The organism is Pannonibacter sp. I15F10I1, assembly GCF_900185665.1.
Classification (GTDB): Bacteria; Pseudomonadota; Alphaproteobacteria; order Rhizobiales; family Stappiaceae; genus Pannonibacter; species Pannonibacter indicus.
On sequence record NZ_FYAN01000026.1, the window covers coordinates 855,574 to 966,931 of the forward strand.

Below are 111,358 nucleotides of genomic sequence, written 5' to 3' on the forward strand. Positions count from 1 at the left end.
CACCGACTTGCGTGCTTCACGCACCGTCGGCGTCGTGAAGAAGCGCATGAGGATGTGCGGCAGAGAGGCCGTGCCGACCATCAGACAGAAGATCAGGCTGAAGTAGTCGAGCGGCGTCAGGTTGACGAAGGGTGCCACGTGCGCCTTGGCAACGCCAAGGATCGCCTCGTACTCGGCAATCTGGGTCAGGGCACCGCCATAGGTGAGCTGCGGCAGCGGAATGCCGAACTGCACCGTCGACATCCACACGGCCGGAAGCAGATAGGCCACGATCAGCACGATGTACTGGGCCACCTGCGTCCAGGTCACAGCCTTCATGCCGCCCAGCATGGAGCAGACGAGAATGCCGGCAAGGCCTGCAAACACCGCGTACTGGAAGTCGATGCCCAGGAACTGCGAGGCGATGATGCCGGAGGCATAGACCTGTGCGGTGATGTAGGTGAAGGAGCAGGCGAACAGCACGACGATGCCGACGAGGCGTGCCGCGTTGCCGCCGTAGCGGGTGCCGAGGAAGTCCGGAACCGTGTAGGCGCCGAACTTGCGCAGGTAGGGTGCCAGAAGCACGGCCACCAGCACGTAGCCGCCGGTCCAGCCCAGAACATAGGCAAGACCGTCATAGCCCAGCACGAAGAGCGTGCCGGCCATGCCGACGAAGCTGGCGCCGGACATCCAGTCGGCGCCGGTCGCCATGCCGTTGTAGATGGCCGGAACGGAGCGCCCCGCGACGTAATATTCCGAGACCTGCGCCGTTCGCGACATGATGCCGATGAAGGCATAGATGCCGATGGTCGCCGCCATGTAGCTCCACATGATGAAGCGGTCGGGAACACCCAGCGCCTCGAAAATGGCCATCAGGACGACGAAGAACGCAAAGCCGCCGACATAGACCGAATAGATCTTGCCGAGGTTGTCGGTGAAGTCACCTTTCATGCTCAATGCCATGGTGCAGCCCCCCTCAGTCTTCGGCGACGCCGAATTCCTCGTCGATGGCGTTCTGGCGGCTTGAGAACCAGAAAATCAGCACGACGAAGATGATGAGCGAGCCCTGCGCAGCCATGTAGAAGCCGAGCGGGAACCCAAGGATCACGACGCTGTTCAGCGACGTTACGAAGATGTGGATCAGGAAGCTGAAGACAGCCCAGATCGCAAGCGTGGTCCACATGAGACCGCGTGTCTTGCTCCAGTGGGCTGCTGCAACTTCCGGCGGCAGCTTGTCGGTCAAGGTCATTCCTCCCGTAAACGCATCAGGGGCCGCAACAGCCAGCATGCCGGCACGGCCCGTACCCCCCCACGCAATATTCCCCTAGACTAAAGTCTAATACTTCAAGCTTTTCGCAAGAGCAGCAATTTTCTATATTGCAGTGCGGAGATACTTGCACCTTGAGACTATTCCCTTCACACTCATCATGTGAAGTTATCCTAAAGACTAATTCAGCAGGTAAACAATAGCTGAAACACGGGAGGATCGCATTCAAGTGCTTGATTTCATTGGATCCATCCTGCCGAAACGGCAGCGTTCAGACTGGGCTTCCGCAGTGGAAGCCATCCGGGCAGGCGCCGCCTTCCTGGCGCAAGGTGCCAGCTACTCCTACTTGCGAGCCCGTTCGCTGCTGGCAGGGCCGAAACTTTTCCAGGATGCGGATTTCGGATTCGCGCTGCAGATCTGCAAATGGGAAGGCTTTGCCGTTGCAGCGCAGGATATCATCCTGATCATCGAGGCGGAGGTGCGCCCCCTGCTGCCGGCGCCGCCGCAGGAGCGGGCCGCCATCCTGTCCCGCCTCTACCGCGAGGTGCTGGCCAGCGAAGACCTGCCGGAGCACCGCAAGGACCGGGGCTGGGGAGATGTGGAAGCAGAGTTTGACGCCCGGCTTGCCCACCTGATGGACAAGACGCCGCTTTCGCCCGACGCCATCACCACGGCGACGGCGCTGCGGCTGCTGCAGCATGCCCCCATCACCGATGATGTGCGCGCAGCGGACAAGATGATGGTGGTCAACAACGTGGCCTTCCGTTTCATCGATTATCAGGCCACCTTGCGCAAACGGATCGACCTTCCCGCCTTTGCCCGCCAGCTCTGCGCCCTCACCGGGGAGAAGGCCGCTTGAAGCAGCCCGTCAGCCCGGTCACGCCGCTCATCGCACTCAACACCGTGGTCCTCGACACCGAGACCACGGGGCTGGACGTGCGCTCCGACCGGGTGGTGCAGATCGGGGCCGTCCGGCTCTACGGCCAGGAGATCCAGGACGAGGCGGTCTTCAACGTCATCGTTGACCCGCATATGCCGATCCCGGAGGTCGCCCGGCGCATCCATGGCCTGTCTGATGCGGATGTGTCCGGAAAGCCGGGCATTGCCGAGGTTCTGCCGCAACTGGCCGCCTTCATCGGCGATGCGGTGGTGGTGGGTCATTCCATCCATTTCGACCTTGCCATTCTGCGTCACGAGGCGGAACGGCACGGGGTAAAATGGACAGAGCCCAAGGCGCTCGATGTGGCGCTGATCGTCGCCGGCCTCGACCGCGCCCTGATCGACACCTCGCTGGACAGCCTTGCCCTCAGTCTCGGCATTGCCATTGAGGGCCGCCACACGGCGCTGGGCGATGCGATGGCGACAGCCCGCGTCTATGCGGGCCTGCAGAACCGGCTGCTGGCCAGCGGCATCCGCACGCTGGCGGAGGCCGAAAACCTCTGCCGCAAGCCGCAAAGCCTGATTGCCCGCCAGGAGGAAGCCGGCTGGTTCGACCGGCCGCGCGAACAGCACGACTTCTCCCGCCTCGCCCTGAAGCAGGGCACCCAGCGGGCCATCGACAGCTATCTTTACCGCAACCGGCTGGGCGACGTGATGAGCAGCCCGCCGATTTCGATCAGCGAGACCGCCGATCTGCACAGTGCCGCCCAGCTGATGGCGGCCTGCCACATTGGCTGCCTGATCGTGACGCGGGAGGGCGGAGAGCCGGGCATCCTGAGCGAACGCGACGTGCTGCATGCGCTGGCGGCGCGCGGTGCGGAGGCGGGCAAGCTGAAGGTTGGCGCCCTGATGAGCTTTCCGGTGATCAGCGCCCCGGCCGACACCTTCCTTTACCGCGCCCTCGGGCTGATGGCCCGCAAGAACCTGCGCTATCTCGGGGTGAGCGATGACGGCGGACGTCTGGCCGGCATTTTCACCCTGCGCACGCTCCTGCGCGAGCGGGCGCTGGCGACACTCACGGTGGGCGACGAGATCGCCATGGCCGGGCGCCCGCGCGATCTTGCCAAGGTGCAATCCGCCCTGCCCACTCTGGCAACCGGGCTTCTCGCCGACGGGCAGGATGCGCGGCAGGTCTGCGCCATCATCTCGGCCGAGAACAAGGCCATGACCGCCCGCGCCGCCGAAATAGCCGAGGCCGAGCTGGAGGCCGCCGGGGCGGGCCCTGCCCCCGCCGCCTATGCAGTGCTGATGCTGGGCTCCGGCGGGCGCGGGGAAAGCATGCTGGCCCCCGATCAGGACAATGCCCTGCTGATTGCCGATGACTACACCGGCGACCTGACCTCGCCCGATGACTGGTTCTTCCGCTTTGCCACACGGCTGAACGAGATCCTTGACCGGGCGGGCATTCCCTACTGCAAGGGCGGCGTGATGGCGCGCAACATCCAGTGGCGCCGGCGCCTGGGAGAATGGCAGCACCAGGTGGAGGAATGGGCCCATCACCCTTCTCCGCAGGCGCTGCTCAATGTGGATATTTTCTACGACTTCACCCCCGCCCATGTGTCCGGCAGCACCGGCGCGCGGCTGGCGGAGACCCTGCGCCACTTTGCGGCGGATACCGCGCGCGGCTCGCTTGCGCTGGTCAGGGCGCTGGGCGAAACCGCCGCCTCGCATGCCCCGCCGCTGGGCCTCTTCGGGCGCATCCGCAAGGATGATCAAGGGCGGGTCGATCTCAAGTCCGGCGGGCTTCTGCCCATCGTCGCCGGGGCCCGGGCGATTGCGCTGCGCCACGGGGTGACGGCCCTTTCCACGCCCGAGCGTATCCTGCAGGCCGCACATCACGCCGGACGCTCGCAGGCGGACGCGGAAATCCTCGCCAACATCCACGGCTTCCTCATCCGCCTGATCCTCACCCAGCAGATCAACGATCTGGAAGCGGGCATTGCGCCGTGCAACCGGGTGGAAGTTGCACGGCTGAACCACCGGGATCAGGACGAGCTGCGCGAAGCCCTCGGCCGCATCGACCTCATCACCCACATGCTGCGGGACCTGCTGCAGGGGATCTGAGTTTGACAGCCGCTCAGGGCTCTGAAGAGAGGTGACGCCGGCATGGACCGCTGTCATGCTGGCGAAACAGGACTCGGCTATTCGCGGCTCTCATGAAAATATCTCCCTCGACCCTTGGTCTGGGTGTTTCCATGACCATCGGTTACGGAACGCTCTATTACTCCTTCTCCGTTCTGGCGCCCGAGATCGCCCGCGCGTTCCGCTGGACGGAGAGTTTCGTCTTTGCGATCTTCTCGGCCGGGCTGCTGGCCGGGGCCGTGTCTGCCCCGGTCATCGGCCGGATGATCGACAGATATGGCGCCCGGCCGGTGATGAGCCTCGGGTCGGTCTTTGCGGCACTGACCCTCGCCCTGATTTCCGTGATGGAAAACTCCTGGCAGTTCATCGTCATCGCGCTGCTCGCCGAGTTCGTCGCCATTGCCGTGCAATATGATGCAGGCTTTGCCGCTCTTGCACAGCGTTATGGCCGCGATGCCCGTGCCGAAATCACTCTTGTCACCCTGATCGCGGGCTTTGCCTCCACCCTGTTCTGGCCGCTGCTGCACTGGCTGCTGACGCTGATGAGCTGGCGGGAAGTCTATCTGGTGCTGGCCGCGATGAACCTCGTCATCGCGCTGCCGATTCACCTGACCATGCCGAAGGGAAGACAGGGGCCGAAAGGAAGGCAGGGCCTGCCGGACCGGCCGGAGCCCCTGGCCTCCTCTGCCTCTCCCCAGGCTTCTCAGGTCTTGCAGGCGCGCCCTCCACGGCCGGACGCCCGCCCGATGGTGCTTCTGGCCATCAGCTTTGCCAGCGGCGGCTTCGTCATGTCCGCCGTCGGAGCTGCCCTGCTGGTGCTGCTGGGGGACCTCGGCTTTGCAACGGCGACGGCCATCGCGGCGGCCAGTTGCATCGGCCCCTCGCAGGTCGCCGCCCGTTTGATTGAATATCTCCGGCGCAACCTGTTTTCACCGCCAGCGACCGCCATCATCGCCGCCCTCGCCCTGATGCTGGGGCTTGTGCTTCTGGCCGGAACCGTGTTCGCGCCGGCGCCAGTCCTGCTCTTTGCCTTTGCCATCACCTATGGAGCCGGCCAGGGCCTCACATCCATCGTCCGGGGCATGCTGCCGCTGCATTATTTCGGGCCGGAAGGCTATGGCCGGCGCACCGGCACGCTCTCGGGCATCCGCATGGTTCTGTCCGCGGCCGCGCCCTTTACCGTGATCTTTCTGAAGGAGCAGCTTGGCACCTCCGCCGCCCTTGCCGCCCTCGTGCTGGCAGCGCTCATTTCCACGGTATCGGTGCTGGCGCTGGTCCGCCTCATGGCGAAAGAAGAGCCAATCTGAGCTGCAGTACAGAGCCCGTCAGCCGGCGATCATCCGTTTCGCCTCGTCATATTCGCGGATCAGCCGCGCCACGAGGTCCCCGGCGGGCAGAATGTCGTGGATGCCGCCCGCGCCCTGCCCGGCGGACCAGACGGTCTTCCAGGCCTTGGCCTCATGCTCGAGGTTCATCTTGCCAGCCTGCGGCAGGTTGTCGGGATCGAGCCCGGCGCGGATGATGCTGGGCTTGAGGAAGTTGGCGTTCACGCCGCTGATGGCGGGCGTATAGAGAATGTCGCTGGCATCGCTTTCAACGATCATGTTCTTGAAGTCCGGCTCGATCGTCGCCTCCTGCGTTGCCAGAAAGCGGGTGCCGAGATAGGCCATGTCGGCGCCCATGGCACGGGCCGCGAGCACCTGCGCGCCGGTGTTGATGGCACCGGCCAGCACCAGCGTGCCGGACCAGACCGAGCGGATTTCGGAAATCAGTGCAAAGGGGTTGAGCGTGCCTGCATGGCCGCCCGCGCCGCAGGCGACCGCGATGATGCCATCCACCCCGGCAGCCGCCGCCTTCTCGGCGTGGCGGGCGTTGATCACGTCATGGAAGACGAGCCCGCCGTAGGAATGCACCGCATCCACCACGTCCTTCACCGCCCCCAGCGAGGTGATGACCAGCGGCACCTTGTGCTCCACCGTCTTCGCCAGATCCGCTTCGACGCGGGAGTTGGACCGGTGGACGATGAGGTTGATGCCGAAGGGCGCAGCGCCTTCCACGCCATCGAGCCGCGAGGCGATTTCCTCCAGCCAGGCGGCATAGCCTTCCGTTGTGCGCTGGTTCAGCGCCGGAAACGTGCCGATCATGCCGCCCTTGCAGGTTTCCACCACCAGATCGGGGCCGGACGCCAGAAACATGGGCGAGGCAATCGCCGGGATCTTGAGACGGCCCTGGAGACTTGCGGGCAACGGCATGGCAGCACCTTTCGCATCGGATGGGAGAGCGAGAGTGCTGCGGATTTCCGTTTACGTCAAGGGAATGACGGCGCCTTACCCTACTCCCTTTGGAGGAGAGCGCCGCCATGCCAGACGGTGGCAAGGCTGAGATCATCCGTCAGATGCAGCACATCGGCGCGGCGTCCCGCTGCCAGCGCACCGTGGCTGGCGCCAAGCCCCGCCACCTTTGCAGGGCGGCTCGTGACCATGGCGAGCAGCGCCTCCGGCGGCACGTCCGTATGTGCCTTCAGATAGCGCAGCGCCTGCGGCAGGCTGACATCAGCCCCCGCCAGCGTGCCGTCCTCCAGCGTCAGCCGACCTTCACGGCGCAGGATCTTCCGCCCGCCAAGGGTGAAGCTGTCAAGCTCTGTCCCGGCCACGGCCATGGCGTCGGTCACAAGAAACAGCCCCTCGTCCTGTTTCGCCGCAAGGGCGATGCGCAGGGCTGGCGCGCTGACGTGGATGCCATCGGCAATGATCCCCGCCGCCACTGGCCGGTCCAGCACGGCCCCCACCAGCCCCGGCGCGCGGTTGCCGAGCTGGCTCATGGCATTGAAGAGATGCGTGGCGCAGGTGACGCCATGGTCGAAGGCCGAGAGCGCTGTTTCATAAGAACAATCGCTGTGGCCGATGCTGACGATCACACCGGCTTCCTTCAACCGCACGATCTGGTCCATACGCACGGCCTCCGGCGCAATGGTGATCTTCAATACCGGCAGATGACGGGCGGCATAGCAAAGGTGCTCAAGATCTGCCTCCTCCATCGGGCGGATCAGCGCAGCGTCATGAGCGCCCTTGCGCCGCACATCAAGATGCGGCCCTTCCAGATGCAAGCCAAGAAAGCCGGGGAGCTGTTTCTGCGCCGCACGAATGCCGGTTTCGATCGCCGCCCGTGTGGATTCCCGCGTGTCCGTGATCAGTGTCGGCAGAAGACCCGCAGTGCCCAGATGGCGGTGGGCATCGAGAATGCGGGTCAGCTTGCCCTCATCCACAGAGCCGTCCAGCATCAGCCCGCCGCCGCCATTGACCTGCAGGTCGAGGAAGCCTGGGGACAGGATGCCGCCGGAGAGCTCCACATGGGAGCCATCCAGCGCCCGCGCCTCCGCCTCCGGCGCCATCGCCTCGATTGTTTCACCGGAAAGGACAAGGCTCATCCCCTCCCGCAGGCGGGTGCCGTCAAAAATCCGGGCGCCGTGAAGAACTGTCCGCATCAGTGCGTTTCCGTGACCTTGTTGAGATGGGGCGGCACATCCGGATTGAAGCCGCGCCGGAGGGCAAAGCCTTCCACAAAGCGGTAGAAGGCAGCGATCTGCAGCAGCGGCGCCGTCAGGGGATGCACGCCGTCCAGAACCGGCAGGCGGTTGCAGCCGGGCGCATCAAAGCCGGTTGCGAACACATCCGCCCCCTGCCCCGCCAGCCGCTCCGCCGTTGCCCGCGCGTGGGGCAGCGCCGCATCATCCACACCAAGCGCCAGCACCGGGAAGCGGCCGCTGGCAATCGCCGCCGGGCCGTGCAGCACTTCGGCCGAGCTGTAGGCTTCGGCGTGAAGGCCAGAGGTTTCCTTGAACTTGAGCGCCATTTCATTGGCAATGGCCAGGAGAGGCCCGCGGCCCAGCACATAGAGCGACTGCGCCCGCACCAGACGGTCAGACAGGGACGTCCAGTCCAGCTGCAGCGCGGCGGCAAGCTGCTCCGGCAGGCGGGCGACTGCCTCGCGCAGCGCGGCGTCTTCCTGCCATTCGGCGAGCAGCGTGAGACCGGCCAGAACGGAAGTGACATAGGTCTTGGTGGCAGCGACGCTCTTCTCCGGCCCGGCGCAGATCGCAAGGGAATGATCCACCGTCTCCGCCATGGGCGAGGCGGCATCGTTGGTGATGGCGATGGTCAGCGCCCCGCCCTCGCCCGCCCGGCGCAGCATCTCGACGATATCCGGGCTGCGGCCAGACTGGGAAATGCCGATGGCAGCCGCGCCCTTCAGACGCAAGATGCGGCCATAGATGGACGCGATGGATGGCCCGACCGAGGCCACCGCCAGCCCGGCCTGCAGTTCCACCGCATATTTCAGGTAGGAAGCGGCGTGATCGGACGAGCCGCGCGCCACGGTGACAAGAAAAGCCGGATCCCGCTCCCGCAGCGCCGCCGCAGCCGCTGCAATGCTGTCACGGGCTTCACGCAGGAAACGCTCGGCGGCTACGGGAATTTCGGCGACCTCGCGGGCCATGTGGGTCATGCTGGTTATCATGCGTCTCCCGCCTTCAGTTCAACGGCAAAATCATAGGAATCGCCCCGGAACAGGGAGCGGGTGAATTCCACCGCCTTGCCGCCGGGCAAATAAGCCACGCGCTCGATCTTCAGTCCTGCCGCGCCGGGCGCCATCTGCAACAGGTCAGCCTCCGCCGCCGTCAGGTTCACCGCCGACATGCGCTGCACGGCACGGACGGGCAGAAGATCGCGGGCGCGCAAGTAAGCATAGAGCGAGCCGCCCATGGCTGACGGGTCTGGCAGAACTTCGGCAGACAGAACCGATCGCTCCAGCGCCATCGGCATGCCGCCGGACCAGCGCACGCGCTCGATCCGCGCCACCTGTTCCGCCGCGCCCAGCCCCAGCGCCATCATCTCTTCGGGCGCTGCCGGGCCGGTTGCGGCGGAGAGGATCTGCGAGCTGGAATCGCGCCCGCGCCGGGCCATGTCGGCGGAAAAGGAGGTGAGCTGCGACAGGCCCAGCTCGAACCGCTCCACCGGACGGGCCACATAGGTGCCCGAACCGCGCCGCTGCACCAGGAGCCCCTGACGCACCAGATCGGCAATGGCGCGGCGCACGGTCACGCGGCTGAGGCCGGTGCGCGCGGCAATTTCCCGCTCCGCCGGCAGGCTGTCACCGGGCTTCAGCCTGCCCTCGCGGATTGCCGCCTCGATCCGCCCCTGCAGCACGGCATAAAGCGGTCCGGCTCCGGCAACGGCTGAGAAGACGTCATCCATGCGCTGCCAGATCCTCCGACGCCATCCACATGGCCCCGTCGAGTGCCGAGCCCAGAGGTTCGGCCTGCGGCCATTCACCGGCCAGGGCCGTTGCATAGGTGGGCCCCAGTCCACCAAGGAACACCACAGGCACCTCGCCGCCCTGCTGCAACAGGGCAATCGCGGCGCGAACCTCCGCCACACCGGCCGCCAGCACTGCCTCAGCCGCCGGGTCCCCCGCCCGCGCTGCCGCCAGAATGAGCGGCACCAGCGCCGCAAATTCGTCCGGGCGCGTTGAGGGCGCGTTGCGGACAATCGCCTGCGCCCCGCCGCCATGTTCCAGAATGTCCCGCAGGAACGGCGTGATGAGATGAAAACCATCGATGGCTTTCAGCGCCCGCAGCACCGCATGGCGGCCGAGCCAGGAGCCGCCGCCCTCGTCACCCATCACGTAAAAGCCCCAGCCGCCCACCTGCCGGATGACGCCCTGCCGCTGCACGGCGAAGATGGAGCCGGTGCCGATGGCCGCCAGAATGCCGTCGCCGCCCCTGAGCGCGCCCCTTATCGCGGCAATGCCATCATTGACGACGCGGACGGTGGTGAAGGGCAACCGCTCCCGCAGGGCATCCGCCGCCGCAGGCACCCCGCCCCCGGCAACACCCAGCACGGCACAGACCGGCAGCGGCGCCTCTGCATCCATCACGCTCCGGCCCAGCACAGGCGCCAGCAGCGCATCAGCAGCCGCCAGAATGTTGGCGCGGGCCTGTTCCGGATTGCTGACGATATTCGCCGGCCCGCCGGAGGCTTCCCCCAGCACCGTGCCATCCGCCGCCGCCAGCCGCACCCGGCACCCGGTTCCGCCCCCATCCACGCCCAGAAGATACATGCTGCCGTCTCCAGATTTGAAGTGGTTGAGATAATACCAAAATAAGACCAAAAGCAAGGTAGGGAGGTGTTTTCCGATAATCGGCGAACCCGGCAGTCGATGGACCATCAGTGCCAGCCGGAGAGCAGCCAGAGACCTCTCCATCCGGTATTCCCTTTCCATCGTCATCCCGGCCAAGCGTAGCGCGAGCCGGGACCGGTGAGCCAAAGCGTAATTTTTCAAAGGATTAAAGCAGGCGAGAGGCCTTGGCCCTCCGGTCCCGGATCTCCGCTTCGCTCCGTCCGGGATGACGATGGAGAGGAAACAGGGCAGATGAAATGCCGCAAAGCAGAGCTCCAAACACCCAGGCGATCCGCGTAGTTTCTCACATCCCGCTCAACCCGGTCCCTACCAATTCAATCAATCACCAGAATCTCCGGATCATCCACATAGACCTCGTCCGGCCCGTCGCGGCTGTCGAGGCGGTAGCAGGAGGGGCTGGCGCCGAGGTGCTTCTTGAACAGACGGGAGAAGTAGTAGGGATCGGCGATGCCGACCATGGCGGCCACTTCCTTCACCTTGCGGCCCGAAGACAAAAGGTTCATGGCCATTTCCATGCGTTTGCGCTCCTGGAATTTCTGCGGTGTCAGGCCGATGCGGGCGCGGAAGGCGCGGCGGAAATAATCGCCGTTGAAGGGCACGGAGCCGAGCGCCTTTTCGAGCGCTGCCGCGCTCAAGGGATCGGCGGCGATGCGGGCCGCCACCAGCATGATCTGCACCGAAAGCTGATCGGGACTGTCCAGCGCCCCGCCCGCCCCTTCCTTCCAGCCGAGAAACGCGCTCTCGATATAGGCGAGCAGGATCACCATGAAGAGGTGATGCTGCGCCAGAGTCGTCATCGAAAGCGGCGCCATGTCGCGGTAATGCGCCACCATGGCGCTGATCACCTCCCACTGGCGGAAGGCGGCAACGGGCCGGAGATTCATCTGGCCGATAAGATCCACCGAGCCGAACAGCGTCAGCGTGAAATGCTGGGCAACACCGGTGTAAAGCTCGTCCGAAAGGGATTCACCTACAAAGCGGCTGCCGGCCGGGATCAGCATGGCCATGCCCGGAGCCAGCGACTGTTCCACCCCGTCAAGCTCGTAGCGCGCAGACCCGGTCAGGCAGATCACCAGATCATGCACCGCGTTGGACTTGTCGACGCGCCAGGCGCGCGAATGCTGCATCTTGATGGCCGAACGGGCCAGAGCCAGCGTCAGCGCGGCGGGCGACAGACCGGCGAGTACATCACCTACGCTTTTGTCCATCTTTTTATTTCAGTCCGTCAATTTCGGCCAGCTTGCCGGTTAGAATATCGTCTCTGTCACAAAATGACTATCGCAACCCTTGCGAGACGCACCATGGGAGGAGGCGGCTTTGCGGGCGGGAGCTCTGCGCCCTTGCGCAGCCTTGCCCCTTCGCCGGATCGGCATTTGAAAACATCAGAAAACCCTATCAGAACGGCCTGTTCCGGCGTGAATCTGACCGCTCTTGCGGCAGCAGATGCAGCGTCAGGTCTTGCAATCCGGGCCACAACCAGAGCGGAGGCCATCTGACATGGGTGGAGAAAACCGCTTCCTCGGCCTGGCCTATGTCACGCCCTATGTCTTCGGCCTGCTGCTGTTCACGGTCGTGCCCTTCGGCGCGTCGCTCTATCTCGCTTTCACGGATTACAATCTCGTCAGCAGCCCCAACTGGGTCGGGATGGACAATTTCGAAAAGCTGTTCACCCGTGACCGTACCTTCACCCGCTCGCTGAATGTCACCCTGCTCTACGTGGGGCTGACGGTGCCGCTGAAGCTGGCCTTTGCGCTCTTCATCGCGGTCATCCTCAATTACAAGCTGAAAGCCATCAACCTGTTCCGCACGGCTTACTATGTGCCGTCGATCCTGGGTGGTTCCATCGCCATCGCGGTGCTGTGGCGCTACCTCTTCTCCACCGAAGGCCTCGTCAACATGGCGCTGGCCGTCGTGGGGCTTGGTCCGGTCAACTGGTTCGGCGACCCGACGAATGCGCTCTTCACCATCACGCTCTTGCGCATGTGGCAGTTCGGCTCGGCCATGGTGATCTTCCTCGCAGCGCTCCAGTCCATCGACAAGTCGCTCTATGAGGCAGCTTCCATCGACGGCTCGGGCCCCTGGTCCACCTTCCGGCACATCACCCTGCCGCTCATCACGCCGGTGATCTTCTTCAATCTGGTCATGCAGATGGTCCAGGCCTTTCAGGAGTTCAACGGCCCTTACATCATCACCCAGGGCGGCCCCCTCAAGGCCACCTACTTCCTGCCGCTCTACATCTACGAGCTGGCCTTCAAGAAGTTCGACATGGGCTATGCCTCCGCTGTCGCCTGGGTCCTGTTCATCATCATCATGGCGCTGACCCTCGTGGCCTTCTGGTCCTCGAAGAAGTGGGTCTATTACGCCGGCGACAAGAGGAGCTGAGATGTCCCCGTCCTTCGTCGCCCCCGATGCAGGCGCGGCCGCCTTTGCCGCCCGCCAGCAACGCCGCCAGCGGGTCTCTGCGATCATCCGCTACACACTGCTGACGCTGGTCGGCGTGCTGATGCTTTACCCGCTGATCTGGCTCATCGGGGCCTCGTTCAAGCCGAATTCCGAGATTTTCTCCAGCGCCGGTTTCTGGCCGCAGAACCCGACCCTTGATGGCTACATCAAGGGCTGGCAGACCTCGACGCCCTACACCTTCGGCCATTTCCTCCTGAACACGGCCTGGATCATCATCCCGAAGGTCATCGCCACGGCGGTGTCCTGCACGGCAGTGGCCTACGGCTTTGCCCGTTTCGACTTTCCGGGCAAGAAGATCCTGTTCGTCACGCTGATCGCCACGCTGCTGCTGCCGAATGTGGTAACCCGCATCCCGCAGTACCTGCTGTTCCGCGATTTCGGCTGGCTCGACAGCTATCTGCCGCTGTGGGTGCCCTCGGCCTTTGCAGGAGACGCCTTCTTCGTCTTCATGCTGATCCAGTTCCTGCGGGCCATCCCGCGCGACATGGAAGAGGCGGCCCGCGTCGATGGCGCCAACTCCCTGCAGGTGCTCGTCTATATCGTCGTGCCCATGCTGGCCCCGGCGCTCATCTCGGTCTGCCTGTTCCAGTTCATGTGGACGATGAACGACTTCCTCGGACCGCTGATCTACCTGTCCTCCATCGACAAGTACCCGATCAGCCTGGCGCTGAAACTGTCCATCGACACCTCGGAAGCATTCGACTGGAACCGCATTCTGGCCATGTCGGTCCTGGCGATCACGCCCGCGCTCGTCGTGTTCTTCCTCGCACAGAAACATTTCATTGAAGGCATCTCCAGCGGTGGGGTGAAAGGCTAATGGCACGTTTGCAGATCCAGAACCTGGAAAAGGTCTATGGCAGCGGCTTCAAGGCGGTCCATGGCATCAACCTGGACGTGGAGGACGGCGAGTTCATGGTGCTGGTCGGCCCGTCGGGCTGTGCCAAGTCCACCACCCTGCGCATGATCGCAGGCCTTGAGACGGTGACGGGCGGCGCCATTCGCATCGGCGGCCAGACCGTCAACGACCTGCCACCCGGCAAGCGCGGCATCGCCATGGTGTTCCAGAACTACGCGCTCTACCCGCATATGAAGGTGAAGAAGAACCTCTCCTTCGGCCTGCGCCTGCAGAAGAAGAAGACGGCGGAAATCGATGCGGCCACGGACGAGGTGTCCGGCATTCTGGAAATCGGCCAGCTGCTCGACCGGCTGCCCAAGCAGCTGTCCGGTGGTCAGGCCCAGCGTGTGGCCGTGGGCCGGGCGCTGATCAAGAAGCCGGAAGTCTTCCTGTTTGACGAGCCGCTGTCGAACCTTGACGCGAAACTTCGCGCTTCCATGCGGGTGCGCATCACCGACCTGCACAAGCAACTGAAGGCAAACGGCCTGTCCTCGACGGTGGTCTATGTCACCCACGACCAGACCGAAGCCATGACCATGGGCGACCGGATCTGCGTGATGAAGGACGGCCACATCATGCAGGTGGCCGATCCGCACACGCTCTACAACCGGCCCGCCAATGCCTTCGTCGCCGGTTTCATCGGCATGCCGGAAATGAACCTCGTGCCCGCCACGCTGGACGGCAGCGGCGACGGGGTGACGCTGACGCTGGCTGGCCAGACGCTCGGTTTCGGGCCGGAGCTTGCCCGCCGCCTGACGGCCAAGGCCGGGTCCGTCACCCTCGGCATGCGCCCGCAGCATCTCGGCCTGCTGCCCGCCGGAACGGAGAATGCCGTAACGGGCACAGTGCAGACCATCGAGTTCCTTGGCCATGAAATGAACCTGCATGTGGACCTTGGCGGCACCACGCTGGTGGCCGTGCTTCCTGCGGCGGAGGTACCGCAGAGCCTGAAGCGCGGCGATGCGGTGGCGGTGCGGCCCATCGAGAGCAACCTGCATATTTTCGATGCGCAAAGCGGCGAGAACATCTCGCTGGCCCCGCTCGGCTGAGGCCGCAGCAAGTGATCAAGCCTTTCCGGAGCGGGGTTCAGACGCCCTGCTCCGGCGGAAAACGGGAGGAGAAAACCATGAGAAAGACAGCAACTGCCCTTGTGAGCCTTGCGCTCGCCTCGACCTTTGCAACGCCCCTGCTGGCGGCGGACCTGCGCATGTCCTGGTGGGGTGGCGACAGCCGCCACAAGGCAACGCAGGAAGCGCTGAAAGTCTGCGGCGAAAAGCACGGCCACACCATCGCGCCGGAGTTTACCGGCTTTGACGGGCACCTCGAGAAGCTGATGACGCAGATCGCCGGCCGCACGGAAGCCGACATCATGCAGGTGAACTGGCCCTGGCTGCCGCTGTTCTCGATCAAGGGCGACGGTTTTGCCGACCTGAACGACTTCAGCGAATATATCGACCTCAGCAACTGGACGGAGGACCAGCTGGCGTCGGGCAGCATGAACGGCAAGCTGAATGGTCTGCCCGTTTCCACCACGGGCCGCGTGTTCTTCTTCAACACCACCTCGTTTCAGAAGGCCGGGCTGCCCCTGCCCGCCACCTGGGATGATCTTTTCGCCGCCGCCAAGGTGCTGAAGGAGAAGATCGGCCCGGACGCCTATCCGATGAACGCCATCAAGGAGACCGCCGTTCTGCTCGTCTCGCTGCGTGCCACTCAGGCGACCGGCAAGGACCTGATCGACCCGGAGACAACGACCGTCGCCTGGACGCCGGAAGAGCTGGCCGCAGCCATCGATTTCTACGGCAAGATGGTCGAAGGCGGCGTGGTGATGTCGCAGAAGGATGCGGCGGCGGAAGGCAACATCAATCTGTTTGAAAGCCCGAAGTGGGCCGACGGCCGGATCGCAGGCTCCTATGAATGGGATTCCACCTATTCCAAATTTGCCGATCCGCTGCAGGAGGGCCAGAAGCTGGAGGCCGTCAAGCTGCTGGCCAGCCCGGATGCCAGGACCGAAGGCGTCTACCGCAAACCCTCCATGGTGTTCTCGATCTCGAAGAACTCGAAGAACCCGCAGGCTGCGGCCCAGATCGTCAACTGCCTGCTGAACGAGCCGGAAGGTATCAAGGCCCTTGGCAGCTCGCGCGGCCTGCCCGCCAGCAAGACGGCGGCCAAGGCTCTGGCTGATGCCGGTTCGACCGAGATGGAACTGATCGTCGCCAACGCAATCGTCACCGCAGGCGCCGGTCCGACGGTCTCCCCCTTCAACGAGCACCCGGAAGTCCGCAGCATCTTCATCGACGCCCTGGAAGAATTCGCCTACGGCCAGATCGATGCACAGACCGCTGCCGAAGAGATCATCGACGGCATCAACGGAGCCTTGAAGAAGTTCCGGTCCTGAGGGGGATCGCGACTGCGGAACAGCAGCGTGAAGGCTGTTTGCAGCAAGGCCTCACCGCCCCCCTCCCCCTCGTGGGGAGGGGAGCGGAGAGGTCTGCATCAGAACCCGGCCGCCGGTAAAGCCGCGCTCCATCACAAAAACTGCCGGGAGGCATCAGGTCTCCCGGCCGCCACAACGCAGGAATACGCCCGCCATGTCCACCGAACCCGCAACCGGCTCCCTCTGCCTCAGCGCGATTTCCCCGCGGCACATCACGCTGCGCTATCACGTGCCGGGGGCGCGCTATCACCTGCCGGAGCCTGCTGCCTGGGTTCTGACGGACCAGGGCAGCGGCGAAACACGGCAAGGGGTTACCGGCCGGGCGGTGTTTTCGATTTTCGGCCTTACACCCGGCGCAGACTATGTTCTTGCCATTGAAGGCGTAGAGCCTCTGGCCATCCCCATGCCGAAGTGCTTCGGTCTGGTTGACGCCCGCGACCATGGCGCCGACCCGGCCCTTACGGACAACGGCGCTGCCCTTGCCCGGGCGATTGCAGCAACGCCCTCCGGCGGCACGCTGCGCATTTCCGGCGGCACCTACCGCACCTCGCCGCTCATGCTGAAGTCCGGCATGACCCTTGAGATCGATGCAGATGCAGGCCTTGCCGCGATCCATGACCGCAGCCACTGGCCTATTCTGCCTGCCCGCGATGAAGACGGCCTGCCCCTGTCCAGCTGGGAGGGCGTGCCGGAAGCGGCCTATGCCAGCCTTATTACAGCAACCTCCTGCACATGGCTGACCATCTGCGGCGAAGGCTTTCTTGATGGCGGCGGTGCGGAAGGCGACTGGTGGAGCTGGCCGAAGGAAACCCGCAACGGCGCGCGGCGCCCGCGCACGCTTTTCCTCAGCCGCTGCACCCATGTGACGCTGGCAGGAATCACGGTGCGCAACTCCCCCTCCTGGACCGTGCACCCGCTGTTCTGCAATGGCGTGACCGCGTCAGACCTCAGGATCTGGAACCCGTCCGACTCCCCCAACACAGATGGTCTCAACCCGGAAAGCTGTGAGGACGTGCGGATTGAGGGCGTGCACTTTTCGGTCGGCGACGACTGCATCGCCATCAAGGCCGGCAAGCCGGTGCCAGAGACAGGCGCCAGAGATCATCTGGCCCCGACCCGTAGAGTTTCCGTCCGCAACTGCCTGATGGAACGAGGCCACGGCGGTCTTGTCATTGGCTCTGAAATGGGGGGCGGCGTGCTTGATGTGACCGTGGAGCATTGCAGCTTCCGCCAGACGGACAGGGGCCTCAGAATCAAGACCCGGCGCGGGCGCGGCGGGGCGGTCGGCAATGTCCGCTTCTCCGATTGCGACATGGACGGCGTGGACACAGCTTTCGCCGCCAATGCCTTCTATTTCTGCGATGCGGACGGGCATTCGGACTTCGTGCAGTCCCGCGCGCCTTACCCCGTCACCGGCGAAACGCCGTCCATTGGCGCGATCACCATCGAGAACATCAAGGTCACGAACCTGCGTCTGGCGCTTGGCGTCTTCCTCGGCCTTCCGGAAGCGCCGATGGGGCCGATCCGGATCTCCGGCGTCGAGGCCTCCTATGATCCTTCGGCGAAAGCGGACGTGCCGGTGATGGCCGATCACGTGTCCCCCATGCGCCATGAGGATCTGGTGTTTGAAGGCGCGCATGTTGAGGACCTGCGCCAGCGCCCTGCCCGCGCCAGCCCGGCGGCCTAGCTGCCCCTTCCCGCCAGCCCCGCGAAGGCTGGCCACAGATTTCGCAGCGCCGGATGGCCTGCATGACACTTCCAACCGGAAAGACGGGCACGGATGCTGTGCCCGGATGCTTTCCCTCGCAGTCAGGACGGCCCGATGACCCCGCGCTATTTCAAGGAATATCTCGCCCGCTACACCTACGCCAAGGACGGCAGCTGGTGCTACGAGGACGGCTGTGTCTACCGCGGGCTGGCGCTGCTGCATGACCAGCAGCCGCAGGAGATCTGGCGGGATGAGCTGCTGCGGCTGATCGGACCGCAGGTCGGCGAGGATGGCGCGCTGGCAGGCTACACGCAGGATGAGTTCAACATCGACCACATTCTGGCCGGGCGGGTGCTGTTCTTCCTCGAAAAGGCAGCCCCCGACCCGCGATGGGGCATGGCCATCGAGCATCTGGCCGGGCAGTTGACCCGTCACCCGCGCACGGACGGCGGCAATTATTGGCACAAGAAGCGCTATCCGCAGCAGGTCTGGCTCGACGGCCTCTACATGGGTCTGCCGTTCCAGATCGAATACGGCCTCTCCCGCAACAGGCCGGACCTGGTGGAGGACGCCCTCGCCCAGCTGAACCGTGCGCTGGACCTGACCCATGTGGCAGCAACGGGCCTCTACGCCCATGCCATCGATGAAGCACGGGCGCAGGACTGGGCCGATCCGGCAACCGGCCTCTCCCGCGCCCACTGGGCCCGCGCCCTTGGCTGGCTGACGATGGCCCTGGTGGATGTGACCGGCCTCATCGGGCCGGAAAAAGCCGCCTCATCCGGGCTTCCAGAGCAGGCGTCCGCCCTGCTCACCCGCATCGCCGCCCTTGCCCGGCCGCAAAGCGGGCTGTGGCTGCAGGTGATCGACCAGCCGGAGCTTTCCGGAAACTACGAAGAATCCTCGGCCAGCGCCATGTTCGCCTATGCGCTGATGAAGGCCGCAAGGCTGGGGCTGGGAGACCATCTGGCCGCCCCCGGCCTCAAGGCACTCGCCAGCCTCGAAACCACCCAGCTTTATGCGGGCGAGGACGGCATCATCCGTCTGCAGAATGTCTGCGAGATGGCCGGTCTCGGCGGTTTCGGCGGCCGCCTGCGCGACGGCTCCCCCGCCTATTACCTCAGCGAGCCCCTGCGCCCCGACGACCACAAGGGCACCGGCGCGCTGATGATGGCCTATGCCGAACGGCTGGCCTCAGCCAGCGCCGAAGCCCGGCGGGCCGCGAGCTGACAGAAAGAATCACAAAAGGGCCGCAAGCGATTGCGGCCCTTGTTTTTGGGAGAGGCGGCATTGGTCTTGCCGGCTTCCCGGAAGGACATCCACTCACAAGCTTATAATGTTTCGTCATGCCATGACTTGATCATGGCATCCACTCCCTGACCTATCCATAAAGACGGTCTCTGAATAAGCACTCCCAGGACCCACCCTCAATCTCCAGCATGTGAAAAGCGAGAGGTAACGGCATGGATGCCATGATCAAGTCATGGCATGACGGAGCGGGATGGGTCGAGATCTTGTAAAAAACAGGACTTGCTGCCCCGAGGTTGATGACAAAGCAGGAACTCTTCTCTTTCGTCATGACCGGGCTTGTCCCGGCCATCTGCAAGCCACTCATTTGTACAGATCCTCGGCACAAGGCCGAGGATGACGAAGGAGAGGCGGCATTGGTCTTGCCGCCTCTTCAGAAGAATATCCACTCACAAGCTTATAATGTTTCGTCATGCCATGACTTGATCATGGCATCCATTCCCTGATCTATCCATAAAGACGGTCTCTGAATACTCACTCCAAGGACCCGACTTCAATCTCCAGCAGGTGAAAATCGAGAGGTAACGGCATGGATGCCATGATCAAGTCATGGCATGACGTAGCGGGATGGGTCGAGATCTTGTAAAAAACAGGACTTGCTGCTCCGAGGTTGATGACAAAGCAGGAACTCTTCTCTTTCGTCATGACCGGGCTTGTCCCGGCCATCTGCAAGCCACTCATTTGTACAGATCCTCGGCACAAGGCCGAGGATGACGAAGGAGAGGTGGCATTGGTCTTGCCGCCTCTTCAGAAGAATATCCACTCACAAGCTTATAATTTTTCGTCATGCCATGACTTGATCATGGCATCCATTCCCTGATCTATCCATAAAGACGGTCTCTGAATACTCACTCCAAGGACCCGCCTTCAATCTCCAGCAGGTGAAAAGCGAGAGGTAACGGCATGGATGCCATGATCAAGTCATGGCATGACGGAGCTGAGAGGAAGGAGGTCTTTCATGAAAAACATTCTCTTCCCCTCACCTGATCCGTCTGCCCGACTCATCTGCCGTGAAATACATCGCCTGCGCCGGATCGAAGCTGATACCGGCCTGATCGCCTGCACGAAGGCCCATGTCCTCGCGCTGCTCGACAATCAGCTTGCTGCCGTTGGCGGCCATCAGATGCACGTAGGAAACGCCGCCCAGCGCCTCGACCATGTCCACCTTGTGCGTGGAGCCGGAGCGCTCGATGCGCAGATGCTGCGGGCGCAGGCCGAAAGTGACCGGGCCATCGGCAACCGCCACCGCCGGACGGGCAAAGATGGCATCGCCAAGCCCCGGAACCTTGAGCCCCTCGCCGCTGACGCTGGCGTCGAGGAAATTCATGGCCGGTGAACCGATGAAGCCCGCGACGAAGCGATTGTCCGGATCGTTGTAGAGATCAAGCGGCTTGCCAACCTGTTCGATCTTCCCGGCGCGCAGCACCACGATCTTGTCGGCCAGCGTCATCGCCTCGACCTGATCATGGGTGACGTAGATCATCGTCGCGCCGATTTCCCGGTGGAGGCGGGCGATTTCGACGCGCATCTCGACGCGCAGCTCGGCATCAAGGTTCGACAACGGCTCATCGAAGAGGAAGACTTCCGGCCCGCGCACGATGGCGCGGCCGATGGCGACGCGCTGGCGCTGGCCGCCGGAGAGTGCCTTGGGCTTGCGCGCCAGCAGCGGCTCCAGCTTCAGGATCTTCGCGGCCGCCGCCACCTTGGATTCGATTTCCGCCTTGGGATGGCCGGTCATCTTCAGGCCGAAGCCCATGTTTTCCGCCACCGTCATGTGCGGATAGAGCGCATAGGTCTGGAACACCATCGCCACACCGCGTTCGGCCGGGTCAAGGGCGGTCACGTCACGCGAACCGATCCGGATTGCACCGGAACTGGTGCTTTCCAGCCCCGCCACCATGCGCAGCAGCGTGGACTTGCCGCAGCCCGAGGGGCCGACGAAAACACAGAATTCGCCATGCTCGATGGTCAGGTCCACCCCGTGGATGACCCCGACTTCGCCGAATTTCTTGACCACGTTCTCGAACGAGACGCCAGACATGGATTTCCTCCCTCAGATCTGCTTGCGTTCCGGAAACCGCCAGGCCTCCACGTCCGCGGCAATGGCGTGTGCGCAGGCCTTGAGCTGGGGAGCCAGTTGCTCCAGCCCGTCGAGGCTGTTCCGGGTTGTTGTGGATGTGACCGAAAGCGCACCCAGCACGCTGCCACCCGACGACAGAACCGGCACGGCGAGGCAGATGATGCCCGGCTCGTGCTCCTCCCGGTCGAAGGCGTGGCCGCTCTTGCGGATTTCCTCAAGCTCGGCGAGAAGCTCCTCGCGCGAGCCGAGCGTCTTCGGCGTGAAACGGTAGAAGGACTGGCGCGCAACGGCCTGCTGCTTTGCCGCCTCCGGCAGGAAGGCAAGCATGGCCTTGCCGACACCGGTGCAATAGGCAGGCCCGACCTTGCCGGCCTGGCTGAACATTTCCACTGGCCGGGCGGCGTTGCGCTTGTCCACATAAAGCACCTGCCCCTGATCCAGTTGCGCCAGATGCAGGGTTTCGCCCAGCTCTGCCGACAGCCTGTCAAGCCAGGGGCGTGCCAGAGGCGCCAGAGAACTCTGCGACCAGGCCGCATGGGCAAGGCGCACCAGCCGGACGCCGAGGGCATAGTTCTGGCTGTCCGCATCATAGGCGAGCATGCCCTGATGGGTCAGGGTCTGCAGCAGGCGGTAAAGCGTGGCCTTCGGATAGGGGCTGATGGCCAGAATGTCCGTGAAGCGTACCGGGCGGCCCGCCTGCGCCACAAGATCCAGCACGGCCAGCGCCTTGCCGACGGTGCCGTCACCGCCCTGCTCCGCCTCCGCCCCGCTGATGCCGGGCCCATCCGCCTTTGCCTGTTTCGCGCTCATCGTCTTGCAAACCCTCGCCCGGCACACCGGGGTGCGCCTGCTGCTTGACAGTCCTAAAGCTTCGCATCATAGTTTTCAATATGCAAGACTTGGTTTCATTATTTGGAACCTCCTTGCCAAAGAACGCAGTCCGGGAGGAGACAAGATGACTGTTACACCGCTCAAGCTGGCGGCCTTTGCCGCTGCGCTGATGATGTCCGGTTCGGCGCTGGCCGCACAGAGGACCCTCGTTTTCAACACCGACATGTCGGACCCGGCACCGAAGGCTGCGCTGGAAGAACTGGTCACCATGTTCGAGGCGGAAAACCCGGACGTGAAGGTGAAGGTCAACATCTTCGACCATGAGGGCTACAAGACAGCCATCCGCAATTTCATGACTGCAGATGCGCCGGATCTGGCCAGCTGGTACGCCGGCAACCGCATGGCGCCCTTCGTCAAGGCCGGGCAGTTCATGGATGTCAGCGATGTCTGGGAAGAGAACGGCCTCGGCCAGAAGCTCTCGGCGTCCAAGGCTTCGATGACCATCGACGGAAAGCAGTGGGGCGTGCCCTATACCTATTATCAGTGGGGCATCTACTACAACAAGGATGTCTACAAGCAGGCGGGCGTTTCCGAGCCGAAGACCTGGGACGAGTTCATCGCCAACTGCGCCAAGTTCAAGGCGGCAGGCATCGACTGCGTCACCACCGGTTCCAAGGCCCTGTGGCCGGTTGCAGGCATCTTCGACTATCTGAGCCTGCGCACCAACGGCTATGAATTCCACATGGACCTGACCTCCGGCAAGATTGCCTGGACGGATGACCGGGTGAAGGCCGTCTTTGCCGAATGGGCGAAGCTGGTGGAACCGGGCTATGTCACCGCCAATCACACGGCCATCGACTGGCAGGATGCCGTTTCCCTTCTGGTTCAGGGCAAGGCCGCCAACTATGTCATGGGCAACTTTGCCGTCGCCGCCTTCAAGGATGGCGGCATGACCAATGACAATCTCGGCTTCATGGTCTTCCCCGAAATCACCCCGGGCCTGCCGCGCGCTGAAGAAGCCCCGACGGACACGATCCACATTCCGGCAGGCGCCAAGAATGCGGAGGACGCCAAGACGTTCCTCGCCTTCGTCACCCGTGCCGACGTGCAGACCGCCCTCAACAAGCGCCTCGGCCAGCTGCCGGTCAACAACGAGGCCACGGTGGATGCGGCAGATCCGTTCCTGAGCCAGGGCTTTGAAACGGTGTCGACCGCTTCGGCCGTTGCCCAGTTCTTCGACCGGGACGCCCCGGCCGAGATGGCCAAGGCTGCCATGGAAGGCTTCCAGGAATACATGGTCAAGCCCGACCGGCTGGAGCGGATCCTCGACCGCCTCGAGAAGGTGCGCCAGCGCGTCTACTGAGCCCTGCACCGCCGCCCCTTGCTGGCGGCCCTCCCAGAAACGTCCTCCGGAGCTGATCCGGAGGACATGTTCCCGAAAGATCCGAGGCCGAGATGACCGCCTTCTGGAAAGCGCGCCAGCGCATGCTTGCCCCGTGGCTTTTCCTTGCGCCCGGCGCCCTGATGTTCGTTTTCTACGTGATTGCGCCGGTCTTCCAGTCGGTCAGCATTTCCTTCTATGACTGGGACGGCATCGGCACGGCCCGGTGGATTGGCGCCGGCAACTACGCCGAGCTGCTGGATGATGAGGCCTTCTATGTCTCTCTGAAGAACAACGTCATCTGGCTTGCGCTCTACATGCTGGCCATTCCGGCAGGCCTGATGATCGCGATTTTCCTGAACCAGACGGTCTGGGGCATCCGGGTCTACAAGTCCCTGTTCTTCTTTCCCTTCGTCATCAGCCAGGTGGTTGTCGGCCTGATGTTCTCCTGGTTCTATGCCCCCAATTTCGGCCTGTTCTACAAGCTGATCGAGGCGGTGACCGGTCAGGGCGTTGCCATTCTGGCGGAAGAGAACCTCGTCACCTATGGCATCATCGCTGCGGGCCTGTGGCCGCAGATCGCCTATGTGATGATCCTCTATCTCACCGGCCTCAACAACGTGGCGCCCGACCAGATCGAAGCGGCGCGGCTGGACGGGGCCAAGGGCTGGAAGATGCTCTGGTACGTCATCCTGCCGCAGTTGCGCCCGGCCACCTTCATCGCCGTCATCGTCACCGTCATCGGCGCGCTGCGCTCCTTCGACCTTGTGTCGATCATGACATCCGGCGGCCCCTTCGGCTCCTCGCGGGTGCTCTCCTTCTACATGTATGAGCAGGCCCTGTCCGAATACGGCTTCCGCATGGGCTATGGCGCGGCCATTGCCGTTGTCCTCTTCGCCATCATGATGATCTTCATTTCCGGCTTCATCTGGAAGATGTGGCGCGACGAGAAGGAACACTGAGCATGTTTCCCCGTCCCATCCAGCAACTCCCGGCCCCGGCCCGGGCGCTTTACAAGGCGGCCTTGCCTGTGGCGCTCGTCCTGTGGCTGCTGCCGCTTCTGGGCGTGGCGCTCACCTCGCTGCGCCCCTCTTCCGATCTGGCGTCCGGCAACTATTTCGGCATGCCCTCGGCCATCGCTTTCGACAACTATGTCACCATCTTCCAGAACTCGCCCATCGCCGCCTACATCCTCAACAGCTTCAAGGTGACGATCCCGACCGTCATCGGCGCTGTGGCGCTGTCCTGCATGACGGGCTTTGCGCTCGCCATCTACAAGTTCCGCTCCAACCTGCTGGTCTTCTTTCTGTTCGTGGCGGGCAACTTCGTCCCCTTCCAGATCCTCATGGTGCCGGTGCGCGACCTGACGCTGCAGATGGGGCTTTACGACACGATCACCGGCCTTGCCCTGTTCCACATCGCCTTCCAGACCGGCTTCTGCACCCTGTTCATGCGCAACTTCATCAAGGCCCTGCCCTATGAGCTGATCGAGGCGGCGCGGGTGGAGGGCGTGAGCGAAGTGAAAATCTTCTGGTACGTGGTCATGCCCCTGATGCGCCCGGCCATTGCCGCCCTGTCGGTGCTGATCTTCACCTTCATCTGGAACGACTATTTCTGGGCCATGGTGCTGACCACCGGCGCCGACACCCAGCCGGTCACCGCCGGGCTCAACTCGCTCAACGGCCAGTGGATCGCCGCCTGGCACCTCGTTTCCGCCGGGTCGATCATCGCCGCCCTGCCGCCTGTGCTCACGTTCTTCCTCATGCAGAAGCACTTCATCGCCGGCCTGACGCTGGGAGCCGTGAAATGACCGGGAACACCGCACAGCACTGGCGCCTTGATTGCGCAGGGCAAAGCCTTGTCCTCACCTCCTCCGGCGGTGTGCCGGAGGCCATCTACTGGGGCCCGGCTCTGCCGCAGGATGAAGACCTTGAAGCTCTTGTAACCGCCAGCCGGTCAGACCTCACCGGCGGCATGCTGGATGCCCTGCCCCCGCTCAGCCTCTGTCCGGTGCAGGGCAATGACTGGCAGGGCCAGCCGGGCCTCGTGCTGCGCTCTGCCGATGGTGAGCTGCTGCATCCCCGCTTTGCCTTCCGTGAGGCCCGCCAGAGCGCCGGACGGCTGGAACTGATCTCCACTGCAACAGGCCTCACCCTCACCCATGTGATCGAGGCGGCAGAGACCGGCGTTTTCGTGCTGCGCACCCGGCTGGAGTCCCTTGCGCCCGTGCGCATCGACTGGCTCGCCGCGCCCGTGCTGCCGGTGCCGCAGAGTGCAGACCAGATCCTTGATCCGGCCGGCAAGTGGATCGGCGAATTCCGCCTGCAGTCCACACCCTGGACCACAGGCATCCGCCAGCGCGAAGCCCGCACCGGCCGTTCGGGTCAAGAACACCCGCCCTATGCGCTGTTCACGGAACCGGGCTGCCGCAACACCTCAGGCGAAGTCCGCGCCCTGCATTACGCCTGGCCCGGCGGGCACCGGTTTGTGGCCGAAGAGCTTTACGACGGGCGCAGGCAAGTGCAGTTCGGCCATGCCAGCGGCAGCGAGCGCGAGGCTGGAACCTGCTTTGAAACGGCGGACCTGATCGCTGCCGTTTCCACGTCCGGCCTCAACGGCATTGCCACGGCCTTCCAGCGCGACATCCACGGCCGGGTGGTGACATGGCCCGATCCGGCCCGCCCCCGGCCCGTGCATTACAACTGCTGGGAAGCCATCTACTTTGACCACGAACTTTCCGCGCTCACCGACATCGCCGCCAAGGCCGCCGCAATCGGGGCGGAGCGTTTCGTGCTGGATGACGGCTGGTTCGGCCGGCGGGATGATGACACCACGAGCCTTGGCGACTGGGTCGTCGACAGGCGCAAATGGCCAGACGGTCTGACGCCGCTGATCGAGGCCGTTCACAAGCTGGGAATGCGTTTCGGCCTGTGGTTCGAGCCGGAGATGGTGAGCGAGGACAGCGACCTTTACCGCGCCCATCCGGACTGGATCCTTGGCCCCGCAAACCAGACCCGCGGACGCAACCAGCTGGTGCTGAACATGGCGCTGGAGCCGGTGCGTGATCATCTGTTCGGGGCGATCTCTGCACTGCTCTCCACCTACGCCATCGACTACATCAAGTGGGATCACAACCGCCTGCTTCCCGTGGTGGACGCGGCGCAGGCGCGCGGCACGCTGGCGCTGCTGGCACGGCTGCGCGCGGCTCATCCGGCGGTCGAGATCGAAAGCTGCGCCTCCGGCGGCGGGCGGATTGATGCCGGCATCCTCACCCACACCCAGCGGGTCTGGCTTTCGGACAGCAACGACGCACTTGAGCGCCTGCGCATCCAGCATGATGCGGCGCTGTTCCTGCCAGCCTCAGTCACCGGCAGTCATGTGGGCCCGCGCCACTGCCACACCTCGGGCCGGGTTCTGTCCATGAGCCTGCGCGCCCGCGTGGCCGCCCAGCGGCACATGGGCTTCGAGATGGACCTGCGCGAACTCGATCCGGAAGAGACGGCCGTTCTGACAACTGTTACCGGCTGGTGGAAGGCCAACCGGGACTGGCTGATGCGCGCGGACATCCTGCGCCTTGATGCGGCGGAACCGTCCGTCACCGCCGAACTGCAGCTGGCGCGGGACGGCAGCCGCTTCGTGCTGTCCTCCGGTCAGGCGGCAGCGCCCGCACAGGCCCTGCCCCGCCCGCTGAAACTGTCCGGGCTGGATCCGGCGGCGCGTTACCGGCTGGTGCTGCTCAACCCGGAAGATGTGCCGCCCCAGTCGCGCGGGGCCTGCGCCCTGAAGAGCGGGCCGGTGACGCTGTCCGGCGCGGCGCTGATGCAGCAGGGCATCATGCTGCCCGTTGCCTGGCCGGGCACGCTTTTCACGGTGGAAGGAACACGTCTGTGAGGCTGGACAGCTTGTCCGGCCGGTCTTTCCTTTCGCATAAAGGCATGGACTGAAATATCAGAGGCGGTAAACGCAGCAGCGAAGTCCGCCCGCAGAAACCTGAAGGGGCTACATCATGAACGCACAGCCGGTCTTTCCCGATCTCAAGGGCGCATCCGTCTTCATCACCGGCGGCGGCTCCGGCATTGGCGCCAGCCTGACGGAAGCCTTCCTGCGGCAGGGCTGCAAGGTGGCCTTCGTGCAGCGCTCCGATGCCTCGGTTTTTTGCGATGAGATGGAAACGAAGACAGGCAGCCGCCCGCTGTTCCTGCCCTGTGACATTACCGATATCGGCGCCCTGAAGGGCGCGATTGCCAAGGCAGCGGAAGCCCATGGCACGATCACGGTTCTCGTCAACAACGCCGCCAACGACCAGCGCCACAACACGCTGGACGTGACGCCGGAGTACTGGGACTGGGCCATGGCCATCAACCTGAAGGCCTATTTCTTTGCAGCTCAAGCGATCATCCCAGGCATGCAGAAGGCGGGCGGCGGTTCGATCATCAACTTCAGCTCCATCAGCTACATGATGGGCAACGGTGGCTTCCCGGCCTACACCTCCGCAAACTCCGCCATCAACGGCCTGACCCGCAGCCTAGCCCGCGACTTCGGCCCCGACCGCATCCGCGTCAATGCGCTGGCTCCCGGCTGGGTGCTGACGCAGAAGCAGAAGGACCTCTGGGTGACGCCGGAAGGCCTTGCCGCCCATGTGGAGCGCCAGTGCCTGAAGGACACGCTGGCGCCGGAAGACATCACCGGCGGCTGCCTGTTCCTGGCCTCCTCCGCCTCGAAGATGATGACCGGACAAGCGCTTGTGATTGACGGCGGCGTGGTGGTGACGGGATGAGCGAAGAGGTTTCCCCCGAGTGGATCGCCGCTGACTGGGGCACAACGCATCTGCGCGTCTTCGCCATGGAGGGAGCCCGCGTTCTGGCGCAGGCCTCCTCGCCCAAGGGCATGGCAAGCCTTGCAAGAGACGAGTTCGAGGGGGCGCTGCTGGAACTGATCGCCGATTGGCTGCCAGTGGGGCGCAAGACGCTGGTCATTGCCTGCGGCATGGTGGGCAGCCGTCAGGGCTGGGTGGAAGCGCCCTATGCAACGGTCCCCTGCCCGCCGCTGCAGGCCAGCGCCATGGTCGAGGCCCCCGTTGCTGACCCGCGCCTGTCGGTCTGGATCATTCCAGGCCTCAGCCAGACCATGCCTGCCGATGTGATGCGCGGCGAGGAAACCCAGATCGCTGGTTTCCTCGCGGACAACCCCGGTTTCTCCGGGACACTCTGCCTGCCCGGCACCCACAGCAAATGGGTGCGGATCGAGCGCGGCACGGTCACGTCCTTCAGCACCTTCATGACGGGCGAACTCTTCGCGCTCCTGTCCAAATCCTCCGTTCTGCGCCATGGCATGGCGGATGATGGCTGGGATGCGGAGGCCTTTGCAGGTGGTGTGACAGCCAGCCTTGCCCGGCCGGACATGCTGGCAGCCGCCCTCTTCCCGCTGCGGGCAGAGGGACTGCTGCATGGCCTTGGCGCAGCTTCGGCCCGCTCGCGTCTGTCCGGCCTCATCATCGGTGCGGAGATCGCGGCAGTGCGGCAGGACGTCTCAGGAGACGTCACGCTGATCGGCGCCCCGGCGCTTTCGGCGCACTATCTGGCGGCGCTGAAACTGGCGGGCCTTGACGCGCGCGCAACGGCGGGCGAAAGCCTGACACTGGCTGGACTTGGGCTTGCGCGCCGGGTCCTTACGGAAAACCAGAAAGGCTGACTGATGCGTCCCTTGATTGCCATTCTGCGCGGCATCACCCCTGCCGAAGCCCTGCCGGTGTGCGAGCGCCTGATCGCCGCCGGTTTCACCCGCATCGAGGTGCCGCTCAACTCGCCCGATCCCTTCACCAGCATCGCCGCCATGGTGCGCGAGTTCGGCGACAGCGCCATCATCGGCGCAGGCACCGTGCTGACGGTGGAGGACGTGATGAAGCTCTCCGACACCGGCGCCCGCATGGCCGTGTCGCCGAACTGCGATCCGTCCGTCATCCGCGCCACCAAGATTGCCCGTATGCAATCCTTCCCCGGCGTGATGACCCCGACCGAGTGTTTCGCCGCCCTGCAGGCGGGCGCCGACGGGCTGAAGCTCTTCCCGGCCGGTCTGCTGGGCTCTGAGGGCGTCAAGGCCATTCGCGCCGTGCTGCCCAAGGAAACCCGGCTCTATGCCGTGGGCGGCGCCGGACCGGACAATTTCGCCGATTGGCTGAAGGTGGGCGTTGATGGTTTCGGCATCGGCACCGCACTCTATGTGCCGGGGCTAACGGTCGGAGACGTTGAAACCCGCGCCCGCGCCATGGTGCAGGCCTTCGACATTGCCAAGGGAGGCGCAAGATGAGCGCTGCGGCTTCCTCTGTCTTTGATGCCACCGTCTTTGATGCCACTGTCTGCGAGCTGGGCGAAGGCCCGCTGTGGCATCCGCTGCGCCGCCAGCTCTTCTGGTTCGACATCCTGAACAAGAGCCTGCTGACCCAGGAAAACGATCACACCCGCATCTACCGCTTCGAGACGCTGGTTTCGGCGGCCGGATGGGTGGACGAGCGCAAGCTGCTGATCGCCAGCGACCGGGAGCTGTTCTCCTTCGACGTGGAAACGGGCGCGGCCCGCACGGTCTGCGCGCTGGAAGCAGACAATCCGGCCACCCGCTCCAACGATGGCCGCGCTGACCCCTATGGCGGCTTCTGGATCGGCACCATGGGCAAGAACGCCGAAAAGGATGCCGGTGCCATCTACCGCTGGTACCGGGGCGCACTGCGCAAGCTGTTTGCGCCCATCACCATTTCCAATTCCATCGCTTTTGCCCCCGATGGCGAGACGGCCTTCTTCTCCGACACGGTCACTGGCCGCGTCATGCGCGTGGCGCTGGATGAGGCCGGCTGGCCGAAGGGCGAGCCGGAGGTCTTCCTCGACCTGACCTCCGAAGGCCGCAATCCCGACGGGGCCGTGGTGGATGAAAGCGGTCTTCTGTGGCTGGCGGAGTGGGGCTCCTCCCGCGTTGCCGCCTATGCGCCGGACGGCAGCTTCGTGCGTGCCATCACGTTTGATGCGCCCCATACCAGCTGCCCGGCCTTTGGCGGGGATGACCTTGGCACCCTGTTCTGCACCAGCGCCCGTCAGGGCCTCGGCGCCAGTGCAAGGGCTGCAAAGCCGCTTTCCGGCATGACCTTTGCCGCCGCCAGCGGGGCGCGCGGCCAGAAAGAGCATCGAGTGAACCTGTGACCGACCGTACCCGCGCCCTTGGCGTCTGCTACTACCCCGAACACTGGCCCGCTGCCCAGTGGGCAGAAGATGCGGCCCGCATGAAGGAGATCGGCCTCACCTATGTGCGCATCGGCGAATTCGCCTGGGCGCGCATCGAGGCCGAGCCCGGCGCGCTCGACTGGAGCTGGCTGGACGAAGCCATCGGGGTTCTGGGCAAGGCAGGCCTCAAGGTGGTGCTGGGTACGCCGACCGCAACGCCGCCGCGCTGGGTGCTGAACCGCCATCCGGACATGATCGCGCTGGACGCGCAAGGCCGCCCGCGCGGCTTCGGCTCGCGCCGCCATTACTGCTTCTCCCATGAGGGCTACCGGCAGGAATGCGCCCGCATCGTCGCGCTGATGGCCGAACGCTATGGCCGCAATCCGCATGTGGCCGCCTGGCAGACCGACAATGAATACGGCTGCCACGACACCATCCTCAGCTATTCCACCGCTGCCCGCGATGCCTTCCGCAACTGGCTGGCGCGCAAGTATCAGTCGCCGCAGGCGCTGAACCGGGCCTGGGGCAATGTGTTCTGGTCGATGGACTATGCCGGTTTCGAGGAAATAGACCTGCCGAACCTGACCGTGACCGAGCCGAACCCGGCCCATGTCATGGACTTCCGCCGCTTTTCCTCCGATCAGGTGGTCAGCTTCAACCGGCTGCAGACGGACATCATCCGCCGCCATTCCGATGCGCCCATTGCCCACAACTACATGGGCCGCATCGTTGACTTCGATCATTTCGCAGTCGGCGCCGATCTCGACATCGCCAGCTGGGATGCCTATCCGATCGGCTTCCTCTCCGACCGGCTGGAGGCAAGCCCCGAGCACAAGCGCCGCTATCTGCGCCAGGGAGACCCGGACTTTCAGGCCTTTCATCACGATCTCTACCGCGCCGTCGGCAAGGGCCGCTGGTGGATCATGGAGCAGCAGCCCGGCCCGGTGAACTGGGCGCCCTACAACCCCGACCCGCTGCCGGGCATGGCACGGCTCTGGGCCTGGGAAGCCTTCGCCCATGGGGCGGAAGCGGTGTGTTATTTCCGCTGGCGGCAGGCACCTTTCGCGCAGGAGCAGATGCATGCCGGCCTGCTGCGCCCCGACAGCGCCGCCGCCCCCGCCTATCATGAGGCAGCACAAGTCGCCGAAGAGCTGAAGGCCCTGCCCGTCACCGCCGTGGCAAAGGCGAAGGTGGCTCTCGTCTTCGACTATGAGAGCGCCTGGGCCTGGACCATCCAGCCGCAGGGCAAGGATTTCGATTATTTCGCCCTGCTGTTCCATATCTACAAGGGCCTGCGCTGCCTTGGCCTTTCCGTCGATATCCTGCCGCCCACGGCGCAGGATTTCAGCAGCTACAGCCTTGTGCTGGTGCCGGGGCTTTTCACCCTGACGGAAGCGCTGAAGACCGCACTCACCGCTTCAGGTGCTGCCGTGATCGCCGGGCCGCGCTTCAATTCCAAGACGCCGGACTTCACCATACCCGTGCCGCTGCCGCCCGCCCTGCCGGGGCTGGACTGCCTTGTGGCGCGCGTCGAAAGCCTGCCACCCACGGCGCCGGTTCCGCTTGTGTCGGGCGGTGCCTTCACCGGCTGGCGCGAGGTGCTGGAAGGCAGTGCCGAAGTGGTGGAAGAGGCCGTGGACGGCACGCCTGCCGCCATGCGCGCGGGCAACATGACCTATCTCGGCGGCTGGCCGGACGAGGAAGCCCTCGACCGCATCCTGCGCAGCGCTGTCATCGATGCCGGGCTGGAATTCACGGACATGCCGGAAGGCATCCGCCAGCGCGACACGGCCACGCACCGCTTCCTCTTCAACTACGGCCCGGAACCGGTCCACTTCGCCGGGCATCATATTCCGGCAGCCGGTGCCGTCTGGATGCCGCTCGGCTAAACAGCACGGGACATGACAGGAAGTCCCCCGCACACAAGAAATGTGATGGGGGACTTTCTGATGGCCAGCGCCTTTTCAGACATGCAATCGCGGATCAAGCGCGAAGCGCTCCTGCTGCACGTCCTCGAAATGGCCGGCCGCATGCACAGCGTCAAAAATCAGGTTCCAGCTATGGCGGGACACAGCGGAGGGCACCAGCAAGAACAGATGCTCACGCAGCAGCTTGTCACCGAAGGCCTGCTGCCCCGGCCCGTGGCTTCCTGGCACGAGCCAGTTGGGATTGGGGACATCATCCGGCTGGACAACATGGACGCTGGAGAGGTCAGTTACCCGTGCTGAGGTCAGGACATGCGGCACGGTATCCAGCGCCTTGAAACCCTTGTGAACCGCGACTTCAAGAATGGCGGTCGAGGGATCAACCGAGGTGTAGACCGCCCGAACGCCCCTTGAATTCCAGCGCCCACCGGCCAGAAAAGCCCCCTCGCCCGAGCTCCAGCTGCCGGCATGCCGCTCATGGTCCAGCCGCCAGAAACGCAGCTCACCCGGCCCCAAGGGAGCGGGCAAGCGCATCAGGTATAGACCCCGTATTCCAGCCGCGTCAGATAGGTGCCGACAGCCTCCGCCCCTGCTGCCGAGGCCAGCAGATCCACCGGCCTGCGGCTGTTGAGCCCGATCGCTGGTTCGACAAGCCACGTTTCTGCCGCGTCCTGACTGCCCAGAATGTCCGTAGCCTGCGCCAGGATCTCGGCAAACCGCCACGCGCGGCTGCTCTGTTCCGGTGACAGCAGCGTATCCTGCGCATCCGCTTTCCGGCGCTGCAGGGTGCGGATGCTGATGCCGATGGCCTTGTTGAGCACGTCCCCGGTCGACAGCACGCGCACGCCATCGACGAGATGAAGCAGCGACCTTGCCGGAATCCCCTCCACGATCATGTCATGGGCATCAAGCTGGTCATGGACTGCGCGCTTCATGATCCTGCGGCCGCCCAGCAGGTGGAAGGCGCGGACCGTTCCGCTCCCGGACTTGGGGGCGCGGCCTCTTGGGGATGGTGTGTCTTGCAGGACTGTGGCCGTCATCAGGATCTCCCGTCGCCATGTGTCACTAACAAGGTGACACTTGTCGCAGGCCGTTTCAAGGCAATCCTGCGGGCGGAGAGACACAGCCCGCTCAGGAGACCTTGATCAAAGGAGACTTGCAGAAGGTAAGGTGTGGCGGCCGGCGCGGGACTGCCAATCCGAGGAGGCCACTCATCGGGCAGACACCGCGCCGGCCTTGCCCCACGGACCCAGGAGATGCGGCGGACCCAGGCGCTCCGTAGGGTATTCAGTTCAATCAGCTGAAATAAATGCCCTGCTTTCCCGCAGGTGCCCTTTAAATACAGGAATTACAGTAGCGAATCGGCATGGGAAATCAATCAGCGCAGCTGCCACATCAGTCAAATCGTAAAAAGTTAGTAAACTTGTAACCTTAATTCACGCACCAGCCCTTGCGGAAACCCGTGAGGCTCCGCAGAAGGTGCAGAAAGGCGTGAGGATCACGCCTCTCCGAGATAGGAGCGCACCGTCTCCAGGAACTTGGTCACGGAGATCGGCTTGGAGATATAGGCCTCGCAGCCCCCCTGCCGGATGCGCTCTTCATCGCCTTTCATGGCGAAGGCGGTAACGGCGATGACCGGGATGGTGCACAGGTCGTCGTCTTCCTTGATCCACTTGGTCACTTCGAGCCCCGACACTTCGGGCAGCTGGATATCCATAAGGATCAGGTCCGGCCGGTACTTGCGGGCCAGCTCCAGCGCTTCAATGCCGGTGCGGGTCTGCAGCGTGCCATAGCCATGTGCTTCCAGAAGGTCGTGAAACAGCTTCATGTTGAGTTCATTGTCTTCAACGATCAGCACGGTCTTGGACATGCAAAACAGCCTTCGCCGGTCACGGCACGGAGGGAAACGGCAACAGGAGAGATGACGGCGCAGCACCGATTGGCTGGCGTCTCTCCCCTGCCCGCATTACTTAAGAACAAATGGTAGCGCGGATTCGTTTCGGAAAGGCAAAAATGCAATGGCAATTCCTGAGTCTCGGAGCATGAGCTTTGAAAAAGCAGAAGAAATGGCCTTGGACGCGCTTTTGCACCTGACGCGCGACCCGGAATTGACGGGCCGGTTCCTTGCCCTCTCCGGTATCGGGCCGGAATCGATTCGCTCTGCGGCTGCGGAGCCTGGATTTCTGGCAGGTGTTCTTGAGTTTTTCATGACGGATGAGCCGCTGCTTCTCACCTATTGCGAGAATTCCGGCGTCCGCCCCACCTTGATTGCCGCCGCGCGCTATGTGCTGGCCGGCGACCCGGACGCCTGAGCGCCCCATGTCCACATTAACCGCCCCCGGCCGGGGTGTCCTCGACCAGATCGCCCTGCTGCCCCGCTCTCCCCGTCCGCTGATCATCTGCGACGTGGACGAGGTGGTGCTGCACATGATCCTGCATCTGGAGGAATTCCTTGCCGCGCGGGGGCTCGTGTTCCTCGCCTATAGCTACAGGCTGACCGGCAACATTGCCGAAGAGGCCTCCGGCCGGCTGCTGGGCGCGGACGAAGTGCACCATCTGGTACAGGGATTTTTCGAGGATATCTCGGACCGGCAGACCATCGTCGATGGTGCAGCCCCGGCCCTCACCCGCCTGTCGGAAGCCTTCGAGATCGTCTTTCTCACCAATCTGCCGGGCGTTGCCAACAAACCCTTGCGCGAAAAGCTGCTGGTCGCGCATGGGCTGACCTTTCCGGTCGTCACCAATTCCGGCCCCAAGGGCGGAGCTGTCGCGGCGCTCTCTGCCGGGCGCGGCCAGCCGGTCGTCTTCATCGATGACAGCCCGCAGAATCTGCAATCGGTGGCGCAGGCGCTGCCCTCGGCGCGGCTGATCCAGTTCGTGGCCGATGCCCGTTTCCGCCAAGCGCTCGATCCCCTGCCCGGCCTTGATCTTGTCTCCGGCGACTGGCTTGAGACAGAAGCCCATATCAGGACTATGATCGCCTCCCGGTAGGATCAGGGCCAAAGGCATGGGTGAAGCGGGCAGCACAGACGCAACAGCGGCGGGGCAGCGCCCCCGGCCGCTTTGCCGTGACTGCGGCGCAAGGCCGGAGCCCGGACGCCAGCGCTGCAAGGCCTGCGGCAGCCCGCGCCTTGTCAGCCATCCGGAGCTGGACCAGCTCGCAATCGCCCATATCGACTGCGACGCCTTCTATGCCTCCATCGAAAAGCGCGACAATCCGGAGCTGCGCGACCTGCCCGTCATCGTCGGCGGCGGCCAGCGCGGCGTTGTCTCCACCTGCTGCTACATCGCCCGCATCCACGGGGTGCGCTCGGCCATGCCCATGTACAAGGCGCTGGAAGCCTGCCCGGATGCGGTGGTGATCAAACCCAACATGGCCAAATACGCCGAAACCGGCCGGCTGGTGCGCGAGCGGATGCTGGCGCTGACGCCGCTGGTGGAGCCGCTGTCCATCGACGAGGCGTTTCTCGATCTCACCGGCACCGAGCGGCTGCACCACGCCACGCCTGCCGAAGTGCTGGCACGCTTCATCCGCGAACTGGAGAGCGAGGTGGGCATCACCGCCTCCGTTGGCCTTGCCCCCAACAAGTTCCTCGCCAAGATCGCCTCGGACCTCGACAAGCCGCGCGGCTTTTCGGTGATCGGCTCGGCGGAGGCCAAGAGCTTTCTGGCGGAACGGCCCGTCGGCCTCATCTGGGGCGTCGGCAAGGTGTTTCAGGGCAAGCTCGCCAGCGACGGCATCACCACCATCGGCCAGTTGCAGGGAATGGACCCGTCGGACCTCATCCGCCGCTATGGCACCATGGGCCTGCGGCTCGCCAAGCTGTGCCAGGGCGAGGATGACCGCAGCGTCTCGCCGGAGCGGGAGACCAAGAGCATCAGCGCCGAAACCACATTCGACAAGGATATCGCCCAGGTGCCGGTGCTGCGGCCCATCCTGCGGGATCTTTCGGAAAAAGTGTCGCGGCGCATGAAGAAGGCGGGCTTTGCCGGACGCACCGTGACGCTGAAACTGAAGACCGCAGACTTCCGCTCCATTACCCGCTCACGCCAGCTGTCCAGCCCGACGCAGCTGGCCGGACGCATCTTCGCGCTGGGGGACGAGCTTCTGGCGGATGCAGCCAAGGGCCAGCACTTCCGCCTCATCGGCATCGGCCTGTCGGATCTGTGCGATGCAGACCTTGCCGATCCGGCTGATCTTGTCGATCAGGAAGCCGGCCGTCAGGCAAAGGCCGAGCGGGCCATCGACGCCTTGCGCGAGAAATTCGGCCTCACTGCCGTCGAGACGGGCCTGACCCATGCAGCCAAGCTGAAACGGCGGCCGGAGGTGGAGTAAACCCGCCCTTTCCTCCTGCCTGAACAAAGCACCCAGCCCCTCTCCATCGTCTTCCCGGACGCGCTTGCGCGATCCGGGAGCGGTGAGCCGGGGTGTTGGTTGGATTTCGACGGACCAGAGCCGAAAGGCCTTGGCTCACCGGTACCGGATCTTCGCTTCGCTTTCGTCCGGTATGACGAAGGAGAGGTTGTACCTGCCTCGCAGACGGCTCTCCCCCGCGCTCACTTCTTGCAGGGAGCGGCCGCCGGGAGGGCCTCGAAATTGGTCAGCTTGCCTTCCAGCTTGAAGTCGCCGTAGTCGAGCTTCAGCTTGCGGCTGACGCCGTTTTCATAGAGCAGGAAACTGATCTGGTAGACGGGCGTTGCCTCGCCGCCATGGTCGAGTTCCGGATCGAAATAGGCAATGGTCACCGGCCAGCGCTGGCCCGCGCCGATGCCGGACACGGCCTTGGCCTCTTCCTCGCCCGGCGCATCCTCACCTGATTGCGGCGCGCCGATGACGGCCGCGGTACCATAGACCTTTTCACCCGTCTCCGCCCCGTCGAACACATCCGCCTCGAAGAAGGAGCCGCCCTCTCTGGCCGCGTTGATCAGCGCCTGAATGTGGGAGATCGGGTAATAGACATCCTTGCCCGTCTCGACCTTCTTCTCCTCAGGCTCGGTGAGGCTGATGGTCAGGCGGTTGTCCTTTTCCTCGGCCGTGCCACGGGTTTCCATGGTCAGTGTCTGGCCGGAATAGGTCTGGCTGAGGAACTCCAGCGTGTTGGCGTCCGGTTCCTCGAAGGTGGAATTGCGCAGATCGGTGATGCTGGAGGTGCCGCTGTCATCCACAAAGCGGGTGACGATGCGCAGATTGACCGAATAGCCCTCGCAGGCCGAGCCCGTCATTTCATAGACCATGCGCCCGGTGATGTCGGAAATGCTGACACCATCGCCCGCATCCGACAGCTTCATGTCATAGACGGCGCGGTGCGGCATCAGCGGCAGTGCTCCGGACTGGGCGGAAGCTGCGGCACTGCCCGCCCCCGCAAGCCCGATCATGCCGGACAGAAAGATTGGCCAGGCGCGCCAGGATCCCTTGAAGATAGGAACGGCAGCTCGTTTTCCCGACATCAATCACTCCTCATCGAACCCATGAACTGTCAGCCAACAGCCCTTTCCCTAGCACACTCGCTGGCAATTCGGGCAAGTTTGAAGCAGCGCGGAACAAGTTTGCCCCCAAAGATGCTGCAAGTCAGCTTCCCGCCCTCAGTTTCGGACGGCTGAAAGCCCGGAAGCCCTTGCCGGGCGTGTAAATTTGCGCAATCACTGGCGCCGGTTCCCGCCCCTTTTCAGAGGAAGATTCCATGTCTGGTACCATCGAAGCCCGCCTTGCCGAACTCGGCGTCACCCTGCCGGTTCCCGTCGCGCCGCAGGCCAATTATGTTCCGGTGGTGCGCACCGGCAACCTGCTGTTCATCGCCGGCCAGATTCCGATCGGCCCGAACGGCATCGAATATGTCGGCAAGGTCGGCGCGGAATTCAGCGTTGAGGAAGGTGCCGCCTGCGCCCGCCTGTGCGCGATCAACATCCTCGCCCAGACCAAGTCCGCCATCGGTGACCTCGACAAGGTCGTGCGTGTCGTCAAGCTGACCGGCATGATCAACTCCACGCCGGAGTTCATCCAGCAGTCGCAGGTCGTCAACGGCTGCTCCGACTTTATCGTCGACGTGTTCGGTGACAAGGGCCGCCATGCCCGCACCTCCGTCTCCGTCGCCTCCCTGCCCTTCGGCGTTGCCGTCGAGGTCGAGGCTGTCATCGAAGTCGAATAATCTTCGGCTAAAGCTCCGGGCGGGCAGCCCGCCCGGACCTGTTTCCCCCTTGCTGCGGCCATTGCCGCCATTCCGGATCATTCCCCATGACCGATCATTCCTGGATCGTCTCCCGCCCGATTGCCCACCGCGGCTTCCATACGGCTTCCGCCGGCATCATGGAAAACAGCCCCACCGCCATTGCCGAGGCGATGACGCGCAACTACGCCATCGAGGTGGACGTGCAGGAAACCGCCGACGGCCGGGCACTGGTGTTCCATGATGATGATCTGGACCGGCTGGCGGAAGGCACGGGGCCTGTGCTCGCCCGCACCGCTGCCGAGCTGACCGCCATCCGCATGCAGAAGGGCACGGACCGGCTGTGGCTGCTGGAAGAGCTGCTGGAACAGGTGAACGGCAAGGTGACACTGGTCGTCGAGATCAAGTCCTTGATGAAACCGGATGCCCAGGCGGATTTCGTGCGTAGTGTCGCCGATACGGTGCGCGGCTACAAAGGCCCGCTGGTGCTGAAGTCCTTCGATCCGGACATGCTTTCGGTGCTGCGTGAGCACGCCCCGGAAATCCCGCGCGGCATCGTTGCCGACAGCACCCCCAACAAGGGCGAATACCGCCAGCTGACGCGGATGCAGCGCTTCATCCACCGCCACCTGCTGCACGCCCCGCGCACCCGGCCGCATTTCATCTCCTATCATTACAAGGACTTGCCGATGATGGGGCCGAGCATCCTGCGCAAGTTCTTTGGCCTGCCGATCATGACCTGGACCGTGCGTGACCCGGCCGACCGCCAGCGCGCCCTCGCCTTTGCCGACCAGATCATTTTCGAGGGCTTTGACACCGACAAGGTGTGACCCTCTCCCGGCCGGACCCGGACACCCGCAAAATCTGCGCCCTCCCCCTTGCGCCGCGCTCTACAGGCTCTACCCTTTGAGCGAGGCGCAAACCTCCCGCGCCAGTCAGCCTTGAGGATAGCGGTCGCATGAGCGGCAACACACCGGCAGATCAGGACGGCGGCCTTGCGGTGACGCTGCGCATTGCCAATGGCCTTGGCGGCGTTGCGGCAGAGGACTGGGACAGGCTCGCCAATCCCGGCTGGGTCATGGGTCCGGGCGGCCACCTCAAGCCTTCAGAAACTGAGTCCGGCGCGGACTTCAACCCCTTCATCTGCCACGCCTTTTTGCAGGCGCTGGAGGAATCTGGCTGCGCTTCGGCCCGCACCGGCTGGGCGCCGCGCCATCTGCTGCTGGAAGCGGCAGACGGCACGCTGCTGGGTGCGGTTCCGGCCTGGCTGAAAAGCCATTCGCAGGGTGAATATGTGTTCGACCACGGCTGGGCCGAGGCCTTTCACCGGGCGGGCGGCGAGTACTATCCCAAGCTTCAGGTCAGCGTGCCCTTCACGCCTGCGACAGGCCGCCGCTTCCTCACCCATCCGGATCTTGACCGGGAGACCGGCATCGCTGCCCTGTCGCAGGGGCTGGTGGAGGTCTGCCGCCAGTCGGGCGCGTCCTCCGTCCACGCCACATTCCTGACGGAACCGGAATGGAACCAGCTGGGCGATGCCGGTTATCTGCTTCGCACCGACCAGCAGTTCCACTGGGAGAACCGTGGCTACGCGAGTTTTGACGGCTTTCTGGAAGAGCTTGCCTCGCGCAAGCGCAAGGCCATCCGCAAGGAGCGCAAGGAAGCCCTGTCTGCCGGCATCGAGGTGGAATGGGTGACGGGCCGCGGTCTGACCGAGGCCCATTGGGATGCCTTCTTCGCCTTCTACATGGACACGGGCGCGCGCAAATGGGGCCGTCCCTATCTCAACCGGCGCTTCTTCTCGCTGGTGGGCGAGCGCATGGCGGAGCGTATCCTGCTGGTCATGGCCAAACGCGAGGGGCGCTACATCGCCGGGGCGCTGAATTTCATCGGCTCGGACACGCTGTTTGGCCGCAACTGGGGCTGCACGGAACATCACCCCTTCCTGCATTTCGAGCTTTGCTACTATCAGGCCATCGACTTTGCCATCGCCCACGGGCTGAAGGTGGTGGAAGCAGGCGCGCAAGGCGAACACAAGCTGGCGCGCGGCTACCTGCCCCGCCTCACCCGCTCCGCCCACTGGATCGCCCATCCGGGCCTTCGGGCCGCCGTTGCCGATTATCTGGAGCGGGAACGGCGGGCGGTGGAGATGGATGCCGCCATCCTCAGCGAACACGCCCCCTTCCGGAAGGGCGGTCAGGATCAGGCGCCGGAGGCCGCATATGACGCAGAGTCCTCAGAGAGTTGAGAACCGCGTTTCACACACTGAGTCAGCGGCTTCACAAACAGAGTCAATGCCCCGCAAATGCCCGTTGCCCGGCTGCAAGGGTGCCGTTAGGGTGCCCGCAAACACCCTTGAACGGAGAGACTGATGACCAGCCCTGCCTATGACGACAGCAACGTCTTTGCCAAGATCCTGCGCGGCGAACTGCCCAGCCACAAGCTCTATGAAGACGGCAAGACGCTGGTGATCATGGACATCATGCCCCGTGGCGACGGCCATGTGCTGGTGATCCCCAAAGCGCCTTCCCGCAACATTCTGGATATCGCCGAGGACGACCTCTTCGCCGTCATGGCCACCGTGAAGAAGATGGCACAGGCCGTGATGAAGGCCTTCAGCGCCGATGGCGCGACCATCCAGCAGTTTTCCGAAAGCGCCGGCGGCCAGGTGGTGTTCCACACCCACTTCCACGTCATCCCGCGCTTTGAAGGGGTCGCCCTTCGCCCCCACACCAGCGCCATGGCCGATCAGGCCGTGCTGGCCGAACAGGCAGACAAGATCCGCGCTGCGCTGGCCTAAGGCACGGACGGCTGATCTGGACGACAAAGGCCGGAGGCGAAGACCTCACCTCCGGCCCTAAGCGGGATCTCAGCGGTCCGCCGGATCAGCCTGCGCGCGCCGCGGCAAGGGCCGCAGCAGCTGCCTCATGCTCGGCGTCCAGCCGGACCTCATCGGCCAAAACGGCCTGGAAGCTCGGACGGCTGGTGATCCTGGCGGCATATTCCGTGAAGACCGGCAGCTCCGGCACCAGCTTGAACATCAGAAGCCAGCGGAATGCTGCGCCCCAGATGATATCAGCCACCGAGATCCGGTCCCCCAGCATGTAGGGAGCCCCCTCCAGATGCGCCGCAAGGATCTCCATCACCTTGTCATATGAGCCGTAAGGCGCCGTTTCCGGCGGGATCACATTGCCCACAGCCCTGTCGACGACAGCCGGCTCGAAGGAAGCGGCATAGAAGACCATCCAGCGCATGTATTCGCCGCGGCGCGGATCGGTGAGCGCCGGCGTCAGTCCGGCCTGCGGATAGAGATCAGCCAGATAGAGCGCGATGGCAATGGATTCGGTGACGAGCGTATCGCCATGCTGCAGCGCCGGAACCTTGCCCAGCGGATTGATCGCCAGATAGGCTGGAGACTTCAGCTCGCCTGCCCGCATATTGAGGACATGGAGGTCATAGGGCATGCCGAGCTCATCCATCAGCACGCGGATGGTGCTGGAGCGGCTGCGGGGGGCATAATGAAGGATCAGCTTGCTGTCGGACATGTCGTGCTCCTGTTGTCTTGCCAGGCTGCGGATTGCCTCTTGTAGCTGCTCCCTCCTGACAGTTTCTGTCAGGAGCCTGTTAGAAACCAGCCGCCGATGAGAACCGCTTCGGCGGCAAGCACGCCCGCGAACACTGTCTGCCGGGCGGCATGGAAGGCGGCAAAGCCGCATACTGCGGCGGCCACACGCAGCCAGGCGGAGGTCTCGGCCAGTGCTCCGCTCGGGAAAAGGATCAGCTTCGAGATCACACCCGCCACCAGAGCCGTGGCGATGGAGCGCACGAAGATCAGGATTTCGCTGTCCTCGCGCAGGTTTCCCGCCGCCAGAACGCCGAGCCAGCGCCAGATATCCGTTGCCAGCCATCCGGCGAAGATGATCATCACATAGGGCCACCACGCTGTCACGCCCTGCATGAAGGCTGTGTCTGCGGCCATCATCCGGCCCCCCACCCTGCCCGGCGGGCAATCCGCACGGCAAGATAGGCCGTGGTACCGCCGGCCGCGCCGGTGATCAGCAGATCCGGCCCCGGCACAAGCCAATAGACCAGCGGCCCCAGCACGAGGCCAAGGATCATCGCCAGCTTGTCGGTGGGCAGGCGCCCTGCCGTCCACAGCGAGCAGAGAAAATAGACCGGTGTCAGCAGGAACAGCGCTCCGGCCACCATCGGCGGCATGGCGTCGATCAGCACATAGGAAACACCGGTAACCACCGTCACCGTGCCGGTGAGGAAACAGGCAAAGCCGAGGAAGAACGGCAAGCGCCCGGATCTTGGCAGATCCGGCAGGTTGCGCATGGCGAAGACCCAGGCGGTGATGGCGACGAAATGCGAGGCAAAGAGCAGCAGCCAGGTTGGCGCTTTCTTTTCCGCCCGCAACACCGGCATCAGCGCGACGGTCATGGGCATCAGGCGCACGGAGGCCAGCGCCACGGCAATGGCCGCCGGAATGAGCCCGGCACCGGAGGCAATCGCCCCGGTCAGCACCACGATGCTGGGAAGCGCCCAGACGAGGCCGGCCATCATCAGGGTCTGCGGCAGCGTCAGCCCGCTTTCCCGCGCCAGCCCCGCATAGCCGACGAAGGCCGCAGCGAGAATGAAGCCCGGAATGGAAATGGCGGCCCGGGCGCCCCTGAAAGCCCAGACCCGCGCCGGAAGAACCGCCTCAGTCTCCGGTGCAGGGGCTGCCCCTGTTCCCGTTCCGGGAGGCGGCATGTCTGATTGCGTCATGATCCGTGATCCGTCCGGATGGACCACGGCCGGAGCCAAGCACCCCAGACCACGGCAGCCCACCCGCTTGCAGAACATTGGCACACACGGAAGCAGTGTGCGGCAGGAGGCCTATTGGTAACACCGCCAAGCTGCATGAGCCAAGGCCGGGAGGGCGAAAAAGGGTTCGGTGTAGAGAAGGCGCGAGTGTTCTTAGAAAACGCCAGAATGTGCAGAAATGGTATTCACCTGACAATACCGCGTTTTGAAGCGGGTTCAGGCGGCCCGGGCTTTTGGTGTCCAGACAAGCCTAGCTGCCATGGCGCTTGCTCAGAGCCACTTCCTCGCGGGCCTCGGTAAGCATGCCGTCGAAGTCCATGTCAGAGGCGCTGCCGCTGACCTTGCCCTCCTGCCAAAGGCTTTTCAGGTGCTCGATATCACCGCGCCGCTGTGCCCATTTGGCGGACCAGTCGCGCAGGGCCTCCCGGATGACCTCACTGCCGCTGGCATAGGCGCCGCTGGCAACGGCCTCGCGCAGCAGGTCGGCCTGCTGCGGCGTCATGGAAACGCTGATTTTTTCGACATTGGCCATGAAGCATCTCGCCGTTGGATTGGTGGTAAAGATTACTACCGCACACGGCAGGCTTCAAGTTTCCACACATGAGGGATGGCAAGGCTCCCGGCCTTGAAGGATAGCGCCTCGCAAAGGCTCACAGCCGCAAGAAGATGCCGGTTCCCGGGGAGCTGGCCCGTCCGGGAACCGGAAGACTGCAAGCCATCAGCCGGTCAGCATTCCGGCAAGTTGACGGCGATGCCGCCCTGGGATGTTTCCTTGTACCTGTCGTTCATGTCCCTGCCGGTATCACGCATCACCCGGATGCAATTGTCCAGCGGCAGGAAATGCGTGCCGTCGCCGCGCAAGGCAAGGCTTGCGGCTGAGACGGCCTTGATCGCGCCGAGGGCATTGCGCTCGATGCAGGGAACCTGGACGAGGCCTGCGGCAGGATCGCAGGTCATGCCGAGGTGATGCTCCAGCGCGATCTCGGCCGCGTTCTCGATCTGCGCATTTGTGCCGCCCAGAACCGCGCAGAGCCCCGCCGCCGCCATGGCCGAAGCCGATCCGACTTCTCCCTGGCAGCCGACCTCGGCGCCCGAGATCGAGGCATTGTGCTTGATCAGGCCGCCGATCGCTGCCGCCACCAGCAGATAATCCCTGATCTTCTCCTGATCGGCCCCGACGCAGTGGTCGATATAGTAGCGCCCCACCGCAGGCACGACACCGGCTGCACCATTCGTGGGCGAGGTCACAACCCGGCCACCGGCCGCATTCTCCTCGTTGACGGCCATGGCATAGACGCTGAGCCAGTCATTTGCCTGATGGGGCTGGCTGAGGTTCTGCCCGCGCTCCCCTTCCAGCTGCCGGTGGATCGAACGGGCTCTGCGGCGCACCTTGAGGCCGCCCGGAAGGATGCCCTCCTGCGTCAGCCCGCGGGTGATGCAGCCGTTCATGGCGGCCCAGATCACGTCGAGCTTCTCGTCCAGCTGCGCGCCCAGCTGCGCCTCCTCGTTGGCGCGCTTCATCTGGGCGATCGTCCGGCCGGAAGCGGCGCCCATCTCCAGCATCTGTGCCGCCGTCTCGAACGGGAATGGCACGGCAGCACCGTCCTGGACGGGCGCTTGCCCCGCCTGGGCCGCCTCCAGCTCGGCGCTGGTGACGACGAAGCCGCCGCCAATCGAGTAATAGGTCTGCTCGTGGCAAACCTCCCCCTCGGCATCAAAGGCCTTCAGGATCATGCCGTTCGGATGGCCCGGCAGTGCCGGGCCATAGTCGAAGACGAGATCGCGGTCCGGCTCGAAGACCAGGCTGCCAAGCCCCTCGGGGCTGACACGGCCGGTGCTGCGCACCCCGGCCTCAATCCCGTCGGCGCTGTTGGGGTCCATCGTGTCCGGACGCAGTCCGCACAGGCCCAGAATCACCGCCCGGTCCGTCGCATGCCCCTTGCCGGTGAAGGCCAGGCTGCCGTGCAGGCTTGCATAAAGCCGGTGCGGACGGGCCATGCCAGTGTCCCGGCTGCTCCCGCCACGCAGGTCGTCGAGAAAACGCGCAGCCGCGACCATCGGGCCCATCGTATGCGAGGACGACGGGCCGATGCCGATCTTGAAAATGTCAAAGACCGAGAGGAACATTCATGCCCCGTAGATTGGAAAGCGGCTGCACATTGCCTTGACTTCGGCGCGGATGGAAGCTTCCAGAGCCGCGTCCCCCTCCGGGTTTGCCCCCAGAGCGCGCAGGACACGCAGGATCATCTGCCCGATCTGCCGGAACTCGGCCTCGCCAAAGCCGCGCGTGGTGCCGGCCGAGCTGCCAAGACGGATGCCCGAGGTCACGAAAGGCTTTTCCGGATCAAACGGAATGGCGTTCTTGTTGCAGGTCAGGCCCGCCCGCTCCAGAGCGATTTCCGCCGCCTTGCCGGTGACGCCCAGCGGGCGCAGATCGCACAGGACCATGTGGCAGTCCGTTCCACCCGAGACGATGCCGACGCCACCCTCAATGAGCGTATCAGAAAGCGCACGGGCGTTGGCGATGACCGCTTTCGCATAGTCCTTGAACGAGGGCTGCAGCGCCTCGCCGAAGGCAACGGCCTTGGCCGCGATCACATGCATCAGCGGGCCGCCCTGATTGCCGGGGAATACGGCGGAGTTGAACTTCTTCGCCAGATCGTCGTCATTGGTCAGAATGACGCCGCCGCGCGGGCCGCGCAGGGTCTTGTGCGTGGTCGACGTGGTCACATGCGCATGCGGCACCGGGTTCGGGTACTCGCCCGCAGCAATCAGACCTGCGTAATGGGCCATGTCCACCATCAGATAGGCGCCAATCTCATCCGCAATGGCGCGGAAGGCGGCGAAATCCATGTGGCGCGGATAGGCAGAAGCACCCGCCACGATCAGCTTCGGCCGCTCGGCCAGCGCCTTATCACGGACCTTGGCCATGTCGATGAGATGCGTGTCTTCCTCAACCTCGTACGACACGACATTGAACCACTTGCCCGACATGGTGACGGGCGAACCGTGGGTCAGATGCCCGCCGTGGGCCAGCGACAGGCCCATGATCTTGTCCCCCGGCTGCAGCAGCGCAAGGAAGACGGCCTGGTTGGCCTGAGCGCCGGAATGCGGCTGCACGTTGACATGCGCGGCCCCGAACAGCTGCTTCAGGCGGTCGCGGGCGATATCCTCCACCTCGTCCACGAATTCGCAGCCGCCGTAGTAGCGCTTGCCGGGATACCCTTCGGCGTATTTGTTCGTCAGAACAGATCCCTGAGCCACCAGAACGTCAGGTGAAACAATGTTCTCCGAGGCGATCAGCTCGATCTGATCCTGCTGGCGCACCAGCTCGCGGGAAATGGCACCGGCGATGGCCTTGTCCGAAATCGCCTGGATATTGGTGTCGAACATGCGAAATCCTTTCTAGAGAGCGTGATGGCCCGCGGCCGGCAGGCCGCAGAAGCACATGTCAATGTGGTACGGCTCAGAGCCCGGCCTTGAGCTCGGCCGAGACCTTCGCCAGGATCGCCCGGACATGGGGCAGGAAACTGCGCCACACGTCCATGCGGAAACTGTCCGGCCCGTCGCGCCACAGGATCACGGTCGCGCTGTCGAACAGCGTGCGCACAGCGCTGCCGGCCGGCAGCGCGTCCACGTCACGCGGACAGGCCGCCGTCAGCGCGGTCAGCGCCTGTGGCCCGGACAGGCGCAGCGTGATCTCGCGGTCGCTGATCTCGACGAGGCTGTGCGGGATCCGGGCATAGGCCTCAGCTCCTGCGGCAATCAAGGCCTGGCGCCCGGCTTCGGGCACAAGGATCACCCATTCGTCAGGGCCGGTGCACAGAACCTCGGTTCCCCCTGCAACGGACTTGTGGCTGACACGGTCCGGCAGCTCCAGCCCGAGGGCCTCAGCCAGCGCGGCGCGGTTCTCCTGCTTGACCCGCAGGGAGAACCGGGGAGACGAGCCCAGCTCTTCCAGCAGGAAAGGCCCGTTGGTGAAGTCATGGCGTTGTATGGTCATGTCGCGCTCCTCAGGCCTTCAGCCGTTCGCCTTCAGGGTCGTAGAAGTCCGTCGAAGTGATCGTAGCGCGCACCGTGCCATGCGGCATCGGAATATGCACCGTCTCACCCATACGGCCATGCCCGCCCGCAATCAGTGCCATTGCAATGGGCCGCCCGAGCGCAACCGAGTCGTAGGATGAGGTGACGTGCCCCACCATCGTCATCGGCAGCTTCTGGTTCGGATCCAGCACGATCTGGGCGCCCTCTTCCAGTCTGGAGCGGTCCTCGGTCAGAAGACCAACCAGCTGCTTGCGGTTCGGCGCGACGATGTCGGGACGGGCGAGCGAGCGTTTGCCGACAAAGTCCTTCTTGGCCTTGCCAACGGCCCAGTCGAGGCCCGCATCCTGCGGCGTGACCGTTCCATCCGTGTCCTGCCCCACGATGATGTAGCCCTTCTCGGCGCGCAGGACGTGCATCGTCTCCGTGCCGTAGGGGCAAATGCCGTAAGGCTTCCCGGCCTCGAAGATCGCCTTCCAGAGCGCCAGCCCGTGGCGGGCGGGAACGTTGACTTCAAACCCAAGTTCACCGGTGAAGCTGACGCGGAAAAGACGCGCCGGGAAGCCTGCGACGGTGCATTCGGCCACCGACATATGCGGGAAAGCCGCTTCGGACATGTCCAGTCCCTTGACCAGCGGCTCAAGCACCTTGCGGGCATTCGGGCCGTTGACCGCAACGGTTGCCCATTGCTCGGTCGTGGAGGTCAGCCAGACGTTCAGGTCCGGCCACTCGGTCTGAAGGTAGTCCTCCATCATGTTCAGCACACGGGCAGCACCGCCCGTGGTGGTGGTGACGTGGAACAGATCGTTTGAAAGCCGCCCGATCACGCCGTCGTCCCGGATGAAGCCATCCTCGCCCAGCAGCAGGCCATAGCGGCAGCGGCCCGGCTGCAGCTTGGTCCAGGGGTTGGTGTACATGCGGTTCATGAACTCCACCGCATCGGGGCCCGCGACCTCGATCTTGCCGAGGGTCGAGGCATCGAACATGCCGGCGGAGGTCCGTGTCTCACGGCATTCGCGTGCGACGGCGGCGTGCATGTCTTCGCCCGCTTTCGGGAAGTACCAGGCCCTGCGCCACAGCGAGACCGGTTCGAACACCGCGCCTTTAGCCTCGGCCCAAGGATCGATGGGCGTCTTGCGGGTCAGCTCGAAGGTGTCCCCCTTGTGATAGCCCGCGAAGGCACCGAAGCTGGTCGGCGTATAGGGCGGACGGAAGGTGGTCAGCCCCACCTCGGGCGGCGCCTTGCCCAGCGCATCGGCGGCAATCATCAGGCCGTTGATGTTCGACATCTTGCCCTGATCGGTCGCCATGCCGTTCGTGGTGTAACGCTTCACATGCTCGATCGAGCGCATGCCCTCCCGGACGGCCAGACGGATGTCCTTGGCCGTCACGTCGTTCTGGTAGTCCACGAAAGCCTTGGCCTTGCCCGCACTGCGGTCGGTCGGAAGCTCGGTCTGGCTGGAACCTGTTCCAGGGCGGTCGCCCTCGACCCTTGCGGCCAGCGGCTGGCCGGTCCGGCCCAGCGCCTCTGCCACGGCAAGCCCGGCGCGCACGCCGTCTTCCAGCACCGGGCCGTAGCCCCAGAGCCCGCGTCCTGCACCCGCAATCTGGCAGGCCTCGGTCTTGTGGCCCGGCAGGAAGGTGCGGCTCTCCTTGTCCCAGCTCAGCGAGCCTTTGGTGTGGGAGAAGAGATGCAGCGAAGGCGTCCAGCCGCCTGAAATCAGCAGGGCGTCACAGGCAATCTTGCGGCCGGCTCCCGCCTTGCCATTGTGGACCGGGTTCACGCGCACGCCGCTGACACGCAGGCGGCCATAGGTGGCGGAGGCGGTGTGACCGGTCAGCACCTCAATGCCACGGCGGCGGGCCGCCTCAACCAGATCCGGGCGGACCTGATCCCGCGTGTCGGCAATGGCGGCAATCCGGCAGCCAGCGTCCGCCAGATCGAAGGCGGCATACCAGGCACTGTCGTGGCTGGTCACCACGGCGGCGCAATCGCCCACCTTCACGCCATAACGGTTCAGGTAGGTCTGTGCAGCGCCTGCCAGCATGACGCCCGGGCGGTCGTTTCCGTCAAAGACCAGCGGCTTTTCCAGCGCGCCCTGCGCCAGCACGACCTGACGGGCGCGAACCCGCCACATCCGCTCGCGCGGGGCATCCTTGGGGGGCTGGTCCAGATGGTCGGTCAGCCGTTCGGCCAGACCAACCATGTTCTGATGATAGTAGCCGATGGCCGTCGTCCGCGTCATCAGCGTGACACCCGCCGCACGCAGCTGCGAAAGCTGCCCGGAGAGCCAGGACCAGGCGCTCAGACCCTCGATCTGCACGGCAGGATCCGACAGCAGAGAGCCGCCCATTTCGGGGTTCTCGTCCACCAGCACGACCTTGGCGCCGGACTTCGCGGCGGTCAGCGCTGCCGCGATACCGGCCGCACCGCCGCCGACGACAAGCACATCCGTGTGCAGATAGCGCGAGGCATAATTGTCCGGATCCGGCTCGGACGGCGATTTGCCGAGGCCGGCGGCCGCGCGGATGAAGGGCTCGTAGACCTTGTCCCAGAAGCTGCGCGGCCACATGAAGGTCTTGTAGTAGAAGCCCGCGGAAAAGAGCATGTAGGCGCGGTCGTTCACCGCCCCGATGTCGAACTTCAGCGACGGCCACTTGTTCTGGCTTTCCGCCACCAGCCCTTGGCGCAGCTCCTGCACGGTGGCGCGGGTGTTCGGCTCGAACCGGCCAGGACCGCGCGAGGTGCCGATCAGGGCGTTCGGCTCTTCGGAACCGGCGCTCACCGGTCCGCGAGGACGGTGATACTTGAAAGAACGGCCCATCAGATGCACGCCATTGGCCAGCAGCGCCGACGCAACCGTATCACCGCGAAGACCTTCATAACGGCGGCCGTCAAACGTGAAGCTGACAGGCTCGGCAGGATCTGTCCGGCCCAGGCCGGGGACGCGATAGCGGCTCATTCCACGCCCTCCAGTTCGGTCTCTGCCGGACGCTCTTCGCCGGCCTTGTAGGTCTTCAGGAACCTGTCGCTGACCGTGTCGCGGCAGGCGTTGAAAAAGCGGCCGCAGCCATGGACATGGCGCCAGCGTTCAAAGTGCTTGCCGCGCGCATTTGTGCGGATGAAGAGGAAATCACGCCATTCCTCGTCCGAGAGGGCCGAGGGGTCTGCCGGGCGCGCGATATGGGCCTCGCCCGCATAGGCAAACTCGAGCTCGGGCAGGGTTTCGTCGCAGTAGGGACAATGGATCAGGAGCATCGGAAACCTCTCAGTGCGCGACGGCGGCGGCAGCGGCCTCGTCGATCAGACGGCCGGTGGTGAAGCGTTCCAGGGTGAAGGGTGCATTGACCGGATGCGGCTCATCCTTGGCCACGGTCCAGGCCAGCGTGTGGGCAGCGCCCGGCGTCGCCTTGAAGCCACCGGTGCCCCATCCGCAGTTCACATAGAGCCCCTTGACCGGCGTCTTGCCGAGGATGGCGCTGCGGTCGGGCGTGACGTCCACGATGCCGCCCCACTTGCGCAGCATCCGCATCCGGTTGAAGATCGGGAAGACCTCGCAGATCGCTGCCACCGTGTGCTCGATCAGCGGCAGGCCGCCGCGCTGGCTGTAGCTGGTGTACTGGTCGGTGCCGGAGCCGATCACCAGCTCGCCCTTGTCGGACTGGCTGATATAGGCGTGGACCGTGTTCGACATGACAACGCACGGGAAAATGGGCTTGACCGGTTCGCTGACCAGAGCCTGCAGCGGGTAGCTTTCCAGCGGCATCCGCACACCGGCGCTGTCCATGACGACACTGGTGTGACCGGCGGCCGAAACGGCGACCTTTTTCGCCTTGATGAAACCCTTAGCGGTTTCCACCCCGATGACGCTGCCATCCGGCCCGCGGCGGATTGCGGTCACCGGGCAGTTCTGGATGATGTCCACCCCGCGCGCTGCCGCCGCCCGCGCATAGCCCCATGCCACCGCATCGTGCCGCGCCGTGCCCGCCCGCATCTGCAGCGCTGCACCCATGACCGGATAGCGTGCGTCCGGGCTGATGTTCAGCGGCGGACAGAAGGCCTTGGCTTCGGCCGCCGTCAGCCAGCGGTTGTCCACCCCGTTGAGCCGGTTGGCGTGAATGTGGCGCTGGAAGGACTGCACGTCATGAACGTTATGCGCCAGCATCATCACGCCGCGCTTGGAATACATGACGTTGTAATTGAGTTCCTGGCTGAGGTTCTCCCACAGGTCCAGGGCATGATCGTAAAGCCGGGCGCTTTCGTCATAGAGATAGTTGGAACGGATGATGGTCGTGTTGCGTCCGGTGTTGCCGCCGCCCAGCCAGCCCTTGTCGATCACCGCGACATTGGTGATGCCGTGTTCCTTGGCAAGGTAATAGGCCGCACCCAGACCATGCCCGCCTGCCCCGACGATGATGACGTCATACTCGGCCTTGGGCTGGCTGTCCGGCCATTGTTCGCGCCAGTTCTTGTGGCCTGTCAAAGCGTTTTTGAGCAGGGACAAGGCAGAGAAACGTTGCATGGCGGGATCCTCTCAATCGCAGCTGAGTGTCACATTATGGTCTTGGATCGCACCTTGAATGTAGATTTGCGCCAGGTGTCATGTAGGATCGCGTCATGACACCTGCCCGCGCCATCCCCCCTGCCCGCCTGCGTGTTGCCTTCCTGCTGGCCGACCAGTTCACCCTGTCGGCCTTTGCCAATTTCGTGGATGTCCTGCGGCTGGCGGCGGATGATGCGGACAAGTCACGGCCGATCTTGTGCGACTGGACCGTGCTGGCCGACCGGATGGATCCGATCCGATCCAGCTGCGGTGTCCGGGTGCAGCCGGACACGCCGCTGCGCCGGGCGGCGGCCTTCGATTACCTGGTGGTGGTCGGAGGGCTGATCAGCGACCGGGCAGCCTTTGGCCCGCAGGCGCTCGCCTTCATCGCAGAGACGGCGGCACAGGGTGTGCCGCTGGTCGGGCTTTGCACCGGCGTGTTCACGCTGCAGGCTGCGGGTCTGCTGCAGGGCTACCGGTGCTGCGTCAGCTGGTTCCACCATCAGGACTTCATCGACCGTTTCGACAATGAAACACCGATTTCGGATCAGATCTTCGTAGTGGACCGGGACCGGCTGACCTGCTCGGGCGGGCACGGCGCGGCGCATCTGGCGGCGTTTCTGGTCCAGCGCCACGTCGGGCAGTCTGCCGCCACGAAAAGCCTCAACATCATGATGATCGAGGATGCGCTCAGCGGCCAGCGCGCCCAGCCCGGCCAGATGCTGGCAAGGCAGGCAAGGGACGAACTGGTCAAGCGTGCCGTCTTGAAGATGCAGCAGAATATCGAGCAGACGCTGAGCATCGACCAGATCGCATCGGCGCTCGGGACGGCCCGCCGCACACTGGAGCGCCGGTTTCAGGCCGATCTGGGTCAGTCGCCCCGGCGTATCTATCTGGAAATCCGGCTGGACCGCGCCTCGGCCCGGCTGCGCCGGACCGAACAGTCAGTGACGGAAATTGCGCTCGCCTGCGGCTTCTGCGACGCGCCGCATCTGGCGCGTGCGCTGAAGACGGAGCGGGGGCTCACACCCGGTGAGATCCGCAGCGGCAGGCTGGCAGATGCCGGGCCTACGCCTCAAGAGTGACGGTGCCACGCGGGTTCGAGCAGCAGGCAAGGATGTAGCCTTCCTCGATCTCGTCGTCGCTGATCCCGCCATTGTGGACCATGTGCACCTCGCCCGACAGCTTGCGGATGCGGCAGCTGCCGCACACGCCCATGCTGCAGCCAAAAGGAATGGCCACACCGGCTGCGCGGGCCGCAAGCAGCACGGTGTCCATGGTGCTGCAGTCATGGGTGACACCGGACTCCTCGAAGACAAGCTTCGCCGTCTCTGCCTGAGCGTCGGAGCTTGTGCCCGTCTCGACTGCGGGAAGCTCACCAGCCTCAGGGGCGCCAAAGCTCTCCTGATGATAATGGCTCATGTCGAAGCCAAGGCCGGCCAGCGCTTCGCTGACCGACTGCATGAAGCCTTCCGGCCCGCAGCAGAACACCTCGCGTTCAAGATAATCAGGTGCCATCAACCCCAGCATCAGCTGGTTGAAGCGCCCCATGTACCCTGTCCAGGGCTGATAGATATCACTTTCCTGCACCACCCATTTCAGGTCGAGACCTTCAATCCGGGAGGCCATATGCTCAAGCCTGCGCTTGAAAATGATCTCGGACGGGCGCTTTGCGCAGTTGACGAAGACGATGTCACAGCTCCGGCCAAGATCGTAGATCTCGGTGGTCATCGACATCATCGGCGTGATGCCCGACCCGGCCGAGATGAAGAGGTACTTTTTCGCGGGGAAATGGGTGGACGTGAAACGCCCGCCCGGCCCCTTGACCTTCAGCCTTGTTCCGGGCCGCACGTTGTTCATGATCCAGCGCGTGCCGATACTGTCCGGCTGCGCCTTGATCGTAATCGTCAGCGACTTCGGCCGCGTCGGCGAGGAAGAGATCGTATATGTCCGGTAGATCGTGCCGCCGGGAACCGGCAGTTCCAGCGTGAGGAACTGACCGGCCAGAAAGACAAACGGGCGGCCCGACGGTGCCTGAAAGCAGACCGTCACGACATCAGGGGCTTCCGGCAGGATCGAGACGCACTCCAGAGGTTCGTCATCGGTCCATTTTGCCGTCACGGTCTGCTGGGCATCAATCATGTCAATCTCACTCCGCCGCGACTGCAAGGCCCGGCTGACGGGCCTTGAGGCGGTCCAGGTACCAGTTCACGAACTGGATAACACCGTCCTCGTGCAGGGTCGAATAGGGACCCGGTTCGTAAGCGGGCGAGCAAATGCCCTGCTGATTATGCTCGACGACGCGGCGGTCCTCGTCGTTCGTGTGCTCCCAGACCGTGGTCAGGTTCTTCAGGTCGTAATCGACGCCTTCAACCGCATCCTTGTTGACCAGCCAGGTCGTCTGGACCTCGGTTTCCATCGGGCTGATCGGGGTCACGCGGAAGGTGATCGAGTGATCGGTCAGGAAGTGGTTCCAGGTCGTCGGATAGTGGAACAGCAGCAGCGTGCCGGCATCCAGGAACGGAACCCGGCCAAGCCGCTTCTGAACCGCGATCTTGCCGTTGATCGTGTAGCTTTCCGCCCCATCCAGCAGCGGCATCCGGGCGATGCGGAACTGGCCGTCCGGCGCAATCTGGAAGCGCGAAGGGGCACCGGCGCCTTCGAGGCGGTTGAAGTGGTTCTCAACCTTTTCGGGGAAGGTGCCATCCGGGCTCACGCCGGTGATCGAGGGGTCTTCCGGGTAGGTCCGGCAAAGGTCGGGGTGGTTGCCCGCGCAGTGATAGCACTCGCGGTTGTTCTCCCAGACCAGTTTCCAGTTGCCGTTCTCGATGATCGTGGACTGGAACGCGACCTTGGCATCGCTCAGATCGTGAACGCCAAGATAAGGCGTCACGGTGCTGGCAAATTCATCGAAATCGGGCGCATTGGCCGCAAGGCAGATATAGACCAGCCCCGACACGACGCGGCAATGAACAGGCTTCAGGCTGTGCTGGGAGGGGTCGAACTCCTCGCCCATGTCACGCGCCCAGACCAGCTTTCCATCGAGGCCATAGGTCCACTGATGATAGGGACAGGTCAGCTTCGCCAAACGTCCCTTCGACGACGTGCAGATGACCGAACCACGGTGCCGGCAGGAATTGTGGAATGCCCTGATCTCCCCCTGGTTGTCGCGCAGCACGACAACATCATAGGCGCCGATCCGCAGCCGCTGGAAGCTGCCTGCCCTGTCCAGCAAGCAGGCCGGAAAGGCAAAGAGCCAATCGCGGTAGAAAATCGTCTCCATGTCCTCGGCAAACACCTCGGCCGAAGTGTAGAAGGCCTGCGGCAGGCCATAGCCGGGCTTGTGCTGGGCGATCAGATCGGAAAGGGGCTGGGAATGTCCTGGCATGATGGCATCCTGAAAAGCCGGCAGGTTGATCATTTGCGGCGAAGCCAGTCCGGCGGCTTCTTAGCAAGAGGATTAAATCTCAACTGGAGTTAGCCCTGTTAAGGGCTTTCCGCATCGTCACAACAGCGACCGTTCCTGTGCCGGATGCGACATCATTCCCAGGCCCTGCAACCTTCCCCGATCCGGCGGTCCTGCCTGCCCTGAGGCTGCGGCCCGGCACCTGCATTTCAAGCACGCCCCGTCCGGAGCACACGCGTCTCAAACCAGAGACCAGTCACCGCATCAGGGCACTGGAGAAGGACGCGAATCCCCCGCATTTCCTCAGTTTCCGGCAGGGTCCGCCGCAGCAGACCCTGAACAGCGCAAGCCCTGATCAAGCCGCTTTCAGGGGGGCAAGAGCAGCATCATTGACCTTGCGCCCGCAGGCGTAAGGTCAATGACTTTTGCACAGCGCCCCTCCGCTCAGCTTCTGGGCTTGAGGTTCTCCGGGTCATAGAGGGGCGCGTAGCCGATGCCGGCGACTTCGACGGGGTAGAGCTCGTCGAAATAGCTAACCTGCAGCTTGCGGCCCAGCTGGCAGTAGTCCCAGGGCAGATAGGCCAGCGCGATGTTCTTGCCGACGGTCGGGCCATAGGCAATCGAGGTCGTGTAGGAGCGGCGGCCGAGCGCATCGACCAGCACCTTGCCCGTGTCCGGATCCATCACCGGCAGGGTGCCGACGGGATAGCGGGCGGTGCCCGTGCTGTCGGTGTTTTCGGTCATCACCAGCGTGCAGAGCATCGCCGGCTGATGCTCGCGGGCACGGTATTCAACATGCTTTGCCTTGCCGACAAAATCCGGCTCCTTGACCTTCGGGCGGGCAAGGTCAGCCTCGAAGAGGTTGTATTGCGTCAGCAGGTCGGCGTTCTGCAGGCGCAGCGACTTTTCCAGCCGGCGCGAGTTGGCATAGGTTTCGACGCCGACGGCCATCACCCCTGCCCCGCGCAGCGCGTCCCAGACGGCCAGACCGTCGGAATAGCGCATGTGCAGTTCCCAGCCCTGCTCGCCCACGTAGGAGATGCGGAAAGCCATGACCTTGCAGCCCGCGATCTCGATCTGCCGGATGGCCGCGAAGGGGAAGTTCGCCACGTCCAGCGCATCAGGATCGGCGACGACCTTCTTGAGGTTCTCGCGTGCGTTGGGGCCCCAGATGCCGATGGTGGTATAATCTTCGGTCACATCCGTGATGGTGACGTCGAAGCCCTTGTCCTGCGCCACGCGGCGCATGTACATCTGATCGCGCGGCCCTGCATCGGCGCCGTTCACCAGACGGCAGCGGTCCTCCATGCGGAAGACGGTGAAGTCGGCGCGGACCATGCCTTCCTCGTCCAGCATGTGGGTGTAGATGCCCTTGCCGATATTGGCGTCGCCGCCGATCCTGGCCGCGCAGAGCCATTCCATCAGCGCCACATGGTCCGGGCCCGAGATGTCGGTCATGTGGAAATGCGAGAGGTTGATGATGCCGCAATCGGCGCTCATCTCCAGCTGCTCGGCGTTGGACACGCGCCAGAAATGGCGGCTGTCCCATTCGTTCTCGCGCAGCGGAACCTGATCTGCATATTTCTCGAGAAGATGCTCGTTGGCCGCGTAGCCATGAGCACGTTCCCAGCCGCCCAGCTCCATGAAATAGCCGCCCAGCTCCTTCTCACGCTCGTGGAACGGCGAGCGGCGGATGCCGCGGCCATTGGCGAAGGGCTCACGCGGATGAACCGGCGGGTTGTAGATCTTGGCCGCGGTTTCCTCGCAGCGGCCCCAGATGAAGTCCTCGGTCAGCTGGAAATCGCTGAACCGCGCATAATCGATGCGGTTGTGGTCGATATCCGTGCGGCCCTTGGTCATCCAGTCCGCGATCAGCTTGCCCATGCCCGGGCCATCCTTGACCCAGATCGCGACGGCATACCACAGGCCCCGCAGCTTGCGGCTTTCGCCCATCGAGGGCCCGCCATCGGTGGTCGTCTGAAGAAGACCGTTGAAGGAATGGCTTTCGTTGAAGCCCAGCTCGGCCAGGATCGGTGTCAGTTCCATCGCCCGCTCGAGCGGCTCGATCACATCTTCCAGCACCAGATCGCGCTGCGAGGGCGACAGGCGGGCCTCGTGCTTTTCAAGGAGATCGCGCGGATGAACCATCCGCACGTCCTTTTCATAATAGTAGCCCCACTCGATCTGGCCGCCTTCGGTGGTGTTGGGATCACCGGTGTCGCGCAGATAGGCCGAATTGCCCTGATCGCGCAGCAGCGGACGGCCGATCTCAAGACCGGTGCCGGCAAATTCATTATAAGGACCGAAGAAGGTCAGCGGATGATCGACCGGCATCACCGGCAGATCCTCGCCTGCCAATCCGGCAATGAGGCGGCCCCAGAGACCGGCACAGACCACGACATAGTCGGCCATGATCGTGCCGCGTGACGTGCGCACGCCGGTGACGCGGCCGTTCTCGTGCAGAAGCTCCAGTGCCGGGGTGTTGGCGAAGATCTTCAGCTTGCCCGCCGCCTCGGCCATGTCCACGAGCTTTGCAGCAACCGTCTGCGAACGCGGCACGACAAGACCGGCATCGGGGTCCCACAGCGCGCCCTGAATCTGGTCTTCTTCCAGAAGCGGGAACTTCTCCTTGGCTTCCGCCGCCGAAATCATGGTCACGTTGGTCCCGAAGGCGCGGCCGGAGTCCACCTTGCGCTTCAGTTCGGCCATGCGGGCGTCATCGCCCACGCGCGCGACTTCAAGTCCGCCGATGCGCTGGTAGTTGCCGAGCTTCTCGTAGAAGTCCATGGAATACATGGTGGTCCAGCAGGACAGGAAGTCATGGCTGGTCGCATAGCAGAAGTCGGAGGCATGGGCGGTCGAACCGATGTCCGTCGGGATGCCCGACTTGTCGATCCCCACGATGTCATCCCACCCGTTTTCGATCAGGTGATGGGCGACAGAGGCACCGACAATGCCCCCAAGACCGACAATGACAACGCGGGCACGGGACGGAAACGTGGACATGTTCTTTTATCCTCAAAGGCTGCGGCCATACGGCGGGGCCGCGGGTCATGGGTCTAGGTCATGGTCCCGCCGCCCAAGGCGGCAGGAAAGCGTCGTGTCAGTTGAACGCAGGAAGGCCTGCGCGGCGGCAGGCGGCAATCAGCGTGTTGTGCATCAGTGTCATGATGGTCATCGGCCCGACCCCGCCCGGTACAGGCGTGATCGCCCGTGCGCGGAGGCTGGCGCCAGCGAAATCGACGTCGCCAACCAGATGGTTCTTGCCGTTCAGGGGCACGCGGCTGGTGCCGACATCGATCACCGTTGCGCCCGGTTTGATCCATTCTCCGCGGATCATCCCGGCTGAACCGACGGCGGCCACAACGATATCTGCCCGGCCAACCTTGCCGGCCAGGTCAATGGTCCGGGAATGCGCCAGCGTGACGGTGCAGTTTGCAGCCAGCAGCAGCTGCGCCATCGGCTTGCCGACGAGGATCGAACGGCCGACAACGATCGCGTCCAGCCCGGCGAGATCCCCGAGGCTGTCCTTCAGCAGCATCAGGCAGCCGAGCGGCGTGCAGGACACCAGCCCCGGCAGGCCCGAGGCAAGATAGCCGGCGTTTACGGGGTGCAGACCGTCCACGTCCTTGGCCGGATCAATCGCCTCAATCACGGCGAGGCTATCAAGGCCCTGCGGCAGGGGCAGCTGCACGAGAATGCCATCGACAGTATCGTCACCGTTCAGTTGTTCCACGAGCGCAAGAAGACCAGCCTGCGACACCGTTTCAGGCAGCACATGCTCGAAGCTCTCCATCCCCAGCTTGCGGGCCATGCGCCCCTTGCTGCGGACATAGACCTCGCTGGCGGGATCCGTGCCGACGAGCACCACGGCAAGGCCGGGCCTGCGGCCGGTATGCCGGGCGAAGTCTTGCACCTGCTGCGCGATGCGCGCACCAAGCGCATCGGCATGAGCCCGGCCGTCGATGATCGCAGCCCTCGCAGGCTGGTGTTCGGCAGCAGTCATGGTGCTCACAGGGCGCGCTCCAGCTCGGGCAGGACGTCGAAAATGTCACCGACAATGCCGTAATCGGCAACCTGGAAGATCGGCGCCTCGGCATCGGTGTTGATGGCGACGATGATACGGCTGTCCTTCATGCCCGCAAGATGCTGGATAGCACCGGAAATGCCGCAGGCAATGTAGAGATCCGGCGCGACGACCTTGCCGGTCTGACCGACCTGGAAGTCGTTCGCAGCGTAACCTGCATCCACCGCAGCGCGGCTAGCTCCCACAGCGGCGCCCAGCTTGTCGGCCAGCGGATTGATGACCTGCTCGAACCGCTCTTTGGAGCCAAGCGCACGGCCGCCCGACACAACAATCCTGGCCGAGGAGAGATCGGGACGGTCGCTGACCGACAGAAGATTCTCGCGGAAGACGGACAGGTCCGGTGCGGCAGGAGCCTCAACGGTGACGACGTCAACGGGCGTGCTGCCAGTGGCCGCCGGTGCGAAGCTGGCTGTGCGGATGGTCAGCACGCGGACCGGTCCCGGCGCCTGTACGACCTCGATGGCATTGCCGGCATAGACCGGGCGCTTGAAGGTGTCAGGCGCAAGGATGGCGGTCACGTCGGAGACCTGCATCACATCGAGAAGCGCGGCGGCACGGGGCAGCACGTTCTTGCCGCTGCTGGTCGCGGGGGCAAGGATGGTGTCATAGCCGCCGGCGAGCGAAACGAGGAGCGCGGCAGCCGGTTCAGCCAGCCGCTCGGCGAGCGCGCCGCTTTCCGCCAGAAGGACGCGGCGGACGCCTGCAAGGGCTGCAGCAGCCTGTGCTGCGGGCCCGGCGTTCTGGCCCGCGATCAGAATATCCACCTCGCCGCCGATCTGCAGCGCGGCGCTCAGGGCACGGGCGCTGTGTTCGGACAAGGAGGCATTGTCGTGGTCGGCAAAGAGAAGAATGGCCATGTCGTTGTCTCCCGGGTTCAGATGACGGCGGCTTCGGTTTTCAGCTTGTCGAGAAGCTCGGCGACGGTGGCGACCTTGATGCCGGTGGCGCGAGTGCCCGGCTCTTCGACGCGCAGGACACGAAGACGCGGGGCAATGTCCACGCCCAGTTCCTCGGGCGTCTGCTGCACCAGCGGCTTCTTCTTGGCCTTCATGATGTTGGGAAGGCTGGCATAGCGCGGCTCGTTGAGACGCAGGTCCGCAGTCACGACCGCGGGCAGCGTCACTTCGATCTGCTGAAGGCCGCTGTCGATCTCACGCGTGACGAGCGCCTTGTCCTGCGAAAGCTCGACCTTCGAGGCGAAGGTTGCCTGGCTCCAGCCCAGCAGCGCCGACAGCATCTGGCCGGTCTGGTTGCAGTCGTCATCGATGGCCTGCTTGCCCAGAATCACGAGCCCCGCCGCCTCAGCCTGCGCCACCTTCTGCAAGATCTTTGCGACAGCCAGAGGCTCGACGCGGCCCTCGGCAAGGATCAGGATTGCCCGGTCGGCGCCCATGGCAAGGGCGGTGCGCAGCACCTCCTGTGCCTGCGCCGGGCCGACCGATACGGCGACAATCTCCGATGCCTGCCCGGCTTCCTTCATGCGGATGGCCTGCTCGACCGCAATCTCGTCGAAGGGGTTCATCGACATCTTCACATTGGCCAGATCCACGCCAGTACCGTCGGGTTTGACGCGGATCTTGACGTTGTGATCAACCACCCGCTTCACCGGGACAAGGATCTTCATGGCGCTTCCCTTCTGTCAGCCACCTAAAGGAGTGGCATGTCCGATTGCGGCCCCTGCCGCCGCTCCGCCCGCCCGGTTGTGACAGGGGCAAGAGATGGCAGCAGGCGCTTCTGCTTATGCCCGACTTTGCCGGATGGATGCTCTGCGCAACAGGACATTTGCGTCATCAAAGGATTAGAGCTACGACATGAGTGCGACACTTTGAACCACAGGCCCCATCATGAGCCTTGCCCCCACCCAGCCGAGCCCCCCGCCGCCACGGCCCGCCCCGCATCCGGTGCGCCGCCAGCAGGGCAACACGCGCCTGTCCGTCGGTTTCATCCTTGCCCGGCGTTTCACGCTCTGCGCCTTTGCCAATTTCGTTGACGTCCTGCGCCTTGCCGCGGACGAAGGCGACCGCAGCCGGCCGATCCTGTGCAACTGGACAGTGCTGTCGGACACGATGGAGCCGGTTACCTCAAGCTGCGGAATCAGTGTCCAGCCCAAGGAGCGTCTGGGTGACCCGGCCCGCTTCGATTACATCGTCGTCATTGGCGGACTGATGGAGGATGAAGCGGTGCTGCCGCCGGGCTATCACCGCTTCCTGCACGAGGCGGCTGCGGCGGGCGTGCCACTGGCCGGCGTCTGCACCGGGGCCTTCCTCCTGCACCAGGCAGGACTGTTGAATGGCTACCGCTGCTGCGTCAGCTGGTTTCACCATGCCGACTTCCTCGAGCAGTTCGAAGGGCTTAACCCCGTCACGGACCAGATCTTCGTGGTCGACCGCGACCGGCTGACCTGCTCAGGCGGGGTCAGTTCCGCCCATCTGGCGGCCTATCTGGTCGACAAGCACGTCGGCCGCGCCCAGGCCAGCAAGAGCCTGCACATCATGATCATCGACGAGGCGCTTCAGGCGGACAAACCGCAGCCCGGGATCACGATGGACTTCAAGACCCGCGATCCGATGGTGCTGCGCGCCCTTTTGATGATGCAGCAGAACATCGAGCAGCCCTTCACCGTGGCCGAGATCGCCAGCCGGATCGGTCATAGCAAGCGCCAGCTTGAACGGCACTTTCAGGCTGCGCTCGGCACGTCGCCGCAGTCAGCCTTTCTGGACATGCGCCTGTCACTCGCCCATCACCTGATCGTCACCGGCGAACGGCCAATCTCCCAGATCGCGCTGGAATGCGGGTTCTGCGACAGTTCGCATCTGAGCCGGATGTTCCGCCGCCGCTACGGGCAGACCCCGCAGGGCTTGCGGCAGGCACGGAGCTGACAAAAAAGCGCCCGCAACATGTGCGGGCGCCTTCTCTTGCGATCCAGAAGTTCAGCGCGGTTCGCTGGCCAGGCCCTTCCAGATTGCGACGCACATCAGCAGCAGCAGCACCGTGAAGGGCAAGCCGGTCGAGATGACCATCGACTGCAGAGAAGACAGGCCTCCCGCAGACATCAGGAGCACGATCGCGACGATCCCCTCGAACACGCACCAGAACACGCGCTGCGGGACCGGGGCATCCACCTTGCCGCCTGCGGCGATGGTATCGATCACCAGCGAGCCCGAGTCCGATGACGTCACGAAGAAGACGATCACCAGCACGATCCCGATGAATGAGGTGATCTGGGCCAGCGGCAGTCCGTCCAGCATCGTGAACAGCTGCAGCGGCAGAGCAGAGTCGCGAACGGCGCCATAGCCGTCACGGACCAGCTGGCTGATCGCCGTGCCGCCAAAGATCGACATCCAGATCACGCAAACGAGTGACGGGATCAACAGGACACTGATCAGGAACTCACGCACGGTGCGGCCGCGCGAGACACGGGCAATGAACATGCCGACAAAGGGTGACCAACTGATCCACCAGGCCCAGTAGAACGAGGTCCAGCCCTGCATGAAGTTCACATCGTCGCGCCCAACCGGGTTCGACAAGGCAGGCAGATACTGAAGATAGGCCAGAAGAAAATCGCCCATATCCGTCATCAGCAGAAGCGTCGGCCCGGCGAACAGAACGAACATCAAAAGCCCGAAGGCCAGAACCATGTTCAATTCGGACAGGCGCTTCACCCCGGCTTCGAGCCCCCGGATCACCGAATAGAGCGCGATTGCCGTGATCCCGATGATCAGAATGACCTGAGATGTCTCATTGACCGGCATCCCGAACAGCTTGTTGAAGCCGGCGTTGGCTTGCACAGCTCCCAGGCCGAGCGAGGTCGCCAGCCCGAACAAGGTCGCAAAGACTGCAAGGATATCGATGACGTGCCCGGGCCAGCCCCAGACACGCTCGCCGAAGATCGGATAAAAGGCAGAGCGGATCGTCAGCGGCAGACCCTTGTTGTAGCTGAAAAGCGCCAGGCTGAGCCCCACCACCGCATAGATCGCCCAGGGGTGCAGCGCCCAGTGGAAGATTGTGGCAGCCATGCCCAGCCGGATCGCCTCCTGCTCGCTCGCCGCAGCGCCAAGGGGGGACCAGTCCGTGCGGACCCCGTCAGCGCCCGCCTGTATGCCGCCCGCCGCCGAACCGAAGTGACTGAGCGGTTCGCTGACGCCATAGAACATCAGACCGATGCCCATGCCAGCGGCAAAAAGCATCGAGAACCAGCTCAGATAGCCAAAATCAGGCACTGCGGCCGCCCCGCCAAGCCGGATCTTCCCAAAAGGGCTGACCACCAGCACGAGGCAAAGGATGACGAAAACATCCGCCGCCCCGATGAAGAACCAGTCGAAGCCCTTCGTCACACTGGAGAAAACAGCCGAGAAAACATCCCCTGCAAGCGACGGCAGCGCCAGAGTGAAAACGACGAAGGCTATGACGCAAAGGGCGGAGATCAGAAAGACGGGATTGTGAACACTGTAGCCCAACGGCCCCAGCCGCCCGTCTATATTGTCCTGACCGACCTCGTAGCCGGTCTGTATTGCACTTTCGGGCGGATGATTTCTAATCCGCTCTCCGGCGTGTTCGCCGTTCTTTGTCACATTGGTCAAGCTTCCATCCTCCTGAAGTTGGCACAGTGCCTGCCTGAAGGGGAGTCTCGCCGACGAACGCCGTCTTGATTTTTGGCATGAAACAAAGCATCCCCTGCGGCCGGAGCGCAAAGCACCGCCCGTTCAGGAAGGAGGAAAACCCTCCGGCGTTTTTTTCATGCGATTTGCGGCTGGCTCGAACGAGAGACGAGACAAGCAACTGGTACCCGTACGGTTATGGGTCGAAGTGACGCAGTTCCGCAGAACGGGAACGACATTCCACCAGTAGTATTGCGTCCTGCGGACAATACACCGAAAGGCGTTCCGCCTTGTGAGCTTGCCGAGACTTGCAGGCCATGGCGGCCTGACGCAAAGCTGCTGGTCCTGCGTCGCAAATCTTCACGCCCGGACCTGCCGCAACGGCTACGGCTAACAAACAGGCCGGAGCCCTCTTCGCAACTTCCCCGGCCCCCGTCCCCTGTTCAGCGGCCGCGAAAAGGAAATTGCCGATGTCCCAGCTTATCCTGACATTATCCTGCCCCGTACGGATCGGGGTTGTCGCGACGATCTCGTCCTTCCTGGCGAATGCGGGCTGCAATATCCATGACAGTTCGCAGTTCACCGACGTGCAGAACAACCGCTTCTTCATGCGGCTCAGCTTCGTTTCCGAACAGGGCCGCACGCGCGAAGAGCTGGACGAGGCGTTCCGTGCAGAGATAGCAGGCTCGGACATTGTCCATTCCTTCCATGATCTCAGCGAGAAGATGAAGGTCGTCATCATGGTCAGCCGTTTCGGGCACTGCCTGAACGACCTGCTCTACCGCTGGCGGATCGGGGCCCTGCCCATCGACATCGCGGCCGTCATCTCGAACCATATGGATTATCAGAAGGTGGTGGTGAACCACGATATTCCGTTCCACTGCATCAAGGTGACCAAGGAGAACAAGGCACAGGCCGAAGCCGAGCAGATGAAGATCGTCCGCGATACGGGCGCCGAGCTGGTGGTTCTCGCCCGTTACATGCAGGTGCTGTCGGACGAGATGTGCACCAAGATGTCCGGCCGGATCATCAACATCCATCACAGCTTCCTGCCCAGCTTCAAGGGTGCCAACCCCTACAAGCAGGCCTTTGACCGCGGCGTGAAACTGATCGGCGCAACCAGCCACTATGTGACGGCCGATCTGGACGAAGGCCCGATCATCGAGCAGGACACGGTGCGCGTGACCCATGCCCAGAGCGCCAACGACTATGTGAGCCTCGGACGTGACGTCGAAAGTCAGGTTCTCGCCCGGGCAATCCACGCGCATATCCACCGCCGCGTCTTCATCAGCGGCGATAAGACCGTGGTGTTCCCGGCAAGCCCGAACGAATATGTATCCGAGCGCATGGGCTGATCATCCAGCCATACATCTTGCCACTGCCAAAATGAAAAACGCCCTGCAGCTCCTTATCCGGGAACTGCAGGGCGCATTGTTTTAAAGGGCCGGTCAGTCGGCCAGCGGCACCTTGGGAACGCTGGACTTCTTCGGGCCGGCCTTGGGTGCAGGCTTTGCCGCAGGCTCGGCGGCCTTGGCGGCGGGAGCCTTGCGCTTCTTCTTGGCCGGCAGCGTCTCGGGTTCCGGCGCGGGGGCTGCCTTGCGCTTTTCCTCGACGGTTTCGAGCAGCAGCCCTGCCCCGTCCTCGCTGACGGTGACCTTGACCGTGCCGCCCTTCTGCAGCTTGCCGAACAGCACCTCGTCGGCCAGCGGCCGCTTGATGTGCTCCTGGATGACGCGGCCCAGCGGGCGGGCGCCCATCTGGCTGTCGTAGCCCTTGTCCGCCAGCCATGCCACGGCTTCCGGCGTCAGTTCGAAGGTTACGCCGCGGTCGGCGAGCTGCGCCTCCAGCTGCATGACGAACTTCTCAACCACCTGATGGATCACCTGAACCGGCAGATTGCCGAAGGGGATGACCGCATCGAGACGGTTGCGGAATTCCGGCGTGAACAGCTTGTTGATCGCCTCCTGATCATCCCCTTCCCGCTTCAGCTTGTTGAAGCCGATGGGGGCTCTGGCCATGTCGGAAGCACCGGCATTGGTGGTCATGATCAGGATGACATTGCGGAAATCGACCTGCTTGCCGTTGTGGTCGGTCAGCTTGCCGTGGTCCATCACCTGCAGCAGGATGTTGAAGAGGTCCGGGTGGGCCTTCTCGATTTCATCCAGCAGCAGCACGCAATGGGGATGCTGGTCGATGCCGTCGGTCAGCAGGCCGCCCTGATCGAAGCCGACATAGCCCGGAGGCGCGCCGATGAGGCGGCTGACCGTGTGGCGCTCCATATATTCGGACATGTCGAAGCGCAGCAGCTCAACGCCAAGCGAAGCTGCAAGCTGGCGGGCGACTTCCGTCTTGCCGACGCCGGTGGGGCCGGAGAACAGGTAGCTGCCGATCGGCTTGTTCGGCTCGCGCAGGCCCGCACGGGCGAGCTTGATGGCGCTGGAGAGCGTTTCGATGGCCTTGTCCTGGCCATAGACCACACGCTTCAGGTCTTCCGTCAGGCTCGACAGCACGGCTGCATCGCTCTTCGACACCGACTTGGGCGGGATGCGGGCCATGGTGGCAATCGTCGTCTCGATTTCCTTGACGCCGATGGTCTTGCGGCGGCGGCTTTCCGGCAGCAGCATCTGCGAGGCGCCGGTTTCATCCAGCACGTCGATGGCCTTGTCCGGCAGCTTGCGGTCATTGATGTATTTGGCCGACAGTTCCACCGCCGTCTTGATGGCCTCGTTGGTGTATTTGACCTTGTGGAAGTCCTCGAAATAAGGCTTCAGGCCCTTGAGGATCTCAATGGCATCCGGCACCGAGGGCTCGTTCACGTCGATCTTCTGGAAACGGCGCACGAGGGCCCGGTCCTTCTCGAAGAACTGGCGGTATTCCTTGTAGGTGGTCGAGCCCATGCAGCGGATCGCGCCCGAGGCCAGCGCCGGCTTCAGCAGGTTGGAGGCATCCATCGCCCCGCCTGAAGTGGCGCCCGCACCGATCACCGTGTGGATTTCGTCGATGAAGAGCACCGCGCCCGGATACTCCTCGATCTCCTTCACCACCTGCTTCAGGCGCTCCTCGAAGTCGCCGCGATAGCGGGTACCGGCCAGCAGCGCGCCCATGTCGAGCGAGAAGATGGTGGCATCCTGCAGCACTTCGGGCACGTCCTTGTTGACGATGCGCCGCGCCAGGCCCTCGGCAATCGCGGTCTTGCCCACGCCCGGGTCACCGACGAAGAGCGGATTGTTCTTCGAGCGGCGGCACAGGATCTGGATCGTGCGCGTCACTTCGGCGTTGCGGCCGATCAGCGGATCGACCTTCCCGGCCTTGGATTTCTCGTTGAGATTGACGCAATAGGCCTCGAGCGCGTCATTCTTCTTCTTCGGCTTGGATTCAGCTTCTTCCGGCATGGCAGCTTCATCCTCCACGCCCTGGACCGGGCGCGGCTCAGACAGCCCCGGCCGCTTGGCAATTCCGTGAGAGATGTAATTGACGGCATCATAGCGCGTCATGTCCTGCTCCTGCAGGAAATAGGCGGCATGGCTCTCGCGCTCGGCGAAAATCGCGACAAGCACGTTGGCTCCCGTCACCTCTTCCCGTCCCGAGGACTGGACATGGATGACGGCACGCTGGATGACCCGCTGGAAGCCGGCCGTCGGCTTGGCATCCTCCTCGCCGCCCGTGACGAGGTTTTCCAGCTCGGTCTCGATATAGTCGACAAGATTGCGGCGCAGGAGATCGAGGTCAACGCTGCAGGCGCGCATCACGGCTGCCGCGTCCTGATCATCAACCAGCGCCAGCAGCAGGTGCTCAAGCGTCGCATATTCCTGCTGCCGCTCGTTGGCGAAGGCCAGAGCCTGATGCAGGGCTTTTTCGAGGCTTCGGGAGAATGACGGCACGTGTCTGGTTCCCTTACTTTTTCTCCATCACGCATTGCAGCGGATGTTGATGCTTGCGGGCGAAGTCCATGACCTGGGTCACCTTCGTCTCGGCCACCTCATAGGTGTATATTCCGCACTCCCCGACACCATGGTGGTGCACGTGGAGCATGATCCGTGTCGCTTCCTCCCGGTTCTTCTGGAAGAAGCGCTCGACCACATGAATGACGAACTCCATCGGGGTGTAGTCGTCATTCAACAACAGCACCCTGTACAGATTGGGCCGTTTTGTGACCGTCTTCGTCTTTGTGACGACGACCGTCCCGGCATCTCCATCCTCATTCCGGCGCGATCCGCTTGCCATTCCCGTGCCCATCTTGTCTTTTCTGCCGCTCAACTCCCTGCGGAGGAGCGGGCTGCCCCGCAGGCCGGTTCACGGCATTGTGAGCAGCTGTCATTCAATCACAATGCAGCTCTCTGCAAACCCTGTACCAAGGCCTGCCGGACCATGATGTCCATCAGCCTACACCGCCGTATGTTACCACAGTCTCACCGCCACACCGGGCAGGAGGCCATGTGCCCCATACTATAATGACTCATGCCAGAGCCCCATAACAGATCCTGATCCTGACGCCGTTACGGCGCCCGTGCAATGGCCTGTTTTGCAGATGGCGCCAAGTCCGGTCCTGTCAAGCCCTGCAGCGGCCTCCGGTCTTCTACCAAGGCTCTGAGATGCTGACGCATCACGCCTTGAAAATGCTCAAGCGCCGCACGGGCTACCGGCGCTCGAAGAGTCAAGCTCATCGAGCGCCGGTATTAACCAATGTAGGGATGGCATCGCATTATGGAAGAGGCTGCCTGCGCCAGGCTGGAGCGCGGCCCGTGCGGAAACCATCGCACATGCGGCGATGTTCCTGGGCGGCCTCCGTGGCACCTGCGCAAAGAACAGGCAAAAAGGCAGCGGCGGCCGCCTCGGGACCCCTGGTATTTTTTGCAATGCAAAAAAGGCCTGACTGCCGGGCAGCCAGGCCTTTTCATATTTCACAGGCGCGGCGCTTCAAAGCGCCGGAAAGCTCACTTGCCGAGCTTGGAGAACATGCCTTCGTAAGGCTTGTACAGATCCTTGGCCATGTCGGTGTACATTTCACCGATCTTGGTCATCTCGCTGACAACGCCTTCGTAGCTGGTCTTGAAGAACTCGCTCTGAGCTTCAAAAGCCTTGTCGAGGGACTTGGCGGACACGATCTTTTCCATGGCGGCAGAGCTTTCCTCGAAGGACTTCTTCTGGAAGTCTGCAATCTCGGCAGCAATCGCCTGCAGGGACTTGCTCATGTTGCCAGCAGCCTGCATGGCCTGGTCCATGTTTTCCTTGCCCAGCTTCTGGATGTCGTCAAAATTGTTCATCATGTCCTGCCCTCGCTCGTGAACCCGCTATGGGAAATCTTGCTCGGCGCGTTTCGCGTCGGGTTGCCTAATAATGACGCAATGCACAAGAATGTCAACGTTCTTTTTTGCACCGCAATATAACGGAGACTACGTAGACGCGCTGTTAGGGTTCACGAGCGATTAAAATTGACCCTGCTTTACTGATTTGTAACCGCGTTCCGGGCAAGGTGGCTTCACGGGGAGCGTTGGGACGATTGCTCGCGTCATGCGCAGAGATGCTGCGTGACGGGGACCGATCCCTTCCGGCTTGGTTAAACCCAGAACGGGAAGTTGAGAGTTCGGTTAGTATGCCTGATTTGCACGCAGCATCCTCTTTCATGAGATTTGCAAGACGAGCCCTTGGTGCAGTTGCCATTGCACTGAGCCTTTCGGTCACTCCGGCCTCAGCCCAGCAGAATCCGAGATATGCCGGGATTGTGGTCGACGCCAAAACGGGAAAGACGCTCTACTCCGCCTCGGCGGACGAGTTGCGCTTCCCTGCGTCGCTGACCAAGGTCATGACGCTTTATATCGTGTTCGAGGAACTTGAGGCCGGGCGCCTGCGCATGGACACGCCCCTCAAGGTCTCGGCCTATGCGGCGGCCCGCCCGCCCTCAAAGCTTGGCCTGCGGCCGGGCTCCACGATTCAGGTCCGGGATGCGATCCTGGCGCTGGTGACGAAGTCTGCCAATGACGTGGCGGCCGTTGTCGCGGAGAATATCGGCGGCTCCGAAGCGCGCTTTGCCGACCGCATGACCCGCACGGCCCGCCAGATCGGCATGAGCAAGACCACCTTCAAGAACCCGCATGGCCTGCCGAATGCCGGTCAGCGCACCACCGCGCGCGACATGGCAACCCTCGGCCGCGCCATCCAGGACCGTTTCCCGAAGCATTTCGAGCTGTTCAAGACCCGTTCCTTCACCTACCAGGGCCGCACCCACGGCAACCACAACCGCCTGCTGGGCGCGGTTCCGGGTGTGAGCGGCATCAAGACCGGCTACATCAACGCCTCCGGCTTCAATCTGGTCACCTCGGTTGAGCGTGACGGCCGTCAGATCGTTGCCGTTGTCATGGGCGGCAACACGGGCCGCTCGCGCGATGCGCAGATGGTGAAGCTGATCAACGAATATATGCCCAAGGCGAGCCGCGGCCCGCGGACGGCACCGCTCCTGGTGCACAACACCTCCTCGGCCATCGTGGCCGACGCCAAGCCGACGGCTCCGATCCGCGTCAACGCACCGCTGCGCGCACCTGTGCCCAACAGCAAGCCTGACTCCGAGCCGGCCGTCCTGCCCTTTGCCGTGGCCTCTGCCGCGGATGCTCCGGCGCCAGTTCCGGCACCTGCGCCGCAGGCACCGGTTCAGGCCGCTGCTGCAGCTCCGGCCCCTGCCCCTGTTCCGGTTCCCGCCCCGGCTCCGGCTGTCGCCGCAGCCCGCACGGTTGTGCAGCCGCAGCAGGAGATCCAGATCGCATCGGCCGATGGCAATGTCGCCCTGCCCTCACCGGCCCCTGCGATTGTCGTCGAAACCTCGACCATCACGCCGGGCATCAGCCCCAAGCCGTCTCCGCGCGTGGCCGCTGCCTTTGCCGTGATCGAGGCAGCTCCGGTGGAAACCGTGCCGGCGCCTGAAACGGTTGCCCACACTCCGGCGCGCGCCACTGCCGCGGAAAAGACGACCGTGACCGTGGCCACCAACAACACCGCTGATGCCGCTCCCGGCTGGCAGGTTCAGATCGGTGCAGCCGTGTCGGAAACGGCGGCCATCGGCCTGCTGAAGAAGGCACAGGCGGCGACGGGCTCTGCCCTGCGCAACCGGGATCCTTACACCGAGGAAGTGACCGCGAAAGGCCAGACCATGTACCGTGCACGTTTTGTCGGCTTCCAGGACAAGAACCAGGCACAAGCCGCCTGCCAGTCGCTCAAGCGTGCGAAATTCAATTGCTACACCATCTATCAGTAACTGCGTGGGGTGGGATCAATGTCCTCTGAGAAGCTTGTCTTTAGCCTCGTTGAGTTTCGCAGCCAGGAAGCTCGTCCCGCCGTGGTCGGGATGGAGCCGCTTCATAAGCCGGCGGTGCGCAGCTCGGATTTCCGCTTCGCCGGCGCCGGGCGCAAGCCCCAGGATCTGGTAGGCCTCCTCATCTGTCATGGCGCCCGGGCGCGCCGTGCCGCGATGCCGGTTTGCGGCATCCGCCTCGAAGTGTACACGCCAGCCGGGCAGCCGGCCGTCGAGGTAAGCTTCAAATAATCTGCGGCTGGCGGGATCTGCCGCCAGCTCTGCCCACAAGTCCCTGAGCTCGCCGGACTGAAGCGAGTTCAGGGCGCGTCCGGCGAACCGCCCGGCCTTTACCGCCCCCCGCACCTCCCCGCTCTGCCCATCCCGCTCCATGACGAGCCAGGGCGTTTCCTGCCGTCCGATGCGCAGGCCGCCCCTCTGCCAGGGCAAGGCCCAGCCGAGCAACGGGGCGCCCAGACTGGCCGCAACAGCCGCCAGCCCGATCCGCCCGGTGAGCGCCAGGATAACGGCAATGGCAAGCAAGGTGATGCCGCCCACAGCGCGGGTTCTGCGCGCCAGAAGCTTCGGCGAGGCCGAGGTGAAGGATTTTCCGGCGAGCAGGAAAACAGCGAGCAGCAGAAGGCCAAGCAGCAGATACGGCATAAAGGGATCCCGGGTGCGTCACTGCCGGACTATCCGGCCCTGCCCCATCCTGCAAGACCCTCTGCCGCCTGCGCAAGCCCGGAGCCCGCAAGCCCAGCTGCCGCGATGACCTAGAGGAGCCCGAGTTCGGCCAGTTCCCGGCGCATTTCCTCGGGCATGTCGCCGCCCGTGCGGGTGCCCTTGATGTCGGCGGGGGCTTCGTTGTCCTTGAGATAGCGCCAGCCCTGGAACGGGCGGCGGGGCTGCATCTGGGTCAGAATCAGCCTTGGCTCCAGCACCAGATCGCAGCGGTTGACACCTGCCTCGTCCGTGAAGGGGCGGATATCCGTCAGAATCTGCCGCACCTGAACGAAGCCCTTGATCACCCAGTAAAGCGAGCCGCCATCCAGCAGCTCTTCCTTCCGGGTCGGGATCATCCGCGTCGTATGGGTCTGCTCGGCCGGCAGCCCGGCTGCGCGCAGCTGATCCATGCGGAAATCGATCCACGCCTGAAGGTCTTCGACGCTGTCGGCGCCGACACAGAGCTTTACCAGATGAAGTGCCATGCCCCGTGCCTAGCAGAGCCTCCCGCCCCCGGTAAAGAGGCAAAAAACCACCGCCGGGGAGCATGGCCGGAAGAGGCTGCCAAAGAGGGGCTTTTGCACAGGCAGGATGAACAGGCTTGCCATCCCCCGGCGAAGCAGCTTCACTGGTTCACATGGATGTGTTCCTTACCGGTGCGACCGGCCTCATCGGCAGCGCGATCCTGCGGCGTCTCCGCCAGGACGGGAGACGTGTTGCGGCACTTGCGCGTTCCAGCGCCAGCGCGGAAGAAATCGACAGCCTCGGCGCCATTCCCGTGCCGGGTGATCTTGAAGAACCGGAAACGTGGATCCACAGCGCCTTGTCCTGCAAGGGAATCATTCACGCGGCTGGCGGTCCTGCGGCTGCGGAGCGGCACTTTGCTGCCGTCATGCGGCAGGCCTGCCTGCAGGCCGCAGCACCGCCGCGGCTGGTCTACACGGGCGGAATCTGGCTTTTTCCGCCCTCCGGTGAAGCGGTGCTGAGCGAAAGCACCGCCTTTGAACCGCTGCCCGCCTTCGGTCATTCGGCCGAGATCATCCGGTCCCTGCAGAACGTGCAGCGCATGGGTGTCGCCGTCATTCATCCCGCTCTCGTCTGCGGCCCGGACGCCGGGCCCCTGGCGGAGATGGCTGCGGCGGCCTGCAGCTCAGAACCCTTCCGCACGAAAGCAACGGAAGACACGCTCTGGCCGCTTGTGGATGCGGATGATCTGGCGGAGCTCTACCTGCTGGCACTCGATTCAACCCAGTTCCGCCTCAGCCTGTTCGGTGCTGGCATCGGTTCGGCCCGGGTTGGCGAGATTGCCGGACTGGTGGGCGAAGCCTGCGGAGCACCGGTCACGCTTGAGGCGCTGAGCGGGACCCCGGAGGACCCGCGGCTCGACTGGCAGGCAGGCTATGGCCGCTCGCAGACCGTCTCCCCCGCAAGAGCCATCAAGATGCTGGGCTGGGCGCCGAAACGCACCAGCCTTGAAAGCCTCGTCGGCATTGCGGCAGGTCCCCTGCCCTCCCCGCTGCCAAGGCGGGAGACGCCCGGGCCGGCCACCGGCTGAATGCAAGGCACATGGAGTGCTCATGAAAGAGTACCCATGAAAAAAGGCGCGGTGTTGAGCCGCGCCTTCTTCCTGGACATCTGGGGCTGTTATCCCGCGATTGCGACCGCCGTCTTGGCAGTTTCTGCATCAGCGAACAGCATGACCAAAGCCAGCATGCCCCCGAGAACGATCACCGTCCACGCGGTGACGCCCCAGCAGGACTTCTGTACGTTTTCGTCCATGAAAACCCTTGTCTGTGGGAACGCCATAAGGCACTTGCCTCAAATATGGCGTCTTTGCGGCATGATATTTAATGAAGGGCTAACGCCTTCGCAAGCGCAAAATCGCCATAGCTGCTGTGCCGGCTATGCATTCCTGGGAATTTCCGTGATGGGCCATGGACTTGCACCGCCCGCTCATGCATCTGATAGTTCTGGATAATCCGGACCGCTGTCTGATTCCGGTAAGGTTTTGGCAAGGTTCCGGAAACTTTTAGGAAAATTTCATGGCAGCGCTGTCCACAATGGATCTCATCGCCCTTGGCATTTTTCTGGCCACCTGGCTCAGCTTCAACATCCTTGTGGAACTGTCCCCCTTGCGGGAACGCACCTTGTCCAAAATGATGGAGGAGTACCGCTTCGCCTGGATGCGGACCATGGCACTGCGGCAGGTGCGGATCATGGACACGGCGATCCTGACCGGGCTGCAGCAGGGTACCAGCTTCTTTGCCTCCACCGCCCTTCTGGCGATCGGCGGCTCCTTCACTCTGCTGAATGGCACGGAGCGTATCCTGCAGGTCGCAGGCGATCTCTCGGTGCCGATCGAATACAATCGCACCGTCTGGGAAATCAAGGTGATCGGCCTGATGCTGATCTTCGCCTATGCCTTCTTCAAGTTCGGCTGGGCCTACAGGCTTTTCAACTACTCCAGCATCGTCATGGGGTCGGTGCCGGACGCGGTCACGGGCGACAAGGACGTGATCCTGAACACCTCCTACAAGGCCGCCCGGTTGAATGCGCTGGCAGGACGACATTTCAACCGGGGTCAGAGGGCCCTGTTTTTCTCCATCGGCTTTCTCGGCTGGCTGGCAGGCCCGTGGGGCCTGATCATCACCACTGTCTCCGTTGTCGCCGTGCTGCTGCGCCGTCAGTTCGCGTCGAATGCCCGCACGGCCGTCATGGCATCGCTGCAAGGGCTGGCACAGGGCGAACCGCCCAACGGCGGAGAAAAGACCGAAACCGGCTCGTCGAATCCCTTCACGTAATAGGTGCCGACCTTTCCGCTCTGGCACCCCAGCATTCCGGCAACCGCCTCCGAGGCGAGGATTTCCCGGTCGAGAGCCTTGGCAAGGCCGGCAATGCGCGAGGCGAGATTGACGGCCGGGCCGACGACAGTGAAATCCAGCCGCGTTTCGCTGCCCACATTGCCGAAGAACACATCACCGGCATGCAGTGCGATGCCCACCTTGATTTCCGGATTTTCCGCGCAGCAGTTGTGGTTCACTTCGGCAATGCGCATCACGGCTTCCTGTGCCGCAAAGACAGCACGCCGCGAGGCCTCCTGCGCCTCATCCGCGGACTCATAGGGGAAGATCGCCATCACCTCGTCACCGATGAACTTCAGCACTTCACCCCCTTGCGCCTCGACGGCAGATGCCATCGCGCCAAAATAGGTGTTGAGCAGTTCGATCAGCTTTTCACCCGGCAGCCGGTTGGAAAGGGTCGTGAAGCCGCGCAGATCGGCGAAGCTGATCACGGCGGAGATCAGTTCGCCGCCGCCGCGCTTGATACTGCCCTGCAGCACCCGGGATCCGGCGCGCGGCCCGACATAGGTGTCGAGCAGCGTTGACGCCGTGCGGCGCAGGGTGTTGAGCTCGCAGATCAGCCCCAGCGGCCGGGCGATGGACTCAAACACGGCAAGATGGGCGGGCGTAAACCCGGCTTCAGAACGCGTTGCCAGCGTAAGGGCTTTGTTGGTACCGTCCGAGAAGGGCAGCGGCATGGCGATGTAGTCCTTGAAACCCCCGTCCCGCAGCTCGGGAAGAATGCCGTATTCGCCCTCTTCCGGCTCCGGCGTGACCCGGATACGGACGGAACGGCCTTCCACATAGACAACCTTCAGCGGGCTGCGGTCATAGGATGCCTGCAGATCCGGCGCTTCCATGTAGCGGCGCAGCTCCGTTTGGCCGTCACTGGTCCACAGGGCGCTCTCCGCCCGCACATTGGGATGCAGCAATGCAATGCCGGTGCTGATCCTGTCGACCGGAATGCGCGCTTCCCGCAGGCGCTGGCCCAGATGGCGGACCAGCTCCTGGCTGTCCTGCACCTCGACCGCTTCGCCATAAAGCCACTGAATGATGTCAGCCGCAGCAAGCGGCGCCTCGAAAGACATCGGAGTCTCCGTATCCGGCTATCAAGTCTTGAAGATAGGAGCCCGGGGCCGCGTTGGGAAGATGGCTTGTGCTTTACCAGTGCGTTCACACCGGCTTTACTGATCCTCAGGCGAGGGGAACAGGGACGAACTGCGCCCGCTCATCCAGTAGACGGCGAGGCCAACCCATTCCTTGACGGCGATATCCACCCGCAGGAACCCCTCGGACGAGGACCCGAACGGGCGCCAGATATCCTGTGGGCCACGGGTGCGCCAGTCGACCGGATAGGCGATGACACCTTCCCAGCCCGCCTGCCGGAACACGCCCATGGCGCGCGGCATGTGATAGGCTGACGTCACCAGCAGGAATTTTTCGCCCGGCTGCGGCGACAGCAGAGCGCGCGTTTCCACCGCGTTCTGCCAGGTGTTGCGCGAGCGGTCTTCCATCACGATCCGTTCCGGATCGATGCCGAAGCCTTCAAACACACGCTCCGCCGCAACGGCCTCGGTGGTGGCACTGGCAAAGAGCAGGCCCTCCCCGCCCGAATGGACGACCTTCGCCTGCGGATAGCGCCGCGCCAGTTCCGGCACCACGGTGAGCCGTTCCGCCGCCATGGTGATGCCCGGATAAGGCCGGGAGCTGGAAACCGTCGTGTCGAGGGCACCGCCCAGAACGATGATGGCGCTCACCTCGTCCGGCAGCGTTTCAGGTGCGGGAAATCTGTCCTCCAGCGGAACGGTGATCATGTTGCCGAAGGGCGAAAGGCCAACCAGAACATAGAGGAGGATGCCAGTCCCGCTGAGAAAAATCCCGAACTTGCGCAGGCGGGAGACGAGCAGGCAGAGAAAACCGGCGCCGAAAACGAGCAGGATGAAATTCGACGGACGCATGAAGAAGAAGGCAATCTTGGAAAGATAGAAAAATACGTTCTCAGCCAGTTCCATGTCCGCGTCCGCCTCGCTCCTGTTGACCGCCCCGCGCCGCTTGTAGCGCATCACACCGGCCGCTGCATGGCAAAAACCTCAAGACGAGGGGTGATCCCCGGCCCCGGCGCGTCTCAGCCTGTCATTTCTTACAATTTCGATGGATTGCTGCAAGCCGTGACCCAGATCACAGGCCCGTGAAGCCACCTGACGCACTCTGACACCCGGCTGGAGACAGGGCATTTCAGCAAGGGGCAGAGACATGACACTTTATATCGAACTGGGCGGACGTTCCGTCATCGAGCGCGCGGTGCGGCAGGTCGTGAACGCACGCAGCGGGAGCCAGTCAGGCATCAGCGGCATGTTCACGCCACAGCAGACTGCGCAGGCCAGCGAAGATCTGACCGAGTTCCTGACCTTTCTCTTCGGCGGCTCGCCATTCTATGAAGGTCCGGCCATTCATCTGTCCTTTTCCTGCCTCTGCACGTCCCATGCGGCCTTCGATGAGGTAAGGGACCTGTTCACGCGGGAGCTGACGCTGCGCCCGCAAACGGCCGGATTGCGGCCGCAGGTGCATGCCGCGCTGGAACAGATCCGCCATCATGCCGTGCGCCAGCCGCATCCAGCGCGTGCGCAGGAGAGGCCGCAGTTTCAGGCGCGATCCTTCTGACCTTTTGTCCGCAATGCAAAAAGCCGCCGGCAGAACCGGCGGCTTTCGCATGTCAGGGGCATAAGCCAGATTACTTCACTTCATCAGCGCTGCTGACGACCTTGCCGACGAGGCCATAGGCGATGCCCTCTTCCGGGCTCATCCAGTAGTCGCGGTCGGTGTCCTTTTCGATGCGCTCGATCGGCTGGCCGGTGGCATCGGCAAAGATCTGGTTCAGGCGGTCGCGCATCTTGATGATTTCACGGGCCTGGATCTCGATGTCGGTCGCCATGCCGCCGGCACCGCCGGACGGCTGATGCAGCAGGAAACGGGTGTTCTTGGTGCAGTAGCGGCGCTCTTTCGGAACCGACACGTAGATCAGCGCCCCAGCGCTTGCCACCCAGCCCATGCCGAGGATACGCACCTGCGGACGGATGAAGCGGATGGTGTCGTGGATCATGTCGCCGGATTCGACGTGGCCGCCGGGCGAAGAGACGATCACCGTGATCGGGTCGCCGGAAACCTGAGCCAGAGCCAGCAGGCGTGCGCAGACGTCACGGGCCAGTTCCTGGGTGATCGGCCCGGTGATGAGGACGGTGCGCGCATCGAACAGATGCTTGTCGACCTGAACCGACTGCGGCGTCTTGGTCTTCTCGTCCTCGTCGTCATCGAGGCGGGCCGGCACCGGATTCATATAATTGCTCATGCGCAGGAAAGCTCCATTGTCACGGTGCGCCGGCAAGGCCGGCACGGGTTCTCATAGGCCCATACTTAAGCGAAGCGCTGCCGCCCCGCAATGAAGACACGCATTTAGACACACAAGGGTTATCAACTGGGCAACAACAGCAGCCGTCTTCAGGATTGCGCGCCTGGCGCATAGTCACCGGCACCGGCCGCTGCGATGGCTGGGGACGGCGCGGCGCCCTTGCCGCCTGCAGCATCTTTGCCGTGCAGGCCCTCCACCTCGACACAATCGCGCCCCTTGCGTTTTGCGGCATAAAGCGCCCAGTCCGCGCGCTGCAGCAGCCCATCCACATCGGCGGCGGTCACCGGCATGATGCCTATTCCGGCGGAGACGGTGATCCTGAAATCGGGGTTGCCGCCAAGCATGGACAGAACGCGCGTATGCACGCGAAGCCCTTCGGCCAAGCCATATGCTGCAAGTGCGGCATCCCCCGTCAGCAGGCAGGCAAATTCCTCGCCGCCGATCCGGCCGGTCAGCCCGTGCGGCCCCAGACGGTCCCGCATCAGCTGGCTGAAGGCCTGCAACACCGAATCTCCGCCCGCATGGCCGAAACGGTCGTTGACGGCCTTGAAGTGATCAAGGTCGCACAGGATCATGCAGACAGGTGTGCCATCCCGGCGGGCCGTCTCAAGGGCAACCGCGGCAGCACTGCGGAATGCCCCCCGGTTCAACAGGCCGGTGAGAACGTCCTCCTCCGCCTCACGCCGCAAATTCTGCAATTGCCCGTCGCGGAAGAGCATTGCGCTGGCCAGAATGGCAGCGGAGGACAGGAGGATCGCCACCAGAAACTGCAGGACACTGCCCTTTGCGCCAAGGCTGGAGAAATACTCCGTGGTCTCCGGCGCGCTGATCAGGAGCACCATGCGGGAGGCATGCATCAGCGAGGCACCAGCGAAAAGAATCGCGAAGACCAGCCGCACCGGCTTTGACAGAAGCAGTGCGCGCTGGAACTCGAAGGCCGTGACGGCGGACACGAACATGAGAATGAAAGACAGGGACGTCAGGCGCAGCGTGGTGTTTTCGAGGAAACCCGGGACGATGCAGAGCCCGTTCCACAGGATGATCGGGGTGAGCATGGCCAGCAGCGAAGTGTGGCGGCCCGAAAAATGGCGGGTCGCAGCGTAACCAAGACCTGCCCCCAGACAGAGAAGGGAATGGCCCAGATGCAGCACCCAGAGCCCCGTGAGGCTTTCACGCGAGGCCAGCAAGACAAAGCCGGGCACCCGCACAAGCAGGCTGACGGACCAGAGCAGAATGCCGGCGTGCTCTCGCTCAAGCCGCCATTGGCGGAAGAGCTGAAGCCCGCCGGCTAAAAAAAGGCAGGCGAACACAGCCAGCATTGATGGAGTATCAATGGTCAAACCAATCCCCTGCACCTTCCCCGAAGCCACGTTAGGCTGACAGGATTTAGCGGGAAGTTAAATCAGTTCAGTCGCTTGAGGTTTTTTCATCACACGGTGTTTCAAGACCGGGCGCCCGCTTTCTGAATATTCTCAAAAGCGGGCGTCCCAGTCTCAACCGCTCAGGCGGTCTTGTTGAAGATCTCGCGGCCGATCAGCATGCGGCGGATTTCGCTGGTGCCTGCCCCAATCTCGTAGAGCTTGGCGTCGCGCAGCAACCGGCCTGTCGGATAGTCGTTGATATAGCCGTTGCCGCCCAGAAGCTGGATCGCATCCAGCGCCACCTTCGTCGCGTTTTCGGCGGCATAGAGGATGGCGCCGGCAGCGTCTTCCCGCGTGGTCTCGCCCCGGTCGCAGGCCTGCGCCACCGCATAGACATAGGCCTTGGTGGCGTTCATGGTCACATACATGTCCGCCACCTTGCCCTGCACCAGCTGGAAGGTGCCGATGGGCGCGCCAAACTGCTGGCGCTCGTGAACGTAAGGAATGACCACATCCATCGCCGCCTGCATCAGGCCGATGCAGCCTGCCGCCAGCACGGCACGCTCGTAATCCAGGCCGGACATGAGCACGTTGACGCCCTTGCCCACCTCGGCCAGCACGTTTTCTTCCGGCACTTCGCAGTCCTCGAAGACGAGTTCACCGGTCTCCGAGCCGCGCATGCCCAGCTTGTCCAGCTTCTGCGCCACAGAAAATCCCTTGAAGCCCTTTTCGATCAGGAAAGCGGTGATGCCGCGTGACCCTGCTGCCGGATCGGTCTTGGCATAGACGATCAGCGTGTCGGCGCAGGGGCCGTTGGTGATCCACATCTTGGTGCCGTTCAGCACATAGCGGTCACCCTTCTTGTCGGCCCTGAGCTTCATCGACACTACATCCGAACCGGCACCCGGCTCGGACATCGCCAGCGCGCCCACATGCTCGCCGCTGATCAGCTTGCCGAGATAGCGCTTCTTCTGATCCTCATTGCCCCAGCGGCGCAGCTGGTTGACGCAGAGGTTGGAATGGGCGCCGTAGGAAAGGCCAATCGAGCCGGAGGCCCGGCTCACCTCTTCCATGGCGATGCAGTGCTCCAGATAGCCAAGCCCTGCCCCGCCCCAGTCCTCTTCCACCGTGATGCCGTGCAGGCCGAGTTCTCCCATCTCGGGCCACAGTTCACGCGGGAACCAGTCGTCCCGGTCAATGCGGGCCGCCAGCGGCGCGATGCGGTCCTGCGAATAGGAGCGCACGCTGTCGCGCAGCATGTCTGCCGTTTCGCCGAGGTTGAAGTTGAATGACGGAAAGTCATTGCGGATCATGGGCTTTTCCTCCAGTCGCCCGGCCCTCCCGGCCGTTCAGCGGGTGTATTTGATGAAAGGGGTAACCTTGCCGACACGGTCGTAGAGCTGGCGCGCCGTGGCGTTGAATTCCTGTGTCAGCCAGTAGACGTAAGGCGCACCTTTTGCATCGGCAGCGGCATAGACCGCCTCGATCAGCGCCCGGCCCACGCCGCGCCCGCGCACGGACGGGTCGGCATAAAGATCCTGCAGGTAGCAGTAAGGGCCTTCGGTCCAGCAGGAGCGGTGAAAGATGTAGTGGACGATGCCGACCAGCCGGCCGGTCTCATCGACTGCGCAGAGCCCATGCGGATCTTCATCCGGGGTCATCAGCCGCGACCAGTTGAGATCATATTGCGACTGGGGCTTTTCGGTTTCGTAGAAGACGAGATAGGCCTTCCACAGCGCTGCCCATTCGGCATGGTCCTGCGGCTGAAGCGGGCGGATGGTGATGGCTGCTTGCGTCATGGGTCCTCACTTGCCTTGCAGATCCTCAGTCCTCGACGCCCTCAAGGCAGATCATCGAGAACAGGCCGGTGGCCACGTGGATTTCCCTGTCCCCGGTCACGCCATAGACATCCGAGCGGCAGATGGTCAACGTGCGGCCCGGCTTGATGACACGGCCGCGCGCCACCAGCTTCTCGCCCTTGCCGGGATTGAGCAGGTTGATCTTGAATTCTGTGCTGAGCACGCCGGTGCCGGCCGGATAGAGCGACAGGGCGGCATAGCCGGCAGCGCTGTCGGCAATCGACGTGGTGGAGCCGGCGTGGAAGAAGCCGTGCTGCTGGGTCAGTTCGGCCCGGTGCGGCATCTCGATGTCCACCTCGCCGGGGGCCAGATGACTGAGGCTTGCCCCCAGATGGCCCATGAAGGGCTGGCGGGCGAAGCTTCTGCGGACCCTCTCCTCCCAGTGCGGATCACGCGGCTCGAATGCTGTCATGGTTCACTCCTCCCCGGTGCAGCGCCTCAGCCGTTTTCCCGCGGCACACCCAGTTCATCCAGCCGCGCCAGACAGCCGCGCTCGACTTCGGTCAGTTCGGCCAGCGTCAGCTCGATGTCATTGCGCTTTTCTTCGAGTTCGGCGCGCCGTCCGGCGATCTTGCGCATGAGCAGCTGCAGCTGCCCCGCCTCCCCCGGCGCCTTGCCATACATGCCGATGATCTCGCTGATCTCGGTCAGCGAGAAGCCGAGGCGCTTGCCGCGCAGGATCAGCTTCAGCCGCGTCCGGTCCGCAGGCTTGTAGAGCCGCTGGCGGCCGCGCCGCTGCGGCGTGATCAGCCCCTGCGCCTCATAAAAGCGCAAGGTCCTGGTGGTGATCCCGAATTCCTGCGTCAGCTGGGTGATCGTATAGAGCCGCGGTTCCATGAAGCCTCCATCCTGCGGCCAGCTTCATAGACTTTTACGTTAAAGTCAATCCGATGATTTATATCTATATTTTTCAGATAGTTAAAATAAATCAAAGTGGCAGACGGAACCAGAGCGCGGCAATGCCGAGGAAGGCGAAGAAGCCAATCACATCCGTCACCATCGTGACGAACACGCTGGAGGCGATGGCCGGATCTGCCTTCAGCTTGTCGAGCGTGACCGGGATCAGCAGACCGCCCAGCCCGGCGCAGACCAGATTGACCATGATGGCGGCCGCGATGACGACGCCAAGGCCGGGCATGTCGAACCAGATGGCTGCGGTGGCTCCCATCAGGGCCGCCAGCGCCATGCCATTGAGGACGCTCACCATCACCTCACGGCGCAACACGCGCCAGATGTTGCGCGTGTCCAATTCCTGCGTCGCCAGCGCGCGCACGGCAACCGTCATGGTCTGCGTCCCGGCATTGCCTCCCATGGAGGCAACGATGGGCATGAGCACCGCCAGCGCCACCATGGCCTCGATGGTATCTTCAAACAGGGAGATCACGCTGGCCGCCAGAAGCGCCGTGCCCAGATTGACGATCAGCCAGACAATGCGCGAGCGGGCGATGGTGATCACCGTATCCGAAATCTCTTCATCACCCACACCGCCAAGGGCGCGCATGTCCTCTTCGGCTTCTTCCTGGATGACGTCCACGATGTCATCGACCGTCAGCACGCCGACCAGCCGGCCGCTTTCGTCCACGACGGCAGCGGAGACCAGGTTGTAACGCTCGAAGAGGCGGGCCACCTCTTCCTGATCATCCGTGGCGCGCACGCGCTTGAGATCTTCCTCGAAAATGTCGGAAATCTTTGCAGCGCGCTGTGTGCGCAGGATCCTGTCCAGCGACACGGCACCAGCCAGCCGGAAGCCGGGATCGACCACATAGATTTCGTAGAACGTGTCCGGGAGATCCTTGTCCTCGCGCAGATAGTCGATGGTCTGCCCCACCGTCCAGAACGGCGGCACGGCAATGAAATCGGACTGCATGCGCCGGCCGGCGCTGTCTTCCGGGTAATCAAGGGCGCGTTCCAGCTGGACACGTTCGGACAGCGGCAGCTCATCAAGGATCGCCGCCTGATCTTCCGCATCAAGATCTTCCAGAATGTAGACCGCGTCGTCCGAATCAAGCTCGCCAAGACCTTCGGCGATGTCGGCAGCAGGCAGTTCTTCCAGCAGGCGGACGCGCACCGCCTCGTCCATTTCCGTCAGGGCGGCATAGTCGAAGAGATCGCCCATGAGGCGGACGAAGACAGGGCGCTCGGCCTCGGGCAGAGCATCGATGAGTTCGCCCACGTCTGCTTCGTGCAGATCCCCGGCAAGCGTTCGCACCGCATCCTCATCCTGCGCCGCAACAGCTTCGGCAACAGCCCGGATGAAGGCCTCGTTCAGCCAGCCATCTTCACCATGAATGGGGATTCCGGCTTCCGCCGGCTGAGGTGTTTCCGGTCCCTCGCCCGGCGTCATCGGGTGCGGGGCAACAGGGGCAAGGTCAGGTCCTGCGTCGTTTTTGCCGGCGTCAGTCATGGCTCCCTCCTGTCATGCGCACCCAGTGGGCCGGAGGCAGCGGCCCGCGCCTCACACCTAGCTGTCTTATGCTGCTTTGGCTATTGAAAACCGGACGCTTCCGGCCTCCCGGCACGAGTTTTCACATGCCGGTTGCGGCACCGCACCATCACGGCTTCGCAGGCGGCAGACTCAGCCCGGCTGACAGCCCTTCAGGGCTTCCACCTGACGGACCGCGGCCAGATAATCGCGCACCTGAGAGGGCAGAATCCCCTCATCCGGCGACAGACATCTCCTGTTGCGGAAAAAGGCGCGCTGCTCGCGCTCGCCGCGCGGACAGATGCCGCCATCGGCCCGGATCTTCTCGCGCAGATACCAGAGCTGATCGCAGGCAAGGCGTTCCAGCTCCTCGGGGGACTTCTGCATGTTGCGCCGCTGCTCGGCCGAAACAAATCCGGCCAGCATGCCGCCAAGCGCCACGATCAGGATGGCAAAGCCTATGCGCCGCATGGAGAACCTCCCCTGTTGCCCGGTTACCCGTCCAGACACACGGGTTTTGTGGCAAGGGTGCGGCGGCAGCCAAAGACAAGGAGGGACCGTTGCACCAGCCGGAAAAGCATAAAGCCGCCGAGGTTTCCCACCGGCGGCTGTCAGCCTTTTGTTGAAGAGCGGCAAATGCTTGCAGCGTCTTCTTGAAGAAATGGTGCGGTCGAGAAGACTCGAACTTCCACGGGTTGCCCCACAGCGACCTCAACGCTGCGCGTCTACCAATTCCGCCACGACCGCGATTTCTTCATTTCCCCGGCGCAATCAGCGTCGAGGCGCCCCATGTAGCAAATCGGATTCTGGGGCGCAAGGGGCTTCTCCGCTTTATTTTGAAACTCCCTGAAATTGCCGGGAGCCTGTGGGTAACTTTTTACCCAAGCCCCGGAAACTCAAGGGATTTCGGGCGTTTCAGATCGAGCTGGCAAAGGTCTCCAGTCCGGCTGCCGTTTCGATCAGCCCCTGACGCCTCAGAACAGCCAGATATTCATCAGGATCCAGCGGCGGCGTCTTCAGGCGTGACCGCACTTTTTTCACTGCAGCGCAGAACAGTCCCGGCACACGAGAAAGGTGCGCGAGCAGGAACTCGTCCGGGTTTTGCGCTTCAATGCCATGAGGAGCCAGCGCCTCTGGCGGAAAATCCCTGGTGTTATGTGTCAGGATAACGCCACAGCGCCCGGCAATCGCCGCCGCAAGCACATGGCGGTCATCCGGGTCAGGCAAGACAAGCGAGGGGATAATTTTCTCGTATCCATGAATGAAGCAGTCGCTTATTGCCTCATTCATAAGGTCCCTCGTCCGCTCAAGCGCCCGGCGCTCGCGCCACGGCTGCCTGCGCAACAGCGCCTCAATCCACTCGCAGTGTATGCGTTCGGTCCATGCCGCAATAATAACGTCCGAAACGGCAAGCTGGAGCAACAGATCCCGCAGTGGGGCCGGGTAAAGAACATTTGCGTCGAGCAGAACCCGAGCCTGACTCACCTTGCGCCGTATCCCATGCCCTGTTCCTGCGCTTCGGCAACCAGTTGGTCGAGGATTTCCTCCCGCCTGCGATCCATGATGCGCTTGTAAGCAATCACGTCCTGCATGAGCGCCCGCCGGTGCTTCCCGACCTTGCGATGGGGAATTTTACCTTCCTCTAGGAGCTTGATCAGGAAGGGCCGGGACACATTCAGAAGCTCTGCAGCCTGTACCGTGGTCAACTCGGCATCATCGGGAACAACCGTCACCCCCTGCCCCGCCGCCATGGCCTTGAGAATTTCCATCAGCAGAGTAACTGCGCCTGCCGGCAGTTCCACCACCTCTGTCTCTTCGTGCCCCGTTACGCGCAATTTCAGCGGCGCTCCGTCACGCGCGTGGCAGGCAAGGGCCTGCTCGGAAACGCGTGCAACCTCTACCTCCTGCCGGGTGGGCCTGCGCTGACTGTATACCGGGAATGTCATGGCATCATCCTTTTCTTTCTCAAGCAATTCCAGCAGAAACGGGAACCGTTTTGCAGCCGGATTGCGTGAAAACAAAGAGGCAGAACACTCCCTGCAGCTCCATTTTCAACGGAAGTGCTCTGACTTCAGGATAACGCTCAAGTGCAATAAATGCAACGAACGAAATATTCGCAAGGGATCTCACGGACAGATCCAAAGACCCGGCAAACAGAAACGGCCCCGGTGACGGGTCCGCCTCACAAGGGCGCTTTACAAGTGCCAATCTTAGTGGGGCCGATCTTACAGGGGCCAGTCTTATAGAGGCCCGTCGGTGCGCATGGGCCGGGCTTCGGGCGGACGCATCAGGACCTCTGTGATGGAAATGCCGATCCGCTCCCCAAGAAGCACCACCTGCCCCTTGGCCACCAGCGTGTTATTGGCATAGATGCTGACGTCATCCTCTTCGGCGACATCCAGATCGATCACCGCGCCGCGCCCCATGCGCAGCAGCTGGTGCACCGGCATCTGCGTTGTGCCCAGCACCACGGAAATGTCGACGGTAATGTCATCAAATGTGGCCATTTTGCTTTTCCGTCCGGCCTTCCGCCTGTACAAGTCTGCAATCCTGACGCCGTGGACCTGTTCAGGCTCCTCCGGCATCTTGCCTTTCCCTCAGTTTAGCCTGACCACAGGGCGCAAAGCCACCGCCAATGCAGCCTGACCCCATGCAGATCACCGGCCGTTCCGAACTCGTCCCCGATTTTCATCCCCTGCCCGGCAGCCCGGCGGTGGAGTGGCGGATCTCTGACGAGCCCGTCCCCTATGAAGAGGCCATGGCCTTCATGGAGAAGCGCGTCGAGGCGATTGCGGCGGGCGAGGCGGATGAATGCGTCTGGCTGCTGGAGCACCCTCCCCTTTATACGGCCGGCACCAGCGCAAGACGCGAGGACCTGCTGATGCCGGACCGGTTCCCCGTCTATGACGCCGGGCGCGGCGGGCAATATACCTACCACGGGCCGGGCCAGCGCATCGCCTATGTGATGCTGGATCTGAAGCGCCGACGGCAGGACATCCGCGCCTTCGTGGCGGCGCTGGAAGCCTGGGTCATCGGTTCGCTCTGGCAACATCATGTGCGCGGCGAGCGGCGGGAAGACCGGGTCGGCGTGTGGGTGCGCCGCCCGGACAAGGGGCCTGAGGTGGAGGACAAGATCGCGGCCATTGGCATCCGCGTGCGCAAGTGGGTCACCTTCCACGGCATCAGCCTGAACGTCGACCCGGATCTGGAGCATTTTTCCGGAATCGTGCCCTGCGGCGTGGCACAGCATGGGGTGACCAGCCTTGTCGATCTGGGCCTGCCGGTGACGCTTCCCGAGGTCGACATTGTCCTGCGGCAGGAATTCGAAAAGCTGTTTGGCGCTTCAGCCAGCGCACCCGGCGAGTCGAAAGCCGTCTAACCAAATAAATCCACCGGAGGGATGCGGCATTTATTTAATTAGAAAAATATATTAGCAACCCAGAACTTCGATAAACCTGTCACATTAAGTTCAATCATAGATCATAGCTCTTCGCGGCCCGCTATTTCGCGAGTACTACCCAGGAGAGTAGATCTCATGTCTACGACTGAACAAAACATGAGCCGCCGTGACTTCCTCAAGTCGACAACGGCCGCGGCAGGCCTTGCCGCACTGTCCACGATGATCGTCTTCCGCGCCAATGCCGCTGCGGGTCCCGGCGAACTGCTGATGAGCCCGGCGACTCCGAACCCTCAGGGCGCATTCGAGCGCCTGTTCCTGCTCAAGGGCGATCCCTTGGCCGGTCCTGTCCGCGCCATCGTCACGGAAGCCGGCAATCCGGTGCCTGCCCCATCGCTCGCTCCGGGCGAACGCCGTGTGCTGCGCCTGATGCATTTCAACGACATGCACAACCACCTGACCGACCAGCACAGCAAGAAGGGCGACACCCACCGCCTGTCCCAGATGGTCAAGATGGTTCGCGAGACCCGCGCCGCAGCCGGCGACTCGGAAGCTGTGTTCTTCGTATCCGTTGGCGATGATCACACCGGCTCGGTGTTTGATGAACTTGTCGGCTGGTCCCCGGAAGACTTCGTCACCGATCCGGCATACCGCGCCTATTCCGCCGCCGGCCTCGACATCGCCGTTCTTGGCAACCACGAGTTTGACCGTGGCGCGGAGCTGCTGCGCATGGGGCTGAAGCGCGATGCCACCTTCCCGGTGCTCTCGGCCAATGTGCATGGCTCGGCCTTCCTCGCCCGCGATGAGGACTATGTCTGCGCCGCCATTGCCGAGGCCAAGGGCCTGCGCGTCGGCTTCATCGGCCTGACCACCGCCGTGGACACCCGCGTTGGCCAGCCCTCCGACCCCAGCCTTGCCGTCGCAAGCCCGGTGGAGGCCATCCGCAACGTGCTGCCTGCTGTCGCCGAAGTCTGTGACGTCGTGGTGATCCTGTCTCACTGCGGCTTTGGCTCAGGCTCGCACCGGTCGGGCAAGGCCGGTGCGGCACGCATGATCGGCGAAGGCGACCTGGACATTGCGGCTGCGGCCGGTCCTCTGACCAGCAAGCCGATTGTACTGCTGGGCGGCCACTCGCACACAATGCTCAACAGCGGCGGCATCGACACGGACAATGTTGTCGAGGGCGTTCTCATTGCGCAGGCCGAAGCCAACGGCAAGTTCCTGGGCGACATCAGCATGTCCATCGCGGCCGAGAACGGCCGCAAGGCCTGGTTCTCATCCGTCAGCCTGCATCCGGTCAAGAACCGCGACGACCGGGTCAAGGCGGATGAGCCGTCCTATGCCGCTCTGGAGCATGAGGGGGACTATGACGCAGCCTTTGAGGCAGAAACCATTGCACCGCTGCTGAAGGCCCTCGATTCCAAACTGGCCGAGGAGATCGGTCAGGTTGCCAGCGATGAACTCGTCTCGACCGAGCGCACCCTCGCAGACCGCTATATTCGTGAAGTGGCCATCGCCAATTTCATGAATGACGCTCTGGTCCAGCGCTCCTCGACGTTCCCGGGAGGCCAGATCGACATTGCTCTCTTCAATGCCACCGGCCTGCAGACCGGCATCAGCCAGGGTCCGCTGACGTTCAAGGCCTGGTATGATGTCATGCCCTATGCCGACAATGTGCATGTGGCCACCATGACGGGTGCGCAGATCCTCGAGATGCTGGACAACAATGCCAAGCGCTTCGTCCGGCCAGAGGAACTGGCGGCAGGCACGCTGGACCTCACCCAGTTCGTGTCCCGCGGTCTTCTGCATTTCTCCAGTGCCCTGCGCTACCGGGTTGACCTTGGGGCCTCGGCCGCGCAGGCCAAGGCCGTGGATGTCACGATCGCCGGCACACCCATCGAGGAGGTGCTCGACAAGACATACAAGGTGGCATTCAACACCTATGTCTCGCTCGGAGCCTTTGGGGAAGCCTGGAATGGCAAGCCGGTCTCCGGCGGCGTACCCGGCGACATTCCCAGCATGGATCTGCGCAAGCTCGATTACGACCATACGGGCCTCGTCTACCGCAACGAGATCATTGCCCATATCCGTGATCTGAAGGTCATTTCAGCGGAAACCGGCGCCCGCCTTGACGGGCGGCTTGCCATCGGCTGACGCAGCTCAAGCCCTTGCGGCGCAAGACCCGCATTCCAACAAGCTGTCCGGGAGCTCCCCGGACAGCACATGCGGCGCCTCATCGCTCTCAGGGCATCATGCCCTCGCGCCAGGCCCTTTGGGCCTGCACCGGACAAAGCATGCCCTTGTGCAAAACACCGGAAATCCGGGCTGCGGCGCAAGCCTGCCGCAAGGTTCATCAGCATATATAGCAAGGGTCTGCTGAATCTTGTTCCGGACCTTTGGGGGCGGGCACAAATTTACGCTGCCTGCGACCTCTTTACGGAGATCTTTGCCGCTCATGGACCTGGTGTCACCAAGCCCCACGCGTACCGAATACATCCATGATGACCGGACCCAGACGCGCGTCGCCATGGTTATCATCGGGTTCGGAGCGGCTGCCTGTGTGGTGGGAAGCCTGATGGCCAACAGCATCTGGCCGGCGGCTCTCGCCAGTCTGATTTCCGGCTCCATCATTCTGCGGCTGCACCTCCAGACAGCCCGCACCCGGGTGATCTTCGATACCCATGGCAACAAGCTGCTGCTGGAACACCGCACTCCCTCGGGCCGGCTGCTGGGCAGTGGCCGGTACGAGCTGTCCAGCCTGGAAAATGTCGTGGCCGAGAAGGCCGGTCCCTTGCACAACTTCATGTCCCGCAAGGTCTGGCAGCGCCCGGTCATGATCATTGCGGGCCAGCGCGTCCCCCTCACCTACCGCAGCTTCGAAACCGGCAGCGGCACAGCAGAAATCGTCACGCAGCTGCGTGACCGCTTTGGCCTACCCCGCTCCGCCCGTTCCATGGCGGAACAGGAGGACAACGGCTTCATCGAGGTGAGGCAGCCCCGTGCCAGCCGTGCGGCCAAAGGCGACGAGGACGAAGACAACCTCACCGCCATCGCCAAAAAAGCCCGCGCAATCCGCGAACAGAGCGTCGGAGACGCGTAAGGTCCAGCGTTACGCTGCACCTTCGAGAGACAATGCCCACCTGACCGGCAGGGGTACCTGCGGGCTGGCCTGCGTTTGCATTCACTGACACAGCTCAGCACAAGCTACAGCGGCCGCCGCCACGAGCAGCGCGCCGCTTATCCTGTTTGCTGCCGTCTCCTTGTCTCCGGAGCACCACCTCTTGATGCCATCAGCATATGCCAGCGCATCGACAAACTTAGCCAGATCAGGAAAAGTCCGGATTCCGCTGAGTTCGTCACCCACTCCTGCCAAGTTCGTCAGATTAATACGACTATTCAACTCTCAATCGCATCGAAGTGACAGATAAAAGACACAACCGTTTAGTCAGTTTTAAGCATCATCAGTCAAATAGTGCCGATGAGGAAAGTACCGGAATCACCGAGACCACCAGCCAGAAAGAAACTTCGACGATGACGCAGACCGCCCGCTCAGGCCGCCGCCGCAGTCTCATGACCAGGATCCTTGCGGCAACGGCCGCCTCGATCCTTGGGATTTTCGCCATCTTCGCCCTCTACAACGACGTCGTCATGCGCGAGCAGACGGAAGAGCGCGTGAACAGCAACCTGTCGATGGTTGGCAGTTCCGTTGCGAAAAGCGTGTCGAACTGGCTGACGGGCCGGACGATGCTGACCGAATTCGCCATGCAGTCGCTGGGGGCAAAGCCGGCTTCCGAAATGGCACCCGAGCAGTTCAACATCCCGCTGCTGACCTCCACCTTCCTGATGACCTATTACGGCAACACGGAAGGTGAGTTTTTCCAGTGGCCGCCGTCCACGCTTCCCGAAGGTTATGACCCGCGCAAGCGCCCCTGGTACAAGGCCGCTGCTGATCTTGGAAAGCTGACGCTGACTGAGCCCTATATCGCGGCTTCCTCGAACGAGTTGAACATCACCGCAGCCGCCCCGCGCTACATGAACGGCCAGCTGGTGGGCGTTGTCGGTTCCGATTTCTCCATCCAGATGCTTGATCAGATGCTGAAGGACGCCAATCTGGGCGACCTTGGCTACCTGTTCATCACCGACCGCTCCGGCAAGGTGCTGATCCACGCCAGTCAGGACCTGATCGGCAAGACCCTGGCCGATATTTATCCCGGCGCGCAGGTTTCCACCGGTGTCATGCAGGACGTGGACAGCGCCGAGGGCGCGCGCCTGCTTGGTTTCCAGCCGATTGCCGGCCTGCCGGGCGTGGACTGGTATGTTGCCATGTCCATCGACAAGGGCGTTGCCTTTGCCGAGCTGTCCGACTTCCGCCGGTCGACGCTGATTGCGACCCTCGCCGCCGTGCTCATCATGCTGGCGCTCATCGGTACCCTGTTCCGCAACTGGCTGGCCCGTCCGCTGTCGAGCATCACCGGCGCCATGAGCCAGATTGCCGACGGTGATCTGAGCGTCGCCATTCCCGGCCTTGGCCGCAATGACGAGATCGGCGCCATCGCCGGTGCCGTCCACGTCTTCAAGGAGCATTCCCTGGAACGCGAGCGTCTGGAAGCAGCCCAGAGCGCCGAGCAGGAAGCCAAGCAGCGCCGCGCCGAGGCCGTCGACCGGATGATCAACGCCTTTGCCTCTGAAGTGGGCTCGGCCCTGCAGACGGTCAGTTCCGCCACGCAGAATGTGGTTTCAACCGCACGCCAGCTGACCCAGACGTCCGAGTCCAGTTCGGAAGGAGCAAATCTCGCCGCTGCCGCATCGGAAGAAGCTGCCGCGAACGTCCGCTCGGTGGCAGCCGCTTCCGAAGAGCTGAATTCCTCGATTGCCGAGATCGCCCGCCGGGTGGAGCACTCCAACGAGATTGCCAACCGCGCCTCGGATGCCGCCAGCGAGACCAACCAGACGGTTCAGAGCCTGGTACAGACGACGGAAAAGATCAGCCAGATCGTCAAGCTCATCAATGACATTGCCGCCCAGACCAACCTTTTGGCGCTCAATGCCACCATCGAGGCAGCGCGTGCCGGTGATGCAGGCAAGGGCTTTGCGGTCGTTGCCACGGAGGTGAAGTCGCTGGCCAACCAGACCGCTTCGGCCACGGAAGAGATCGCCACGCAGATCCAGGCAATGCAGGCCGTCTCCAATCAGGCCGCCATGGCCATCGGCAGCATCGCAGATGTCATCGGCCAGATGAGCCACATCTCAACCGACATCTCCGCTGCCGTGACCCAGCAGAGCGGCGCAACCACCGAGATTTCGCGCTCGGTGCATGAAGTGGCAACCGGCACGCAGAATGTCTCGGAAACCCTGAGCCATGTGTCGCGCGGTGCCAGCGAAACCGGCGAGAGCGCGCAGGTGCTGCTTGATGTCGCCACCCAGCTGACCCAGCAGACCGGCAACCTGCGCCAGCGCATCGACGCCTTCTTCGCCGAGATCCGAGCCGCCTGAGACAGGCACAGGCAAGACATGAAAAGGGCGGCCTCACCGGGCCGCCCTTTTTTGATTCAGACCACCGCCAGATCGCGGCTGAGGCCGGAGAGGATCTCGCAGCCGGTTGCCGTCACCACCGCCACTTCCTCCAGCCGGATGCCAAAGCGCCCGGGCAGATAGATGCCGGGCTCGATGGTGAAGACCATCCCCTCCTCCAGCATCAGATTGCTGGTGCTGGTGATATAGGGCTGCTCATGCACCTCGGTGCCAAGGCCGTGGCCGGTGCGGTGGGTGAAAAACTCCCCGTAGCCGGCATCCATGATCACCTGACGCGCCGCCAGATCAACGCTGCGGGCGGGCACGCCCGGACGGGCCGAGGCGATGGCCGCCTGAACGGCGGCATCGACCACCTCATGCACCTCCCGGTATCCGGCCGGCGGCTCGCCGAGGCTTGCCATACGGGTGATATCGGAATTGTAGCCGTCCTTGAGGCCGCCAATGTCCACCAGCACCACATCGCCGCGCTTCAGCCGTGCCTCGCCGGAGTGATGGTGCGGATAGGCACTGTTCGGGCCGATGGCGAGGATGGCAAAGGTGGGCTGCGCACCGTTGGCGGCAAAGGCAGCCTGCACGGCCTTGGCCAGTTCGCTCTCGCTCACGCCTTCGGCCAAGGCCGCACGGGCAGCGGCCTGGGCAAAGTCGGCAATCTTGGCGTTTTCCTTCAAGAGCGCAATTTCTTCGGCGCTCTTGACCATGCGCAGTGCGCCAACGGTGGCGGAGGCAAAGCTACGGGTGGCGCGCGGCAGCGCATCCACCAGCATCAGCGCGTGGTCGGCACGCATGGTCTCATCCAGCGCAAAACTGCCGGCTTTAGGCGCGGCAAAAGCCAGAGCTTCGGCCAGGGCCTTGTCCGGGCCGGTGTCGTCCTTCCACTCGAAGAAGGGCAGATCCGTGTGCTGGCGGCTGTCTTCGGCATTCAGGGCCGGCATCAGGAAGCAGGCCTGCTTCTGGCCGATGAGGCACAGCGAGGCGCGCTCGTCCGCTGCCGGGACAAAGCCCAGCAGCCAGCGCAGATGCGCGCCGGGCGCCAGCGCCACCAGATCGGTGCCTGTATCTGCCATCTTGCGGCGCAGGCGCGCCAGACGCTCTGCGGCCTGCGGCTTTGCGGATCCTTGCGTCATTCACGCCTCCATCGGCACGCGGGCCATGGCGTCCAGCAGAGCAGCGCGGTGCTCTTCCACCAGCGCCTCCAGCTTCGCCACCCGCTCGGGCGTGAAATGCCCTTCAGCGTCCAGAATATTGACCGTGCCCACGACCATTCCGCCGTCCGGCACGGGAATGTTCATGGCTGAATGGCAGCCGAGCTGGTTGATGAGGGCATGATCGGAAAAGTACACCGCAAATTCCGGCGTGGTGTTGGCGATAAAGCTCTTCTGTTCGCCCAGCACGAGATCGGTCCAGCCATCCGAACGCATCGGCTTGGTGCCGGACGCCGGGTATTCGGCCGGATGCGAGGTATAGGCGCGGCGGCTGAGGCCTGCCTTGCGGTCGAGAACCGTCACCGTGAACAGGCGTGCACCCACGGCGGTGCGGGCAGCCTCATGCAGGGCGGCAAAGACGGTATCGGGGGATGAGGTCATGATGGACTTCCGGGGCGTTGGGATGAGAGAGGATTGAGGAGCGGTGGTGGTGTGGCTGGTGAAATCCTCCCGCCCCTCCATCGTCATCCCAGACGCGCCTGCGCGATCCGGGACCGGTGAGCCGGGGTGGAAGTTGTTGCAAGGAGATACAGCCGGCAGGCCTTGACTCACCGGTCCCGGATCTCCGCTTCGCTCTCGTCCGGGATGACGATGGAAAGGCTTTTCCGGTGCCAGGAGGGCAGTCATGCCGCCCTCCGGAATATCTTTCAGGCAGGCTGCCTCAGTTCTTGGTCACGAGACGGTAGTAGACGAAATCGGACGTTGCACCGTTGACGTAGCCCTGCACCTTGCCGTTCATGGCCACCTGCTTGACGGCCTGGAACATGATCACGTAGGGCGATTCCGCCTGCATGGCCTGCTGCAGTTCGCCATACATTTCGAGGCGCTTTTCCGGCGACTTTTCGGTCAGCGCGGCCATGGTCTTCTCGTTGATCTCCTGCGGCGGCATCCAGGCATTGCGCCAGGTGGTCGTCGAAGCATACTTGTCGTCCGAATTGTCCGCGTTATAGGCGAAGGCCTTGGCGTTGGAATGCGGGTCCATGAAGTCCGGGCCCCAGTAGAGCAGCATGCCCTGATGGGTGCGGGCGCGGTACTTGGTGATCACCTGCGCGCCGGTGCCGGGGATGATCTCGAAGTTGATGCCCGCCGGAGCGAAGGACGACTGCAGCGCCTGCGCCATGTCGGTGAAGGGGCTGGAGTTGATCACATCAAGCTGGATCGTCAGCGGCAGCGTGACACCGCCATCGGCGAGGATCTGCTTCGCCTTTTCCAGATCATACTTGAACGGCGTGTCATTGACCGCACCCGGGAAGCCTTCCGGCCAGAAGGCCTGATGCACCATCATCTGGCCCTTCAGGAAGGTGCTGGCCATGCCGTCATAATCGACGAGATAGCGGGCAGCCTCCCACAGCGCCTTGTTGGTCAGGGCCTCGGTCTTCTGGTTGAAGGAAATCCAGTGAACGGCGGCCTGCGGATAGGTCTCGACCTTGATGTCGGACTTGCCTTCGAGACCCGACACCTGATCCGGCGTCAGGTTCTTGGCCATGTCCACATCGCCGGATTCCAGCAGCAGGCGCTGGGTGGCGGCTTCCGCCACATGGCGGATGACCACCTGCTTCATGGCCGGTGCGCCGCCCCAGTAATCCGGATTGGCCTCCAGCGACAGCATTTCGGAAGGCCGGTAGGCGCGCAGCTTGAACGGGCCGGTGCCGGCGGAGTTCTTGTTCAGCCAGGCATTGCCCAGATCGTCATTTTCCTGATGGGACATGACCGTTTCCATGTCGACCACGGAGGCAACACGGGCGGCCAGAACGTTGAGCACGAAAAGCGGCGAGAAGTCACCGGCATAGCGGACGGTGATCTTGCTGCCGTCCACGGTCACCATCTCTTCGATGTTTTCCGGGGTCCAGCCGAGATTGGCGAGAATGAAGGCGGGCGCCTTGTTGAGCACCAGCACGCGCTTCCACGAGCCCAGCACATCCTCGCCACGCAGCGGATTGCCGGAGTGGAACTTCACGCCATCCCGCAGCGTGAAGACGATGGTCTTGTTATCCGCGTCGATGGCCCATTCGCTGGCAAGGCCCGGCGCCAGCGCCGTGGTGTCCGTTGCGTCGTAATGGACGAGCTGGTTGTAGACGTTGACGACATATTCGCCGGAGGAAAACTCATAGGCGGTCGCCGGATCGATGGTGACGATGTCATCGATGTTCTGCGCGACGACGAGGGCCGTGCCCGGTGTTGCGGACTGGGCCGGCATCGCGGTCAGCGTGGTCAGGGCCGTCAGCGACAACAGACCGGCGGCAAACGCGGTTCTGAAAAGCTTCATTGTCTTCTCCTGAAGGAAGGCAGGTTTGTCTTGGCCGCAGGCATGCCCCCCTACGGCTGTTCGGGGGTTCGGCCAATGAGCCGGGGCGTGTTACCGGTCCACAAGATGCGGACGGGCCGGTCTCCGGCATTGGCGAAGGAATGGGGCGTGTCGCCCATGAAATGCAGGCTGTCTCCGGCGTTGAGCGTGAAGACCGCTTCGCCCAGCGTCTGGCGTAGCGTGCCTTCCAGCACGACGATCAGTTCCTCGCCCGTATGAGATGTCTGTTCCGAGGCATAGCCAACCGGGATGTGGACGATGACCGAGGAGAGCCCTCCGCCCGGCAGCACCGTGTTGAGCCGCTCGTAGGACAAGGCCCCCTCGCCCAGCGAAAACAGTTCGCGCTCGCCCGAGCGGGTGATGCTGTTTGCGGGCTTTGGCGTTGCAACGAACCAGTCGATCTCGACGCCCAGCGCATCGGCAATGGCAGCCAGCGTGCCCAGCGAGGGCGTCGCCTTGCCGCGCTCCACCTGCGACAGGAAACCGACGGAGATGCCTGCCTGATCGGCCAGCTGCTGCAGGGTCAGATCCCCCTTGCGCCGCAGCTCGCGGATGCGGCCGCCAAAATGCGGCGTCGGCGCAACGGTTGCGCTGGCCTGCATCTCCCCGGCGTCATTGAGGGCGTTGCTCATCACGGCTCTCCAAAATTTCTTTGACGCTAGTAAAAAAATTTTGCTACGTCAAAAGAAGTTTAACTGGCAAGGAAAACGCCGTGAGCAACGCCACCCTGACCGGCCGCCGGGGCGCCCTTCCTGCCCGGCTCGCTTCCCTGCTGTGGTTTGCCGTCACGATTGCGCTGACCTTCCTCGGCCTGCTCGCCATCACCTTTGTCATCGGCCGCGTCGTGCCGATTGACCCGGTGCTGGCTGTCGTGGGCGACCGGGCACCGAAGGAAGTCTATGACGCGGTGCGCCTGCAGATGGGCATCGATGATCCGCTGCCCGTCCAGTTCGTCCGCTATGTGGGCGACGTGCTGCAGGGCGATCTCGGCCGGGCGGTGACGACCTCCAATCCGGTGATCGAGGATCTGGCCCGGGTGTTTCCCGCCACCTTCGAGATGGCGACGCTCGGCATCATCATCGGCGTTGCCGTTGGCGTGCCGCTGGGTGTGTGGGCCGCCGCGCGACAGGGCAGCGTCATCGACCAGATCATCCGCGTCATCGGCCTTGCCGGCTATGCGGTCCCTGCCTTCTGGCTCGGGCTTGTCGGCCTCGTTCTGTTTTACGCCAAGCTCAAGTGGGTTGGCGGGCCGGGGCGGATCGACATCTTCCTTGATGGCATGGTGACGCCGCGCACCGGGCTGCTGCTGGTGGACAGTCTGATCGACCGCGACATGGACAGCTTCAAGAGCGCCTTCGCCCACATCATCCTTCCGTCAACGATCCTCGGCTTCTTCGCCCTCGCCTATATCGCCCGCATGACGCGCTCCTTCATGCTGGAGCAGCTGGGGCAGGAGTTCATCACCACCGCCCGCGTCAAGGGCGCGCCAGAGCGGGTGGTGATCTGGCGCCACGCCTTCCGCCCGATCCGCGTGCAACTGATCACCGTCATCGGCCTGTCCTATGCCGGGCTGCTGGAGGGCTCGGTGATGATCGAAACCGTGTTCTCCTGGCCGGGCATCGGCAACTACCTCACCAACGCCCTGCTCAATGCCGACATGAACGCGGTGCTGGGCGCAACGCTGGTGATCGGCGCCGTCTTCATCTGCATCAACAAGCTGTCTGATGCGCTTTATCTCCTTCTCGACCCGAGGGCCCGCGCATGAGCTCGACCCGCGACTGGCTGCTGGACGAAACGCCCGCCACCCGCCTGCAGGCCCAGCTGGGCCAGGCCTACCGCACCTTGCGCGCGCTCTTGCGCAATCCGCTGACGGTGGTGGGGCTGGTGATCATCCTCACCCTGCTGCTGACGGCCGCCTTCGCGCCATGGATCGCACCCTACAGCCCGATTGAAGGCCAACTGACCGACCGCCTGCTGCCCCCCTCCGCCGCGCACTGGATGGGCACGGACGAGTTGGGCCGCGACATCTTCAGCCGCGTTGTCCATGGCGCCCGCATCACGCTGTTCATCGTGCTGCTGGTGGCGATCATTTCCGCGCCGCTCGGCCTCATCATCGGCGCCATATCGGGCTATTTCGGCGGCGTGGCGGACCGCATCATCATGGGGCTCACGGATATTTTCCTCTCCATGCCCCGGCTGATCCTCGCCCTTGCCTTTGTCGCCGCCCTCGGGCCCGGCATCGAGAATGCGGTGATCGCCATCGCCATCACCGCCTGGCCGGTCTATGCCCGCCTTGCCCGCGCTGAAACGCTGACCATCCGCAAGGCGGAGTTCATCGCCGCCGTACGGATGCAGGGGGCGAGCCATGGCCGCATCATCCTGCGTCACATCCTGCCGCTGTGCATGTCCTCCACCATTGTCCGCGTCACGCTGGATATGGCGGGCATCATCCTGACGGCCGCAGGCCTCGGCTTCCTCGGCCTTGGGGCGCAGCCGCCGCTGCCCGAATGGGGGGCGATGATCTCCCGCGGGCGGGCTTTCATTCTGGATCAGTGGTGGGTGGCCACCATGCCCGGCTTTGCCATCGTCATCGTCAGCCTCGGCTTCTGCCTCTTCGGCGACGGTCTGCGCGACGTGCTTGATCCGCGCCAGCGCACGAAATGAGGGACCGGTCATGAGCACGCTTCTCGACGTTCAGAACCTCAAGGTCCGTTTCCCCACCGAGCGCGGCGAGGTGGAGGTGGTCAAGGGCATCAGCTTCTCGCTGGGCCGCGAGCGGCTTGGCATCGTGGGCGAATCCGGCTCCGGCAAGTCCATGACCGGCCGGTCCATCATGGGCCTGATCGGTCATCCGGGCCGCGTCACCGCAGACCGGATGATGTTTGACGGCATTGACCTCACGAAAACCGGTGAGGCCGGATACCGGCGCCTGCGCGGGGCGCGCATGTCCATGGTGATGCAGGACCCAAAGTTCTCCTTGAACCCGGTCATGCGCATCGGCGAGCAGATCGGCGAAGCCCTCGCCTTCCATGCGCGGATGAGCGCAAAGGCGCGCAAGGCCAAGGTTCTGGAAGCGCTGGAAGCGGTGCGGATCAACGATCCGGAGCGGGTCTATGGGCTCTATCCGCATGAAGTTTCGGGCGGCATGGGCCAGCGGGTGATGATCGCCATGATGGTGATCCTGGAGCCGGACCTGATGATTGCCGACGAGCCGACCTCGGCGCTGGATGTCTCCGTCCGGGCGCAGGTGCTGGAAATCATGGACGATCTCGTCCGCCGCCGGGGCATGGGGCTGATGCTGATCAGTCACGACCTCAACATGGTCTCGCACTGGTGCGACCGCATCCTTGTCATGTTCAACGGCGAAATCGTCGAGGAATGCGCCGCTGGCAAGCTGCATGAGGCGAAGCACCCCTACACGCAGGGGCTCATCGCCTCCCTGCCCCGCCTCAACGAGACCCGCGAGCGCCTGCCCGTGCTCGACCGCGCCGCACTGGAGAAACTCAAATGATCGGCGTTGAAGGCCTCACGGTTGTCTATGGCGCCACGGCGGTGGTGCGGGATGTCAGCTTTTCCGTCGCCACGGGCGAGAGTTTCGCGCTCGTAGGGGAATCGGGCTCCGGCAAGTCCACCATTCTGAAGGCGCTGGCCGGACAGGTGGACAGCTGGTCCGGCGCGCTGACGCTCAGCGGCCTGCCGCTCGGCCACAAGCGCACCAAGGCGATGATGCGCCATGTGCAGATGGTGTTTCAGGACCCCTACGGCTCGCTGCATCCGCGCAAGACGGTGGATGACACCTTGAGCGAACCGCTGGCAATCCATGGGTTTGGCGGCCGGGACCAGCGGGTGCTATCCATGCTGGATGCGGTCGGCCTTGCCCGCAAGTTCCGCTTCCGCCTGCCGCATCAGCTCTCCGGCGGTCAGCGCCAGCGTGTGGCCATCGCCCGCGCCCTGATGCTGGAGCCGGAGCTGCTGCTGCTGGATGAGCCGACCTCGGCGCTCGATGTGTCGGTGCAGGCGGAAATCCTCAACCTGCTGAAGTCCCTGCGCGAGGAGCGCGGCCTCACCTATCTGCTCGTCACCCACGATCTGCCGGTGGTTTCCTTCCTCTGCGACCGGCTGGGCGTGCTGCGCCATGGCCAGCTGGAGGAAATCGCCCCTGTATCCGCCCTGAAGGCAGGCGCCCTGACCAGCGCCTATGGCCGCGAACTGGTGGAGCGCAGCGAGGCGTTCTGAGAAACTTCCTCTGACGCTGGACTAATGGAGCCCTGAAACTCCGCCCGGTAGCGGGATGGCGGGACGGTCATGATCCGGCGGAAATGCAGGCGGAGGGTTTCCGGCGCGCCGAAGCCGCAGCGCGCGGCGATGGCGTCGATGCTTTCGCTGCTTGCCTCCAGCAGATGGCAGGCATGGCGGATGCGGGCGCGGATCAGCCAGTCGAGCGGTGCCAGACCCGTGGCATCGCGGAAGCGGCGGCTGAGGGTGCGCAGGCTGCAGCAGGCGGCATCCGCCATACGCTGTAAGTCCCATTCCTGATCCAGTTCCCGCTCGATCCGCTCAAGCAGGGGCGCCAGCGAGCCTTGAGGAAAACGGGCAACGGGCCGTGGCACAAACTGCGCCTGCCCGCCCTCCCGCTGCGCCGGAACCACAAGGCTGCGGGCCAGCGCATTGGCCGCCTGCCAGCCGAAATCCCGGCGGACCAGCGACAGGGACAGATCGATGCCGGCCGCAGACCCCGCCGCCGTCAGCACGGTGCCATCTTCCACGAACAGCACGTCCTCGACGATGTCAGAGGCAGGCGCCACCCGGCGCAGGTCCGGAATGTAGCGCCAGTGCGTCGTCGCCCTGCGGCCGTCCAGCAATCCCGCCGCCGCCAGCAGAAAGGCACCGCTGCAGAAGGTGACCAGCCGCGCACCGCGTGCATGCGCTTTCTGAAGCCTGTCCTTGAGGCCGGGCGGCAGCCGGTGGTCCCGCTCCGGCCAGCCGGGCACGAGGATGATATCCGCCTCATCAATGAGACTCACCGGTTCGTCCGCCCGCACCGAAACGCCGCCGCTGGCCGAGACAGTCTCCATCTCCACCGCGACTGCGGCAAAACGGTACCACGGCCCCTCAACCTCGGGCTTTTTCGAGGCAAAGACCTCCGTGCAGATGGAGAATTCAAAAAGGCTCAGCCCCTCATAGACCAGCGCCACCGCCAGCGGCGCCTGCTGTGCTGCCTTGCGGCTGATGGCCTGCGCCTGAACACCCATAATGCCCATGATGCCCTCTTTGATCACATGGCATGATCCTACCGGACAATGGCATTCAGGCCAATGGTGACGAAACGGATTTCCGGCGATCTTCAGCCCATCCCAGCCCGGCCCTGCCGCAGTCAGACGCGCCGGAGAAACACGAGGATGAGACGATGCCCAGTTCCGTGACCCAGTTTCCCGCCGCCCCTTCCGCCGAGGCTCTGGCCCATTTCGAGGCACGGCTTGGCTTTGAGACCGATTGCTGGGACGTGCATCACGCCCTTGCCACGGGACAGCAGGACTTCGTGCTGCTGGATGTGCGCAGCCCCGCGCTGTACGAAAGCGGCCATCTGCCGGGCGCGCTCAACCTGCCCCATGGCAAGATGACGGAGCGGCGGATGGCGGAGTTTCCGGAAGGCTCGCTCTTCGTCGTCTATTGCGCCGGGCCGCATTGCAACGGCGCCAACAAGGCCGCCGTCCGCCTCGCCCGGCTCGGCCTGCCCGTCAAGGAACTCATCGGCGGCGTCACCGGCTGGCTGGACGAGGGCTTTGCGCTTGCCAAGGGCATGGAACCGGGCAGCGTTGCGGAGTTGGAGGGGGCGGAGGTTTGAGGCCTGCAGGCTCTCACGCCGCCTGTGCGGTCAGGCGGCCTGAGCGTTTTTCGTCGGCCAGAACGAGGAAGGAACCGGCAAGGATCAGGGCCGCACCGGGCCAGAGGTAGCCTTCCGGTGCGAAGCCGAAGGCGAGCCAGCCGGCGAGGATGTTCAGCGGCAGTTTCAGGTGATCGAAGGGCTGCACGAAGGCCGCGTCGGCGCGGGCATAGGCCAGCGTCAGCAGATAGTTGGCGCTGACGGTGAAGAGCCCGGCGCCCAGCGCCAGACCAATGCCCCAGCCCTGCGGCAGCACCGTGCCACCATCGGTCAGTGCCATCAGCGCGTTGGCGGGCGTCAGCAGCATCAGGAGGAAGAGGGTCACGGTTTCCGGCTCTTCCTCACCGGTCAGGCGCTTGGTGACAAGCGAGGCCCCACCCCACAGGGCGGCCGCCAGAACCGGCAGAAGGCTGGCCAGCACGAAGTCATCCGACCAGGGCGCCAGCAGGATCATGCCGCCGGCAAAGCCGGTGAGCGTTGCCAGCCAGCGCAGCGGGCTGACGGCTTCGCCCAGAAACAGCCGCGCTCCGGCAATGACGAAGAACGGCGAGGTCATCACCAGCGCAATCGCCTGCCAGATCGGCACATGGGCCAGACCGAAGGCCCAGGCCTGCACGCCGCCAACGGCCAGCATAACCCGCAGGGCATGCAATCCGGGACGGCGCATGGTGAAGCGCCTCAGCCCGCCGCGCAGCACCAGCGGCAGAGCGAAGAGGAAGGCGACGAAGTATTGCCAGAATGCCGCACTCGAGGCGGGCAGCCCGTGCAGCATCGTCGCGCCTTGCAGGCACAGATTGACGATGGCAAAGGACGCCCCTGCCCCCACCATGCAGGCAGCGGCCGCAAGCGGCTGGCGGGAAAAGCTATTTGCGGACATGCACGGCGCTCCAACGCTGTCGTCATGTCCCCGGGGACAATCATGCGCATGGCAAGCCGCACCCGTTGCGGCGGGCGGGCCAGCTGGCGCACAAGCTCTCTTTCATCCGGACTATACCGTCGGCTCCGGCATCGCACCGGATCTGCTGACCCTCTCCGGCAAGCCGGAGAGGCGCTCGCGGGCTCCGGGCAGGAACGATCCTGCCTGATACCGCCGGTGGGGAATTGCACCCCGCCCCGAGAACTTCTGTGCCAAGGCATAGACCCGCCTGCCCTGTTGACGCAAGAGGGCAGATCAGGATTTTTCAGTCAGACTGAAAGCCAGCTGCCGATATCAGCTGGCTCGGCGGCGATCAGCGCGGGCTTTTCCGCCTCCAGCTCCTCGCGCGAGCCATAGCCCCAGAGCACGCCGATGCTGCGCAACCCGTTGGCATTGGCGCCGATCAGGTCATGCTTGCGGTCCCCGACCATGACGCACTGCCCGGCCTCGCGCCCCTCTTCGGCCAGCAGATAGGCGATCAGCTCCGCCTTGGCCGAGCGCGTGCCGTCCAGCTCCGAGCCATAGACGCGGACGAAATCCGGCATCAGGCCGAAATGCTCGACGATCTTGCCAGCATAGGCATGGGGCTTGGAGGTGGCGACATAGAGGGTGAAACCGGCCGCCGCCAGCTGGCGGGTCAGCGGTGCAATGCCGGTGATCAGCTCGTTCTCGAAAAGGCCGGTTGCCGTGTAGCGCTCGCGGTAAAGCGCCACGGCCCGGTCCAGGAGCGCCCTGTCACTGCTGCTCAGAAGTATGGCAAAGCTGTCCCACAGCGGCGGGCCGATGCACCAGCCCAGCTCTTCGGCTGGTGGCACAACGGCACCCAGGGCTGCGAGGGCATGCTGGATGGACCGCGTGATCCCGGTGAAAGGATCGGTGAGGGTTCCGTCCAGATCGAACAGGACCGTATCGATCCCGCCAGAGGACTGCGTCATTCAAACTCCATGATCACGGCATCCACCGCCAGGCTGTCGCCGGGCTTGGCCTTGATCGAGGAGATAACACAGTCACGTTCGGCGCGAAGCACGTTTTCCATCTTCATGGCTTCGACGATGGCCAGCTGCTCACCCGCCTTCACCTCCTGCCCTTCGGTGACGGCGATGGAGACGACGAGGCCCGGCATCGGGCACAGCAGCAGGCGGGAGGTGTCCGGCGGCAGCTTTTCGGGCATCAGCGCATCCAGCTCCGCCGTGCGCGGGGTCATGACGCGGGCGATGACGGAGAAGCCCTGCCAGTCGAGCCGGTAGCCGCTGCGCACCGGGCGCGCCTGCACCGTGACGCGCTTGCCGCCCACCGTGCCGTTCCACAACGCATCCCCCGGTACCCAGCTGGAAGTGACCGTGACCGGCGCGCCCTCGCCCACGGCAATGTCCATCTCGATGGGCGTGCCGGGGTAGCCTTCGGTGAGGCGCACGGGGATGTAGGCTTTGCCGACCTTGACGGTCCAGGCTTCGCGCACCGCACCCGAATGCGGGCGCAGGCGGCCCGGCAGATGGTCCAGCCGCTCGCGCCGCAGGGTTTCCATGGTCAGTGCCACGGCGGCCAGCGTTTCCAGCGCAGCCGCATCCGGCTCCGCCGGAGCAAAGCCTTCGGGATACTCTTCGGCGATGAAGCCGGTGGAGAGGGTTCCGGCACGCCAGCGCGGATGGTTCATCAGCGAGGTCAGAAAAGGCACGTTGTGCTGGATGCCATCCACGTAGAAAGCATCAAGCGCTTCGGACATGGCCGCGATCGCCCCGGCCCGGTCCGGCGCATGGGTGACCAGTTTGGCGATCATCGGGTCGTAGAACATGGAGATTTCCGAGCCCTCGACCACGCCCGTGTCATTGCGCACGGTCACGCCATCACTCACTTTTTCCTCCGGCGGGTTGTAGCGCACAAGCCGGCCGATGGAGGGCAGGAAATTGCGGTACGGGTCTTCCGCATAGATGCGGCTTTCCACCGCCCAGCCGTTCAGCTTCACATCGGACTGGCTGATGGAGAGCTTTTCGCCGGCGGCAACGCGGATCATCTGCTCGACCAGATCGATGCCGGTGATCAGTTCCGTCACCGGATGCTCCACCTGCAGGCGGGTGTTCATTTCCAGGAAGAAGAAGCTCTTGTCCTGCCCGGCGACGAATTCCACCGTGCCGGCGCTGTCGTAGTTCACAGCCTTGGCGAGGGCCACCGCCTGCTCGCCCATGGCGCGGCGGGTGGCCTCGTCCAAGAGCGGCGACGGGGCTTCCTCGATGACCTTCTGGTTGCGGCGCTGGATGGAGCATTCGCGCTCGCCCAGATAGATCACGTTGCCATGCTTGTCGCCCAGCACCTGAATTTCGATATGGCGCGGGTTCTGGATGAATTTCTCGATGAACACCCGGTCATCGCCGAAGGAAGATGCAGCTTCCGACTTGGAGCGGGCATAGCCCTCATGCACTTCGCTCGCGTTCCAGGCGATGCGCATGCCCTTGCCGCCGCCACCGGCGGAGGCCTTGATCATCACCGGATAGCCGATTTCCTCCGCGATCTGCACGGCCTCTTCGGGAGACTCGATCACCCCCAGATAGCCCGGCACGGTGCTGACCCTGGCCGCATTGGCGAATTTCTTGGATTCGATCTTGTCCCCCATGGCCTCGATGGCCTTGGGGTTGGGGCCGATGAAGACGATGCCTTCCGCTGCCAGCGCTGCCGGGAAGGCGGCGCGCTCGGACAGGAAGCCATAGCCCGGATGCACGGCCTCGGCGCCGGTCTGCTTGCAGGCGGCGATGATCTTGTCCATCACCAGATAGGACTCGGATGCGGCGGCCGGGCCGATATGCACCGCTTCGTCAGCCATCTCCACATGCAGGGCGTCCCGGTCGGCGTCGGAATAGACGGCTACGGTCCTGATGCCCATCCGCTTCGCGGTCTTGATGACCCGGCAGGCGATCTCGCCCCGGTTTGCGATCAGGATCTTTGAAAACATGCCTCGCCTGCTCCCGCGTCCATCTGGCCCGTTCCGTCGCGTGATGAACGGTTTGCCAGCGATATTTGTAAGCCTTCCTTGGGTTTTAGGCGGGCTGTACCTGCGGCGCAATATCACCAAAGGATGAGCCGCAACGGACTCATCCTGACGTTCGCCAGGGCTGCCCCCTGCCTGCCAGAGCAGTCTTAACCGTAGAAGCCTGAAAAATGCACGCGGTCGCGGCCTGCCGTCTTCGCAGCATACAGCGCCTCATCGGCCTGCTTCAGCAGCAAGCTGTAAACAGCATCACCGCCGCCGGCCCAACTGCCAGATGGGAGGAAAGCAACTCCGGCACTGATGGTCACACATCCAAACGGACTGGACTTGTGCTCGAAGGCCTGTCTTGCAACTGCAAGATTGATGCGCTGGAGAATCTCAAAGGCCTGATGGCCAGTGGCTCCTGGCATGAGAACCACGAACTCTTCTCCTCCGTAGCGTGCAACGCCATCGCAGGCGCTACGGATCTGGCTGGAGATGAGGCTGGCCACTCGCTGGAGGACTGTATCACCTGCCGGATGACCATAGGTGTCATTGTAACGCTTGAACCAGTCGACATCGATCAACCCGAGAGAAACAGGCAGATTGTCCTGCTGCAAGCGGGCAAGCTCAGTATCAAGCAAGTCCTGAAAACCATTCCGGTTAAGTACACCGGTCAGCGGGTCGGTGGCAGCGAGCCGCTTGATCTTCTCGTAGGCATCCAAAAGCCGGGAGTTCGTTTCCGCCAGCTCCACCTCCAGCCGTTTGCGCCCCGAAATGTCCGACAAAGTCACGAAAACCGCCGGAAACTCCTCTGCTGCCTCAAGAGCCAGCAAGGTGACAGAGACCAGATAATGCGCCCCACGGAACTCAATCTCATGGTCGGGGACATCCATCCCATTGGAAAGGAAATGAAAATCCCGTTGTACATTCGCAACGATCTCAGGCGGACAGAAATCCCCGATGCACTTGTCTTTAAGATCTTCCAGAGCAACCCCGAGCATCGCCGCATATTTTTGATTGGCTGCCACATAACGGAAATCCCTATCCAGCAAACACGCAGAGACTGGGAGCGAAAGAAACAACTTCAGCAGCTCGCTAGCTGGCATTCCCTTGAACATGGCCACCCGCAGTTGGAACAAGGCAATTCAGTTTCAATCATGAATAAGGATTCTTACGTAGAAGAACCCTGAAATTATTCATATAATTACAAGTATAAACCTGAACGAAGCAATTGAAAGCGTCTGCGGCCCCAAAAAGCAAGTTTGACCCTTGCAGCGCCCGCGCCCGTTTATCCGGCACACCGCTGGATTTTCCCCGGCCAATCGCCTATCACCCGCTGGCCTGCCGCCCTTATCTGCTGCGGCGCCAGCCTGTGAGCCTTCCATGGATGCCATTCACCTCGAAGATCTTGCCTTCTACGCCTATCACGGGCTCTACGAGGAGGAGATGCGCCTGGGCCAGAGGTTCATCGTCGACATGAGCTGCTGGCTCGATCTCGGGGCTGCCAGCCGCGAAGACGAATATGACCTGACGGTCTGCTACGGCATGCTGGTGAAGACCATCGAAGGCGTGGTGCTGAACAACCGCTTCAATCTCATCGAGCGCCTTGCCGGGGCGATCATCGAGGCGGTTCTGGCGGCCGATAGCCGGATCGAGAAGGTGCGGGTGCGGGTGCACAAGCCGGGTGCACCTCTTCCCATTGCGCAGGGGCGCGCCAGTGTCGAGCTGGAGCGCACACGCGATCGTTAAGGCGTGCGGGCTGCCCTGCCCTTGCCGCCCGTCTGCGGGAACCTAGGTTCCACCGGGCCGTTATATCTCAAACCGGCAGGTGTTTCCCCGGACTTGCCGCTTCCTTGAGGGAGCAGAAGGATCGGGTGCGTCTTGATGGAGATGATGATGTCTGGATTCATGCGACATGCGGCCCTTGCGCTGACGGTCCTCGCAGCTGGCACGAGCGTTGCCGCAGCAAGGCCCGACCTGCGGCAGATGACCTGCGCCGAAGCTCAGCAGACCGTGCTGCGCAATGGTGCCGTGGTCTTCACCACCGGGCCTTACACCTATGACCGTTTCGTCGCCAATCACTCCTATTGCGACCGCTGGGAAGAGGCGGTGCCGGTGACCGCTGCCACGCGCGACACGCCGCAGTGCCCGGTGGCCTACAAATGCCAGGAACCGGCCTTCAACAACCGCTTCGGCTGGGATGACTGATCTGCCTTCACACCCGTGACCGGGCAAGGCGCAGGATCAGGTCCATGTCCATGTGGCGGGCCAGATGCCCGGCCAGTTCATCCAGCACTGCGTCAATGGACGCCGTGTAGGAGACTTCCGCTGCCGCCCCGAGGCCTGACAGCCAGGCGGCGCGGAAGGCGTCTCCCGTGAAAAGCCCGTGCAGATAGGTGCCCAGCACCCGGCCATCGGCGCTCTGCGCCCCATCGTGCCGCAAGCTGCCTGCACTCTCCCGCAGGCTCAGAACCGGCCTTGCACAATCCGGGCCCGAGGTTTCGCCAAGGTGGATCTCATAGCCGGAGATGGGCACCTGCGCAGGCAGGAAGGTGCCCTGCGCCTCGCGCAGCTTCTTGTCCGCCGTCAGCACCGTATGCACATCAAGGAAGCCAAGCCCCTCAACCGTGCCCACCCGGCTCTCGATCCCATCCGGATCGGCAATGGTGCGGCCCAGCATCTGATAGCCGCCACACAGGCCGATGATCCGTCCGCCGCGCCGGTGATGGGCGGCAAGGTCGATGTCCCAGCCCTGCGCCCGCAGGAAAGCCAGATCCCCCATGGTGGATTTGGTGCCGGGCAGCAGCACCACATCCGCATCGCCCGGCAGCGGCTGGCCGGGCTGCACCAGCACCAGCGTCACCCCCGGCTCCTGCCGCAGAGGGTCGAGATCATCGAAATTGGCGATGCGGGCGAGAACCGGCACGGCGATCTTCACCGGCCCGTTGCCGAGACCATCCTCAAGACCCAGCGCATCTTCGGCCGGCAGCAGCCCGGCCTTTGCAAACCACGGCACCACCCCGGCTGAGGCCCAGCCCGTGCGGCGGACGATCTCTGCAAGGCCATCATCGAACAGCGACGGATCGCCCCGGAAGCGATTGATGAAAAAGGCGCGGATGCGGGCCTGCTCCTCTGGCTCCAGCACCGCATGGGTGCCGACCAGCGCGGCAATCACCCCGCCCCGGTCGATATCCCCGCACAGAAGCACCGGCAGGTCAGCGGCTTGCGCAAAGCCCATGTTGGCAATGTCGCCCTGACGCAGATTGATCTCCGCAGGGCTGCCAGCCCCCTCCACCAGCACCAGATCCGCCTGTTGCGACAGAAGAGCGAAACTCTCCAGCACCTTCGGCAGCAGTTCAGCCTTGCGCGAACCATATTCACGCGCCCGCATGGTGCCGAAACGGCGGCCCTGCACGATCACCTGCGCGCCCGTATCCGTCTCCGGCTTCAGCAGCACCGGGTTCATGTGCACGGTGGCCGGCATCCGGCAGGCCATGGCCTGCAACGCCTGCGCCCGGCCAATCTCCCCGCCATCAACTGTGACAGCAGCGTTGTTCGACATGTTCTGCGGCTTGAAGGGAGCAACCTTCAGGCCCTGATTGGCAAAATGGCGGCACAGGCCCGCGACGATCAGGCTCTTGCCCACATTCGATCCCGTGCCCTGCACCATCAGGGCGGGCTTGCGGATGCCCGCCTGCGCCATCAGTATTCCACCCCCGCCTGCGGCTTCACGCCGGAGCGGAAGGGGTGCTTCACCTGTTCCATCTCGGTGACGAGATCGGCCACCTCGATCAGCTCATCCTTGGCGTTGCGGCCGGTGATGACGACATGGACGTCTTCCGGCTTCTCATCCTTCAGGAAGGCGACCACCTCGGCAATGTCGAGATAATCGTAGCGCAGCACGATGTTCAGCTCGTCGCAGAGCACCATCCGGTAGTCACCGCTGGTGATCATCTCCTTGGCCGCATCCCAGGCTTCCTGTGCCGCAGCAATGTCACGCTGGCGGTCCTGCGTTTCCCAGGTGAAGCCCTCGCCCATGCGCTTGACGGTGACAAGATCGGCAAAGCGCTCCAGCGCCTGCGTTTCGCCCGTGTCGAGGCGGCCCTTGACGAACTGCACCACGCCGACCCGGTGGCCATGGCCGAGGGAGCGGAACACCATGCCGAAGCCAGCGGTGGATTTGCCCTTGCCCTTGCCGGTGTGGACGATAGTCAGGCCCTTCTCGATGGTCTTGGTGGCCATGATCTTGTCGCGCGCCGCCTTCTTCTTGCGCATCTTCTCCGCATGGCGGGCGTTCAGGTCTTCTTCGGTCTGAATCTCGGTGTCGGTGTCGGTGTCGGTCACGGCGGTCAGGCCCTCATGGCTTGGGATGTGAGCTGGCTGGAGAGGCCAGCATGGACGGAGTTGCGGCGCGGCGTCCAGAGCCCGCGCCGGATCGCTTCGTCAAAGCGCTGGAGAATATCCTCATAGGCGGCGGGATTGGCATGGGCCAGGAACTCTCGCACGGCGGTATCCTCGATATAGGCGGTGTAAAGCTGATCGAAATGATGCTCGCGCACCGCCCGCGTCGTCGCGGCGAAAGCAAAGAGGTAATCCAGCGTCGCCGCAATCTCGAAGGCGCCCTTGTAGCCGTGGCGCATGACCCCGGCGATCCACTTCGGGTTCGCCGCCCGGCCGCGCACCACGCGGGAAATCTCCTCTGACAGCGCCCGCACCACGGGCCGTTCGGGCCGCGAATGATCGGTGTGATAGCTGACGGGCGCCTCCCCCGTCAGCGCCTCGACCGTTGCCGCAAGCCCGCCCTCGAACTGGTAGTAATCGTCGCTGTCGAGCAGGTCATGCTCGCGGTTGTCCTGATTGTGCAGCACCAGATCGACGCCGCGCAGGCGCGTCTCGAAACGCTCGCGCACCGCCTCGCCTTTC

107 protein-coding genes, 1 tRNA gene and 1 riboswitch (2 of these 109 running past the window's edge) are annotated in these 111,358 nt (G+C 63.6%); of the genes, 44 read left to right on the forward strand and 64 right to left on the reverse strand.

Annotated elements, in window-relative coordinates; all coding sequences use genetic code 11:
* Both IF10I1_RS17150 and IF10I1_RS17155 read right to left on the reverse strand, forming a co-directional pair.
* Positions 1–942, reverse strand: partial view of a sodium:solute symporter family protein gene (locus IF10I1_RS17150; protein WP_186393662.1) — the 5' portion only. The gene continues 918 nt to the left of window position 1, outside the view; 942 of the gene's 1,860 nt are visible here — the first part of the coding sequence; its start codon is at positions 940–942; its stop codon lies off the left edge, out of view.
* A gap of 13 nt (positions 943–955) precedes the next feature.
* Complete coding sequence (locus IF10I1_RS17155; protein ID WP_050471786.1) at positions 956–1,228, reverse strand: DUF4212 domain-containing protein; 273 nt, start codon at positions 1,226–1,228, stop codon at positions 956–958.
* Positions 1,229–1,475: 247 nt separating this feature from the next.
* Between IF10I1_RS17155 and IF10I1_RS17160 the strand changes: the two genes are divergently transcribed.
* The 3 genes from IF10I1_RS17160 (at position 1,476) to IF10I1_RS17170 (ending at position 5,574) form a co-directional block, all read left to right on the forward strand.
* The gene (locus tag IF10I1_RS17160; RefSeq protein WP_050471787.1) at positions 1,476–2,105 is read left to right on the forward strand and encodes a hypothetical protein; all 630 of its coding nucleotides are present in this window, start codon (positions 1,476–1,478) and stop codon (positions 2,103–2,105) included.
* Complete coding sequence (locus IF10I1_RS17165; RefSeq protein ID WP_094462941.1) at positions 2,102–4,249, forward strand: DUF294 nucleotidyltransferase-like domain-containing protein; 2,148 nt, start codon at positions 2,102–2,104, stop codon at positions 4,247–4,249. The genes IF10I1_RS17160 and IF10I1_RS17165 overlap by 4 nt, the downstream gene beginning before the upstream one ends.
* A 131-nt stretch (positions 4,250–4,380) precedes the next feature.
* Positions 4,381–5,574 (forward strand): MFS transporter, encoded by a 1,194-nt coding sequence (locus IF10I1_RS17170; RefSeq protein ID WP_244284740.1) that lies wholly within the window; start codon positions 4,381–4,383, stop codon positions 5,572–5,574.
* 18 nt (positions 5,575–5,592) lie between these two features.
* Here IF10I1_RS17170 and IF10I1_RS17175 read toward each other — a convergent pair whose 3' ends face one another.
* The 6 genes from IF10I1_RS17175 to IF10I1_RS17200 form a co-directional block, all read right to left on the reverse strand.
* Positions 5,593–6,519 (reverse strand): nitronate monooxygenase family protein, encoded by a 927-nt coding sequence (locus IF10I1_RS17175; protein WP_058900087.1) that lies wholly within the window; start codon positions 6,517–6,519, stop codon positions 5,593–5,595.
* A gap of 80 nt (positions 6,520–6,599) precedes the next feature.
* Positions 6,600–7,751, reverse strand: coding sequence for an N-acetylglucosamine-6-phosphate deacetylase (gene nagA / locus IF10I1_RS17180; RefSeq protein ID WP_186393664.1), 1,152 nt, complete (start codon positions 7,749–7,751; stop codon positions 6,600–6,602).
* Complete coding sequence (locus IF10I1_RS17185; RefSeq protein ID WP_186393665.1) at positions 7,751–8,782, reverse strand: SIS domain-containing protein; 1,032 nt, start codon at positions 8,780–8,782, stop codon at positions 7,751–7,753. The genes nagA and IF10I1_RS17185 overlap by 1 nt, the downstream gene beginning before the upstream one ends.
* A complete protein-coding gene (locus IF10I1_RS17190) occupies positions 8,779–9,519 on the reverse strand; it encodes a GntR family transcriptional regulator (protein WP_186393666.1) in 741 nt (246 codons plus the stop codon). Before IF10I1_RS17190 ends, IF10I1_RS17185 begins: the two co-directional genes overlap by 4 nt.
* Complete coding sequence (locus IF10I1_RS17195) at positions 9,512–10,384, reverse strand: BadF/BadG/BcrA/BcrD ATPase family protein (RefSeq protein WP_186393667.1); 873 nt, start codon at positions 10,382–10,384, stop codon at positions 9,512–9,514. The genes IF10I1_RS17190 and IF10I1_RS17195 overlap by 8 nt, the downstream gene beginning before the upstream one ends.
* A gap of 395 nt (positions 10,385–10,779) precedes the next feature.
* Complete coding sequence (locus tag IF10I1_RS17200) at positions 10,780–11,673, reverse strand: AraC family transcriptional regulator (RefSeq protein ID WP_186393668.1); 894 nt, start codon at positions 11,671–11,673, stop codon at positions 10,780–10,782.
* Positions 11,674–11,962: 289 nt separating this feature from the next.
* Between IF10I1_RS17200 and IF10I1_RS17205 the strand changes: the two genes are divergently transcribed.
* The 6 genes from IF10I1_RS17205 (at position 11,963) to IF10I1_RS17230 (ending at position 19,192) form a co-directional block, all read left to right on the forward strand.
* Positions 11,963–12,847, forward strand: coding sequence for a carbohydrate ABC transporter permease (locus IF10I1_RS17205; RefSeq protein ID WP_186393669.1), 885 nt, complete (start codon positions 11,963–11,965; stop codon positions 12,845–12,847).
* A 1-nt stretch (position 12,848) separates the two neighbouring features.
* Positions 12,849–13,745 (forward strand): carbohydrate ABC transporter permease, encoded by an 897-nt coding sequence (locus IF10I1_RS17210; RefSeq protein ID WP_186393670.1) that lies wholly within the window; start codon positions 12,849–12,851, stop codon positions 13,743–13,745.
* Positions 13,745–14,872, forward strand: a complete 1,128-nt coding sequence (locus IF10I1_RS17215) for an ABC transporter ATP-binding protein (RefSeq protein WP_058900095.1) — start codon at positions 13,745–13,747, stop codon at positions 14,870–14,872. Before IF10I1_RS17210 ends, IF10I1_RS17215 begins: the two co-directional genes overlap by 1 nt.
* Positions 14,873–14,949: 77 nt before the next feature.
* Entirely contained in the window at positions 14,950–16,218 is a 1,269-nt protein-coding gene (locus IF10I1_RS17220) for an ABC transporter substrate-binding protein (RefSeq protein WP_186393671.1), read from the forward strand.
* Positions 16,219–16,411: 193 nt separating this feature from the next.
* Entirely contained in the window at positions 16,412–17,944 is a 1,533-nt protein-coding gene (locus IF10I1_RS17225; protein ID WP_186393672.1) for a glycoside hydrolase family 28 protein, read from the forward strand.
* Positions 17,945–18,079: 135 nt separating this feature from the next.
* Positions 18,080–19,192 carry a glycoside hydrolase family 105 protein gene (locus IF10I1_RS17230; RefSeq protein ID WP_186393673.1) on the forward strand — a complete coding sequence of 371 codons (1,113 nt, stop codon included), beginning with the start codon at positions 18,080–18,082 and terminating at the stop codon, positions 19,190–19,192.
* Between the two features lie 552 nt (positions 19,193–19,744).
* On the opposite strand, the gene IF10I1_RS22880 is transcribed toward IF10I1_RS17230, so the two are convergent.
* The 3 genes from IF10I1_RS22880 to IF10I1_RS17240 all read right to left on the reverse strand — a co-directional run bounded on the left by IF10I1_RS22880 (position 19,745) and on the right by IF10I1_RS17240 (position 22,160).
* The gene (locus tag IF10I1_RS22880) at positions 19,745–19,951 is read right to left on the reverse strand and encodes a hypothetical protein (RefSeq protein ID WP_186393674.1); all 207 of its coding nucleotides are present in this window, start codon (positions 19,949–19,951) and stop codon (positions 19,745–19,747) included.
* A 298-nt stretch (positions 19,952–20,249) separates the two neighbouring features.
* Positions 20,250–21,311 carry an ABC transporter ATP-binding protein gene (locus tag IF10I1_RS17235; protein WP_186393675.1) on the reverse strand — a complete coding sequence of 354 codons (1,062 nt, stop codon included), beginning with the start codon at positions 21,309–21,311 and terminating at the stop codon, positions 20,250–20,252.
* Between the two features lie 12 nt (positions 21,312–21,323).
* On the reverse strand, positions 21,324–22,160 hold the full coding sequence (locus IF10I1_RS17240; RefSeq protein ID WP_186393676.1) for an IclR family transcriptional regulator: 837 nt from the start codon (positions 22,158–22,160) through the stop codon (positions 21,324–21,326).
* Between the two features lie 145 nt (positions 22,161–22,305).
* Between IF10I1_RS17240 and IF10I1_RS17245 the strand changes: the two genes are divergently transcribed.
* The 9 genes from IF10I1_RS17245 (at position 22,306) to IF10I1_RS17285 (ending at position 32,659) form a co-directional block, all read left to right on the forward strand.
* A complete protein-coding gene (locus tag IF10I1_RS17245; RefSeq protein WP_186393677.1) occupies positions 22,306–23,544 on the forward strand; it encodes an ABC transporter substrate-binding protein in 1,239 nt (412 codons plus the stop codon).
* A gap of 92 nt (positions 23,545–23,636) precedes the next feature.
* Positions 23,637–24,524, forward strand: coding sequence for a carbohydrate ABC transporter permease (locus IF10I1_RS17250; protein ID WP_186393678.1), 888 nt, complete (start codon positions 23,637–23,639; stop codon positions 24,522–24,524).
* A gap of 2 nt (positions 24,525–24,526) precedes the next feature.
* Positions 24,527–25,372, forward strand: a complete 846-nt coding sequence (locus IF10I1_RS17255; protein ID WP_186393679.1) for a carbohydrate ABC transporter permease — start codon at positions 24,527–24,529, stop codon at positions 25,370–25,372.
* On the forward strand, positions 25,369–27,453 hold the full coding sequence (locus IF10I1_RS17260) for an alpha-galactosidase (RefSeq protein WP_186393680.1): 2,085 nt from the start codon (positions 25,369–25,371) through the stop codon (positions 27,451–27,453). The genes IF10I1_RS17255 and IF10I1_RS17260 overlap by 4 nt, the downstream gene beginning before the upstream one ends.
* A gap of 115 nt (positions 27,454–27,568) precedes the next feature.
* Positions 27,569–28,339 (forward strand): SDR family NAD(P)-dependent oxidoreductase, encoded by a 771-nt coding sequence (locus IF10I1_RS17265; protein WP_186393681.1) that lies wholly within the window; start codon positions 27,569–27,571, stop codon positions 28,337–28,339.
* Complete coding sequence (locus IF10I1_RS17270; protein WP_186393682.1) at positions 28,336–29,253, forward strand: 2-dehydro-3-deoxygalactonokinase; 918 nt, start codon at positions 28,336–28,338, stop codon at positions 29,251–29,253. Before IF10I1_RS17265 ends, IF10I1_RS17270 begins: the two co-directional genes overlap by 4 nt.
* A 3-nt stretch (positions 29,254–29,256) precedes the next feature.
* Positions 29,257–29,868 (forward strand): 2-dehydro-3-deoxy-6-phosphogalactonate aldolase, encoded by a 612-nt coding sequence (locus tag IF10I1_RS17275; RefSeq protein ID WP_081626031.1) that lies wholly within the window; start codon positions 29,257–29,259, stop codon positions 29,866–29,868.
* On the forward strand, positions 29,865–30,749 hold the full coding sequence (locus IF10I1_RS17280) for an SMP-30/gluconolactonase/LRE family protein (protein ID WP_186393683.1): 885 nt from the start codon (positions 29,865–29,867) through the stop codon (positions 30,747–30,749). Before IF10I1_RS17275 ends, IF10I1_RS17280 begins: the two co-directional genes overlap by 4 nt.
* The gene (locus IF10I1_RS17285; RefSeq protein WP_186393684.1) at positions 30,746–32,659 is read left to right on the forward strand and encodes a beta-galactosidase; all 1,914 of its coding nucleotides are present in this window, start codon (positions 30,746–30,748) and stop codon (positions 32,657–32,659) included. Before IF10I1_RS17280 ends, IF10I1_RS17285 begins: the two co-directional genes overlap by 4 nt.
* Before the next feature lie 75 nt (positions 32,660–32,734).
* Here the strand turns inward: IF10I1_RS17285 and IF10I1_RS17290 are convergent, their stop codons facing one another.
* From IF10I1_RS17290 to IF10I1_RS17300, 3 genes are all read right to left on the reverse strand, one after another.
* Positions 32,735–33,232 (reverse strand): RES family NAD+ phosphorylase, encoded by a 498-nt coding sequence (locus tag IF10I1_RS17290; protein ID WP_186394019.1) that lies wholly within the window; start codon positions 33,230–33,232, stop codon positions 32,735–32,737.
* Entirely contained in the window at positions 33,229–33,735 is a 507-nt protein-coding gene (locus tag IF10I1_RS17295; RefSeq protein ID WP_186393685.1) for an antitoxin Xre/MbcA/ParS toxin-binding domain-containing protein, read from the reverse strand. The genes IF10I1_RS17290 and IF10I1_RS17295 overlap by 4 nt, the downstream gene beginning before the upstream one ends.
* Positions 33,736–34,193: 458 nt before the next feature.
* Positions 34,194–34,565, reverse strand: coding sequence for a response regulator (locus IF10I1_RS17300; RefSeq protein ID WP_050471810.1), 372 nt, complete (start codon positions 34,563–34,565; stop codon positions 34,194–34,196).
* Between the two features lie 148 nt (positions 34,566–34,713).
* Here IF10I1_RS17300 and IF10I1_RS17305 point away from each other — a divergent pair, with 148 nt between their 5' ends.
* Genes IF10I1_RS17305 through IF10I1_RS17315 form a run of 3 tightly spaced genes read left to right on the forward strand, consistent with a single transcriptional unit; the run spans position 34,714 to position 37,031 of the window.
* Positions 34,714–35,007 (forward strand): DUF3572 domain-containing protein, encoded by a 294-nt coding sequence (locus IF10I1_RS17305; RefSeq protein WP_050471811.1) that lies wholly within the window; start codon positions 34,714–34,716, stop codon positions 35,005–35,007.
* 7 nt (positions 35,008–35,014) lie between these two features.
* Positions 35,015–35,686 carry a hypothetical protein gene (locus IF10I1_RS17310; protein ID WP_208977392.1) on the forward strand — a complete coding sequence of 224 codons (672 nt, stop codon included), beginning with the start codon at positions 35,015–35,017 and terminating at the stop codon, positions 35,684–35,686.
* A gap of 16 nt (positions 35,687–35,702) precedes the next feature.
* Positions 35,703–37,031, forward strand: coding sequence for a DNA polymerase IV (locus tag IF10I1_RS17315; protein ID WP_186393687.1), 1,329 nt, complete (start codon positions 35,703–35,705; stop codon positions 37,029–37,031).
* Positions 37,032–37,252: 221 nt separating this feature from the next.
* On the opposite strand, the gene IF10I1_RS17320 is transcribed toward IF10I1_RS17315, so the two are convergent.
* Positions 37,253–38,143, reverse strand: coding sequence for a cell envelope integrity EipB family protein (locus tag IF10I1_RS17320; protein WP_186393688.1), 891 nt, complete (start codon positions 38,141–38,143; stop codon positions 37,253–37,255).
* A 233-nt stretch (positions 38,144–38,376) separates the two neighbouring features.
* Here IF10I1_RS17320 and IF10I1_RS17325 point away from each other — a divergent pair, with 233 nt between their 5' ends.
* From IF10I1_RS17325 to IF10I1_RS17340, 4 genes are all read left to right on the forward strand, one after another.
* Positions 38,377–38,841 (forward strand): RidA family protein, encoded by a 465-nt coding sequence (locus tag IF10I1_RS17325; protein WP_050471815.1) that lies wholly within the window; start codon positions 38,377–38,379, stop codon positions 38,839–38,841.
* Between the two features lie 86 nt (positions 38,842–38,927).
* Positions 38,928–39,689: a glycerophosphodiester phosphodiesterase family protein gene (locus tag IF10I1_RS17330; protein ID WP_123194068.1), complete on the forward strand. Its 762-nt coding sequence runs from the start codon at positions 38,928–38,930 to the stop codon at positions 39,687–39,689.
* Between the two features lie 128 nt (positions 39,690–39,817).
* Positions 39,818–41,107, forward strand: coding sequence for a GNAT family N-acetyltransferase (locus IF10I1_RS17335; protein ID WP_186393689.1), 1,290 nt, complete (start codon positions 39,818–39,820; stop codon positions 41,105–41,107).
* A 123-nt stretch (positions 41,108–41,230) separates the two neighbouring features.
* Complete coding sequence (locus IF10I1_RS17340) at positions 41,231–41,659, forward strand: HIT family protein (protein ID WP_050471818.1); 429 nt, start codon at positions 41,231–41,233, stop codon at positions 41,657–41,659.
* A gap of 85 nt (positions 41,660–41,744) precedes the next feature.
* Here IF10I1_RS17340 and IF10I1_RS17345 read toward each other — a convergent pair whose 3' ends face one another.
* The 10 genes from IF10I1_RS17345 to IF10I1_RS17390 form a co-directional block, all read right to left on the reverse strand.
* Positions 41,745–42,404, reverse strand: a complete 660-nt coding sequence (locus IF10I1_RS17345) for a glutathione S-transferase family protein (protein ID WP_186393690.1) — start codon at positions 42,402–42,404, stop codon at positions 41,745–41,747.
* Positions 42,405–42,472: 68 nt separating this feature from the next.
* A complete protein-coding gene (locus IF10I1_RS17350) occupies positions 42,473–42,841 on the reverse strand; it encodes an AzlD domain-containing protein (protein ID WP_186393691.1) in 369 nt (122 codons plus the stop codon).
* The gene (locus IF10I1_RS17355) at positions 42,838–43,629 is read right to left on the reverse strand and encodes an AzlC family ABC transporter permease (RefSeq protein ID WP_244284741.1); all 792 of its coding nucleotides are present in this window, start codon (positions 43,627–43,629) and stop codon (positions 42,838–42,840) included. The genes IF10I1_RS17350 and IF10I1_RS17355 overlap by 4 nt, the downstream gene beginning before the upstream one ends.
* Positions 43,630–43,918: 289 nt before the next feature.
* Complete coding sequence (locus tag IF10I1_RS17360; protein ID WP_186393692.1) at positions 43,919–44,200, reverse strand: type II toxin-antitoxin system ParD family antitoxin; 282 nt, start codon at positions 44,198–44,200, stop codon at positions 43,919–43,921.
* A 194-nt stretch (positions 44,201–44,394) separates the two neighbouring features.
* A complete protein-coding gene (locus IF10I1_RS17365) occupies positions 44,395–45,795 on the reverse strand; it encodes an L-serine ammonia-lyase (protein ID WP_186393693.1) in 1,401 nt (466 codons plus the stop codon).
* The gene (gene glyA / locus IF10I1_RS17370) at positions 45,796–47,061 is read right to left on the reverse strand and encodes a serine hydroxymethyltransferase (RefSeq protein WP_123194060.1); all 1,266 of its coding nucleotides are present in this window, start codon (positions 47,059–47,061) and stop codon (positions 45,796–45,798) included.
* Between the two features lie 73 nt (positions 47,062–47,134).
* Entirely contained in the window at positions 47,135–47,671 is a 537-nt protein-coding gene (locus IF10I1_RS17375) for a sarcosine oxidase subunit gamma (RefSeq protein ID WP_186393694.1), read from the reverse strand.
* A 10-nt stretch (positions 47,672–47,681) separates the two neighbouring features.
* Positions 47,682–50,672: a sarcosine oxidase subunit alpha gene (locus IF10I1_RS17380; RefSeq protein WP_186393695.1), complete on the reverse strand. Its 2,991-nt coding sequence runs from the start codon at positions 50,670–50,672 to the stop codon at positions 47,682–47,684.
* Entirely contained in the window at positions 50,669–50,968 is a 300-nt protein-coding gene (locus IF10I1_RS17385; RefSeq protein WP_123194057.1) for a sarcosine oxidase subunit delta, read from the reverse strand. The genes IF10I1_RS17380 and IF10I1_RS17385 overlap by 4 nt, the downstream gene beginning before the upstream one ends.
* A gap of 10 nt (positions 50,969–50,978) precedes the next feature.
* Positions 50,979–52,232 carry a sarcosine oxidase subunit beta family protein gene (locus IF10I1_RS17390; RefSeq protein WP_050471828.1) on the reverse strand — a complete coding sequence of 418 codons (1,254 nt, stop codon included), beginning with the start codon at positions 52,230–52,232 and terminating at the stop codon, positions 50,979–50,981.
* Between the two features lie 95 nt (positions 52,233–52,327).
* On the opposite strand from IF10I1_RS17390, the gene IF10I1_RS17395 reads away from it, so the two are divergent.
* Positions 52,328–53,338 (forward strand): GlxA family transcriptional regulator, encoded by a 1,011-nt coding sequence (locus IF10I1_RS17395; protein WP_186393696.1) that lies wholly within the window; start codon positions 52,328–52,330, stop codon positions 53,336–53,338.
* Here IF10I1_RS17395 and IF10I1_RS17400 read toward each other — a convergent pair.
* From IF10I1_RS17400 to IF10I1_RS17425, 6 genes are all read right to left on the reverse strand, one after another.
* A complete protein-coding gene (locus IF10I1_RS17400; RefSeq protein WP_186393697.1) occupies positions 53,322–54,395 on the reverse strand; it encodes a hybrid-cluster NAD(P)-dependent oxidoreductase in 1,074 nt (357 codons plus the stop codon). The two genes, IF10I1_RS17395 and IF10I1_RS17400, sit on opposite strands and share 17 nt — an antisense overlap.
* 7 nt (positions 54,396–54,402) lie before the next feature.
* Positions 54,403–55,641, reverse strand: a complete 1,239-nt coding sequence (locus tag IF10I1_RS17405; protein WP_186393698.1) for an aromatic ring-hydroxylating dioxygenase subunit alpha — start codon at positions 55,639–55,641, stop codon at positions 54,403–54,405.
* A gap of 462 nt (positions 55,642–56,103) precedes the next feature.
* The gene (locus IF10I1_RS17410) at positions 56,104–58,665 is read right to left on the reverse strand and encodes an FAD-dependent oxidoreductase (protein WP_186393699.1); all 2,562 of its coding nucleotides are present in this window, start codon (positions 58,663–58,665) and stop codon (positions 56,104–56,106) included.
* A 97-nt stretch (positions 58,666–58,762) separates the two neighbouring features.
* Positions 58,763–59,665, reverse strand: a complete 903-nt coding sequence (folD, locus tag IF10I1_RS17415; RefSeq protein WP_094462909.1) for a bifunctional methylenetetrahydrofolate dehydrogenase/methenyltetrahydrofolate cyclohydrolase FolD — start codon at positions 59,663–59,665, stop codon at positions 58,763–58,765.
* A gap of 5 nt (positions 59,666–59,670) precedes the next feature.
* Complete coding sequence (locus IF10I1_RS17420) at positions 59,671–60,603, reverse strand: electron transfer flavoprotein subunit alpha/FixB family protein (protein WP_186393700.1); 933 nt, start codon at positions 60,601–60,603, stop codon at positions 59,671–59,673.
* Positions 60,604–60,620: 17 nt separating this feature from the next.
* On the reverse strand, positions 60,621–61,370 hold the full coding sequence (locus tag IF10I1_RS17425) for an electron transfer flavoprotein subunit beta/FixA family protein (protein WP_186393701.1): 750 nt from the start codon (positions 61,368–61,370) through the stop codon (positions 60,621–60,623).
* Between the two features lie 220 nt (positions 61,371–61,590).
* On the opposite strand from IF10I1_RS17425, the gene IF10I1_RS17430 reads away from it, so the two are divergent.
* Positions 61,591–62,625, forward strand: a complete 1,035-nt coding sequence (locus IF10I1_RS17430; RefSeq protein ID WP_058900129.1) for a GlxA family transcriptional regulator — start codon at positions 61,591–61,593, stop codon at positions 62,623–62,625.
* A gap of 51 nt (positions 62,626–62,676) precedes the next feature.
* On the opposite strand, the gene IF10I1_RS17435 is transcribed toward IF10I1_RS17430, so the two are convergent.
* Positions 62,677–64,212 (reverse strand): BCCT family transporter, encoded by a 1,536-nt coding sequence (locus IF10I1_RS17435; protein ID WP_244284763.1) that lies wholly within the window; start codon positions 64,210–64,212, stop codon positions 62,677–62,679.
* Positions 64,213–64,814: 602 nt separating this feature from the next.
* Here IF10I1_RS17435 and purU point away from each other — a divergent pair.
* Positions 64,815–65,699 carry a formyltetrahydrofolate deformylase gene (gene purU, locus IF10I1_RS17440; protein ID WP_050474741.1) on the forward strand — a complete coding sequence of 295 codons (885 nt, stop codon included), beginning with the start codon at positions 64,815–64,817 and terminating at the stop codon, positions 65,697–65,699.
* Between the two features lie 93 nt (positions 65,700–65,792).
* On the opposite strand, the gene clpA is transcribed toward purU, so the two are convergent.
* The 3 genes from clpA to IF10I1_RS17455 all read right to left on the reverse strand — a co-directional run bounded on the left by clpA (position 65,793) and on the right by IF10I1_RS17455 (position 69,611).
* Positions 65,793–68,225, reverse strand: coding sequence for an ATP-dependent Clp protease ATP-binding subunit ClpA (gene clpA / locus IF10I1_RS17445; protein WP_050474740.1), 2,433 nt, complete (start codon positions 68,223–68,225; stop codon positions 65,793–65,795).
* 13 nt (positions 68,226–68,238) lie between these two features.
* On the reverse strand, positions 68,239–68,580 hold the full coding sequence (gene clpS, locus IF10I1_RS17450) for an ATP-dependent Clp protease adapter ClpS (RefSeq protein ID WP_019965759.1): 342 nt from the start codon (positions 68,578–68,580) through the stop codon (positions 68,239–68,241).
* A 698-nt stretch (positions 68,581–69,278) separates the two neighbouring features.
* The gene (locus IF10I1_RS17455) at positions 69,279–69,611 is read right to left on the reverse strand and encodes a phasin family protein (RefSeq protein ID WP_050474739.1); all 333 of its coding nucleotides are present in this window, start codon (positions 69,609–69,611) and stop codon (positions 69,279–69,281) included.
* Between the two features lie 356 nt (positions 69,612–69,967).
* Between IF10I1_RS17455 and IF10I1_RS17460 the strand changes: the two genes are divergently transcribed.
* Positions 69,968–71,590, forward strand: a complete 1,623-nt coding sequence (locus IF10I1_RS17460) for a D-alanyl-D-alanine carboxypeptidase (RefSeq protein WP_050474738.1) — start codon at positions 69,968–69,970, stop codon at positions 71,588–71,590.
* Positions 71,591–71,605: 15 nt separating this feature from the next.
* Here the strand turns inward: IF10I1_RS17460 and IF10I1_RS17465 are convergent, their stop codons facing one another.
* Positions 71,606–72,289 carry a DnaJ domain-containing protein gene (locus tag IF10I1_RS17465; RefSeq protein WP_186393702.1) on the reverse strand — a complete coding sequence of 228 codons (684 nt, stop codon included), beginning with the start codon at positions 72,287–72,289 and terminating at the stop codon, positions 71,606–71,608.
* 110 nt (positions 72,290–72,399) lie between these two features.
* The gene (locus IF10I1_RS17470; protein WP_122519855.1) at positions 72,400–72,834 is read right to left on the reverse strand and encodes a DUF1489 family protein; all 435 of its coding nucleotides are present in this window, start codon (positions 72,832–72,834) and stop codon (positions 72,400–72,402) included.
* Between the two features lie 116 nt (positions 72,835–72,950).
* Here IF10I1_RS17470 and IF10I1_RS17475 point away from each other — a divergent pair, with 116 nt between their 5' ends.
* Entirely contained in the window at positions 72,951–73,904 is a 954-nt protein-coding gene (locus IF10I1_RS17475) for an NAD-dependent epimerase/dehydratase family protein (RefSeq protein ID WP_186393703.1), read from the forward strand.
* Between the two features lie 89 nt (positions 73,905–73,993).
* Here IF10I1_RS17475 and IF10I1_RS23105 read toward each other — a convergent pair whose 3' ends face one another.
* Positions 73,994–74,128, reverse strand: a complete 135-nt coding sequence (locus IF10I1_RS23105) for a hypothetical protein (protein WP_256387621.1) — start codon at positions 74,126–74,128, stop codon at positions 73,994–73,996.
* A gap of 263 nt (positions 74,129–74,391) precedes the next feature.
* Here IF10I1_RS23105 and IF10I1_RS17480 point away from each other — a divergent pair, with 263 nt between their 5' ends.
* Positions 74,392–75,150, forward strand: coding sequence for a DUF599 domain-containing protein (locus IF10I1_RS17480; protein ID WP_186393704.1), 759 nt, complete (start codon positions 74,392–74,394; stop codon positions 75,148–75,150).
* On the opposite strand, the gene IF10I1_RS17485 is transcribed toward IF10I1_RS17480, so the two are convergent.
* Together IF10I1_RS17485 and IF10I1_RS17490 are read right to left on the reverse strand one after the other, a co-directional pair.
* Positions 75,033–76,277, reverse strand: a complete 1,245-nt coding sequence (locus tag IF10I1_RS17485; RefSeq protein ID WP_186393705.1) for an adenylate/guanylate cyclase domain-containing protein — start codon at positions 76,275–76,277, stop codon at positions 75,033–75,035. The genes IF10I1_RS17480 and IF10I1_RS17485 overlap by 118 nt on opposite strands.
* Before the next feature lie 96 nt (positions 76,278–76,373).
* The gene (locus IF10I1_RS17490; RefSeq protein WP_050474754.1) at positions 76,374–77,201 is read right to left on the reverse strand and encodes a YdcF family protein; all 828 of its coding nucleotides are present in this window, start codon (positions 77,199–77,201) and stop codon (positions 76,374–76,376) included.
* A gap of 241 nt (positions 77,202–77,442) precedes the next feature.
* Between IF10I1_RS17490 and IF10I1_RS17495 the strand changes: the two genes are divergently transcribed.
* The gene (locus IF10I1_RS17495; RefSeq protein WP_122519852.1) at positions 77,443–77,850 is read left to right on the forward strand and encodes a hypothetical protein; all 408 of its coding nucleotides are present in this window, start codon (positions 77,443–77,445) and stop codon (positions 77,848–77,850) included.
* A gap of 70 nt (positions 77,851–77,920) precedes the next feature.
* Here the strand turns inward: IF10I1_RS17495 and IF10I1_RS17500 are convergent, their stop codons facing one another.
* The 11 genes from IF10I1_RS17500 to IF10I1_RS17550 form a co-directional block, all read right to left on the reverse strand.
* The gene (locus tag IF10I1_RS17500; protein WP_174235459.1) at positions 77,921–78,535 is read right to left on the reverse strand and encodes an ATP-dependent Clp protease proteolytic subunit; all 615 of its coding nucleotides are present in this window, start codon (positions 78,533–78,535) and stop codon (positions 77,921–77,923) included.
* Positions 78,536–78,684: 149 nt separating this feature from the next.
* Positions 78,685–79,935 (reverse strand): GGDEF domain-containing protein, encoded by a 1,251-nt coding sequence (locus IF10I1_RS17505; RefSeq protein WP_186424588.1) that lies wholly within the window; start codon positions 79,933–79,935, stop codon positions 78,685–78,687.
* Positions 79,936–80,096: 161 nt separating this feature from the next.
* Positions 80,097–81,269 (reverse strand): isovaleryl-CoA dehydrogenase, encoded by a 1,173-nt coding sequence (locus tag IF10I1_RS17510; RefSeq protein WP_019965773.1) that lies wholly within the window; start codon positions 81,267–81,269, stop codon positions 80,097–80,099.
* Positions 81,270–81,305: 36 nt separating this feature from the next.
* Positions 81,306–81,755 carry a GNAT family N-acetyltransferase gene (locus IF10I1_RS17515; RefSeq protein ID WP_050474729.1) on the reverse strand — a complete coding sequence of 150 codons (450 nt, stop codon included), beginning with the start codon at positions 81,753–81,755 and terminating at the stop codon, positions 81,306–81,308.
* Positions 81,756–81,780: 25 nt separating this feature from the next.
* Positions 81,781–82,227, reverse strand: coding sequence for a PaaI family thioesterase (locus tag IF10I1_RS17520; RefSeq protein WP_162544322.1), 447 nt, complete (start codon positions 82,225–82,227; stop codon positions 81,781–81,783).
* Between the two features lie 26 nt (positions 82,228–82,253).
* Entirely contained in the window at positions 82,254–82,652 is a 399-nt protein-coding gene (locus IF10I1_RS17525; RefSeq protein WP_186424589.1) for a MerR family DNA-binding transcriptional regulator, read from the reverse strand.
* A gap of 91 nt (positions 82,653–82,743) precedes the next feature.
* Positions 82,744–84,159 carry a magnesium transporter gene (gene mgtE / locus IF10I1_RS17530; RefSeq protein WP_186424604.1) on the reverse strand — a complete coding sequence of 472 codons (1,416 nt, stop codon included), beginning with the start codon at positions 84,157–84,159 and terminating at the stop codon, positions 82,744–82,746.
* Positions 84,160–84,390: 231 nt separating this feature from the next.
* Positions 84,391–84,708, reverse strand: coding sequence for a YARHG domain-containing protein (locus tag IF10I1_RS17535; RefSeq protein ID WP_050474725.1), 318 nt, complete (start codon positions 84,706–84,708; stop codon positions 84,391–84,393).
* Positions 84,709–84,899: 191 nt separating this feature from the next.
* Positions 84,900–84,984: transfer RNA gene (locus IF10I1_RS17540), tRNA-Leu, on the reverse strand.
* A 168-nt stretch (positions 84,985–85,152) separates the two neighbouring features.
* Positions 85,153–85,722, reverse strand: a complete 570-nt coding sequence (locus tag IF10I1_RS17545; RefSeq protein WP_186424590.1) for a putative toxin-antitoxin system toxin component, PIN family — start codon at positions 85,720–85,722, stop codon at positions 85,153–85,155.
* Complete coding sequence (locus IF10I1_RS17550; protein ID WP_244293762.1) at positions 85,719–86,258, reverse strand: helix-turn-helix domain-containing protein; 540 nt, start codon at positions 86,256–86,258, stop codon at positions 85,719–85,721. Before IF10I1_RS17550 ends, IF10I1_RS17545 begins: the two co-directional genes overlap by 4 nt.
* Before the next feature lie 89 nt (positions 86,259–86,347).
* Between IF10I1_RS17550 and IF10I1_RS23165 the strand changes: the two genes are divergently transcribed.
* Entirely contained in the window at positions 86,348–86,539 is a 192-nt protein-coding gene (locus IF10I1_RS23165; RefSeq protein ID WP_371341342.1) for a pentapeptide repeat-containing protein, read from the forward strand.
* On the opposite strand, the gene IF10I1_RS17560 is transcribed toward IF10I1_RS23165, so the two are convergent.
* Entirely contained in the window at positions 86,478–86,744 is a 267-nt protein-coding gene (locus tag IF10I1_RS17560; protein ID WP_050474723.1) for a FliM/FliN family flagellar motor switch protein, read from the reverse strand. The genes IF10I1_RS23165 and IF10I1_RS17560 overlap by 62 nt on opposite strands.
* Before the next feature lie 143 nt (positions 86,745–86,887).
* Here IF10I1_RS17560 and lipB point away from each other — a divergent pair, with 143 nt between their 5' ends.
* The 4 genes from lipB to IF10I1_RS17580 all read left to right on the forward strand — a co-directional run bounded on the left by lipB (position 86,888) and on the right by IF10I1_RS17580 (position 93,127).
* Positions 86,888–87,616: a lipoyl(octanoyl) transferase LipB gene (lipB, locus tag IF10I1_RS17565; RefSeq protein ID WP_208977390.1), complete on the forward strand. Its 729-nt coding sequence runs from the start codon at positions 86,888–86,890 to the stop codon at positions 87,614–87,616.
* A gap of 156 nt (positions 87,617–87,772) precedes the next feature.
* On the forward strand, positions 87,773–89,788 hold the full coding sequence (locus tag IF10I1_RS17570) for a bifunctional UDP-sugar hydrolase/5'-nucleotidase (RefSeq protein WP_208977389.1): 2,016 nt from the start codon (positions 87,773–87,775) through the stop codon (positions 89,786–89,788).
* 301 nt (positions 89,789–90,089) lie between these two features.
* A complete protein-coding gene (locus IF10I1_RS17575; protein WP_123194038.1) occupies positions 90,090–90,734 on the forward strand; it encodes a hypothetical protein in 645 nt (214 codons plus the stop codon).
* 431 nt (positions 90,735–91,165) lie between these two features.
* A complete protein-coding gene (locus IF10I1_RS17580) occupies positions 91,166–93,127 on the forward strand; it encodes a methyl-accepting chemotaxis protein (RefSeq protein WP_186424591.1) in 1,962 nt (653 codons plus the stop codon).
* A 56-nt stretch (positions 93,128–93,183) separates the two neighbouring features.
* Here the strand turns inward: IF10I1_RS17580 and IF10I1_RS17585 are convergent, their stop codons facing one another.
* The 4 genes from IF10I1_RS17585 to IF10I1_RS17600 all read right to left on the reverse strand — a co-directional run bounded on the left by IF10I1_RS17585 (position 93,184) and on the right by IF10I1_RS17600 (position 97,305).
* On the reverse strand, positions 93,184–94,290 hold the full coding sequence (locus tag IF10I1_RS17585; RefSeq protein ID WP_094462900.1) for a Xaa-Pro peptidase family protein: 1,107 nt from the start codon (positions 94,288–94,290) through the stop codon (positions 93,184–93,186).
* Complete coding sequence (locus IF10I1_RS17590; RefSeq protein ID WP_123195637.1) at positions 94,291–94,749, reverse strand: GAF domain-containing protein; 459 nt, start codon at positions 94,747–94,749, stop codon at positions 94,291–94,293.
* Positions 94,750–95,029: 280 nt separating this feature from the next.
* Positions 95,030–96,634 (reverse strand): ABC transporter substrate-binding protein, encoded by a 1,605-nt coding sequence (locus IF10I1_RS17595; protein WP_186393715.1) that lies wholly within the window; start codon positions 96,632–96,634, stop codon positions 95,030–95,032.
* 50 nt (positions 96,635–96,684) lie between these two features.
* Positions 96,685–97,305, reverse strand: coding sequence for a helix-turn-helix domain-containing protein (locus IF10I1_RS17600; RefSeq protein ID WP_186393716.1), 621 nt, complete (start codon positions 97,303–97,305; stop codon positions 96,685–96,687).
* Positions 97,306–97,385: 80 nt separating this feature from the next.
* On the opposite strand from IF10I1_RS17600, the gene IF10I1_RS17605 reads away from it, so the two are divergent.
* The 4 genes from IF10I1_RS17605 to IF10I1_RS17620 are packed head-to-tail and all read left to right on the forward strand — an operon-like array spanning position 97,386 to position 100,909.
* Positions 97,386–98,438, forward strand: coding sequence for an ABC transporter permease (locus tag IF10I1_RS17605; RefSeq protein WP_186393717.1), 1,053 nt, complete (start codon positions 97,386–97,388; stop codon positions 98,436–98,438).
* The gene (locus IF10I1_RS17610) at positions 98,435–99,337 is read left to right on the forward strand and encodes an ABC transporter permease (protein ID WP_186393718.1); all 903 of its coding nucleotides are present in this window, start codon (positions 98,435–98,437) and stop codon (positions 99,335–99,337) included. The genes IF10I1_RS17605 and IF10I1_RS17610 overlap by 4 nt, the downstream gene beginning before the upstream one ends.
* A 10-nt stretch (positions 99,338–99,347) precedes the next feature.
* Positions 99,348–100,184: an ABC transporter ATP-binding protein gene (locus IF10I1_RS17615; protein WP_186393719.1), complete on the forward strand. Its 837-nt coding sequence runs from the start codon at positions 99,348–99,350 to the stop codon at positions 100,182–100,184.
* Complete coding sequence (locus IF10I1_RS17620) at positions 100,181–100,909, forward strand: ABC transporter ATP-binding protein (RefSeq protein WP_186393720.1); 729 nt, start codon at positions 100,181–100,183, stop codon at positions 100,907–100,909. Before IF10I1_RS17615 ends, IF10I1_RS17620 begins: the two co-directional genes overlap by 4 nt.
* On the opposite strand, the gene IF10I1_RS17625 is transcribed toward IF10I1_RS17620, so the two are convergent.
* Positions 100,870–101,934: a helix-turn-helix domain-containing protein gene (locus IF10I1_RS17625; RefSeq protein ID WP_244284742.1), complete on the reverse strand. Its 1,065-nt coding sequence runs from the start codon at positions 101,932–101,934 to the stop codon at positions 100,870–100,872. The two genes, IF10I1_RS17620 and IF10I1_RS17625, sit on opposite strands and share 40 nt — an antisense overlap.
* Positions 101,935–102,080: 146 nt before the next feature.
* Between IF10I1_RS17625 and IF10I1_RS17630 the strand changes: the two genes are divergently transcribed.
* Positions 102,081–102,518 (forward strand): rhodanese-like domain-containing protein, encoded by a 438-nt coding sequence (locus IF10I1_RS17630; protein WP_186394024.1) that lies wholly within the window; start codon positions 102,081–102,083, stop codon positions 102,516–102,518.
* Positions 102,519–102,531: 13 nt separating this feature from the next.
* Here the strand turns inward: IF10I1_RS17630 and IF10I1_RS17635 are convergent, their stop codons facing one another.
* From IF10I1_RS17635 to IF10I1_RS17650, 4 genes are all read right to left on the reverse strand, one after another.
* Positions 102,532–103,434, reverse strand: a complete 903-nt coding sequence (locus IF10I1_RS17635) for a DMT family transporter (RefSeq protein ID WP_186393721.1) — start codon at positions 103,432–103,434, stop codon at positions 102,532–102,534.
* A gap of 90 nt (positions 103,435–103,524) precedes the next feature.
* A riboswitch (FMN riboswitch) is annotated at positions 103,525–103,682 on the reverse strand.
* Positions 103,683–103,742: 60 nt separating this feature from the next.
* A complete protein-coding gene (locus IF10I1_RS17640; protein ID WP_186393722.1) occupies positions 103,743–104,408 on the reverse strand; it encodes an HAD hydrolase-like protein in 666 nt (221 codons plus the stop codon).
* Positions 104,405–106,417: an acetyl/propionyl/methylcrotonyl-CoA carboxylase subunit alpha gene (locus IF10I1_RS17645; RefSeq protein ID WP_186393723.1), complete on the reverse strand. Its 2,013-nt coding sequence runs from the start codon at positions 106,415–106,417 to the stop codon at positions 104,405–104,407. The genes IF10I1_RS17640 and IF10I1_RS17645 overlap by 4 nt, the downstream gene beginning before the upstream one ends.
* A 185-nt stretch (positions 106,418–106,602) precedes the next feature.
* Positions 106,603–107,553: a sensor domain-containing diguanylate cyclase gene (locus tag IF10I1_RS17650; RefSeq protein WP_186393724.1), complete on the reverse strand. Its 951-nt coding sequence runs from the start codon at positions 107,551–107,553 to the stop codon at positions 106,603–106,605.
* A gap of 265 nt (positions 107,554–107,818) precedes the next feature.
* Here IF10I1_RS17650 and folB point away from each other — a divergent pair, with 265 nt between their 5' ends.
* Positions 107,819–108,184 carry a dihydroneopterin aldolase gene (folB, locus tag IF10I1_RS17655; protein ID WP_186393725.1) on the forward strand — a complete coding sequence of 122 codons (366 nt, stop codon included), beginning with the start codon at positions 107,819–107,821 and terminating at the stop codon, positions 108,182–108,184.
* A 147-nt stretch (positions 108,185–108,331) separates the two neighbouring features.
* Entirely contained in the window at positions 108,332–108,643 is a 312-nt protein-coding gene (locus IF10I1_RS17660) for a hypothetical protein (RefSeq protein ID WP_244284743.1), read from the forward strand.
* 7 nt (positions 108,644–108,650) lie between these two features.
* On the opposite strand, the gene IF10I1_RS17665 is transcribed toward IF10I1_RS17660, so the two are convergent.
* The 3 genes in view from IF10I1_RS17665 to cobN are tightly spaced (at most 5 nt apart) and all read right to left on the reverse strand, a layout consistent with a single transcriptional unit that may run on beyond the window.
* A complete protein-coding gene (locus IF10I1_RS17665; RefSeq protein WP_186393726.1) occupies positions 108,651–110,138 on the reverse strand; it encodes a cobyric acid synthase in 1,488 nt (495 codons plus the stop codon).
* The gene (cobO, locus tag IF10I1_RS17670; protein WP_186393727.1) at positions 110,138–110,779 is read right to left on the reverse strand and encodes a cob(I)yrinic acid a,c-diamide adenosyltransferase; all 642 of its coding nucleotides are present in this window, start codon (positions 110,777–110,779) and stop codon (positions 110,138–110,140) included. The genes IF10I1_RS17665 and cobO overlap by 1 nt, the downstream gene beginning before the upstream one ends.
* A gap of 5 nt (positions 110,780–110,784) precedes the next feature.
* Positions 110,785–111,358 carry the 3' portion of a cobaltochelatase subunit CobN gene (gene cobN / locus IF10I1_RS17675; protein WP_186393728.1) on the reverse strand. 3,182 nt of this gene lie beyond the right edge of the window, so only the last 574 of its 3,756 coding nucleotides appear in the window; its start codon lies off the right edge, out of view; its stop codon occupies positions 110,785–110,787.

Bases quoted from the DNA above. Each gene is read 5' to 3' on its own strand.
- IF10I1_RS17270 (WP_186393682.1), top strand. From the start codon at position 28,336: ATGAGCGAAGAGGTTTCCCCCGAGTGGATCGCCGCTGACTGGGGCACA.
- IF10I1_RS17390 (WP_050471828.1), bottom strand. From the start codon at position 52,232: ATGCAACGTTTCTCTGCCTTGTCCCTGCTCAAAAACGCTTTGACAGGC.
- IF10I1_RS22880 (WP_186393674.1), bottom strand. From the start codon at position 19,951: ATGAGTGGCTTGCAGATGGCCGGGACAAGCCCGGTCATGACGAAAGAG.
- IF10I1_RS17525 (WP_186424589.1), bottom strand. From the start codon at position 82,652: ATGGAACCGCGGCTCTATACGATCACCCAGCTGACGCAGGAATTCGGG.
- IF10I1_RS17595 (WP_186393715.1), bottom strand. From the start codon at position 96,634: ATGAAGCTTTTCAGAACCGCGTTTGCCGCCGGTCTGTTGTCGCTGACG.
- IF10I1_RS17195 (WP_186393667.1), bottom strand. From the start codon at position 10,384: ATGTATCTTCTGGGCGTGGATGGGGGCGGAACCGGGTGCCGGGTGCGG.
- IF10I1_RS17535 (WP_050474725.1), bottom strand. From the start codon at position 84,708: ATGCGGCGCATAGGCTTTGCCATCCTGATCGTGGCGCTTGGCGGCATG.
- IF10I1_RS17255 (WP_186393679.1), top strand. From the start codon at position 24,527: ATGTTTCCCCGTCCCATCCAGCAACTCCCGGCCCCGGCCCGGGCGCTT.
- IF10I1_RS17645 (WP_186393723.1), bottom strand. From the start codon at position 106,417: ATGTTTTCAAAGATCCTGATCGCAAACCGGGGCGAGATCGCCTGCCGG.
- IF10I1_RS17320 (WP_186393688.1), bottom strand. From the start codon at position 38,143: ATGTCGGGAAAACGAGCTGCCGTTCCTATCTTCAAGGGATCCTGGCGC.
- IF10I1_RS17205 (WP_186393669.1), top strand. From the start codon at position 11,963: ATGGGTGGAGAAAACCGCTTCCTCGGCCTGGCCTATGTCACGCCCTAT.
- IF10I1_RS17515 (WP_050474729.1), bottom strand. From the start codon at position 81,755: ATGACGCAAGCAGCCATCACCATCCGCCCGCTTCAGCCGCAGGACCAT.
- IF10I1_RS17170 (WP_244284740.1), top strand. From the start codon at position 4,381: ATGACCATCGGTTACGGAACGCTCTATTACTCCTTCTCCGTTCTGGCG.
- IF10I1_RS17315 (WP_186393687.1), top strand. From the start codon at position 35,703: ATGGGTGAAGCGGGCAGCACAGACGCAACAGCGGCGGGGCAGCGCCCC.
- IF10I1_RS17280 (WP_186393683.1), top strand. From the start codon at position 29,865: ATGAGCGCTGCGGCTTCCTCTGTCTTTGATGCCACCGTCTTTGATGCC.
- nagA (WP_186393664.1), bottom strand. From the start codon at position 7,751: ATGCGGACAGTTCTTCACGGCGCCCGGATTTTTGACGGCACCCGCCTG.
- IF10I1_RS17325 (WP_050471815.1), top strand. From the start codon at position 38,377: ATGTCTGGTACCATCGAAGCCCGCCTTGCCGAACTCGGCGTCACCCTG.
- IF10I1_RS17350 (WP_186393691.1), bottom strand. From the start codon at position 42,841: ATGATGGCCGCAGACACAGCCTTCATGCAGGGCGTGACAGCGTGGTGG.
- IF10I1_RS17400 (WP_186393697.1), bottom strand. From the start codon at position 54,395: ATGATTGATGCCCAGCAGACCGTGACGGCAAAATGGACCGATGACGAA.
- IF10I1_RS17630 (WP_186394024.1), top strand. From the start codon at position 102,081: ATGCCCAGTTCCGTGACCCAGTTTCCCGCCGCCCCTTCCGCCGAGGCT.
- IF10I1_RS17345 (WP_186393690.1), bottom strand. From the start codon at position 42,404: ATGTCCGACAGCAAGCTGATCCTTCATTATGCCCCCCGCAGCCGCTCC.
- IF10I1_RS17340 (WP_050471818.1), top strand. From the start codon at position 41,231: ATGACCAGCCCTGCCTATGACGACAGCAACGTCTTTGCCAAGATCCTG.
- IF10I1_RS17580 (WP_186424591.1), top strand. From the start codon at position 91,166: ATGACGCAGACCGCCCGCTCAGGCCGCCGCCGCAGTCTCATGACCAGG.
- purU (WP_050474741.1), top strand. From the start codon at position 64,815: ATGTCCCAGCTTATCCTGACATTATCCTGCCCCGTACGGATCGGGGTT.
- IF10I1_RS17385 (WP_123194057.1), bottom strand. From the start codon at position 50,968: ATGCTCCTGATCCATTGTCCCTACTGCGACGAAACCCTGCCCGAGCTC.
- IF10I1_RS17600 (WP_186393716.1), bottom strand. From the start codon at position 97,305: ATGAGCAACGCCCTCAATGACGCCGGGGAGATGCAGGCCAGCGCAACC.
- IF10I1_RS17570 (WP_208977389.1), top strand. From the start codon at position 87,773: ATGTCTACGACTGAACAAAACATGAGCCGCCGTGACTTCCTCAAGTCG.
- IF10I1_RS17465 (WP_186393702.1), bottom strand. From the start codon at position 72,289: ATGCCGTATCTGCTGCTTGGCCTTCTGCTGCTCGCTGTTTTCCTGCTC.
- IF10I1_RS17250 (WP_186393678.1), top strand. From the start codon at position 23,637: ATGACCGCCTTCTGGAAAGCGCGCCAGCGCATGCTTGCCCCGTGGCTT.
- IF10I1_RS17175 (WP_058900087.1), bottom strand. From the start codon at position 6,519: ATGCCGTTGCCCGCAAGTCTCCAGGGCCGTCTCAAGATCCCGGCGATT.
- IF10I1_RS17220 (WP_186393671.1), top strand. From the start codon at position 14,950: ATGAGAAAGACAGCAACTGCCCTTGTGAGCCTTGCGCTCGCCTCGACC.
- IF10I1_RS17650 (WP_186393724.1), bottom strand. From the start codon at position 107,553: ATGTTCAAGGGAATGCCAGCTAGCGAGCTGCTGAAGTTGTTTCTTTCG.
- IF10I1_RS17635 (WP_186393721.1), bottom strand. From the start codon at position 103,434: ATGTCCGCAAATAGCTTTTCCCGCCAGCCGCTTGCGGCCGCTGCCTGC.
- IF10I1_RS17585 (WP_094462900.1), bottom strand. From the start codon at position 94,290: ATGACGCAAGGATCCGCAAAGCCGCAGGCCGCAGAGCGTCTGGCGCGC.
- IF10I1_RS17490 (WP_050474754.1), bottom strand. From the start codon at position 77,201: ATGGAACTGGCTGAGAACGTATTTTTCTATCTTTCCAAGATTGCCTTC.
- IF10I1_RS17305 (WP_050471811.1), top strand. From the start codon at position 34,714: ATGGCAATTCCTGAGTCTCGGAGCATGAGCTTTGAAAAAGCAGAAGAA.
- IF10I1_RS17210 (WP_186393670.1), top strand. From the start codon at position 12,849: ATGTCCCCGTCCTTCGTCGCCCCCGATGCAGGCGCGGCCGCCTTTGCC.
- IF10I1_RS17485 (WP_186393705.1), bottom strand. From the start codon at position 76,277: ATGTCTTTCGAGGCGCCGCTTGCTGCGGCTGACATCATTCAGTGGCTT.
- IF10I1_RS17240 (WP_186393676.1), bottom strand. From the start codon at position 22,160: ATGAGCGCGAAACAGGCAAAGGCGGATGGGCCCGGCATCAGCGGGGCG.
- IF10I1_RS17625 (WP_244284742.1), bottom strand. From the start codon at position 101,934: ATGGGCATTATGGGTGTTCAGGCGCAGGCCATCAGCCGCAAGGCAGCA.
- IF10I1_RS17410 (WP_186393699.1), bottom strand. From the start codon at position 58,665: ATGTCCACGTTTCCGTCCCGTGCCCGCGTTGTCATTGTCGGTCTTGGG.
- glyA (WP_123194060.1), bottom strand. From the start codon at position 47,061: ATGTTCGACACCAATATCCAGGCGATTTCGGACAAGGCCATCGCCGGT.
- IF10I1_RS17265 (WP_186393681.1), top strand. From the start codon at position 27,569: ATGAACGCACAGCCGGTCTTTCCCGATCTCAAGGGCGCATCCGTCTTC.
- IF10I1_RS17615 (WP_186393719.1), top strand. From the start codon at position 99,348: ATGAGCACGCTTCTCGACGTTCAGAACCTCAAGGTCCGTTTCCCCACC.
- IF10I1_RS17460 (WP_050474738.1), top strand. From the start codon at position 69,968: ATGAGATTTGCAAGACGAGCCCTTGGTGCAGTTGCCATTGCACTGAGC.
- IF10I1_RS17520 (WP_162544322.1), bottom strand. From the start codon at position 82,227: ATGACAGCATTCGAGCCGCGTGATCCGCACTGGGAGGAGAGGGTCCGC.
- IF10I1_RS17365 (WP_186393693.1), bottom strand. From the start codon at position 45,795: ATGTTCCTCTCGGTCTTTGACATTTTCAAGATCGGCATCGGCCCGTCG.
- IF10I1_RS17620 (WP_186393720.1), top strand. From the start codon at position 100,181: ATGATCGGCGTTGAAGGCCTCACGGTTGTCTATGGCGCCACGGCGGTG.
- IF10I1_RS17640 (WP_186393722.1), bottom strand. From the start codon at position 104,408: ATGACGCAGTCCTCTGGCGGGATCGATACGGTCCTGTTCGATCTGGAC.
- IF10I1_RS17420 (WP_186393700.1), bottom strand. From the start codon at position 60,603: ATGGCCATTCTTCTCTTTGCCGACCACGACAATGCCTCCTTGTCCGAA.
- IF10I1_RS17405 (WP_186393698.1), bottom strand. From the start codon at position 55,641: ATGCCAGGACATTCCCAGCCCCTTTCCGATCTGATCGCCCAGCACAAG.
- IF10I1_RS17185 (WP_186393665.1), bottom strand. From the start codon at position 8,782: ATGATAACCAGCATGACCCACATGGCCCGCGAGGTCGCCGAAATTCCC.
- IF10I1_RS17245 (WP_186393677.1), top strand. From the start codon at position 22,306: ATGACTGTTACACCGCTCAAGCTGGCGGCCTTTGCCGCTGCGCTGATG.
- IF10I1_RS17260 (WP_186393680.1), top strand. From the start codon at position 25,369: ATGACCGGGAACACCGCACAGCACTGGCGCCTTGATTGCGCAGGGCAA.
- IF10I1_RS17610 (WP_186393718.1), top strand. From the start codon at position 98,435: ATGAGCTCGACCCGCGACTGGCTGCTGGACGAAACGCCCGCCACCCGC.
- IF10I1_RS17155 (WP_050471786.1), bottom strand. From the start codon at position 1,228: ATGACCTTGACCGACAAGCTGCCGCCGGAAGTTGCAGCAGCCCACTGG.
- clpS (WP_019965759.1), bottom strand. From the start codon at position 68,580: ATGGGCACGGGAATGGCAAGCGGATCGCGCCGGAATGAGGATGGAGAT.
- IF10I1_RS17560 (WP_050474723.1), bottom strand. From the start codon at position 86,744: ATGGCCACATTTGATGACATTACCGTCGACATTTCCGTGGTGCTGGGC.
- mgtE (WP_186424604.1), bottom strand. From the start codon at position 84,159: ATGACGCCGGGCGAGGGACCGGAAACACCTCAGCCGGCGGAAGCCGGA.
- IF10I1_RS17425 (WP_186393701.1), bottom strand. From the start codon at position 61,370: ATGAAGATCCTTGTCCCGGTGAAGCGGGTGGTTGATCACAACGTCAAG.
- IF10I1_RS17300 (WP_050471810.1), bottom strand. From the start codon at position 34,565: ATGTCCAAGACCGTGCTGATCGTTGAAGACAATGAACTCAACATGAAG.
- IF10I1_RS23105 (WP_256387621.1), bottom strand. From the start codon at position 74,128: ATGGACGAAAACGTACAGAAGTCCTGCTGGGGCGTCACCGCGTGGACG.
- IF10I1_RS17230 (WP_186393673.1), top strand. From the start codon at position 18,080: ATGACCCCGCGCTATTTCAAGGAATATCTCGCCCGCTACACCTACGCC.
- IF10I1_RS17660 (WP_244284743.1), top strand. From the start codon at position 108,332: ATGTCTGGATTCATGCGACATGCGGCCCTTGCGCTGACGGTCCTCGCA.
- IF10I1_RS17295 (WP_186393685.1), bottom strand. From the start codon at position 33,735: ATGACGGCCACAGTCCTGCAAGACACACCATCCCCAAGAGGCCGCGCC.
- IF10I1_RS17590 (WP_123195637.1), bottom strand. From the start codon at position 94,749: ATGACCTCATCCCCCGATACCGTCTTTGCCGCCCTGCATGAGGCTGCC.
- IF10I1_RS17470 (WP_122519855.1), bottom strand. From the start codon at position 72,834: ATGGCACTTCATCTGGTAAAGCTCTGTGTCGGCGCCGACAGCGTCGAA.
- IF10I1_RS17480 (WP_186393704.1), top strand. From the start codon at position 74,392: ATGGCAGCGCTGTCCACAATGGATCTCATCGCCCTTGGCATTTTTCTG.
- IF10I1_RS17190 (WP_186393666.1), bottom strand. From the start codon at position 9,519: ATGGATGACGTCTTCTCAGCCGTTGCCGGAGCCGGACCGCTTTATGCC.
- IF10I1_RS17395 (WP_186393696.1), top strand. From the start codon at position 52,328: ATGACACCTGCCCGCGCCATCCCCCCTGCCCGCCTGCGTGTTGCCTTC.
- lipB (WP_208977390.1), top strand. From the start codon at position 86,888: ATGCAGATCACCGGCCGTTCCGAACTCGTCCCCGATTTTCATCCCCTG.
- IF10I1_RS17330 (WP_123194068.1), top strand. From the start codon at position 38,928: ATGACCGATCATTCCTGGATCGTCTCCCGCCCGATTGCCCACCGCGGC.
- IF10I1_RS17360 (WP_186393692.1), bottom strand. From the start codon at position 44,200: ATGGCCAATGTCGAAAAAATCAGCGTTTCCATGACGCCGCAGCAGGCC.
- IF10I1_RS17335 (WP_186393689.1), top strand. From the start codon at position 39,818: ATGAGCGGCAACACACCGGCAGATCAGGACGGCGGCCTTGCGGTGACG.
- IF10I1_RS17200 (WP_186393668.1), bottom strand. From the start codon at position 11,673: ATGGACAAAAGCGTAGGTGATGTACTCGCCGGTCTGTCGCCCGCCGCG.
- IF10I1_RS17275 (WP_081626031.1), top strand. From the start codon at position 29,257: ATGCGTCCCTTGATTGCCATTCTGCGCGGCATCACCCCTGCCGAAGCC.
- IF10I1_RS17430 (WP_058900129.1), top strand. From the start codon at position 61,591: ATGAGCCTTGCCCCCACCCAGCCGAGCCCCCCGCCGCCACGGCCCGCC.
- IF10I1_RS17235 (WP_186393675.1), bottom strand. From the start codon at position 21,311: ATGTCTGGCGTCTCGTTCGAGAACGTGGTCAAGAAATTCGGCGAAGTC.
- IF10I1_RS17495 (WP_122519852.1), top strand. From the start codon at position 77,443: ATGACACTTTATATCGAACTGGGCGGACGTTCCGTCATCGAGCGCGCG.
- IF10I1_RS17665 (WP_186393726.1), bottom strand. From the start codon at position 110,138: ATGGCGCAGGCGGGCATCCGCAAGCCCGCCCTGATGGTGCAGGGCACG.
- IF10I1_RS17355 (WP_244284741.1), bottom strand. From the start codon at position 43,629: ATGACGCAATCAGACATGCCGCCTCCCGGAACGGGAACAGGGGCAGCC.
- IF10I1_RS17380 (WP_186393695.1), bottom strand. From the start codon at position 50,672: ATGAGCCGCTATCGCGTCCCCGGCCTGGGCCGGACAGATCCTGCCGAG.
- folD (WP_094462909.1), bottom strand. From the start codon at position 59,665: ATGACTGCTGCCGAACACCAGCCTGCGAGGGCTGCGATCATCGACGGC.
- IF10I1_RS17500 (WP_174235459.1), bottom strand. From the start codon at position 78,535: ATGAGCAATTATATGAATCCGGTGCCGGCCCGCCTCGATGACGACGAG.
- IF10I1_RS17455 (WP_050474739.1), bottom strand. From the start codon at position 69,611: ATGATGAACAATTTTGACGACATCCAGAAGCTGGGCAAGGAAAACATG.
- IF10I1_RS17310 (WP_208977392.1), top strand. From the start codon at position 35,015: ATGTCCACATTAACCGCCCCCGGCCGGGGTGTCCTCGACCAGATCGCC.
- IF10I1_RS17225 (WP_186393672.1), top strand. From the start codon at position 16,412: ATGTCCACCGAACCCGCAACCGGCTCCCTCTGCCTCAGCGCGATTTCC.
- IF10I1_RS17375 (WP_186393694.1), bottom strand. From the start codon at position 47,671: ATGACCATACAACGCCATGACTTCACCAACGGGCCTTTCCTGCTGGAA.
- IF10I1_RS17215 (WP_058900095.1), top strand. From the start codon at position 13,745: ATGGCACGTTTGCAGATCCAGAACCTGGAAAAGGTCTATGGCAGCGGC.
- folB (WP_186393725.1), top strand. From the start codon at position 107,819: ATGGATGCCATTCACCTCGAAGATCTTGCCTTCTACGCCTATCACGGG.
- IF10I1_RS17575 (WP_123194038.1), top strand. From the start codon at position 90,090: ATGGACCTGGTGTCACCAAGCCCCACGCGTACCGAATACATCCATGAT.
- IF10I1_RS17510 (WP_019965773.1), bottom strand. From the start codon at position 81,269: ATGATCCGCAATGACTTTCCGTCATTCAACTTCAACCTCGGCGAAACG.